The sequence below is a fragment of the Arthrobacter sp. SAFR-023 genome, assembly GCF_051965295.1.
GTDB lineage: Bacteria > Actinomycetota > Actinomycetes > Actinomycetales > Micrococcaceae > Arthrobacter.
The window spans coordinates 213,911-329,253 of record NZ_JBQCMF010000002.1 but is presented as its reverse complement, the minus strand read 5'-3'; the positions used below and the strand labels follow the sequence as shown (position 1 = coordinate 329,253).

Genomic DNA, 115,343 nt, shown 5'->3' with positions numbered 1-115,343 from the left:
CATCCGCTTCGTGGACGGCGAGCACCAGGCCAGCAAGTGGGAAGGCTACGCCCGCAAGAACTAGCCCCCCGGCTTCCCCAGCGCGAACGAACACTTGAGCCCCGCATCCGTCACGGATCCGGGGCTCAAGTGTGCATTCGCGCGATTTTTGCGTGCAGTCGACGTTCAGGTTCCCGACGCCCGACGACGCTGCTGACCCAGAATCGTCGCCCTGACCTTCTCGAGGACAAAAGGCTTATCGCCGTCGAGGTCATCTTTGAAAATTCTGAGCTCCGTCCAGCCGAGGCGTTCGGTGGTCTCCTTGCGCCTCCGGTCACGCGCGGCCTGGTCCGGATCCGAATGGTGCCTGCCGTCGTACTGCAGCGCCAGGCGGTGTAGCGGATAGGCGGCGTCCGGCCACACCGCAGGCTGGCCCCAGCTGCTGTGGATCACATGATTTAACACCGGTTCGCCAAGTTTCGTTCGAGCCAGGGCCAGCCGCATCTTTGTTTCCTGCGGAGAATCGGATCCGACGCGGATCTCGGGAAGCGCCAAGCGCGCGGTCTTCACGCCGCGCATGCCAGGATGCGAGGCAACCATTCGCCGGAGGTCATCGATGGTGGCCAACGGAGTCCTTGGCTTCGGAAATTCTGGCCCGTGGGCAACAACCACCGAATCTCCCGCGGCGATCAGCGCATCAACACTGAGAAGACCGGCGAGATCCAGCCACGTCCTGGCTGGCGAGGTAACCCGGACGCCGTCGTGCGTCACTACCTCGCCGGGTTTGAACGTCATCCGGTGACCGACCACATTTCGCCGGCGCGGCTGACTTCCGTTTCGGTCACGCGCAACATGGATCCTCCAGTCCTCCTGCATCCAGCCGGGAAGGCCAAACTCCCAGATGCGGGCGCCGGAGTGATGGGTGAGGATCGACGAGTCATCCAGCGCAGTGTAGGCACGCAAATAGGCCGGAGTTGTCGCATTCCCCTGCAGTGAGACGCGAACCCCGCGTGAGGGTATGGCCACGTCAGGCTTCCGTTGGCGCCGCCGCGAAACCCCGGATGCAGCGGCGTGGGATGAAGTGAATGATCCTCCGAGTAAGTCAGGGGGAAGCGGCGAGAGACCCATGCTTCAGTTTGCACCCGCAGAAGGGCACGTTGGACGTTATCCACAGGTGGAGTCTCCGAGCGGAGCGCGAACGTACACTTGCGGCCCGGACATTTCCGGGCGGCGGGGCCCAAGTGTTCGTTCGCGCTCAGCGGGTGGGACCCAAGTGTTCGTTCGCGCTCAGCGGGTGGGGCGCTTGATGAGGGCCTTGATGCCGTCGCGGAGCTTGCGCGCCACCTGGTAGGCCGCGTAGCGGGGCCGGTTGACGGGCAGGTCCCAGGTTCCGGGGTAGGCGATCTCGCGCCCGCCGAACGACTTCTTGAATGCGGTGAACCCTGCCCACTTGTGGTCAGGCTCCCCGGCCGGGGCCACGCCCCACAGGTCCACGTGCTTCAGGCCGTTCTCCTGGGCATCGGCCATGAGCGTCACCAGGAGGGGGATGCCTGCGCTGAGCTTGCGGTGGGTGTCATCCATGGCCGCGTGGGCGTACGTCCGGGTGTCCGCCGAATCGTAGGCCAGGGCTGCGGCCACCGGACCGCCGTGCAGGTCGGCGATGAACAGCGTCGCGGCGCCAGCGGGCATGAGGGACTCGGCCACCTGCGTCAGGTACTCGTCGCTTTGCGGTTTGAAGCCGTTCCGCCGCGCCGTCATATGGAGGAAGTTCAGGAGCACGCGGATGTCTTCAGGGTCCTGCGTGGAGCGGAACGTCACGCCCTTCTTGTGGATGTTCCGGTACAGGTTGCGGTTGACCGGCTTCATCTCCGCCAGGACCTCCTTGAAGTCCCGGTCCAGGTCCACGATCCAGCTGAGTTCGGGCTGCTGGTTGACCGGGGCAGGCTGCAGGCCGCGGCTCCGCAGGGCGTCCGGTGCACTCGAAGGGTCCAGGCCGGCAGAAACCGGCTCGATCCGGATGAAGACGGCGCCGCAGGACGCCGCCAGGTCCCGGAGCGCCGCCAGCGCGGCGTCGAACGCCTCGACCGACCCGGCCACCGGGCCGTAGGGCGCGTACAGGACCTTGCCCGCGGGGTTCTTTTCCTCGATGGCGAGGAAGCTCCAGCCGGGACCGGATTGCCGGTGCACTCGGCGTCCCAGCGACTTCTGGAAATCCTCCCAGGCCTTCGTTTGCAGGAAGTACTCCACGGCGTTCAGGCCTTCATCGAGGTGGTCACGGCGAAGGCCACGGCGCTCTCCGGGGCCCCGGACACGGGATGGACGTTGACGGGCGCGTCGGCGGCCGGCAGGAAGGCGCTCGCGCCGCGGTCCAGCTGCAGGTCGCCCTTCGGCGAGTCAAGGATCACGGCCCCGGCCACGACAATCACCACCGCGGCGCCCGACTGTGCCAGCGGAACGGGTTCGCCGTCCGGCAGCAGTTCGATCCGCTGGAGCTGGAACTCGCGGAACGGCGGGCAGTACAGTTCCTGCCCGAGTCCGGAGGTCTCCGGCCGCAGCATGGGGACGCCCACCGATTCGAAGGCGATGGTGTTCAGCAGCTCGGGAATGTCGATGAACTTGGGCGTCAGCCCGCCGCGGAGCACGTTGTCCGAGGATGCCATCACCTCGACGCCGAGGCCGTGCAGGTAGGCGTGCACGTTTCCGGCGGGCAGGTACACCGCTTGGCCCGGCTCCAGCGACAGCCGGTTCAGCAGCAGGGAGATCAGGACGCCGGGGTCGCCGGGGTACTCCCCGTGAAGGCTCAGCACCGTGGAAAGCTCCTGCTGGTAGGGCGCCATGGGCGCGCCCGACGCCAGCACGTCAACCACGCGGGACGTGGCTTCCTGGATCGCCTCGCCCCCGGCGATCAGCCGTTCGAACGCGGACCTCAGCGCCGTGGCCTCGTCGGGTTGCGAGAGGTCCTCGATGACGTGTTTTATAAGCTGCGGCACCCCGTTGCCCGGGAGCTCCAGGCAGCCTGCCAGGTGGAGGAAGATGTCGCGGGACTTCTCCGGCGCACGGAAACCGCACAGCGCATCGAACGGGGTCAGCGCGAAGATCATTTCCGGCTTGTGGTTGTCGTCCCGGTAATTGCGGTGCGCAGCGTCGGCTGGCACGCCGGCGGCATTCTCGCGCGCGAAACCGGCTTTCGCCTGGTCAAGGCTCGGGTGCACCTGAAGCGACAGCGGCTTGGCCGCGGCGAGGATCTTGGCCAGGAACGGCAGGCGCGGCCCGAATTCGGCCACCGACTCAGATCCCAGGAAGTGTTCCGGGTCCTCGCCGATGAGCGCGTTCAGCGGTGCCGTCGTGCCGTCCGGCCGGCTGGCCACCGACGGCGAGTCAGGGTGCGCGCCGATCCACAGCTCAGCTTCCGGTCCGCCCGACGTCGGCCGGCCGAGCAGGCCGGCGATCGCCGTCGTCGATCCCCAGGCATACGGCCGGAGGACGTTGTCGAGTTCGTACAAAGCCAGGTGTCCTTCTCTCTTGCAGCAGGTGAAGCTAAAGGCTTAGAGGGCAGCGCACTGGCCGTTGGTGGCCACGAGGTCGCGGATGGCTTGCTCGTTGCCCTCGCGCTTGAACTGGTTCAGCATCTGCTCCGTGATCGGTTCCCCCTCAGGGGTGGTGGTCACCGGGGTGAAGTCCGACGACGATGGTGACGGTGAGGGGGTGGTGGCCGGAAGGCCCGCCGCGGAGAGCCCACTGCCCGGCACGGAACTCGGCTGCAGAACAGCGTCCTGGAGCCCGGAGTCCGCCGCTGCGGCAGGCGACGATTCGGAGCTGGCGGAAGCGAGCAGCTTCCTGACGCGGTCATGGATCTGCCCGAAGTCAGGCACCGTGGAGAAGGACGCGTCGAAGTCCGGAGGCCCGATGGTGAGCCTCTTGACGTCCGTGCCCTTGGCCTTCATGGCCAGATCCACAAAGCTGCCGAGCTGGCTGGAGGAGATGTTGGAATCAACCACCTTGGTGCCCGCGTTGGCGATGTCCTCGAACTTTGCCAGCAAGGTTGCGGGGTCCAGCTGTTTCAGCATGGCCTGCTGAACGCACTGCTGCCGCGCGATCCGGGCGTAATCGTCCACGAACTCTCGGGACCGGCCGTACCAGAGGGCGTGATATCCGTCCAGCTTCTGGTCGCCGGCCGGAATCCAGCCGTCGGGCATGCCGTGGATGCCGTTGGCCTCATCGACCATCGGCCCGCTGATGGGCACCCAGCCGCCGGCCTTAATCCTGATGCCGCCCATCGCATCGATAAGCTTCGCGAAGCCGTCCATGTCCACCAGCACATAGGCCTGCACCGTGATGCCGAGAGTGCCGGACACCGCTTCCAGCGTTGCCTGCGCTCCGGGGTCGGCAACGCCGGGGTAGAGGTCCTTGTGTTCGTTCGTGACCTCGGTGTTGATGGCGTTGATGAGGCATTCGTCGCCACAGTTGTAGCCCTCGGGATAGATCTGCCGCATGGGCGAACCCTCGCTGAACTGGGCGTTCTGCAGGTTTCGCGGCACCGAGATGATGGCGGTCTGGCCGGACTTGGCATCGACGCTGAGCACGGACAGGCTGTCCGGGCGGCGTCCGGTGCGGTCGGCACCCGCGTCGCCGCCCATCATCAGGAAGTTGTAGCGGCCGTCGACGGGGTCAATGGCCGGTCCGGCGTTGAAGATGCTGCCGATCGCATTCCGGCTGACATTGAGCAGGTAGGCGGCGTAGCCCAGCGATCCGCTGCTCACCACCATGGCCAGAACAAGCGCAATTACGACGGCGGGCCTCATCCGGGCGGGCAGCAGCACCGGCCGGATGAGCCGCAGGGTGTTCACGAACAGCACCAGCCAGCCCACCGCCAGAGCGGCAAGGACCAGGACGATGAGCAGCGAGGCCGCCGGATTGGTGATGATGTTGATCAGCAGGGTCCGGTTGGTGAACAGCAGTACCAGGGCAATGACCGCGAGCAGCCAGGCGCCCAGCGTCACGCGCAGGGCGATCCGGCCGATCTTGCGGTCCCCGGCCACGATCTGCGCGCTGCCGGGCACCAGCAGCGTGAGCAGGATCAGCAGGAACGCGCGCTTGGTCCGCGCAGGTTCTGCGGCACTCGACGGGTAACGGACGGGATCCGTCAGGAGGCCCTGGGACGGCAGTTCGTTATTGGACATGGCAGATCCCTATCGGCTGCTCCGGAGAGCCACATTTGCGTCCGAGAAGACTTCGTTGACTTTCTGGCGGAGGTTGGCGCCTTTTCGGCTGGCCACGTCGTTGAGTTCCTGGGCGAAGTCCAAAAGCTCCGTGCGGAGGCGGGCGGAGAGGTCGTCGGTGCCGGAAGCCAACATGCGGACCGCGAGCAGGCCCGCGTTCCGGGCCCCGGCGATGGAGACCGTGGCCACCGGAACCCCGGCGGGCATCTGCACGATCGAGAGCAGGGAATCCATGCCGTCCAGCGTCTTCAGCGGGACCGGAACGCCGATCACGGGCAGGGGAGTGACGGAAGCGAGCATGCCGGGAAGGTGCGCGGCACCGCCGGCGCCGGCAATGATCACGCGGAGGCCGCGCTCATGGGCCGTCTGCCCGTAGCGGATCATCTCGGTGGGCATGCGGTGGGCGGAGACAACATCGGCCTCGAACGGAATGCCGAACTCGGCCAGGGCGTCAGCCGCCGCCTCCATGACGGGCCAGTCTGAATCCGACCCCATGACGAGGCCTACGAGGGGAGAGGCGGCGCCGGTTTCCGGTGCTGCATCGGATACGGGGCTCATGGGGTCTCCTCGGTGGTGCCTGTTGCCGCGGCCGGCAGTCTGCCGTCACGGATGATGCTTGCCACGGTGGTGGCGCGCTGCCGGAGGGAGTCGACGTCCGCGGCGGACGCGCCCACCAGGTTCACGTGGCCGATTTTCCGGCCCGGCCGCACGGACTTGCCGTAGCAGTGGACCTTGGCGGCCGGTTCCGCCGCCAGTGCGGTGGGGAACGCGGAGAAGAGGTCCTGGTTGTCGCCGCCCAGGAAGTTCTTCATCACGGCAACCTGGCCCAGGACGTCGGTCGCGCCGAGCGGCAGGTTCAGGACAGCCCGCAGGTGCTGTTCGAACTGGCTGGTGACGGAGCCGTCTTGTGTCCAGTGTCCGGTGTTGTGGGGGCGCATCGCCAATTCGTTGATCAGGAATCCGGCGCCGGTGCCGGGGGTCTCGAACATCTCGACGGCCATGACGCCGGTGACGCCGAGTTCGTTGGCGATGCGGAGGGCAGCCTCTTCGGCGGCGGCAGCCACCTCAACGGAAATGTTCTGTGCCGGTGCGATTACTTCGTCGCAGACGCCGTCCACCTGGATGGTGTGGACCACGGGCCAGGCACGGGACGCCCCGTCGGGGGTGCGGGCCACGAGCGCAGAGAGCTCGCGGCTGAACTCCACCTTGGCCTCGGCGAGGAGCGGGCTCATGGCCTCGAACCAGTCGGCGGTTTCCGCGGCTTCCTCCGGGGAGCCGACGATGCGCACGCCCTTTCCGTCGTAGCCGCCGCGCGGGGTCTTGAGCGCCACGGGCCAGCCGATCCGGTCCCCGAAGCTGACCAGGCCGGCGACGTCGTCCACTGCGGCCCACTCGGGGTTGGGCAGTTCGAGGCGGTCGATGGCCGCGCGCATGACCAGCTTGTCCTGGGCGTTGACCAGCGCGTCCGGGCCGGGCTGGACGTTCACTCCGGCTTCGATCAGGGCATAGAGGTGATCGCCCGGAACGTGTTCGTGGTCAAAGGTCATCACGTCCAGGCCCTTGGAGAACTCCATCAGGGCCGCGAGGTCCTTGTAGTCGCCCACGGGGGCATTGGGGACAGCGGAGACCGCGGATACGTCTTCGCCCTCAGCCAAAACACGGAGTTCAAAGCCCAGGGCAGTGGCGGCAGGGGCCATCATGCGCGCAAGCTGGCCGCCGCCAACCACGCCGATTACTGGAAAAGTCACATCTTCCAGCCTACAGAAAAGGAGCGCGGTTGCCGTCTTTCATGGCTGTGAAGGTCCCGGAGTCGCCCGATTTTGGTGGCGCAGCTGCTGCTAGGACCGTCCAGCGGGGGGCGCTTTGAGGTTACTCCCGGCAAACGGCGCTAAAATGGGAGCTTGGCCCATCGGCCCCCACTATTCAGACGGCCACGGAGGGTCATGATTAACACACTTGCAGAGCGCATCCGGGGACTCGCCTCGCTTTTCTGGCGCGAGGTGGCGAAGTTCGGTGCCGTGGGCGGTGTGGCGTTTGTCATTGACAACGGCCTGACTTACTACCTGATGCACGGGCCCATGACGGACAGTGAGGCCAAGGCCCGTTTTGTGGGTGCCACCGTCGCCACCGTGTTTTCCTGGATCGCCAACCGTCTCTGGACGTTCCGGCACCGCCGCCAGGCCAACGTCCTGCGTGAATTCCTGATGTTCATCCTCATCAACGGCATCGGCATCGGCATCTCCACCGGGTTCACGGCCCTGGCGAAGTACTCGCTGGGCGTCACGGACAAGAACATGCTCTTCGCCGCGGGCGTGGTGGGCATTCTGGTCGCCACGGTGGTCCGCTTCTTTGCCTACCGGTTCCTCGTGTTCAACCAGGAACTGGACCAGGAGCCGGAGTTCTCGCACGACCACGAGATCATCGAGGTCCACCACCACTCCGCCCAGCCGGCGGAGCGCGTCATGGAACCGGGCGTGGACGAACCCGAGCGGCCTGTCCGGCCAAGCTAGTCCCAGCAGCCAGATCCAGCCAGCTCAGTCGCCGTGGATCCGCTCGGCAGCCAGAAGCTTGTCCGTCAGCTCCACGTCGCCGTGGACCAGGACCACCGAGCCGTCGTTCTTCCACGCGCCCAGCGCGTTGGCCAGGGCAGCCTCGAGTCCGTCGGCGGCGCGCACCAGTAGCCGCGCGCTCGGCTCGTGTCCCGCAGCAAACTCCGCCAGGAGGGCTTCATGCCGGACGGCTGCACCTTCCGAGTTCCGGACCGCGGGAGATACGGGGTCGGGGTCGTTGTGGGCCATGAACACGTCACCGTGGGACCGGACCTCAGCGGCATAGTCGAGCACTCCGGCAGGCAAGTCGCCGGGCCACCGCATCGCCAGTGCCGGCAGCGGAACGGCGATGACGGCGTCGAACCCATCCCCGGTGGCGTCCGGTTCGGACGTGGCGAGCAGATCCGCATCACCGGATCCGAGCACCACCTCCATGCCCAGCTGCCAGGCGGCGAGGGCCCAGATCATGGATTTCCAGTGCGCGGGAAGGTCCAGCCGCAGCCGCATTCCGGGCTCGGCGTCGAGTTCGTCCTGAAGCAGGTTGCTGGTCTTTGCGACCCAGTTGTCCAGCACGCGCCCGGAGAGTTCCACGCGCTCCGCGTCGGGCCCGTACCAGGTCAAACGCGGGGAAGTGGAGTGGCCCGAGCGCAGGGCCGTCATCAGATCAGTGGCCGGGATATTCATGGCTTCATCTTGCCACGCCTTCGTACGTGATCTCCGGCACAACAGTTTGTAACGTCGTTTGCCTTAAGGCTCCGGCTCACGGCAGAATTGCCGGAATCGTGCGCGCGCGCAGCAGGATAGTAAGGTTACTGTCAAATTCCGCACGGGCGCCGGGTTGCATGGGCAAAAAATTCCCGGGCGTGGCGCGCCTGCCGATTGGCCCGGACATTGATTATTATTCCGTCGCAGCTTGACTCGCCCTACTTACACGCGTGTAATTAGATATCGAAAAGCCGCGGCGAACTCTAAGGGACACCACGTAGTGTCCCTGAACGTCGGGCCGGGGGCCGCACTACTCAGGAGGGGACGCCATGGGGCAAGCGGAGCGTATGCATGATGATGCTCTTGTGGCCGGCCAGGCCACAGCAAAGTACAGGTCTCGGGGGGTACCCAGTGACTGGTATGTAGATCCAGCTGATCCGGACGCCGCAGAGCGTTACAATCTGGACACGTCTGCCTCTTTGCAGGACCAGGCCACAGCTTTCCTGGCCCAGCACGACGCCCTCGAGAACCAGTCGCTGCTGGCCGGACAGCCGGAGCAGGACGACGACGAACTCGATCCGCCCATGGAGATCCGCAACCCGGCATCCTCCACGCTGGCGCAGCCGGTGTGGATCGGCTTGCCGCTGGGCCAGGACTTCGACGACGAAGGCGAGCTCGGGTGGCAGACTGATGCTCTGTGCGCCCAGACCGATCCGGAGGCTTTCTTCCCGGAAAAAGGCGGTTCCACACGGGACGCCAAGAAAGTCTGCGGAGCGTGCAGCGTGCGGTCACAGTGCCTCGAGTATGCCCTGGCCAATGATGAACGATTCGGGATTTGGGGTGGCCTCTCCGAGCGTGAGCGCCGACGGCTGAGGAAGCGAGCAGTCTAATTCTTCAGGAAGTACACGTCACTGCCGTTGTGGTCGCCCACAACGGCAGTGATTATCTGCCCAGGACACTATCAGCGCTGGCCGCACAGACCCGGCCCGCGGACACCGTGATCGGGGTGGACACCGGCTCACAGGACAATTCGGCTGCCCTCCTGCAGCGCGCCATCGGCGATGCCAATGTCATCACCGTCAATGGCGGCAAGGCAGGGATGGGTGCAGCAGTGCGGGCCGGCCTCGCCGCCCTGGCTCCATGGAGCCTGCAGGGCACGCGGGACCGGTCCGAATGGATCTGGCTGCTGCACGACGACGCTGCACCTGCCCCCGAAGCGCTGGCCGAACTGCTGCATGCAGTGGAGCGCGCCCCGTCCGTTACAGTCGCGGGCTGCAAGCAGTTGGACTGGAACGCCAGGCGGCGCCTGATCGACGTCGGGCTTTCCACCAGCCGCTGGGCCGAGCGGCTCACGCTCATCGAGGCGGACGAACTCGACCAGGGCCAATACGACGGCCGTTCCGACACCTTCGCGGTCAACTCGGCCGGCATGCTGGTCCGGCGCGACATCTGGGAGCACCTCAAAGGGTTTGACCCGGCTCTCCCCGGCACGGGCGACGACGTCGACTTCTGCTGGCGGAACCGGCTGGCCGGCCACCGGGTGGTGGTGGTTCCCAGCGCGAGGATGTTCCATGTGTCCCAGCGGCCGCATGCCCTTGGTACGGCATCGGCGGCGCGACGGGCGCAGGTGCACCTGCGGCTCAAGCACGCCCCGCTGTGGGCGCTGCCGCTGCACGCCGTCGGCGCCCTGTTCGGGAGCCTGCTTCGGCTGATCTTCAGCATCGCGGTGAAGGATCCCGGATACGGTTTCTCGCAGCTCCTGGCAACAGCCGCAGCCCTGGCCCGGCCTGCCGCCCTCGCCCGGGGGCGGCGCAACGCTGCCCGCACCCGCCGGGTCCGCCGCTCCGTGGTCAAAGCGCTGCAGACCGAACGGCGCGAAGTGTGGGGCCACCGGCGCTCCCTGATGGAGGCGCTGGGCGCAGACGACGCGCGGGCCTCCGAGGACAGCAATGATCCGCTGGAGGAACAGCCCAGCGGCGACTCGACGGACGACTTCGCAGCCCTGTCGACGAACGAGCGGGGCTGGGTGGGCAACGGTGCCGTCGCGGCGGTGATCCTCGCCACCGTGGCGTCCTTCGCCGGCCTTGCCGCGCTTTTCCAGGCCGATGCTGCCGCCGGAGGCGCGCTCCTGCCCGTCTCTGCCCGGCTGGAGGACATCTGGCACCACGCCTCCACCTGGTGGATCGGACTGGGCGCCGGACTTCCGGGGCACGGCGACCCCTTCGGCTATGTCCTCTGGATCCTCGGCCTGCTGGGCGGAGGCAACGCGAACGGCGCTGTTATCTGGCTGCTGCTGCTGGCCATGCCGCTCTCCGGCCTGGCTGCCTGGTTCGCCTCCGGCGCCCTGACCTCCTACCGCCGGTTCCGGCTGGCCGCTGCGCTGGTCTGGGCAGCGGCGCCCGCCCTGCAGGTCGCTGTCAACCAGGGGCGCGTCGGTGCTCTGCTGGTGCACGTCATGATGCCGCTGCTGGTTCTGGCGCTGCTGCGGGCCACCGGTTCCGCCCTCGGACGCGGCCGGTTCGCCCCCGTTCCGGCCGGCAGCCTGGCGGACCAGCCGCCGGCCAAGCCCGGAGTCAACGGCACGCCGTCGTGGACGGCAGCCGCAGCCGCCGGGCTGGCACTGGCGGTCATCACCGCCGCTGCGCCGTCGCTCCTGCTGCCGGCCGCCGTTGTGATCATTGCCCTTAGCCTGCTGCTGGGCAAGCGCGGCCGCACGCTCTGGTGGGCTCTGCTGCCGAGCGCAGCGCTGTTTGTTCCGTTTGCGCTGTCCACCCTTGACCGGCCCCGTGCCCTGCTGGCCGACCCCGGACTGCCGCTGCCCTTTGAGGCCGCTGCGGTATGGCAGCAGATCCTGGGCCAGCCGCTCGGCTTCGACCCGGCCGGCGGTCTTTCCGGGCTGGCGCTCTTTTCCGGCGGCTCCGTCCCCTGGGCTCTGCTGCTGGCCCTCCTGATCGGAGCCCCGCTCCTGGCGCTGGCCGTTGCCGCGCTCTTTGTTCCGCTCCGGATCCACCCGGACCGCCGAGGCCGTGTGGCCAGGGCCCTCTGGGTCGCGGCGCTGGTGGTGCTGGCCGGCGGATGGCTGGCAGGCCATGTAGCCACCGCCGCCGGCCCACAGGCCCTCGTGGCGCCTTTCACCGGCCCGGCAGTCTCCGCGGCCGTGTTCGGGCTGCTTGGAGCGGCCATCATCGGCGGCGACGGGCTCCTGGCCCTTGCCGGTTCCGGATCAGGCAACCTGTCCCGCAGCGGGGGAGCGCGGTCCGCCGCCGTGGCCCGCGGTGCCGCGGCGCTGGCGCTGGTGCTCCTGCTCGCCGGACCGCTGGCCGGGCTGGCGGCGTGGGTAGTGCAGAATGTTGTGCAGCCGGCCGAGGCCGTGGTGCACGCTGACACGGCAGACCTCGGGGCGCCCAGGCTCGTGGGTCCCACGGACCCGCGGATGCTGCCCGCTACCGCTGTGGACCGCGGCGAGGGACCGGAGCAGACCCGGACGCTGCTGATCAGCACCGGCGAGGACGGAACATACAGCGCCTCCCTTATGCACGGAGGCGGCACCACGCTGGACAGCCTCTCGACCATCGCGGCCGCCCGGGACATCCTGGGCAACCCCGGGCACGAGTCGGTCCGCGATGACGACGAGGTCACCGCGGCGCTGCGCACCAGCGTGGCCACCCTGGTGGCTGCCCGCGGTGTCGACCCCCGGCCCGAGCTGGAGCGTCTCGGCGTCGGATTCGTCGTCCTGCGCGCCGCTGACACTGCGGCGCAGCTGACCGCCAGCCGAATGGACGCGGTCCCCGGGCTGACAGCCGTGGGTCCCACGGACTCGGGCTGGCTCTGGCGCGTGACACCGCTGAATGACGCCGTCCTGCAGCCCGCCGACGTCGCCCACCGTGTACGCATTGTGGACGGCAAGGGAGCCACGATCGGGCTGGTCCGCTCGGACCTGACCGGAGCCCAGGCGTCGGTGCCCAAGGGCCCTGAGGGCCGGCTGCTGGTGCTCGCCGAGCGGGCAGATCCCGGCTGGACCGCCTGGCTCGACGGCCGGAAACTGACCTCCACCACCTCCGGCTGGTCGCAGGCCTTCACGCTTCCTCCGCAGGCCGGTCAGGTGGCAGTCCGCTATGAAAGCCCCTGGGCGCTTTGGTCCGGCATCCTCCAGGCCGCCGTCATCGGCCTGACGGTCCTGCTGGCGCTCCCGATGCCGGCACGGCGCCCCAACACGGGCCTGTCCAGGGACGAAGGCTCCCTGCGTAAGGAATACCAGAATGTATGAGGAAGAGAACGACGGCGGGACGCCGGCGAAGCGGGGCAGCGGACCGGTAGCCGGGGCTACTGGGGGCACCGTTCCGCGGACCCGCGCTCCGCGAAGCACCGCTCGGGGAAGTAAAGCTTCCGGAGCCAGCGCTTCAGGAACCGGCGCTTCAGAAACCAGGTCCAGCGGTGCCAGCCGCATCGCCGGCCGCCGCGGCATCGTGGCCGGAGTGCTCTCCGGTGTGACCATCCTCGCCGCCGGCGGAGGCCTTGTTGCGGCAACCGCCCTGGCGCCGCAGCCGTCGGCAGCCAGGCCGCTGGAGGCTCCGGAAGCGGCTGTGCCGGCGGGAAGCGTCCAGGACGTCTGCCCGGCTCCGGCGCGGCTCCTCGAAGGAACGCCGGTCGGGACCGACCCCCAGTTCAGCCCCGAATCCGCCACGGCCAGGAGCGCCGTTTCCGCAGCGGTGGTCAGTTCGGCGGGCGGCAGCCTTCCCGGCAGCGCGCTGTCGGCCCTGAAGGGGTCCGAGCTGAGGCGGATCGCCAAGGCGCCCGGCTCGGCGACGGCACCAGCGGGCTCGTCCGGAGTACTCGCCGGGGTTGTGGAAGGGGAAGCCGTGGACGACGTCAGCGTGCTGTCCGCGGATGCGCTGACCAACCGGCAGCCGGCGGCGGGAGCCCTCATGGCCTACACGGCAACCGACGGGGACCTGCAGGGGTCGGCGGCAGCCGCCTGCCAGACGCCCTCGAACGACCTCTGGCTCGGCGGCGCCAACACCGCGGTGGGCCGCAGCAGCGTCCTCAACCTCACCAATGCCTCCACCACCCCTGCAACGGTGAACCTCGAGCTTTACGGGAAGACCGGCCAGATCAAGGCCTCCGGCAGCCGCGGCCTGCTGGTGGGGCCGAAGTCGACGCGCTCCATCATCCTGGCTGGCCTAGCTCCCGGGGAGGAACGGCTGAGTGTTCACGTCCGGAGCACGGGTGGGCCCGTCAGCGCCTTCATCCAGCAGAGCGTGCTGCGCGGGCTGACCTCCGGCGGCGTGGATTTCATTGCGCCGGGGACTTCCGCGGGTCCGTCCCAGGTGATGACAGGGATTGACATCCAGGACGCCGGGGACGTGAAGTCACTGACCGGCGGATCCGGTTTTGAGGACGCCGGACCGTCGCTGCAGATCACTGTTCCCGGCCCGTCGGACGCCGTGGTGGAGGTGAAGCTTTTTGGCCGCGCCGGCCAGCAGGCCCTCCCGGGAGGAGGCGTTGTCACGGCCAAGGCAGGCACCGTTACCGAGGTCCCCCTCTCCGGCGTTCCGGCCGGCCATTACACCGTTTCGGCAACATCGGACGTCAGCATCGTGGCGGCCGCGCGGGTGAGCCGGGGGCTCAAGGCCAGCCAAAGCCTGGACTTCGCGTGGTCACCCGCCACGGCCCAGCTGGGCAGCCAGCACGTGGTCCCTCTTCCCCAGGGCGGGGAGCGGCTGCTGGTCTTCGGAGCCCTGGATGGCAGGGCCACCATTTCCTATACCCCCATTACAGCGGACGGGAAACTCCGCACGGCGGCTACCGCGGACATCGCCGCCGGGACCACCACCACCCTTAAGGCAGCCGGGCGGATCGGGGACTCCGCCGTCGTCGGCTATCTGGTGTCCGCCTCTGGCGGGGCCGCGTACGGCACGGTGCTGCTGGAACGGGAAGGCCGGAACGATGTCTCCACCGTGGCCATCGCCCCCGGCGCAGAAGGACAGGAAAAAGTGCCGGTGACGCTGGGCTACTAGCGCGGTCTCGCCGCCGGGGGCCGGAGCCGGCCGCACGTGGGTGGTGCCAGGCCTAGTAGCGGCGGCGGTAGACCGGATCCAGTGTCTCCGGGGCGACGCCCAGCATTTCGGCGGTGTGCTCCACCACCACATCATGTACCAGATCCTGGAGTTCCTCCTTGACGGGGCAGGCCTGCTCAACCACGCGGCGGTACAGCGTGATGGTCGGGCCCTCGTCGTCGGTGGCGGGGGTGTAGCAGCCCAAGGGAGCGGGCAGGCCGTCTGCCAGCAGCTGTTCCAGGTTAGGCGGGATCTCGTCGACGGCGAACCGGACGCCGTCGAGCGGCTTGCCCCAGATGTCATGAAGCCGCTGGGCGGAGTCCATGACGAGTTCGTCAAACCGGTCCGAGCGGCTCCGGTAGCCAGGGAGTGTGGGCAGCAGCAGTTCGCCCCGGAGGCCGCGGCCGTGCCGGTTGCGCCGGCGTTGGGTGAAGCTCCGGCCAGCGGGAGCACCGTCGGCGTCCCGGGGCGCTTCCGGGTCAGCCAACCGGACCGTGAAACCCGAAGAATGGTGCGATGACTGCATATACAGACTTTAGACCCGCCGAATGATTTGTGCGACATAACCGGACCGGAGCGGCGCTGCCGTGGCGCGGGCCGTTCGTCAATGTCGGGAAATCTGCCTGAGGCGGAGTATTCTGTGTTTTCGTGGGTGCAATACGTCAGTGTTCCAGGTCAGCCTGCCGCCAGTCTGCGGTGGCAACTTTGACGTACGTCTATGCGGACTCCACCGCCGTCCTCGGCCCGCTGGCAACCTATGCCGAGCCGCACTGCTACGACCTTTGCGAGCAGCACGCCAATTCCCTCACCGTCCCGCGCGGCTGGGAAGTGCTCCGCCTCGCCATGCCCTCGCAGCCGCCCCAGCCCGGTCCGGACGACCTCCTCGCCCTGGCAGACGCCGTCCGTGAGGCTGCGTCCCGCCCTGCGTCCCCGGCCCCGGGGCAGCGCGCCGTCCACTCGGCGCTCGAAGCGCCCGCCGCAACCGAAGGCACCCGCCGCGGCCACCTGCGCGTCCTGCGCGAACCGTCCTAGGCTTGCACCGACCGTCCTCATACTGAACTGGCGGTAGGCTGGAAGCTGAAATCCGTCAGCCACAGCGCTTGTGCCCAGCAGGGAGCATCCACCATGCCAAAGATCAGTCCTGAACTGTTGTCCGTTCTGCGTTGCCCGGTCACCGGATCGGCTCTGACCCAGGAGGGCGAGGAACTCGTCTCAACGGCGGCGGCGGAGAGCGGCGAGCGGCTTCGGTACGCCATAGAAGACGGCATCCCGCTGCTGCTTCCCCCGGAGCTCCGCGCCGCAGCCACAGCCGCCCGGTCAGACCAGCACGACTCCGGCCCGGCAGCGGCCGCCCCCACCGCCTAACACCCAGCCAGCACCGCAGAAGGCTAGACGCCGGATACAGCAAAGGATTCCCATGACGTTCGATTACAAGGTTGCCGACATCTCCCTGGCCGAGGCCGGGCGCCACCAGATCCGCCTCGCCGAGCACGAGATGCCGGGGCTCATGTCGCTGCGCCGGGAATTCGGACCCACCCAGCCCCTCAAGGGTGCCAGGATCGCAGGGTCGCTGCACATGACCGTGCAGACCGCAGTGCTCATCGAGACCCTCACGGCACTCGGCGCCGAGGTCCGCTGGGCCTCCTGCAACATCTTCTCCACCCAGGATGAGGCCGCGGCCGCCGTCGTCGTGGGTACCGGCAGCGTGGAGGACCCGCGGGGCGTCCCCGTGTTTGCCTGGAAGGGCGAAACGCTGGAGGAATACTGGTGGACCGCCGAGCAGATCCTCACCTGGCCCGGTGCTGACACGAACCCTGAGCTGGGCCCGAACATGATTCTCGACGACGGCGGCGACGCCACGCTGCTGCTGCACCGCGGCGTGGAGTTTGAGGCGGCCGGCGCCGTTCCGGCCGCCGCCGCCAACGACCCCGAAGAATATGGGATCGTCCTTGACGTCCTGCGCCGGACGCTGGCCGAGGACCCGAAGAAGTGGACCCGGCTCGCCGCCGGCATCCACGGCGTCAGCGAGGAAACCACCACGGGCGTGCACCGCCTCTACCAGCTGGCCGAACAGGGCAAGCTGCTCTTCCCGGCCATCAACGTCAACGACTCCGTGACGAAGAGCAAGTTCGACAACAAGTACGGCATCCGCCATTCCCTGCCGGACGGCCTCAACCGGGCCACCGATGTCCTCATGGGCGGCAAGGTCGCCGTCGTCTGTGGTTACGGCGACGTCGGCAAGGGTGCCGCCGAGGCGCTCCGCGGCCAGGGCGCGCGCGTGATCGTCACCGAAATCGATCCCATCTGCGCGCTGCAGGCAGCCATGGACGGCTACCAGGTGGCCAGGCTGGAAAGCGTGCTGGACCAGGGCGACATCTTCATCACCACCACGGGCAACAAGGACGTCATCATGGCCGAGCACATGGCCGGCATGAAGAACAAGGCCATCGTGGGCAACATTGGGCACTTCGACAACGAAATCGACATGGCAGGCCTCGCCCGGATCCCCGGCATCCGGAAAATCGAGATCAAGCCCCAGGTCCACGAATGGGTCTTCGGCGGCGACGCGGCGGACGCCACCCGGTCCATCATCGTCCTGTCCGAAGGGCGCCTGCTGAACCTGGGCAACGCCACCGGCCACCCGTCGTTCGTCATGAGCAACTCCTTCGCCAACCAGACCATCGCCCAGATCGAGCTGTTCACCAAGAAGGACCAGCCCGAAGGCGAGCGGGAATACGAAAACCAGGTCTACGTGCTGCCCAAGATCCTGGACGAGAAGGTGGCGCGGCTGCACCTCGGTGCCCTGGGTGTTGAGCTCACCGAGCTGTCCAAGGACCAGGCCGAGTACCTGGACGTGGACGTGGCCGGCCCGTTCAAGCCGGAGCACTACCGCTACTAAAAGTGGCCCGCCACGGCGCACCGCAGTGCGTCGTGGCGGCCGCTGCGTGTCATGGCTACCCGGCGCGCCGTCGGTCTCCGCGTCAGGGGCAGCGCCGCCGTGCGATAAAATCGACTGGTCAGCGTTGCCGCTGGGCACACGGACGGATGCCGATCGGCAGCCCGGTGGGACACGGAGAAACCAGTCATGACGGAAAAGAACAACCGCAAAACCGGCACGATCATCGCCATTGCCGCCATTTGCGCTGCGGTTGCTGCCGGCGGAATCGGCGTCGCCACCGCTCCTGGCTGGGCCAAGCCTGCGCCCCAATCCGAGGCCTCCAGCCCCGTCCGCAACGAGCCGGGCCTGGCCACCCCCGTGGTCAAGGCCGTGGAGCTGGGTGTGACACCGCTCGATGGGGCCAAAGGCGTAAATCCGGCCGTGGCGCCCTCCGTCAAGGCGGTCAACGGCCGCGTCCAGGACGTTGTGCTGGTGCCGGCAGCCGGGGGAGAGGCCGTCAAGGGCACTGTCAGCGCCGACGGCAGCACATGGACAGCGGCGGACCCGCTGCTCTTCAACACGCCCTACAACTACAGCTACACCATCGTGGATGAGGCGGGCCGGGAAACCAAGAAGGCCCAGACGTTCACCACCGTGGAGCCCGCCAATGAGGCGGACGCCGCCGTGTACCCGGAGGACGGCTCCACGGTCGGCGCAGGGCAGCCCATCGACATCGTGTTCAGCGAACCTGTCACCAACAAGGCGGCGGTTGAAAAGGCTGTCAAGATCACCGTCTCCTCCAAGCAGCCCGTCGCCTGGCACTGGTACTCGGACCAGAAGGCGCGCATCCGCCCGGAGAAGTTCTGGGCATCCAACAGCCAGGTCACCGTGGACATGAAGCTGTTCGGAGTGGACTTCGGCAACGGCATGATCGGCAACTTCGACGCCAAGGTGCAGTTCAAGGTGGGCCAGCAGCGCCTGGCAGTGGTGGACGACAACACCAAGACCATGAAGGTCTACTTCGACGGCAAGCTGGTCAGGACCGCACCCGTCACCCTGGGCGGCTCCGACTGGCTTTCCCCGTCCGGCTACGCCGTGATCATGGAGCAGGAACGGAATTCCAAGTTCAACGCAGGGAGCATCGGCCTGAAGCCCGGCGACAAGGGGTACTACCCGCCGCTGACCGTGGAGTACGCCAACAGGCTCACGTCCTCCGGCGTCTACGTCCATCAGGCGCTCGAATCGGCATGGGGCTACGTGGGCGTATCCAACGTCTCCCACGGCTGTGTCGGGCTGCTGCCCGTGGACGCAGCCTGGTTCTTCAACAACATGAAGTCCGGCGACGTCGTCCAGGTCCTGAACACGGGCGCCGCGCCGGTGGAGCCGCTCGAGGGCTACGGCGACTGGAACATTCCCTGGGCCCAATACGCCAAACGGTAGGGCCCAGTACGCCAGGCGCCCAGGCCCAGTAGGCCCAACGCTAGCTGTCCCTGGACACCGTGAACGGCAGCCGGTGCAGCCGTTCGCCGATCCTGTTGCTTTCCGTGCGTGCCGCGCCCAACCGGCGGAGTTCGCGGATGCGGCGTTCGGCCAGGACCGCGGCAAGGTAGTCGTCGGGAGTGGTCCCCGGCGGCGGTGACGGTGCCACGAAGCCGGACATTTCGGTGGCGAGGGCTGCGGCCATGCCGCTGCGCGACAGCGGCGACATCCGCGGTGCCTGGCGCATGAATTGCGCGGCACGCCGTCCCAGGGCGTCCGGAATCCGGCCGATGTCCGCGGCTTCAGCCCAGGCGGCCAGGTGCCGCGGAGTGACGGGGACGATTGAGGGTTCCACCGGTACCCGGCGCCGCAGCGAGTAGGTGCCCGCCACAATGTCGCCCAGCCGGCGGGACCTGCCGTCGAATAGGGCGACGGCGATGGCAACACCGCCGAAGGTCAGGTAGATCTCCAGGAACCCGATCAGCGCCCTGATGACCGCGTGGCGGAAACGGATGGCCCCGCCGTCGTCACGCACTATCCTCAGCCCGGCCGCCAGTTTCCCGAGCGACAGGCCCCGGGTCAGGGTCTCCACCGTTGCCGGGAGGATGACGAAGCACAGCACCACGCTGACCAGGGTGAGTGCCCCGGCTGCCGCCTCGTCGAGTTCATCCCGGGCGGCGCCCATGGCCATGAGTATTGCTGTCAGCAGCGCGGAATTCACCACGACGTCGAGCAACAGGCCGAGGGCGCGGGCAGCGAAGGACGCCGGACGGAGTTCAAGGACGACTGCCTCGCCTGTGATGAGTGGACTCAATTCCTGCCCCGTATGTCGTTCCGGCCACCGGTCGCCTAAAGTCTAGTTCGCCGCAGGCTAGGGTAGGAGCGTGGACATGGACGCCTTCTCCGCCGTCAACTCTGACACGTGGTCGCGGCTGCATCACCTTGCGCACCAGCGGCGTCTGAGCGGTGCCGACGCCGATGAGCTGCTGCGCCTGTACCAGGTGACCTCCGCCCATCTCTCCCTGCTGCGTTCCACCGGGCCGGAAAGCGGCCTGTCCGCATCCCTCTCTGCCACTTTGGCGCAGGCGCGTACCCGTTTCACCGGGGCACGGTCCAACTTCATGGAGGACCTGGCGCAGTTCTTCGTGCTGGCGCTCCCGGCCGCGTTGTACCGGATCCGCTGGCTGACCCTGGCCTGTGGCGCCGCGTTCTGCCTCGTAGGCTTCGCCTTCGCCCTGTGGATTGGGACTTCCCCCGAAGCCCTGCGTGCCGTTGCCACGGAAAGGGAAGTCCAGCGGTACGTGGAGCAGGACTTTATTGACTACTACTCGGAGAACCCGGCGGCGTCCTTTGCCGGGGCCGTCTGGACCAACAACGCCTGGATCAGTGCACAGGCGGTGGCCCTGGGCATCACCGGTTTCTGGGTGCCCATGATCCTGTTTGCCAACGCCCAAGGGGTGGGGGTGGCCGCCGGGATGTTCGCCGCGGTGGGAAAAACGGACGTGTTCTTCAGTTACATCCTGCCGCACGGGCTGATGGAGCTGACAGCAGTTTTCGTGGCTTGCGCGGCCGGGCTGAGAATCTTTTGGGCCATGGTGTCACCGGGCACCCGGACCCGGTCCCGCGCCGTCGCAGCAGAGGGCAGGTCCATGATCACGGTGGCGCTAGGCCTGGTTTTGGTGCTGTTTGTTTCAGGCCTCGTGGAGGGTTTCGTTACGCCCAGCACTTTGCCCGTGTGGGCGAAAATCAGTATCGGCGCGGGGGTACTGGCGGCATACTGGTGGTATGTGCTGGTCTGCGGAGGACGGGCTTACCGCGCCGGCGCGCGCGGCGACCTGGGCAGCCAGGACGCCGGCTATACAGAACTTGCAGCCTGATTATTACCGCCGGCTGATTATTCCTGCCGTGGCGGGGTGGCACATCGCGGTGCCGGAGCGGCTGACGGTAGGCTCTTGGGGAGATACAAAGCGCTGCCCGGCCCCGGCATTCCCGGTGGCCTCGGAGCGTGGACGCCTACGGAAGTGAAGCGCAGTGAAAGACAATACTCCGACCCCGTCCGGACGACTTGATCCGCGGCTGGATCCGGCGGCAAACCCCGCGCTGGATCCCGCGGAGGACACCGACGAGCCGGCGTTTGACTGGATGAAGCCCGCGCCTGCAGCCCGCGCCGCCGAGGAGGAGGGCGCGGCCGGTCCTGCCGCGGCCCAGCCGGAAAGCCGTGCCGACCGCAAGGCGGCGGAAGCGGCCGCCGCCGAGGGGGCCGGGACAGACCATGCGGAGGCGGGCCGGGACGCTGCGACAGACCGGGACGCTGCGACAGACCGGACCACGAAGTTCCGCCAGCCGTCTCCGGCCGGTTCCTCCGCCATGGGCACCCGCTTCAGTGAACCAAAGCCCTTCAGTGAACCACGGCCTTTTAGTGAACCATTGCCCACCTCCGCCCTGCAGGTACGCCCTCCGCAGGAGGAAGTGGAGCGCCGCAACGCCGAGCGCGAGCAGGCAGCCAGGGCCAAACCCGTGCTGCCCCGGTTCCTCCAGGTCTTGCTGGCCATCTTCTATCCCGTCATCCTCCTGGTCCTGGCCGTGCGCGCCGTGACCAGCCCGCTTTTCCTCTGGGTGGAGTACCACCGGCCCGGTTTCCCCGGGGACGGCTACGGCTTCAATGCGGACGACCGCATGACGTACGGTTCCTACGCCGTGGACTACCTGAGCAACTGGTCCGGTCCGCGCTACCTTGGCGAACTGGTCAACCGCAGCGGCGAAAAGCTGTTCAAGGACGGCGAGGTCAGCCACATGGCCGACGTGAAGCTCGTCTTCCTGTCCGCGTTCGGAGGCGGGGCTCTGCTGATCCTGATCAGCATCATCGCCATCATCCACCTGCGGCGGCGCACGCCCGGCGGAGTGCGCCGGGGGCTGTTCGCCGGCTCCATTGTGACGCTGGTGCTCATCATCGGACTGGGCACCCTTGCCGCCCTGGGGTGGCAGCAGTTCTTCACCGAGTTCCACCGCATCTTCTTCGCCGCCGGCTCCTGGACGTTCGCGCTGGAGGACACGCTCATCCGGCTCTTCCCCGGGCAGTTCTGGATCGACGCGGGCCTGGTCATTGCTGCGCTCGTCCTGATCACAGCGGTGGTGACGCTGATCCTGACCTGGCCCACCCGCAGGCGCCGTGGACTGGCCCCGGCCAGGAAGGGCCGCAAGGGCGCCGATGGTGAGGGCGACGCAGAGGGCAGCGACGTGAAGGACGACTCCGGGACCGATGAGGCCCCGCGGACAGGCAGCGTCCGTCCCGTGAACCTGTAGCGGCGTTTCGGCGGGGACGGCTGTTCAGCCGTACAGCTCCTCGATTTCCGTTTCATAGTCCCTGACGACGGCGGCCCTCTTTAGTTTGAGGGACGGTGTCAGGTGCCCGGACTCCACCGTGAAGGCTGCATCCAGGACACGGAACTTGCGGATGGCTTCGGCCTGGGACACGAGGCTGTTGGCCTGGTCCACCGCTTCCTGGATAGCACTGCGCACAGCGTCGTCCGTGCACGCTTCCGCGGGGCTGAGCAGCGGGACGCTGCGCGCCGAGCACCAGTGCTCGAGTCCCTCGGGGTCGAGGTTGACCAGGGCAGAAATGAACGGCTTCCCGTCACCCACCACCACGGCGTGGCCCACGAGCTGGTGTTCGCGGATCTTCTCCTCGAGCGGCCCCGGCGCCACGTTCTTGCCGGCGGCCGTGACCAGCAGGTCCTTTTTGCGGCCCGTAATGGTGAGGAACCCCTCGGCGTCCAGCGAGCCCAGGTCCCCGGTGCGGAAGAAACCGTCCGCGAAGGCCTCGGCGTTGGCCGCCTCGTTGGCGTGGTAGCCCTTGAACACCCCGATGCCCCTCACCAGGATCTCGCCGTCCTCCGCGATCCGGATGGTGGTGCCCGGGATCGGGATCCCTACCGAGCCCACACGGGTCAGGCCCGGCGTGTTCACCGTGCACGGTGCGGTGGTCTCCGTCAGGCCGTAGCCTTCGAGCACGGCTATCCCCGCGCCCCTGAAGAAGTGCGTATCGCGGGCGTTAAGCGGGCCTGCACCGGAAACGGCGTACTCCATGTTGCCGCCGAACACCTGGCGCAGCCGGGGATACACGAGGCGGTCGAACAGTGCGTGCTGCGCCCGCAGCAGTGCACCCGGCCCGCTGCCCTTTCCGCGCCGGGCGGCATCCAGGGCCTCCGAGTGGCGGACCGCCACCCCGGCGGCGAGGCTGAAAAGCCGCAACTTCCCGGCATCCTTTGCCTTTTGCTCGGCTCCGGCGTGGACCTTCTCGAAGATGCGGGGGACAGCCAGCAGGAAGGTCGGCTTGAAGGTTCCCAGGTCATCGAGCAGCTGGGCAGCTCCGGAGGCGTGGCCGAGAGTCACTCCGGCAGTGAGGCACACCACCTGGACGGCCCGGGCCAGCACGTGGGCCAGCGGCAGGAACATCAGGGTCCTGGCGTCCTCCCGCTGCAGCAGTTCGGGGAGGACGGCCACGATGTTCCGTGCAACGAGGGCGAAGTTTCCATGCGTGATCTCGCACCCCTTGGGCCTGCCGGTGGTGCCGGAGGTATAGACGAGGGACGCCACATCCTGCAGTGCGGCTGCCGAGCGGTGCCGCTCCAGTTCGGCGTCCGTCACCCCGGCCCCTGCGGCGGCGAGGCTGGCAAGGTTGGGGGCTTCGCCGTCGTAATCCATCCGCACCACCGGCACCAGCCGGCCGGCGAGGACGCTGGAGGCGGACAGGACCTGGTCCAGCAGCGCCGCCTTCTGGCGGTCTTCGACGAAGACCCGCCCGGCGCCGGAGTCGGACAGGATCCACTCCACCTGGCTCGCCGAGGAGGTCTCGTAGATGGGCACGGTCACACCGCCGGCAAACCAGATGGCGAAATCCACGAGCGTCCACTCGTAGCGGGTGGCGGAGAGGACGGCGACGGTGTCCCCGGGCGCCAGGCCGCCGGCAATGAGGCCTTTGGCCAGGGCCGTGACCTGGTCAAGGAAGTGCCCGGCGGTGATGTTCTGCCAGCCGCTGGCGTCACGGCGGGCGTAGACGGCATGCGAAGGGTTGTGCCGGTAACAGTCCAGGAGCAGGTCGGTGACGTTGCTGCCGGCCTCCAGTGCAACCATCAGCTCCGTGCTTGCTTCCCTCACAGGCGGGTCTCCATTCCGTTGATGATCACGTCCGGGCTCCACCTGCAATCGTGCCTCAGATCCAGGAAGGCATCCACATTCTGAGCCGCCAGTCCTGGTACGTAATCATTTCGGCGGTCCACACCGGGTAGAAGAAGGAGGAGATCAGGACCGCGGCCACGAGGAACAGGGCGACGCCGTACAGCCCCGAGCGCCGGCGCCACGGCGGGTCGCTGGTTTTCCCCAGTACCAGGCCCAGGCAGTACACGAGCGCCAGGACCAGGAAGGGTTCGAAGGACACCACGTAGAAGAAGAACATGGTGCGTTCCGGGTACATGAACCAGGGCAGGTAGCCGGAGCCGACGGCGGCCAGCACGGCACCGGCCCGCCAGTCGCGCCTGCCCGCCCACCAGAACAGCAGGATGACGAGTGCGACGGCGGCGCTCCACCAGATCAGCGGGTTGCCGACGGACAGGATGGCCGAGGTGCAGTTGGCGAAATCACAGCCGGGGGTGCCCTGCTTGGGGGACTCGTAGAAGAACGAGGTGGGCCTGCCCATCACCAGCCAGCTCCAGGCGCTCGCCTCGTAAGGGTGCTCCGAGCTGAGCCCCTGATGGAACTTGTAGGCCTCAAAGTGGTAGTGCGCCAGTGACCGCACGGAGTCCGGCAGCCAGCCCCATTCCGCGCTGGGGTTCGTCTCCGCCCACCGCCGGTAGTAGGCATCCGTGGACCGGAACCATCCCGTCCAGCTGGCGGCGTACGTCAAGGCGGCCACGGGCACGATGCTGACGAAGGCCAGGAGCCCGTCCTTGGTGATTCCGGCACTGATCCAGCCGCGGACGCCGGCGGTCCGCCGGGCGCTCAGGTCCCAGAACACCGTCAGGAGCCCGAAACCGGCCACGAAAAACAGCGCCGACCACTTGGTGCCGGCTGCCAGGCCCAGGCAGATGCCTGCCGCAATCCGCCACCAGCGGACACCCAGCCACGGGCCGGACAGCAGCTGGAGCGTGGATGGCCTGCCGGTGGGGGAAGTGGCCGCCTGCCTGCCGAGCCGGGCCGCCAGCCGCCGCCGGCCGTCGTCGCGGTCCAGCAACAGGGCGCCGAACGCCGCCAGGACCCAGAACATCAGGAAGATGTCCAGCAGCGACGTGCGTGACATGACCAGGTGGTGCCCGTCGACGGCGAGCAGCAGCCCGGCCGCGCCGCCAAGGACCAGGGAGCCGAAAAGCTTCTGGGCTATCAGCGCGAGGAGGGCCACGGACAGGGTGCCGGTCAGCGCCGCGGCGAACCGCCAGCCGAAGGGGTTGTCGGCCCCGAAGAGCCACATGCCTGCGGCGATCATCCACTTGCCCACGGGCGGGTGCACCACGTATTCGGGCGTGTTCAGCAGCACGTTGGGGTTGCCGGCCACGAACGCGTCGTTGGCCTTGTCCGGCCAGCTCCGCTCGTAGCCGCTCACCAGCAGCGAATAGCCGTCCTTGACGTAATACGTCTCGTCAAACACGAGGCTGCGGGGGTTATCCAGCCGGACGAACCTCAGGACGCCGCCCACGGCGGCCGCCAGGGCGGGAACCAGCCAGAACCAGAGCCGCAGCGACGGCGGGTAGTCCCGCCACGTACGGATGCCGCCGATCAGGCGCCGGGTGAGGGCGTCAGCCGTGAATGCCTCCGAGGGGCGGCTGATCCAGCGCTTCCCGAGCGGGCCACGGCCTTCCGCGGCGGGTGCGGAAGCCGGGGTAATCGGTGGTTCGGCCCCGTCAGGCCGCACGGAGGTCTGCGTCACGAGCCCATGCTACCGTTTTGCGGCTGGTTCGAACCCGAAGAAAGGCGAGAGCGCCGGACGGCAGTAGGCTGGATCCGTGGACCATGAAGCGAACACCGCCCCTGACAGCAGTTCCGACGCCGCCAGCAATTCAGGGGCGGCCGGCAGTTCAGAACCGGATGCCGGGACCGCCGGCAGAAGGGAACAGGACCTCCGCAGCGGCGGTCCTGGACGGATCGTCCTGGCCGCAACACCCATCGGCAACGTGGGCGACGCTTCCTCCCGGCTCGTGGAACTGCTGGCGACGGCGGACATCGTGGCTGCCGAGGACACCCGGCGGCTGCACCGCCTGGTGCAGAGCCTGGAGGTCGCCGTGAGCGGGCGGATCATCAGCTACCACGAGCACAACGAGGCCACCAAGACCGCGGAACTCCTGGAGCAGGTCCGCTCCGGAAAGACCCTCGTCATGGTCACCGACGCGGGCATGCCCGCAGTCTCCGACCCCGGCTTCCGGCTGGTCGAAGGCGCGGTGGCTGCGGGACTCACCGTCACGGCCGTCCCCGGACCGTCGGCCGTCCTCACCGCACTGGCCCTGTCAGGCCTGCCCACCGACAGGTTCTGTTTCGAAGGGTTCCTGCCCCGGAAGGCCAGCGAACGCGCCGCCCGCCTGGCGGATCTCGACGCCGAACGCCGCACCATGGTCTTCTTCGAGGCGCCGCACCGGCTTGAAGCCATGCTGCGGGCGCTGCACGAGCGCTTCGGCCCGGACCGGCGCGCGGCGGTGTGCCGCGAACTCACCAAGACCTACGAGGAGGTCCTCCGCGGCTCGCTCCGGGAAATGCTGCAGTGGGCGGAGGCCAACGAGGTGCGCGGCGAGATCGCCGTGGTGGTGGCGGGTGCGCCGGAGCGTGCGCCCGGCTCCCCGGAGGACGGCGTCGCCGCCGTCAATGAACTCGTGGCCAAGGGTGTCCGGCTCAAGGACGCCGTCGCTGCCGTCGCCGAAGAAACCCGCGTGAGCAAGCGGGAACTGTACTCAGCCGTCCTCGCGGCGCGGTGACATCCCCGCTCCGGTAAGCCCGCCGGAACTGCTGTGCAGCTGCACAACGAATGGCGGGACGGGCAGTGCGCCGATGCGTAGACACTGCCGAGACGCGGGCAGTACCGTGGCTGTTAATCCAGCCAAGCGAGCAGCGGGCGGCAGGCGGCGGCACGCCGTGTGCAGGAGCTGCGCATAACCGGCAATCCGATTGCTGACGAGGGAGTCACCGTGTCTGTTACTACACAGTCCACTGCTACCGCAGAACGCGAGAGCGAATTGCTCGCGTCTGTTCCCACCGGCCTGCTCATCAACGGCGAGTGGCGTCCCGCGGCGTCGGGCAAGACGTTCGACGTCGAGGATCCCGCCACCGGGAAGACGCTGCTGAGCATCGCCGACGCCTCCGCCGAGGACGGCGCCGCTGCCCTGGATGCGGCCGCCGCCGCGCAGGAGTCCTGGGCCAAGGTGCCGCCGCGGGAGCGCGGCGAGATCCTGCGCCGGGCCTTTGAACTGGTCACCGAGCGGGCCGAGGACTTCGCACTGCTGATGACCCTGGAGATGGGCAAGCCGCTGGCCGAGGCCCGCGGCGAGGTCACCTACGGCGCCGAGTTCCTGCGCTGGTTCTCCGAGGAAGCCGTCCGCGCCTTCGGCCGCTACTCTGTCTCGCCGGACGGCAAGTCACGCCTGCTGGTGACCAAGAAGCCGGTGGGCCCGTGCCTGCTGATCACGCCGTGGAACTTCCCGCTGGCCATGGCCACCCGCAAGATCGCCCCCGCCGTCGCCGCCGGCTGCACGATGGTGCTGAAGTCCGCGAACCTCACTCCGCTGACCTCACAGCTGTTCGCCGCCGTCATGCAGGAGGCCGGCCTGCCCGCAGGCGTCCTGAACGTCATCCCCACTTCCACGGCCGGAGCCACCACCGGCCCGCTGATCAAGGACTCCCGGCTCCGGAAGCTCTCCTTCACCGGTTCCACCGAGGTTGGCCGGCGGCTGCTGTCCGACGCCTCCGAGACGGTCCTGCGGACCTCGATGGAACTCGGCGGCAACGCCCCGTTCGTGGTGTTTGAAGACGCCGACGTCGATGCCGCCGTCGCCGGCGCCATGCTGGCCAAGCTGCGGAACATGGGCGAGGCCTGCACCGCCGCGAACCGCTTCATCGTGCACGAATCCGTCGCCGACGAGTTCGCGGAGAAGTTCGCCGCGAAGATGAAGGACATGACCACCGCCCGCGGCACCGAGCCCGAGTCCAAGGTGGGCCCGCTGATCGACGCCAAGAGCCGGGACAAGGTCCACGAACTGGTCACCGACGCCGTCTCCGCGGGTGCCACCACCGTGGTGGGTGGCGCCCCCGTGGACGGGCCCGGCTACTTCTACCAGCCCACCATCCTCAAGGGCGTCACCGAGGGAACCCGGATCCTGTCCGAGGAGATCTTCGGCCCCGTCGCCCCGATCATCACGTTCTCCTCCGAGGACGAGGCCGTGCGCCTGGCCAACAACACCGAATACGGGCTGGTGGCCTATGTCTTCACAAAGGACCTCAACCGCGGCATCCGCATGGGCGAGCGGCTCGAGACCGGCATGCTGGGCCTGAACGCCGGCGTCGTCTCCAACGCCGCGGCACCCTTCGGCGGCGTCAAGCAGTCCGGCCTGGGCCGTGAGGGCGGCCTCGAAGGCATCGAGGAATACCTCTACACCCAGTACATCGGCATCGCCGACCCCTACGCCGGCTAACAAGCCGGGCACCGGATACAACCAACTACACCCGGCGCAACGACACAAGGCAACGACAAAACGCACTGGCCCGCAGGAATCCTGCGGGCCAGTGCGTTTTGCGACGGGCAGTTGCCGCAGGGCTTAGCGGGCTGCGGCCCGGACGCTTGCGTACTCCTCGCGGGAGACCGGGGTGGCCTCCGCTGATCCCAGCTCGCTGAGGGGAATCCGGTGTGTCTCCCTGGCGGACCAGGCTGCAATCGCCCCGATGACCGTGATGCCGAAGCAGATGGACCCCACCGTAAGCGGAACGTTTGCCGAACCCGGGGGAGCGACCACCGCGAAGAGGCTCGGCAGGAAGGACGTGATGAGGAGCCCAATGTTCTGCGAGATGGCGAACCCGGTAACCCGCGTCCGGGAGGGGAAGAGCTCCTGGAAGAAGCTGGCGAAGGTGGCGTTCCAGACCTGGTAGAGCGTGCCCCACATCAGGATTGCCAGGACAATGGTCAGCGGCACGTTGTTCTGGCTGACCGCGTACAGGTACCCGTAGGCCAGCGCGCCGGAGCCCAGCGAGCCGACGATCATCAGCGGCCGCCTTCCGAAGCGGTCCGAGAGGTCCCCGAACCAGGGGATAAGGGCCAGCGCGACGACGTTGGCCAGTACCGGGATCCAGAGGTAGACCGTGGTGCTCATGCCGATGCCGTACCCCGGCTGCGTGGCGTAGGCCGCACCGAAGACCGCCACGGTGACGCCCACAACGTTGACCAGCGTCATGCAGACTGCCCGCACAACGTTCAGCCCGCTTTCCCGCAGCACCTGGACCACCGGCATCCTGGGGACGTCGCGGTGTGCCTTCTCCTCCACAAACACGGGTGTCTCCTCAACCCGGCGGCGGATGATGTAGCCGGCGAACACCACCAGGGCGCTGAGGAGGAACGGGATGCGCCAGCCCCAGGCGTGGAAGTCTTCAGCGGTGAGCACGGCCGAGAGCGGAAGGAAGACGGCGGCGGCGATGATCTGTCCGGCCTGGGTGCCCTGGAGGGCGAAGCTTGCATAGAAGCCGCGGCGGCCGAACGGCGCGTGTTCCACAATCATGGCGCTGGCCCCGCTCAGCTCCCCGGCAACGGCGAATCCCTGGATCAGGCGGAGGACCAGCAGCAGCGCCGGGGCCAGGATGCCGACCTGGTCATAGGTGGGCAGCAGGGCGACCGCAAAGGTAGAGGCGCCCATCAGCAGCATGGCCAGGACCAGGACGTTCTTGCGGCCGTGCCTGTCGCCCCACTGGCCGAGGACGAAGGCTCCGATCGGGCGGGCGACGTATCCCACGGCGTACGTGCCGAGCGAGGCGATCAGCGCTACGGTCGGGTTTCCGGCGGGGAAGAAGACGGTGGGAAAGACCAGGGCTGCGGCCTGGGCGTAGATGAACCAGTCGTAGTACTCGAGGGCGCTGCCCACCCAGCCGCTGGCGGCAGCCTTCCTGGTGCTGCTCGACCGGCGCGGGCCTTTCTGAATCGATTCAGTGGAAGTCCGCAGCTTGTGTGTGTCGCTCTTCATGTCGTCCTCCTTTGGACAATTCGTCTGCCCCGCTGGACGGGCCCCGTCGCTGGGTCCAGGATCAGGCGGGAAGGCTGCGCTCGCGTCGCCAAGGCCACTACGGTCCGCAGGCATCTTGGAATGGATGCCACTCCTGGGAACGGACTGGAATGCGCTTTCCCGTTTCTCAAAGATAGGGTGGTGCCGGTCACATGTCAAACGTTGGGTTTGCTAACGCGGCTAACCGGCGCGCAGGCGGCGGAGGCCGCTGCGGGTCCTGCGCCACAGCGCAGAGGCTACGTGCCCCACCCGGGACGCCGCCCGGCCCATGACACCGAAAGGCCATCGGGCCACGGATCCCCAGCGGGAGAGGACCGACGGCGGCAGCCAGTCGGCGCGGAGCCGGCCTACTACGCCGGCATTGCGGCGCAGCCCCTGCCGCACTTGGCCGATGTGTCCGACGGCGGCTTCCTCCGGGAGGCCGTGGCGCGCAGCGTCCTGGCCTGCGGGCCGGCCGTACTGATGCCGTTCGTAGGCATCCGTCAGGACCGTCACGGCATGGACCGCCTGCGCAGGGAAAGTCCGGGCGTTGTGCGCGGATCCGCTGCCCGTGTTTGGTGCGCCGCCGGTGTCTGGTCCGCTGCCGGGATCTGACCCGGCCCGCAGCCGCATGGCCGGGGAGCCGCACAGCCGGGCCGAGAATGTCCGCGGAGTCTCGCTGGGCTTAGGACGCACGCCGTAGTCAGTGGCCAGGTCCTGGAGTTCCGACCAGACGAGCGGCGGCTCGGCCAGCCGGTTCCTGCCGGTGCCCGTTCCCCTCAGGCGCCGTGCCCGGACGCCTCCGCGCACCAGTCGGGGCGAGGCGGCCAGGAGGACCAGCAGAAGAACCCCGGCGGCGGTGTAAAGAGCGGGCGCCAGCTGGCTCCCGGCGTCGGCGGTTCCGCTCCCCGGAAGGGGGAGGGGGCAGGTGCCGGCGCCGACGACGGCGCTGTGGCGCCGTTGCTCGGCACCAGGCCGTCGTTGTTTTGTTCGTTGGTGCTGGTTCCGCCGGACGCCGAGGAGTCCTGCGCGTAGGCGGGCACCACGCCCCGTGAGGGAGTGGGCTCAAACGGGACCCAGCCAAGGCCCTGGAAGTACAGCTCGGGCCAGGCATGGGCGTCGCGGGCGTCGACTTCGTATTCCGGGAGTGCTCCCTGGCCGGCGACGGACACCGTGGCGCCGGTCTGCCTGCCCGGCGCGTATCCGACGGCGATCCTGCTCGGGATGCCTTCAAGCCGGGCCATTACCGCCATAGCGGAGGCGAAGTGGATGCAGTAGCCGCTCTTCTGATTCAGGAAGTCCGCCAGGACCGACAACCCGTTTCCGTCGTACCCGTTCTGGACGGGCGACTCCAAGGAGTAGGTGAAGCCCGGGCCGCGCAGGAACCTCTGGATCGCCATCGCCTTGGCATAGGCCGTTCTGCTGTCCGCGGTAACGGACTCGGCGGTGGTCCGGACGATGTCCGGAACATTCGACGGCGGCCGGATGAACTCCTCCGGCACGCCCTGGACGGGAGCGGAGGATGCATCCAGCAGCTCCGTTGTCAGCTTCGGCACCGAGGACTGCACCAGATACTGCTGGTCGCGGGAGTTGGTGTCGGTGCCTTTGATGCTCAGGGTCGCAGGATCCCAGCTCCACCGCCCGGTCAGCCCGTTCACGGATTCGGGGGCGTACGGAACGGGAAGGTAAGGGCTGGTGAAATCGCCGGTGTTAACCACCGTCACCTGCCGGGTCTGTTCGGGTGCCAGGATCTCGTGTCCCGCGTCCATCCGTCCGGTGCCTGCCCGGCGGCTCGCATTGCGGTCGTCCGGGGACCAGGACTCGCCGTCGAAACGGTCCACAGTGACGGAGCGCAGGTAAAGCGGAGTGGTGGCGTTGGTGGCGTAGGTGATCCTCCCCTCGCCGGTCGGGGTGCGCAGGCTGTTGCCGAGGCTGATCATGGGGTTCAGTCCTGTGGCTGTACTCCAGGGGTTCAGCCGCGAGCCTTGGGGGAACGTGCCCTGGTCGAAGCCCGGAACCACGAGCTGCAGCAGCAGCGTGACCACCAGCGCCACGCCTGCGGTCAGCGCGGCGCGCCTGACCTGGCCCGGGTTTCGGGCGGTGTCCGCCTGTGTCCGGGCATCGGGGGCAAACCACTGGCTGCAGGCGAGGATCACGAGGTAGCCGGCCGCCGTCGTCACGAATCCCAGCCATCCGACGCTCTGCGGTTTGATCATGGCCGGAACAACCAGCACCGCCAGCAGGCCAAGTCCGCTCGTTGCCGGCATGCCCAAAGGGAGGGCCAGCGCATCCACGAGGATGACGACGAGTCCGAGCGCGGCGCACGCCACGAGGACGATGCCGGCATTGGGTGCTACCGGCGAGCTCTCGGCCAGCACCGTTTCGCTCGCCCGGCGAAGGTGCCTGCCCAGCGCGTCGAAGGTTGCCTGGGAAGGAAGGAAACCCGCAATGCTGTCACGCCGGAAGAAGGTGAACGTCAGGATGAGGGCCAGGGATGCAAGGCCTCCCGCGGCCACCAGCAAGGGCTGGGCCCGGAACGTGCGCAGCAGTGCCATGGTCAGCGAGACCACCACCACCGTGGTCAGGACAGGCAGGAACCACGCCCAACCCCTCAGGACCCCGTTGAGGGACAATGACGCGCCGCATACGGACACCGCCACCGCGCCGGCCATGACCCAAGGAAAAGCACCGGCCCCGAACCTTCCGCTGCCGGGGGAGCCCGGGACGGGCTGCGGCTGTAGTCCGGTCCCGGCCTGCGGTTGTGACGTCAGTGTCATCGCCCCACCTCCGCCCCGCGGCGGGCGTCCGCCGCAGCCGTCCACAGGGCGGCGTCGCCCTCGTCGAAATAGGTCCAGGCGGCCGGCAGCGACGTGGACGCCTCGACGGCAACAGCGCGCCAGCCACCCAAACGCAGTGCCTCGAGCAGATCGTGGCACTCCGCGGGTTTGTCTGTGATCAGCACGGCAAACGCGTTGGCGGCATAGCCGGCCGCGGGGGCGAGGGCCCGCGCCTCCGCGAGCGAGATCTTCCCGAGGAGCGCCAGGACCGGGCCGCGCATCCGGTGGGCCGCGAGCTTGTCCATAAGCCGGTCATCAAAGACGGACTGGGCAGCATCGGCATTGCCCGCATGCTCGCGGCGCCCTGTGTCGTGTTCCCTGCGGGCGTGGTGCGGGCCGGTCAGTTGGATCGCGGCGAGGCTTTCGGCGATGGACTGGATGCCGGCCGCGCCGCTGTACAGGTCGTTGTCAGGCTCCGGGGCCGAGGATGAACGCTGGAAGGCTGGTTCACCGGCCGCGTCCAGGAACCGCAGGGAGTAATTGAGTTCCGCGAGGTGGGCGCCCACGGACATGGCCGCGGTAACGGCCCACTCAAAGGTGTCGCTCGTGACGAGGTCGCTTCCGTCGTCGGCCGGGCTGCCGAACCCAGGGCCGCCGAACACCGAGCCGTAGCCCGAGGAATGGGCCACGAACCTGTGGTCCAGGATCACCGTGGCCTCGGGCGTGGTGACCGATTCCTCCTGCCGGACCATCAGGGCGCCGTGCCGGGCGGTGGCTGGCCAGTGCACCCGGCGCATCGGATCGCCATGCCGGTACTCGCGTGTCATGACGTCGTCGTCGCTGGGATTGGCTCTCGTCCGGGTGGCGGTGATGCCGTCGTTGCCGCGCGCGCCGGCAAGGCCGGTGGAAGGGAGTTCGATGGCCGCCGGCGTTACTGTAAGGGTGTCGCCGTCGTCGATCGAATGCCTGTGCAGTGACAGCCCGAACGGATCCGTAAACTCGGCGGTGACGGGGCCGATGGTGAACTGTCCCCGCTTTCCGGACCTCAGGTGGTACTCATAGCGGCTGGTGCCGCCCGAGGCGGACCTGGCGGGGAAGCGGAAGGCCGGGGATTCACCGAACCGTGGCGGCAGCCGCTCCTCCATGATGACCCGGCCTGTGCCCAGCCCGGTCCGGGCGACGGCCAGCCGGACTGTGGTGACGGAGTCTGTCTCCACCGTGGAAGGGCTGAATTCCCGATACACCCGGAACCGCGGTTTGACCACCCTGATGCCAGCCAGCGAAACGAGCGGCAGGACAAGCAGCAGGACGCCGAGGGCCAGAAGGTCGCGGCGGCCCATGACCTGGGCACAGAGCAGCGAGACGACGCCGGCCGCCAGGAGTCCCCAGCCCCGGGAGCTGAAGAGATGTCGGGGGAGGCTGTCCAGCAGTGCCACGGTGATGGTCCTGACTAGCGGCTAGGGCGGAGTTCGGGTGCGGTCCGCCCGGAGTTTGCCTTTTCCGTCATCTCCCGGCTCACGGGGATCCTGGCAAGGATGCCGCGGATGACGCCCTGCGGGGTCTCGCCCGAGCTCGCGGCTTTGCGGTCCAGGATGATCCGGTGGGCCAGCACCGCCTCGGCAACGGCGACCACGTCATCCGGCAGGACGAAATCCCGGCCGTCCAGCGCCGCGGTCGCCTTCGCGGCCCGCAGCAGCTGCAGCAGGGAGCGCGGGCTCGCGCCCAGGCGCAGCATGGCGCTGTCCCTCGTGGCCCGGCCGACGGCCACGGTGTACTCCTTGACGGCTTCGGAGACGAACACCTGTTGGACGGTGGCGATCATGGCAGCCACATCCGCTGCCGTGACGACCGCTTTGACCCGGGCAAGCGGCGACGTGGCCTGGTGGGTCTCGAGCATTTCAATCTCAGAGTCCTTGTCCGGGTATCCCATGGAGATCCGGGCCATGAAGCGGTCCCGCTGGGCTTCGGGGAGCGGATAGGTCCCTTCCATCTCAATGGGGTTCTGGGTGGCCACCACCATGAACGGCTCGCCGAGCTTGTAGGAGTGCCCGTCGACCGTGACCTGGTGCTCCTCCATGCATTCGAGCAGGGCAGACTGCGTCTTGGCGGAGGCCCGGTTGATCTCGTCGCCAATGACGATGTTCGCGAACACCGCGCCCGGGCGGAACTCGAACTGGCGCGAGGACTGGTTGTAAATGGAGACGCCGGTGACATCCGAGGGAAGGAGGTCGGGTGTGAACTGGATCCGGCTGACGGAACAGTCGATGGTGCGGGCCAGGGTCTTGGCCAGCAGCGTCTTGCCCACCCCGGGGACATCCTCCAGGAGCAGGTGGCCTTGGGCGAGCAGGACCGTCAGCGCCAGCTTTGCGGCCTCGGCCTTTCCGTCGATGACCGTGTTGATGGCCGAGAGGATGCGTTCGCTCGCGGCGCGGAAAGCCGGAGCTTCCAGAGGAACAGACTTGTGGCCGTTGAAGGAATTGACGCCGCGCGCAGTACTTCCCGTGAAGCCCTGTCCGCCCGGAAGTGCTTCGTCGATTGTGATGCGTCGGTGGGGTTCCATCGGCAACCTTTCAGCCCAGAGTGAAGCGGAACGAAGCGGCGGAGGCCTGCCCTTGCCCGCCTGGGCGCTCACATCCGTCCGTACCAGCGTACTAACACAACTGCCGTGGCTAACAGAGAGTTCCCCGTAAATCTCCCGGTAATGCCAAGGGGGTCTCCGGGGGGTGCCACGCGGGAAGAGGCGCAACCGAGTGGCGGATAGGCTGGAGGAATGCGGCATTCCCTGACTCCCCGGCCCTACCGGGCGCCCGGCAGCGACGGTTCCGGCAAGCGCGGGTTCCCGCCGGCGCCCGAACCGTTGCCCGTTCCCGTGATGGACAACCACACGCACCTGGACTTCCCGACAGATGATGTCCGGGTGGACATCGCGGCTGCCCTCGATGCAGCCGAAGCGGTGGGTGTCTGTGGCGCCGTGCAGGTTGGCTGCGACCTCGAATCCTCGAGGTTCACCGTGCGGGCCGTTGACCTGGACCCGCGCCTTTTGGGGGCCGTCGCCCTCCACCCGAATGACGCACCGGGCTATGCCGTCCGCGGTGAGCTTGAGGACGCCCTGGCGGAGATCGAGGAGCTGGCGGGCCACCCGCGGGTACGCGCCATCGGCGAAACCGGCCTGGATTTCTTCCGCACGGAAGGGGAGGGGCTGGCGCATCAGCGTTACTCCTTCCGCCGGCACATCGACATCGCGAAGCGGCTGGACCGGACGCTGCAGATCCATGACCGCGACGCGCACCAGGACGTGGTCCAGGTCCTGCGTGAGGAGGGCACCCCGGAGCGGGTGGTTTTCCACTGCTTTTCCGGGGACGGGGAGCTCGCCCGGATCTGCAACGACGAAGGGTGGTTCATGTCCTTCGCAGGGACACTGACCTTCAAGAACGCCACCAACCTCCGGGAGGCGCTCGCGGTGGCGGACCCTGAGCTGGTCCTGGTTGAAACCGACTCGCCGTTCCTTACACCCCACCCGCACCGCGGCCGCCCCAACGCGAGTTACATGGTGCCGTACACCGTACGGGCGATGGCGGAATTGACAGAAAAGGACCTGGCCGAGCTGTGCGGCCAAGTGAGCGAAAACACTGTGCGGGCGTACGGATCCTGGGACTGAGCCGCGACGGGCGCCGCTCGGTAAAATACATACCTGGTAGGCATGTATTTTGGAGGGTTTATAACGCTTCGGTTACAGTGAAAAACTATTAGCCGGGGTCGGGGAAGGCCTCCGGATGATTTAACTCACTTTCGTGACAGGCAGGGCGCCTCCGGATGCCCTGCCATGTGAGTGTGGCGACGCACATGCCTGCGGCGTGCTCCGGCCTGTCCGGAGTCCACCATCCCGGTGACCGCTGCGGGTCCCCCTGTGCGTTTTTCCCCGTGCCCGGATGGCTCAAAAGTTACGGGCAATCGTGGTCAACTTCTTCACGTCAGACGGCAAGTTCAGTTTCATCAAGGTCGGCACGCAACTGGTGGTGCTCTCGGCCCTCGTGCTCGGGCTCGTTGCCTTTGTGGGCAGCAACAAGACAGTCACCCTGAACGTCGACGGGAAAGTAAGTTCCGTCCAGACCTTCGGCGGCACCGTCGAACAGGTGGTGAAGAGCGCGAACGTGGAGCTGCACCCGGCCGACCGCGTGTCTCCCGCGCTGGACTCCAGTGTTGCGAACGGCTCCGTCATCAACGTGAACATGGCGAAAGCCGTGAAGGTCAGCCTGGACGGTGCGGAGAAGACGGTGAGCACCACGGCCCAGGACGTGGCGGGGCTTGTGACCCAGCTCGGCGTTGCCAGCGCCTCGGAGCTCTCCGTGCCGAAGGACGCGCAGCTGGCCGTGGACGGTTCGTTCGTGGCCATCTCGACGCCGAAGACCGTCAGCATCATCGCCGACGGCAAGGCCAAGAAAACCACCACCACAGCCGCCAGCGTCGGTGAGGTCCTCAAGGATGCCGGCATCCGGCTCGCCGCCGCGGACCGGACGTCGCAGCCGGCGCACGCCCCGGTGGTCAACAACATGGTGATCAAGGTGTCCCGCGTTGCCGGCAAGACCACCACCGTCACCGAAAAGGTCGCGTTCCAGACGCTCACCGCGGACAGCGACACCCTTCCCAAGGGTGAGGAGAAAGTCACCCAGGCCGGCGTGCTCGGTGAGACCACCCTCACCTATAAGCTCGTCCTGGTCGACGGCCGTGAGGCCTCCCGGACGCTCGTTTCCAAGACCACCACCCGGGAGCCGGTAACCGAGAAGATCACGGTGGGCACCAAGGAAGAGCCCAAGCCCGCAGCTGCCCCCGAGGCCGAAAGCGGAAACACCGGAGCAGCAGCCCCGGCCATGATGAACGTGGCCATGTGGGACAAGATCGCGCAGTGTGAGTCGGGCGGCAACTGGTCCATCAACAGCGGCAACGGCTACTACGGCGGCCTGCAGTTCGACGTCCAGACCTGGATCGGATCCGGCGGCGGCGCCTACGCCCCGAACGCCAGCCAGGCTACCAAGGCACAGCAGATTGACATCGCCAACCGTGTCTATGCGGACCGCGGCCTTCAGCCGTGGGGCTGCGGCTGGGCAGCCAGCAGCTAGCCACCGGCGCCAACAACCGCTGGCGCGATAATCCTGCGCCGCTGCGGCAGCTGACCACGGCCGCGGCGGCCACGAAGGCCGGGTCCGGAACCTCCGGGCCCGGCCTTCGCCGTCTCCTACTAACAATGACGTGCCCGCCCGGCAGCGAGCCCCGCCCATTACTGAACTGCGGGATAGGATACCTAGGTGACTGACCCGACCCCCTCCGCCTCCGGCACTGCGCCCGCTCCTCTGTTCGGTGCCTCCGATATCCGCAGGCTGGCCGGGGAGATCGGCGTCCGCCCCACCAAAACACTTGGGCAGAACTTCGTCATCGACGGCAACACCATCCGCAGGATCGTGGCCGCCGCCGGCATCGGACCCGACGAGACGGTCCTCGAAATCGGACCCGGGCTGGGGTCGCTGACGCTGGGGCTCCTCGACGCCGCCAAGGCAGTGGTCGCCGTCGAAATCGACCCGGTCCTGGCTGCGAAGCTGCCGGAGACCATCCGGCAATGGCGGCCCGACGCAAGCGGTGACTTCCACCTGGTTCTCGCCGACGCCATGAAGGTGACCGAACTGCCGGCCGAGCCCGCAGCGCTCGTCGCCAACCTGCCGTACAACGTCGCGGTGCCGGTGGTGCTGCACCTGCTGCAGCACTTTCCGTCGATCCGGCACGGACTCGTCATGGTCCAGGACGAGGTCGCCGACCGGCTGGCCGCCGAACCCGGATCCAAGATCTATGGTGTGCCCTCGGTCAAGGCGGCCTGGTACAGCAGCATGCGCAAGGCCGGCATCATCGGCATGAACGTGTTCTGGCCCGCCCCCAAGATCCAGTCCGGGCTCGTGGCCTTCACCCGGCGCGAGCCCCCGGCCACCACCGCCAGCCGCCAGCAGGTGTTCGCCGTCATTGATGCTGCCTTCGCGCAGCGCCGCAAGACACTCCGTGCAGCCCTGGCCGGCTGGGCCGGCAGTGCCGCCGAAGCGGAACGCTGCCTGGTTGCGGCCGGGGTCGACCCCACCGCGCGCGGCGAAGTGATCGACATCGCCGCGTTTGCGAGGATCGCCGAAGCCCGCGCGGCTGCGGACGCCTGATGGCGGTCCAAGGCGTGCGGGGGCGCTTTGCGGCAAGGACCGTCCGGGTCAAGGCTCCGGGCAAAGTAAACGTCTCGCTGGATGTCGGGCCCCTGCGGCCGGATGGCTACCACTCCGTGGCCAGCGTCTACCTTGCTGTGTCGCTGTACGAGGAAGTCGCGGCCACCAGCACAACATCCGACGGCATCACTGTCGGCATCAGCCCGGACAGCACGCTGGATCTCGACGGGGTGGACATCCCGCTCGACGAGCGGAACCTCGCCTACAAGGCAGCCGCCATCATGGCCGATGTGTCGGAACACTCCACCGGCGTACATCTTGAAATCACCAAGCGGGTGCCCGTGGCAGGCGGCATGGGCGGCGGTTCCGCGGATGCTGCCGCCACGCTCCTGGCCTGTGACGCGCTGTGGAACAGCGGCCTGTCCCGGGACGAACTCGCCCACCTCGCTGCCGAGCTCGGGGCGGATGTTCCCTTCGCCCTGCTGGGCGGCACGGCCGTGGGGCTGGGCGTGGGCGATGAGCTGTCTCCCGCGCTGGCCAAGGCCCAGACGGACTGGGTCCTTGTCACCGCAGAGTTCGGGCTGTCCACTCCGGAAGTATTCCGGACGCTGGACAGGCTCCGCGATGCCGAGGGCGTGGACGGCGACGAGCCCACTGCCGTGGACCCCAAGATCCTGCAGGCCCTGCGCAGCGGCGACGCCGATGCCCTGAGCCGGGTGCTGGTCAACGACCTCCAGCGCGCCTCCATCGAGCTCGCCCCCGGACTCCGGGACACCCTGGGACTGGGCGAGTCCTGCGGAGCCATTGCCGGGATCGTTTCCGGCTCCGGGCCCACCGTGGCCCTGCTGGCGCACAATCCCGAAGCGGCGGAGAACCTCGCGGGGGAGCTGCAGCGCAAGGGGCTCAACGCACTGGCCGTCCACGGGCCCGTGCCCGGCGCGCGCATCATCTCCGATACGCTCCTTTAATACCTTCCAACCAACACATCAGAAAGCAGTTCCCCGTGGCACACCTGCTCGGCGGCGAGAACCTCACAGTCTCGTACGCAACCCGCACCGTTCTTGACGGCATCACCCTCGGACTCGAAGAGGGTGACCGGATCGGGATGGTCGGCAGGAACGGCGACGGCAAGTCAACGCTGATGCGGCTGCTGGCGCTGCGGTCCACCCCCGATTCCGGCCGGGTCACCAAGCGCGGAGACGTCAACATCGGCTACCTGGACCAAAGCGACGTCCTCGACGCCGACCTCACGGTGGGCGCCGCGATCGTCGGCGACCAGGCGGACTACGAATGGGCCCGCAATCCGCAGATCCGCGAGATCATGGGCGGACTGGTGTCCGACGTTGACTGGCACGCCAACGTGCACGCACTCTCCGGCGGCCAGAAACGGCGCGTGGCCCTGGCGAAGCTGCTGATCGAAGACCACGACGTGATCATGCTCGACGAGCCCACGAACCACCTCGACGTCGAAGGCGTCGCCTGGCTGTCCCGCCACCTGAAGACCCGCTGGCGGGCCAACCAGGGCGCGTTCCTGGTGGTTACCCACGACCGCTGGTTCCTCGACGAAGTCTGCAACAAGACCTGGGAAATCCACGACGGCATCGTGGATCCCTTCGAAGGCGGCTACGCAGCGTATGTCCTGGCCCGTGCCGAACGTGACCGCGCCGCGTCGGTGATGGAAGGCAAACGGCAGCAGCTTGTCAAGAAGGAACTCGCCTGGCTGCGCCGCGGCGCCCCCGCCCGCACTGCAAAGCCCAAGTTCCGCATCGAGGCAGCCAACGCCCTGATCGCCGACGTTCCGGCGCCGCGCGACTCGATGGCGCTGAGCAAGATGGCCACGGCGCGCCAGGGCAAGGATGTGCTCGACCTTGAGCACGTCTCCCTGGACTTCTTGGGTAGTGCCGATAGGCAGGGCCCAGCGCAAAAGCTTTTCGACAACATCACCCTTCGCCTCGCACCGGGGGAGCGGCTGGGGCTGGTCGGCGTCAACGGTGCCGGCAAGACCACGCTCCTGAAACTCCTCAACGGCGAAATCCAGCCCACCTCCGGCAAGGTCAAGCGCGGCAAGACGGTTGTCACCGCCGTACTGACCCAGGAGGTCAAGGAGCTCGACGACGTCAAGGACCTGCGGGTCATCGAAGTGATCGAGCGCGAAAAGCGGTCCTTCAACGTTGGCGGCAAGGAATTCAGCGCCGGTCAGCTCGTGGAACAGCTCGGCTTCACCAACGAGAAGCAGTGGACCCCGGTCAGGGACCTTTCCGGTGGCGAACGCCGCCGGCTCCAGCTGCTGCGCCTCCTCGTGGGAGAACCCAACGTGCTCATGCTTGACGAACCCACCAACGACCTCGACACGGACACCCTGGCCGCCGTCGAGGACGTCCTGGACGGCTGGCCGGGGACTCTCGTTGTGGTCAGCCACGACCGCTACCTGCTGGAGCGCGTCACGGACCACCAGATGGCATTGCTGGGTGACGGCAAGATCCGCGCCCTGCCCCGCGGCGTGGACCAGTACCTCGAACTGCGCGAAGGTGCCCTGGCCGGCTCCACCATCACCGGCGGCGGCAACCCCGTCACCGGTCCCAGCGGCAGCTCGGCACCGGCCGTCGCAGGCCCGGCCGGCCCTTCGGAAGCCGAGAAGCGCGACGCCCGCAAGGCCAAAAACCGGATCGACCGCCAGCTGGGCAAGCTGACGCAGCAGGAAGAGAAAATCCACGCCCAGATGGTCAAGAGCACGGCCGACAACGACTTCGAGGCCATGGCCGAGCAGAACAAGAAGCTCAAGACCCTGGCCGAAGAACGCGAAGCCCTGGAACTCGAGTGGCTCGAGGCCCTGGAAGTCCTCGGCGAGTAACCGGTTCAGAGTTTTTGTCCAGATATCGGGCGCCAAAGGCCTCGGAAGTCCCATTATCTGGACAAAAACTCCACCAGGAGCAGGCTAAGCCTCGCTGCGGAGTTCCGGATCCTTTTTGAGGCCGGTCAGGCCGTTCCAGGCGAGGTTGACGAGGTGGGCGGCGACGTCCCGTTTGTCGGGCTGGCGGGCGTCCTGCCACCACTGGCCCGTCATCGCCACCATGCCCACGAGCATCTGCGCGTACATGGCGCCGTCGGCTGCGCTGAACCCGCGGCGGGCGAATTCGTCGGACAGGATGTGTTCAACACGCGCGGTCACGTGGGAGAGCAGTGTGGAGAAGGCGCCTTCGGGCTGGGACGGCGGAGCGTCCCGCATGAGGATGCGGAAGCCGTCGGTGCGTTCCTCGATGTAGGTGAGCAGGGCCAGGGCGGCGCGCTCCACGAGGACCCTCGGCTTGGCTTCCTGGGTGAGTGCGTCGTTGATGGCCGCGAGCAGGATCCGGAACTCGTACTCGACGACCTGCGTGTACAGGCCTTCCTTCGAGCCGAAGTGCTCGTAGATCACGGGCTTGGAAACGCCGGCGGCGGCCGCAATCTCCTCAATGGTGGTGCCGTCCAGCCCCCGCACCGCGAAAAGGGCCCGCCCTACTTCGATGAGCTGGGACCGCCGCTGCGGTCCTGTCATCCGCGACCGGGGGATGCGCCCCGCCGCGGCGTCGGGCCTTGCTGGCAGGTTCCCCGGACCGTCAGTTGTCCCTGTGCTGTTGCTCACCGTCCAATCATGCCTTACGCCAGGCGGCGGGAGGGGTGGCGGCAAGTCCCGGCGCGCTGCCCCGGCCCGGCACCGGCGCACCCGAAGCGCCGAGGTCGCACGAGCGTCAACGTTCGTGGCAGAATTGGTTCTCGTGCCCGGGCTTAGCGCCGGGCACGGTCCGCTCTGGTGTAATGGCAGCACCCCGGCCTTTGGAGCCGTGGAGTATAGGTTCGAATCCTATGGGCGGAACAGCTGCATCAGAGGTGTCCAGTAGGATGAACCCTGTTGCCGGTTCCGGGCACAGGCCCGGACACCGCCGCGCAGGCAGCCGCGGATGCAGTAAGCGCAACCGAGCAAGGAGAGCCCGTACGTGAGCCCCGACAAGTCCGGCCCAGCCGCCGTTATCGTCCTAGCTGCAGGCGCCGGTACCCGGATGAAATCCCGTACCCCCAAGATCCTTCACGAAATCGGCGGCCGCTCCATGGTGGGCCACGCCCTGCTCGCCGCCCGCAGCATCAGCCCCGAACGCCTGGCGCTGGTGGTCCGGCACGAGCGCGACCGCGTCGCAGCCCACCTCACCGAACTCGATCCCGACGCCGTGATCGTGGACCAGGACGAGGTCCCCGGCACCGGACGCGCCGTCGAAGTTGCCCTCGAAGCCCTGGACGCCAAGGAGCCTGTGGCCGGAACCGTCATCGTCACCTACGGCGACGTCCCGCTGCTCACCGGTGAAATGCTCGCCGAACTCGTGTCCACCCACCAGCGCGACGGCAACGCGGTCACCGTGCTCACCGCCGTCCTGGACGACGCCACCGGCTACGGCCGCATTCTCCGCGGGGAAGACGGCACCGTAACCGGCATCCGCGAGCACAAGGACGCCACCGACGCCGAGCGTGCGATCCGCGAGATCAACTCCGGCATTTACGCGTTTGACGCTGCTGTCCTCAGGGACGCCCTCGGCCACGTCACCACCGACAACTCACAGGGCGAAAAGTACCTGACCGATGTCCTCGGGCTGGCCCGCGAGGCAGGCGGCCGGGTGGCCGCCGTCGTCACCGCCGACCGCTGGCAGGTGGAAGGCGCCAACGACCGCGTCCAGCTGGCCGCCCTCGGCGCCGAGCACAACCGCCGGATCGTGGAAGCCTGGATGCGCGCCGGTGTTACCGTCGTCGACCCCGCCACCACGTGGATCGACTCCACGGTGACACTGGCGGAGGACGTCCGGATCCTGCCCAACACCCAGCTGCACGGCGCCACCACGGTGGCGCGGGACGCCGTCGTCGGCCCCGACTCCACGCTGACGGATGTCAGCATCGGCGAGGGCGCCAAGGTGACCCGGACCCACGGATCCGGCGCAGAGATCGGCGCGGGGGCCAGTGTAGGCCCCTTCACCTACCTGCGCCCCGGAACGGTCCTGGGCGAGACAGGCAAGATCGGTGCCTTCTACGAAACCAAGAACGTCAGGATCGGCCGCGGCTCCAAACTGTCCCACCTGGGCTACGCCGGGGACGCCGAGATCGGCGAGGACACCAACATCGGCTGCGGCAACATCACCGCGAACTACGACGGCGAGAAGAAGCACCGCACGGTGATCGGCTCGGGCGTGCGCACCGGCTCCAACACAGTATTCGTCGCTCCGGTCACGGTGGGGGACGGTGCCTACAGCGGCGCCGGAGCCGTGATCCGCAAGGACGTGCCCGCCGGTGCCCTGGTGCTCTCCATGGCAGCACAGCGCAACGCCGAGGGCTGGGTCGCGGCCAACCGCCCCGGCTCGCTCTCCGCGGAGCTGGCAGAAGCAGCCGCGGCCCGCGAAGGCCGCAATGAGACCTCAAATTCCCCCGCATCTACAGAAGAGGGCTAGCAACCATGACCGAAATTACGGCTCACGGCGAGAAGAAACTGGTGCTCGCCGCAGGGCGTGCGCACCCGGAGCTTGCCCGGGAGATCGCCAAGGAGCTGGGCACGGAACTGCTGCCTGTGGACGCCTACGACTTCGCCAACGGCGAGATCTACGTCCGCGCCGGGGAAAGCGTACGCGGAACCGATGCCTTCGTCATCCAGGCGCATCCCGCGCCGCTGAACAACTGGCTCATGGAACAGCTGATCATGATTGATTCGCTGAAGCGTGCCTCCGCCAAGCGGATCACCGTTGTTTCGCCGTTCTACCCGTACTCACGCCAGGACAAGAAGGGCCGCGGCCGCGAGCCGATTTCCGCCCGCCTCGTGGCTGACATGTACAAGACGGCTGGCGCCGACCGGATCATGAGTGTGGACCTGCACACCTCGCAGATCCAGGGCTTCTTCGACGGCCCGGTGGACCACCTCATGGCCATCCCGCTGCTGGCGGACTACATCCGCACCCGCGTCAGCGCCGATAACATCACCGTGGTCTCACCGGACACCGGCCGCGTGCGCGTGGCCGAGCAATGGGCCGAGCGCCTCGGCGGCGCTCCGCTGGCGTTCGTCCACAAGAGCCGCGACCTGACCGTGCCCAACCAGGCCGTGTCCAAGACCGTGGTGGGCCAGATCGAGGGCCGCACCTGCGTGCTGATCGACGACATGATCGACACCGGCGGAACCATCTCCGGTGCCGTGCAGGTGCTCAAGAACGCCGGCGCCAAGGACGTCATCATCGCGGCCACGCACGCGGTGTTCTCCGACCCCGCCGCCCGGCGGCTCTCTGAGTCGGGTGCCCGGGAAGTGGTGGTCACCAACACGCTGCCCATCCCCGCCGACAAGCGCTTCCCCGAGCTCACTGTCCTGTCCATCGCACCGCTCATCGCCCGGGCCATCCGGGAAGTGTTCGACGACGGTTCGGTCACCAGCCTGTTCGACGGCAACGCCTAACGGCCTTGTCTGCGCCGGTGCCCGGCCCGTTTTCAGTAAACGGGCCGGGCACTGGTAAGCTTTTTCCCGATACCTTGGCGAGGGAGAGCGCCGGAAATCCGCATCCGCGGAGCACCGGACTGCTGGTCTCCGTTATCGACTGGGTCTGAATCACCCTTCTGGTGGGGCCGCCTTCGGGCCGCCCGGCGTTGAAGGTCACTCCAGACCTCCGCCCTTGCTGAACCAATACATCCACCAGGAGATTCACATGTCTGAGCAGAAGCTCGCAGCAGAAGCACGCACCGAATTCGGCAAGGGCTTCGCCCGCCGCGCTCGCGCAGCCGGCCAGATCCCCGCAGTGATCTACGGCCACGGCGCAGAGCCCATCCACATCACCCTGCCGGCCAAGGCCACCACCCTGGCCGTGCGTACCGCGAACGCCCTGCTGTCCCTGGACCTCAACGGCGAAGGCCACCTGGCCCTCGTCAAGGACGTCCAGCGCGACCCGATCAAGCAGATCATCGAGCACATCGACCTCCTGACCGTCCGCCAGGGCGAGAAGGTCACCGTGGACGTAGCCGTGCACGTTGTTGGCGAAACCGCTCCGGGTACCGCTCACAACCTGGAACTCACCGTCGTTTCCCTCGAGGCAGAAGCAACGCACCTGCCCGAGTCCGTCGAGGTGAACATCGAGGGCCGCGCCGCCGGCGAGCACATCCACGCTTCCGACCTCGTGCTGCCCACGGGCTCCGTCCTGCTGACCGACGCTGAGGCGCTGGTTGTCAACATCTCCGAGGCCGCTGCAACGGCTGAAGAGGGCGAAGCTGAGGAAGCCGCCGCAGAAGTGGCTCCGGCCGAAGTGGCTGCTGCCGAGTAATTCGGGTACAACCCTTCCCGCGCTAACTGAAGCGCGGACCGGTGGCCGGGTCCTTTTCGGGCCCGGCCACTGCCGTCCCTGCCCGCTTGTGTGCAAAACCCCCGCCTTAGGATTGATTCATGACTGACACCTGGCTGATCGTAGGCCTCGGCAACCCCGGACCCGAATACAGCGGCAACCGGCACAACGTCGGCCAGATGGTGCTGGACGGGCTGGCCGGGCGCATCGGCGGAAAGTTCAAGGCGCACAAGGCCAGGGCCCTCGTCCTGGAAGGACGGCTGGGAATCGGCGGTCCCCGGGTGGTGCTGGCGAAGCCTGGCACGTACATGAACGTTTCCGGCGGCCCGGTGTCCGCGCTTGCCAGGTTTTACGACGTCGAGCCGTCCCGGGTGGTGGCCGTCCATGACGAGATCGACATCCCCTTTAATACCGTAAAGCTGAAGATCGGCGGCGGCGAGGGAGGGCACAACGGTCTCCGCGACATCTCCAAGGCCCTTGCCACCAAGGACTACCTCCGCGTCCGGGTGGGAGTCGGCCGGCCGCCGGGCCGGATGGACACTGCCGACTATGTGCTCCGGGATTTCGGCACTACGGAGAAGAAGGAACTGCCCTTCCTGCTCGATGACGCCGCCGACGCCGTCGAGCTCCTGGTCAGGGAGGGGCTGACGGCCGCGCAGCAGCAGTTCCACTCCGCCAAGGTCTAGCGACCTCTCCCTCCGTTTTTCCTCCGCACCGCACGAACCCTCAAGGTCACCTCAAGGTCTGCGAAATGTGAACGCAGTGCCCTGTATCCCCGCAAAGTAACGGGGTAGTCTACTTTCTAAGCGGGGGAGGCGATGGAGCCTTTATCCTGCCGGGCGGGATGTAAGGAAAAGTTCATGTCAATTGAGCCACTGAGCTGGGGACGTGGGTCTACGGCGGGCGTGCTTGCGGGGCCGGCTGGCGTCGCGGGCGGAACGGACCTCCAAAGGTGGTCGGTTCCCGCGCGCAGCGCAGACCTTGAAGCCATCCGCAGTGCCCTGACGGATCCCGAGTCCCTGGGCGTTGTGATCACCGGTGCCCGCGGTGTGGGGAAGTCCTCGCTCGCGCGCACCGCCGTTGCCGAGCTGGGTCCCGACGTCTGGGCGCTTCAGCTGCGCAGCCCCCTGGCCGGCTCACAAACCTCGTACGGCTGCCTCGCCTTCCTTCTGGCCAGGCTTCCGCAATCGGCGCTGGCTTCCCCGACCGCCATCCTCCAGGGCATCACCTCCCTGATCCGGTCCGACGCCGCCGGCCGGGATTGCGTCATCACCCTGGACACAACGGGCCAAATCGATGACATGAGTGCCGGCGTCATCCTGAACATCATGCTGACGCACACCGCCCGCGTCATTGCCATCGCCCCCAGCACCAGTGACCTTCCGGCGGACTTCCACTGGCTGCTCACCGACCGGCGGCTGACCGAAGTCCGGCTTGAGAACCTCAACGAACTGCAGACCCGGCAGGTACTGCTGACGCTGCTGGGCCACCGGGTCTCGGCCTCGCTCGTGAGCACCTACCATGCCATCGTGGGCGGCAATCCGCTCCTGCTCAAGGCGCTCGTCACCGAGCAGCGACAGTCGGGAAACCTCGTCCTGTCGGACTCCGTCTGGACCCTGCGGGACAGGGTGGTGCTCGACGGCGCCACCGGGCTGGATGACATCGTCCGGTCCCGCTGGTCCCGGGAAGAACCGGAAACCCGCGAGGTCATCGAGATGCTTGCCTGTGCGCGGCGTGTCCCTCTGGCAAGGCTGACCGAAGTTTACGGCACCGCCACCGTAGCCGACATGGAGGACGCCGGGCTGCTCACGGTCCGCGTCACGGGGGACCGCTGGGTCTCCCTTCGGGAGCAGTACCTTGGGGACGTGGTTCGCTCCTGGCTGAGCATCTCCCGCCGTCGTGAACTCCGGACCCTGCTGCTCGGCAGCAACGAGCCCGAGTTGTCGGCTCTGAGCATGGAAGAGCGGATCGAGTTCGCAGCCTGGACCCGGGAATGCCAGGCCGAACTCAGCCCTGCCATGGCGGTGGCGGCGGCGGAGGCAGCGGTGCAGTTCTTTGACCCGCGGTTCGCGATCTCCTGCGTTGAAGGCATCAAAAAGACAGACTCCGTCTGGGTGGAAGCACAGCTGTACAAGGCAACCGCCTACCTGCTGCTTGACCTGCCGCTGCAGGCCATGGCCGCGCTGGAGGACATTTCCCGGGTACAGCTGGACGCGCTCGACGAGCAGGCCTTTGCCCGCGTGGTGGCAGCCAAGATCCGGGTCATGATCTGGCTGCCGGAGCTGTGCGACAAGGTGCCGGCCGAGCTGGCAACTGCCCGCAAGCGGCTGAACGTTCCCGCTGGTGTGGCGTCGAGCTGGCCCGATCCGCTTGGCACCGCCGCCAACGTCATCACCCTCGCCGAATTCGAATACAAATCGTTCATCGGCGACTACGCCTCCATGATTGGGGAGCTGGAGGAGGCTACAGACTCCGCGGTCAACAAGGACCCGGGACTGAGGATCCAAGCGGCGCTGATCCTGATGCCGGCCTTGTCGGCGGTCGGACGGGAAATGGACGCCCTGCAACTGATGCGGCGCGTGGGAGGACAGCTCTCTGACGCAGAGCCGCTGACCGGGCTGCGCGAGCGGTTCGCGATGACGGCGTTCAACGTGCTGCTGCAGGCCGGCCAGTGGAAGCGGTGCCTGGAACTCGTTGGCCCGCCCAAGGGGCAGGAGGAGCGCCGGCTGGCCTACCGGACGTCTGCCACGGAACTGGCCGCCGGAATCGCCTACGTTTTCTCCGGCCGTGGCGCCGTGGCCCTGGACTCGCTGCTGTCCGCCGTCGCCCAGCTTGAGCTCCGCCCCGTGTTGAACATGCTGCAGGCCGCCTACGCCGCCACGGCCTTCGCCTACGCGCAGATCGGCAACGCCGGGCAGGCGCACAAGTATCTGGACAAGCTCCGCGGCGTGCGCGGGCACTGCAACTTCGGCACCGTGTTCGTCACCGAGTTTTGCGCGGACATGGCCGGGCGTTGGCTGGGGGACACCGAAGCCGTGAAGCGCCTGCTCCAGGCGGCACACCGCGACATCGATGCCGGCCGGTACACGCTGGCAGGCATCAGCCTGCTGGGAGCGACCGTGAACGGGACCGACGAGGACTTCCGCCTGATGGAGGAGGTGGCGGGCCACCGCCAGGGGACCCTCGCCGAGATCTCACGCCTCATCGCCGTGGGCACCCGCACCAAGGACGCCAAGGTTCTTCTGGAAGGCGCCCACCTCTGCGCGGAACTGGAACTCGACGCCGTCGAGGCCCGGTGCGTTGCGCTGGCCGTCGACTTTGCCCGCCACTCCGGCGATTCCGCCTCCGCGCGCGTTGCCCAGGCCCGTCTGGACACCCTCACCGCCACGGTGCCCAGCCTCCCGATCGTTCCCAGCAGCGGAAGCCCGCTCCTTACCGCGCGCGAACGCCAGATCTCCCGGCTGGCCGGAAGGGGCGTCTCCAACCGGGACATCGCCCTGGAGATGGGCGTATCAGTCCGAACGGTGGAGGGACACCTCTATCAGGTCTTCACCAAGCTCGGCGTGACATCCAGGGGTGATCTGCCTGGCCTCGTTTAACAGCTCCTCAGCACACAGCGCTTCGCCCCACAGCGTCGCGTCCAATGGCCACGGCCCCAAACCGGAATCCGAGCTCCGGCAGCTGACCGGCCGCCGAGAGGCGATAGAGCATATCTGCACCGTCATCCGTAGCCGGGCCAGCCAGGCGGTCTACCTGATGGCAGGCCCCGGCGTCGGAAAGACATCCGTGACTGACGCGGTGCGGGAGAAAATGACGGCAGAGATGACCGTGCTCCGCATCCACGGCAGCTCCTCGCTGGCCAAGGTTCCCTACGGTGTGCTGGCGCCCTACACGTCCGGGCTCGCCCCCGAGGAAGCCGACTCCCCGGTGGCGGTGCTGCGGGCCGTCTGGGCCCACTTCCAGGAGCTGAAGGGAATCAGCGACCTCAACCGCGGCACCGACGCCCCCGTGCTCCTGGTGGTGGACGACGCCCACCACCTCGATGACGCCACGGCCAGCATGGTGGTGGACATGACCTCCGCCGGTTGGGCGACAGTGCTGGCAGCAGGGCGGCCGCGGCCGGGGCTGCCTCAGGCCCTGAACCAGCTCTGGTATGACGGCCTCGCCGAACGCATCGATCTCCGGCCGCTCAGCGGCGAGCAGGTCAGGGAGGTAGTGGAACACACACTCCAAGGCACGGTTCCCGTCAGCACCGTCCAGTCGCTGTGGTCTGCTTCGGGCGGCAACCCGCTGCTCCTCGACTGCCTGCTGGGTGATGCAACAGCCGCCGGAACCCTGGTCCAGCGGAACGGAATCTGGGTGCTGCTCGGACCGTTGCCGGCAGACGGACCGAGGCTTTCGGATCTCGTGGTGAAGGATCTCCTCCGGAGAACGCCGGAGGAACAGGATGCGCTCAAGCTGATCGCCTTGGCCGAGCCGGTGCCCAGAGGCCTGATCGAGGACGTCTGCGGCGTCGGCGTCGTGCGTTCCCTGCTGGACAACCAGGTGGTGAGCGAATCCGCCGCGATGCCTACCGAGCTGCGGCTCACCCATGCCATCCTGGGCGAAACAACGCGCCGCCAGGTGTCAGTCTCGCGTAGCCTGCAGTTGAGGCAGAAGCTTGATGCCTATCTGGATCCTGCCGCCGCAAGTGCCGAAGGCAGGCTGCGCTTGGTCGAATGGTCGCTGGAGTGCGGCCTGGAGGTGCCCGACCGGGACCTGCTGGACGCGGGGCTGCTGGCCGCGACGACGTTCAACAACGCCGGCGCCCGGCTCATGGCCGGTCACGTGCGGGCACCGGAGCTGCAGGCCCATGCGCTCGCAATTACCGCGCGGGCCCACTTCAATGAAGGCAAGTACCGCGAGGCTGCCGAACTCCTTGACGGCTGCTGGCTCGATCTGGCGGAGGATCCGGAAGCTCCGCAGGTCCTCATGCTCAGGGCGTCATCCCACATGGCGCTGGGCAAGTCCGTGCCGTCGCTCAGGGCTGAATCACGCCACCAGCTGGAGGCGGCCAGGATGGCCCCGGACGATGCCTGGCAGGACAGGATCCACGCGCTGCTGGAGATGGCGGCCGCCGGGGATCACGAAGGCATTGACGCCGTCATCACCGCTCTGGGGACCACGGATCCGGACACGGCGTCGGGCGTCGAGGCGACACAGCACGCTGTGGCGCAGGCCCTTCTTGCCCAGGCGCTGGTCGCCGCCGGCAGGTCGCACCAGGCCCACGCCGCCGCCGTGGCCGCGGGCCCTTTCCTTCCCGCGCTCAGCGGCGGCCTGTATTTCTTCAACGAGTTTGTCCTGACCCGGCTGGCGCTCAGCACCCTCGCTGCCGGCAACTGGGAGTCGGCCGAACATGAGCTGTCCGGTTATCCGACGGAGCGGACGGAGGGTGCGTCCACCTTCGGCGGCGGGATACAGGCACTGCGCGGCCTGGGACTGCTGCGGCAGGGGCAGCTGGAGCGCGCCTACCAGGTCCTCCTTCCTGCCGTTGAGGCGCTTCGGGTCAACGACCCGCTGCAGGAGTTCAGGTTCGGCTCGTCGCTTGCCTTCTACGCCGCAGCACGCCTGGGTGATGCCGCCCAGGCGAAGCGGCTCGAACAGGACTTCATCTCGGCCAGGCATGCCAGCGGGCCCGGCTGCGACGCCGTTGCGGAGGCCTACGCGGCCGCCGCGGCTGAACACCTCGACCGGAAGGGCAGCGGCCTGGACCGGCTCCGTGAGCTCGCGGCGTCCGAGTCCGTTACGGACCATCCCGGAACCAGGATGGAGTGCCTCATCCTTTGCTCGGATCTTGGCGAGCGGTCGCTGGCGGAGGAGCTCGCCGCGCTCGCCGCCACCGTCGAGGGCCGGTGGGCAGCCGGCTGGCAGCAGCTGGCCCAGGCGTGGGCCTCGGAGGACGCGGACGTCCTCACGGACACAGCAGCCGCACTGGAGGAAGCGGGCCTGCTGAACCTGGCGCGCGAGGCCTACGCCCGGGCTGGAGCACTGCTTGAAGCCGCGGGGGAGCGGCGCCGCGCCCGCCAGGCAATCGCGCACCGGGAGAAATGCGACCAGGAGCTCGGCGAGCGGTTCCGGGAAAGCCCGTTTGTTGCCTCCGTCCCCAGCGTCCACCTGACCCGGCGCGAGCGGGACATCGTGGAACTGGCGGTGCAGGGCCTCTCAGACCGCGAGATCGCCCAGCACCTGATGGTGTCCGTGCGCACCGTCGAGGGGCATCTGTACCGTAGCTACGTCAAGCTCGGCGTCCGCCGCCGCGACGAGCTCGCGCTCGCCCTTCCGAAGAAGTAGCGCTTCCCCAAGCTGATTTTTTTGTGGCCCGCTCAGGGCAAATTCCGCGCGGTTGCGGGCCGGACATCACTACCTGCGGGAACCAGTAGTTGAGTACTCAGAAAAACGAGTACCTAATACTGGTGCCGCGGGCGCCAGTACGCGATTAACTAATAGTGGCAGCGGAAGCCGGGCTGATCTCCCCTCCGAAGCTGCCACCAGATTTTTCAGGTCTCGCACCAGGTTTCCGGCCCCAGGGCCGGGTGAGGCGGGGCCGGCGACGTCAGAGCCTTCTGAGACCGAGGCTCTCCCCCCAGCCGTCGCCGGCCCTTTTAAGTAGTAAGTCCAGAAGAAACAAATATCCGACGGCATGAAAAGGGCGGCCCGCAGCGACGGGGGCCGCCCTTGGCCTGTGCCCCGGTCAGGCAGGCTCGGCTCCTGCCACGCTGCGCATGCTGGGGCCAAACGTGCTGTGGGACAATTGAGAGGTACCTCAAGGCACCCAAGGAGTTCCATTGGCCGTAGTATCAACGCCAACCACGCTGACGCGTGCCCTTTCTGCGATGGACAATACCGAGGTCCTGCGGATCCGCAACGACTTTCCCGTGCTGAACCAGACGGTCAACGGCCGCCCTCTCATCTATCTGGATTCCGGCGCCACGTCGCAGAATCCGCTGAGCGTGATCGAGGCTGAACAGGAATTCTACGAGCAGCGGAACGCTGCCGTGCACCGCGGTGCCCACCACCTTGCCGTGGAGGCCACCGAGGTGTTCGAGGACGCCCGACAGACCGTCGCCGACTTTGTCGGTGCGGCCTATGAGGAGATCGTCTGGACCTCCAACGCCACCGAGGGCCTGAACGTCATCAGCTATGCGCTGTCGAACGCCTCGCTGTGGGTAGCCCAGGGTCGCGGCGACTCCCGGCTTCGGGACTTGGCCCTGGGGCCGGGCGATGAGATCGTGGTCACCGAAATGGAGCACCACGCCAACCTGATTCCCTGGCAGGAACTGGCTTACCGGACAGGTGCCACGCTACGTCACATCCCGCTGGACGACGCCGGGGTGCTGCGGATGGATGAGGCAGCCGAAATCGTGGGCGAGCGGACCAGGCTGCTGGCGTTCACCCACGCCTCGAACGTGCTGGGCACCATCAACCCGGTCAGCGACCTCGTGGCCCTCGCCCGGGGGGCAGGCGCCCTGGTGGTGCTGGACGCGTGCCAGTCGGCACCGCACCTTGCCCTGGACGTCAAGCGGTTGGACGTCGATTTCGCCGTGTTTTCCGGCCACAAGATGCTGGGTCCCACCGGCGTAGGTGTGCTTTACGGCAAGCAGGAACTCCTGGACGTGCTGCCTCCGGTCCTGACCGGAGGTTCCATGATCACCACCGTGACCATGGAACGTGCGGAGTACCTCCCCGCGCCGCAGCGGTTCGAAGCCGGCACCCAGAAAATTTCGCAGGCGGTGGCCCTTGCCGCCGCGGTCAACTATCTGACCGAAACCGGCATCGACCGGGTGCACCGCTGGGAGTCCGAGCTCGGCCAGCGGATGGTGGCGGGCCTGGAGGCCATCGACGGCGTCCGCGTGCTCGGTCCGGCAGCCGGCCAGGACCGCATCGGCCTGGCGGCCTTTGACGTTGCCGGTGTCCACGCGCACGACGTCGGCCAGTTCCTTGACTCGCGGGGCATCGCGGTCCGCGTGGGCCACCATTGCGCACAGCCGCTGCACCGGCGCCTTGGCCTGACGGCCACCACCCGCGCCAGCACCTACTTGTACAACACCACCGACGACGTGGACGAGTTCCTGGACGCAGTGTCCGGAGTCCGCGCTTACTTCCGGGCCTAGCCCCCAAAAAGACTAGCCCCGATCCCCAACGACAGGTGCCTGAGCATGAGCCTCGACCAGCTTTACCAGCAGATTATCCTGGACCACTCCAAGGCCCGGCACGGCAGCGGATTGGCCGCCACGGCTGCCCCGGACGGCGCGTCCACGGGCCAGTCACACCAGCTCAATCCCGTGTGCGGCGACGAGGTCACCCTGCGCGTGGCCGTGGACCACGGCACAGTCACCCAGCTGGCGTGGGATGGAGCCGGCTGCTCGATCTCCATGGCCTCCGCCTCCGTGCTGAGCGAGCTGGCCGAGGGCATGACCGTAGACGAACTCCGCTCGGTGATCGGGAACTTCCGCGACGTCCTGCGGTCCCGGGGAAAGATCCCGGCCGACCCGGAAATCCTGGGCGACGCAGCAGCCTTTGAAGGCGTGGCCCGCTACGCCGCAAGGGTGAAATGCGCCATGATCTCCTGGGTTGCGGCCGAGGACGCCCTGAATCAGGCAGCCTGACCGCGCCTCTCTAACAGTCCTTGACTTAGCCGTCCCGTTCGGACCGTTCGAAGACATCCGGCACGCCGTCGCCGTCGTCGTCCCTTGTCTCCTCCGCTTCAAGCCGGCGGTAGTGCCTGTTGCGGGCCTTAAGCACGACGGCGGCCAACGCCGCGGCGGTCAGCGAACCGGCGAGGATGGCCACCTTGGCGTGGTCGTCCTGGGCTGACCCCGAGCCGAAACTCAGTTCGGCGATCAGCAGCGAGACCGTGAAGCCCACGCCTGCCAGAAGGGACAGCCCGGCGACGTCGACCCACTTCAGCCCGTCGTCGAGCTGCGCGCGGGTGGTTTTCGTGACCAGGAATGTTGCCCCAAAGACGCCTAGGGCCTTGCCCGCGATCAGTGCTGTCACGATGCCCACGGCCACCGGGTCGGACAGGGCGGACGTCAGTCCCGTGGTGCCGCCGAGCGCAACTCCGGCCGAGAAGAACGCGAAGACGGGGACCGCGAAGCCCGCAGACAGTGGACGGAGCAGGTGTTCCAGGCGCGCAGCCATGCCGGTGCCGCCGGCGTCGGTGGTGATGCCCGCAGTCGTGCTGTCTTGTTGGGTTTCCCGCCGCGAGGCGGCGACCGGGACGGTGAAGCCGAGCAGGACGCCGGCCACTGTGGCGTGGATGCCGGACGCGTGCACCAGGCCCCAGGTAGCAGCGGCCAGCGGCACCAGCAGGTACCAGCGGCTGACCCGTTTCTGCACCAGCCAGGCGAAGAGAGCCAGCGGAGCAAGCGCGGCGAGCAGCAGGGCCGGCTGGAGCCCGGAGGAATAGAAGAACGCGATGATGCCGATGGCGATCAGGTCATCCACCACGGCGAGGGTGAGCAGGAACGTCCTCAGCGCCGACGGCAGATGGGTGTTGATGACAGCCAGCACCGCCAGCGCAAAAGCAATGTCGGTAGCGGTGGGGATGGCCCATCCCCTCAGCGCCCCGGCACCCGCATTCCAGACAATGGCCGAGTAGATGATGGCGGGGATGGCAACGCCGCCCGCTGCTGCAGTTACGGGGACGACGGCCCGGGACGGTCTGCGCAGGTCGCCGGAAACAAACTCGCGCTTGAGTTCCAAGCCGGCAATGAAGAAGAACAGTGCCAGCAGTCCGTCGGAGGCCCAGTGCCCGAGGCTCAGCTGCAGGTGCCAGGGCGCGTAGCCCAGCTTGAAGTCACGCAATCCAAAGTAGGCGTCCGCGGCGGGGGAGTTGGCCCAGATCAGCGCTGCGGCTGTCGCTGCGAGGAGGAGTGCGCCGCCCACTGTCTCCGTCCGGAGGATGGCGGCGATGCGGAGATACTCCGGATACGTGGAGCGGCTGAATACCGGGAATTTCCGGGAGGGGAATCTGCGGGACTGGAAAGACGGCTTGGGCATTGAAGGTCCTCGCGGGCTCGGCTAAATACTTGCCGACCAGACTTCCCGGCGCACCATTTGTACCCAGCTTAGCTGACCGCTGGTTGAGCTTGCCGAAACCAGGTTGCGGCAAGCTCAACCAGCGCGCCGTCAGCTGACGAGCGCCGCGATTCCGATGGCGGCCGTCGCGGCGCCCAGCACCATGGACACCGTCACCAGGACCACATGGACCGTGAGGAACTTCGTGGCCTTGCCGGCGGCGTCCCGCGCCCGCGGGTCCTTCATGACGCGGCGCAGGAACTGCGGCCACACCACCAGGGACCATACGCCCGAAACGATCAGGACCAGGGCCAGGAAGGCGGGGACGTCCACGGGACTAGTGGCTTTCGAGCCAGGCCTGGGCCTGCTGTGACTGGATGTTCAGTGCCTTGCCCACCATGGGCTCGGCGGCGTCGGCAATCTTGCCGCCCAGGAACGGCACGGAGGACGTGACGTTGCCTTCAAGTTCAACGCGCGTGCTGCCGCCGTCCGCCACGAGACGCTGCACCGCGGCCACGTCGATCGGCGCGCCGGCGATCTTCAGGGAGATGGTGCTCTGGCGCGAACCGTCGGCTGCCGGGGCGTCCCAGTTTTCCACCTGGGTCACCTTCAGGCTTTCGCCGACGAACTTGCGGGCGATTTCCGGCAGGCGCGTCGTGGGGAGGGTGCGCACCGACGTGGTGCTGAATTCCCCGGCGATGTCGCCCGCCACGGTGAAGGACTCGAGGGTGCCGCCGACGTATTCGCTGGTGTGGCGCTGGAAGTCCTCGTTCGCGAAGACTGCGGTGACGCTGTCGACGCCGTGGGGAAGGGTGGTGGATGCACTCAGTGCCATTGATCCTCCGTCGTTGTGGGGCAGAACGCTTTTTGCTCACCACATCCTACGGGGTTGGCCGCGATTCCCCGGCACCGGTGCGTCGAGCAGCGGGCCCTGCGACGCCGGTTTTCTCCTCAGCGGACAGCCTCCGGGCCGCCGCGGTAATGTTGCGGGACATGGCCGGGAAGATGATGCTGTGGAACGGAAGAACGGCCAGCCAGTAGAGCCGCCCGCTGAGTCCTCTGGGGAAGAAAATCGCCCGCTGGCGGTAAAGGCTTCCCGTGCCGTCGGGCTCCACGCAGAGCTCCAGCCAGGCGCGTCCCGGTGCACGCATTTCTGCCCGGAGGCGGAGCAGTCGGCCGCGCTCGATCCGTTCCACGCGCCACCAGTCCACCACCTCACCTGCCACCAGATGGTGCGGATGCCGCCGGCCGCGGAGCAGGCCCGCTCCGCCCGAGAGCTTGTCCAGCCAGCCGCGGACGCTCCACGCCAGTGGGAGCGAGTACCAGCCGTTGCGGCCGCCGATCCCCTCGATGATCGTCCACACGTGTGACGGGTCCACGTCGCTGGCAAAGGTCCGCTCGTCGACGTACACCCTGTGCCCGGCCCAGCCCGGATCGCTCGGCAGCGGGTCGGCATCCGCTCCGGCGTTGGCCCAGGTGGTTTCCACCTGGCCGTCGCGTTCCTTGCCGAGTGCCAGGGCCACGGCCCTGCGGTAGCCGGTGAGACCGCCGTCGGGCTGCCTGATGTAGCTGTCGATGTCATGTTCGGCCGAGACGGCATCATGCTGGAGCGACTGGACCAGCGGCACGGACATGGACAGCGGAATCGGAGTCACCAGGGCAACCCACAGTCCGGCCAGCCTGGGTGCCGGCACTGGAAGTGCCAGGACCGGCCGCGCCGGCAGGCCTGCCTCGGCCGCGTACTCCTTCATCATGCCGGCGTACGTCAGGACATCCCGGCAGCCGATGTCGAAAGTGCGGTTGAGGGGTTCCGTCAGTGCGGCGGCTCCGACGAGGTAGTAGAGCACGTCCCGGACGGCGATGGCTTCGATCCGGTTGCGGACCCAGCTGGGCGCCGGCATGAGGGGCAGGGTTTCGGCGAGGTGGCGGATCATTTCGAACGACGCCGAGCCGGAGCCGATGACCACCCCGGCCTGGAACACGATGGCGTCCACTGGGCCGGAGAGAAATACCTCTCCCACCGCCTCGCGGGAGCGCATATGCGTTGACAGTGCCGTGTTGCCCGGGTGCAGGCCACCCAGATAGACGATCCGCCGGACGGAGGCTGCCGCGGCAGCACCGGCCACGAGCTCGGCCATGGCCTTTTCCTTGGCTTCGAAACCGGAGCCCGCCGCCATGGAATGGACCAGGTAATACAGCACGTCTACGCCCTGCAGGGCTTCCTCCAGCGCCGCGGAGTCGTCGAGGCTGCTGCGGACCACCTCGACCTCGTCGAACCACGGCACGCCGGCGATTTTCTCCGGGGACCGGACCAGCACCTTGACTCGGTGGCCGGCGTCCAGCAGGCGCGGGACCAGCCGCCCGCCGATGTACCCAGTGGCGCCGGTGACAAGTACTGTCCGGGCCTCGAGGCTACGGGCCTCGTCTGGCCGGGCCGCGTCTGTCCCAGTCTCCTGGCCGGCGCTGGCTCCAGCCGTGCCGCCGGGGCTGCTGACAATTCCGCTGCTGTCATTTCCGTTTTGGTCGCTCACGGGAGTCTCCTTGGGGCGGCGGCATGGCCGTGCTGGACGTCAGGATGTGCTGAACTTCGCCTGCTCAGCAAGCTTAGCAATGCGGCACCCAGGGCCTGGATGCCGCCTATGTACCCGCAGGGGTAGGCTGGGAGCCCCGGCATTCGCAAGAATCTCGGCTTTTCGTGTTGCCTGCGTTCGAATGAGATTCCAGGAGATCCTGCCCATGAGCTCCAAAGGCCAGAGCCCCAAAGGCCAGCCCTCCAACAGCCTGCCCCTCGACGGACTGCGCCGCGCCCTTCAGGCGGACAGGACGTTCGCCCGGGTGCAGGCCGAGGCGGCGCGGAGCTTCAGCGTCCGCAGCGAGGACTACCAGATCAGCGCCCCGGCAGGTTTGCGGCCCGTGCTCCTGGCGGAGATGGCGGACGGACTGGTGAAGACCGCAGAAAACGACGGCCCCGCCGCGGAACACACCGCGCAGGGTGTCGTCCTCGCCGTCACCGCCACGGGACGCGAGGCCGAGGATCTTGCCGCCGCGCTCCGCGCCTACCTGCCGGCCAACGCCGTGGCCGAGTTCCCCAGCTGGGAAACCCTCCCGCACGAGCGGCTCTCGCCGCGTTCGGACACCGTCGGCCGCCGTCTGTCCGTCCTGCGGCGCCTGGCGCATCCTGAAGAGACCGCCAGCCCTGAAAAGGCGGCCCGCCCGGAAAACGCAGGGGGACCCCTCCGCGTCGTCGTGGCTCCCGTCCGCGCCGTGCTCCAGCCGATCGTGGCCGGCCTGGGGGACCTCGTCCCGGTGACGCTGAAGGTCGGCCAGGAGGTGCCGTTCACTGACGTGATTAAGAACCTGGCGGCTGCCGCCTACGCCCGCGTGGACATGGTGACACGCCGCGGTGAGTTCGCCGTCCGCGGCGGCATGCTCGACGTCTTCGCGCCCACCGAGGACCACCCCATCCGGGTGGAGTTCTTCGGCGACGAAGTCGACCAGATGCGCTGGTTCGCCGTCGCCGACCAGCGCTCGCTGTCCGCTCCCGGCGTGCATCACCCCACCGAACTCCATGCCCCGCCCTGCCGGGAAATCCTGATCACGCCATCGGTCATGTCCCGGGCTGCCACGCTGAAGTCCCAGCTGCCCGCTGCTGCCGACATGCTGGAGAAGATCGCCGGCGGCATCGCCGTGGAGGGCATGGAATCCCTGGCGCCGGTCCTCGTGGACGCCATGGTCCCGTTCATGGAACAGCTACCCGCGGGGTCCATCTCCGTGGTCATCGAACCGGAGAAGGTCCGCACCCGTGCGCACGACCTCGCGGCCACCAACGAGGAGTTCCTGGAGGCCGCCTGGTCCACGGCCTCGGACGGTGGAACCGCGCCGCTCGACCTCAGCTCCCAGGCGTCGGCGGCCCTGCACTCCGCCAGCTTCCGTTCGCTGGCCGAGACCAGGTCGGCGGCCCTCGGTCACGAGGTGTCCTGGTGGTCCATCACCTCGCTGGCGACGGACGAGGAACTGACGCCGGACATCGACGTGCTCAACCTCCACGCCCGCGAACCCCGCGGCTACCAGGGCGACGTGGCGGAAATGATGGACTTCATCGGCTCGCATGTGCGGGACCAGTGGCGGATCGTGGTGGCCACCGAAGGCCCGGGTCCGGCGCAGCGCCTGGCCGAGCTGTTCCACGACGCGGACATCCCCTGCGCCCGGGTGGACACACTGGACCACGAACCCCAGGCGGGGATCATCGAGGTGACCACCGCCGCCGTCGGACGCGGTTTTGTCCTGGACGGACTGAAACTCGGTCTCCTGACCGAGGCCGACCTCCTGGGCCGCACGTCCGCGGGCTCCACGAAGGACATGCGCCGCATGCCGTCCAAGCGGCGGAACGCCGTGGATCCGCTGCAGCTGGTGGCCGGCGACCATGTGGTGCACGAACAGCACGGCATCGGCCGGTTCGTGGAGCTTTTGCAGCGCAAGGTGGCGGGGGGCAGCGACGGTGTGCGCGAGTACCTCGTCCTGGAGTACGCGGCGTCGAAGCGCGGGGCGCCGGGGGACAGGCTGTTCGTCCCCACCGACCAGCTGGACCAGGTGACGCGCTACGTCGGCGGCGACACTCCCGTACTCAGCAAGATGGGCGGCGCGGACTGGGCCAGCACCAAGTCCAAGGCGCGCCGGGCCGTCAAGGAAATCGCCGGCGAGCTCATCCGGCTCTACTCGGCCCGGATGGCGTCGCGCGGCCATGCCTTCGCGCCGGACACGCCGTGGCAGCGCGAGCTGGAGGAGGCCTTCCCGTACGTGGAGACCCCGGACCAGCTCACCACCATTAACGAGGTCAAGGCCGACATGGAGCGGGAGATCCCCATGGACCGGCTGGTCTCGGGCGACGTCGGCTACGGCAAGACCGAGATCGCCGTCCGCGCCGCCTTCAAGGCGGTGCAGGACGGCAAGCAGGTGGCGGTGCTGGTGCCGACCACCCTGCTGGCCCAGCAGCACTATGAGACGTTCACCGAGCGGTTCTCCGGCTTCCCGCTGCGCGTCAAGCCGCTGTCCCGGTTCCAGGCGTCGAAGGAAGCCAAGGAAACGGCCGAGGGCGTGAAGAACGGATCCGTGGACGTGGTGATCGGCACGCACCGGCTGCTGTCCAAGGACTTCGAGTTCAAGGATCTCGGCCTGGTGATCGTGGACGAGGAGCAGCGTTTCGGCGTCGAGCACAAGGAAGCGCTGAAGAAGATGCGCACCAACGTCGACGTCCTTGCCATGAGTGCCACCCCGATTCCGCGCACCCTGGAGATGTCCCTGACCGGCATCCGCGAAACTTCCACGCTGGCCACCCCGCCGGAGGAGCGCCACCCCGTGCTCACCTATGTGGGTCCGTACACGGACAAGCAGACCTCCGCGGCCATCCGCCGCGAACTGATGCGCGAAGGCCAGGTGTTCCTGGTGCACAACCGCGTGTCCACGATTGAAAAGACTGCGGCCAAAATCCGCGAACTTGTCCCCGAAGCCAGGGTGGAGGTGGCACATGGCAAGATGTCCGAGAGCCGCCTGGAGCAGATGATCGTGGACTTCTGGGAGAAGCGCTTCGACGTCCTCGTGTGCACCACCATCATCGAAACCGGCCTGGACATCTCCAACGCCAACACCCTGATTGTGGACGGCGCGGACAAGTACGGCCTGTCGCAGCTCCACCAGCTGCGCGGACGCGTCGGCCGCGGCCGCGAACGCGCCTATGCCTACTTCCTCTACCCCTCTGAGAAGCCCCTCGGCGAGGTGGCCCTGGAGCGGCTGAAGGCCGTGGCCACCCACAACGAACTCGGCGCGGGCATGCAGCTGGCCATGAAGGACCTGGAAATCCGCGGCGCTGGCAACCTGCTGGGCGGTGAACAGTCCGGCCACATCCAGGGCGTCGGCTTCGACCTCTACATCCGGCTGGTGGGCGAGGCTGTGGCCGAATACCGCGGCGAAGCCGAGGAGAAGGCCGCCGACATGAAGATCGAGCTGCCCGTCAACGCGCACCTGCCGCACGACTACGTGCCGGGGGAGCGGCTGCGGCTGGAGGCCTACCGGAAGCTGGCATCGGCACTCACCAACGAGGCCATCGACGAAGTCCTCGCCGAGCTCGTGGACCGCTACGGTGAGCCGCCACTGCCCGCCCAGAACCTCGTCGCCGTGGCACGCTTCAGGGTGGGAGCCCGCGAAGCCGGGCTCTCCGACGTCGCCCTGCAGGGGAACTTCATCAAGTTCTCGCCGGCGCAGCTGCCCGAATCGAAGACCATGCGGCTCAACCGGATGTACCCGGGCGCGCAGGTCAAGCCCGCCCTCGACGCCGTCCTCATCCCCAAGCCGAAGACGGCAAGGATCGGCGGCCGCGACCTGCAGGACGCCGAAATCCTGGCCTGGGCCGACGGCGTCATCCGCAACATCTTTTCGGACGCTCCGGTCCCGCTCGAAGCCACGAAGGGCTAGCCGTGATGGGAGGACACCACGCCGCGTCAGGGGCCGCGGCGTGGGTGGCTGTTGCCTCGACGGGGCCGTACACCTTGGGCTGGTATCCGCTGGACGCCACCGGAGTGCTGATCGGGGGCATGGCGACGGCGGGCACTGCACTCGTGTGCGACTGGGACCACCGCTCCAGCACCGTGGCGCACTCGCTGCCGCCGCTGTCCAACATGATCGCGGTAGGCATCGAGAATGCCAGCGGCGGCCACCGGCAGGGCACGCATTCGGTGCTGGGGGCGGCCATGTTCGTGCTGCTCGCCGCGGTGGCGGCGCAGATCCAGGTGGATACGCCGTGGGGCGTGCTGTCCGTCGGCGCCGGGCTGCTGTGCATGTTCATGATCAACATCGCGGCCAAGGCGCTGAAGCTGTTTCCGAAGTCCGGGTGGATCAGCAACTGGATCTTCGCCCTGGTCATGGCCGGCCTGGTGACCTGGTTTGCACCGGACCAGTGGACGTGGCTGCCCATGTCCATGCTGATCGGCGTCGTGGTCCACATTGTGGGGGACATGGTGACCACCGGAGGAGTTCCGCTGCTCTGGCCGCTGGTGATCAAGCCGCCACGGTTCCTGCGCCGGTTGTGGGTATTGCGGAACTTCTGGCGGCCCAACGGCGCCTTCTCCATCCCGCTGCTGGGCAGGGCCGGATCGCGGCGGGAGTGGCTGGTGCTGATCCCGGTGAGCGGCTACGCCATGGTGGGCATGTGCCTGGCGGCCTGGTCGCTGGCCGGCTCGCACTTCCCTGCGGCGCTGGCCCTGGCTGGCCGGCTGGCGAGCAGCCTGCTCGGACTAACTTGAGATTTGGGCTTTCCGTGGTTCACGGGCGGCGTCGGGTGCTCCCTGAGGGGTTCTGAGTTCCAGCCTTTGCCCCCACATGGTGCCTGCCAGCACAAGCACCACACCACCAATGCCGGTGGGGCCCAGGACGTCGCCGGCCAGTGTCACGCCGATGACCGCCGCCCAGACCGGCTCGGTTCCGAGCAGGAGGCTCACCCTGGTGGGGGAAAGTCTTACGTACGGCCCACATCTGAATGAAGAACGGGAACACCGTGCATACGGTCACGAGGTAGGCCATCTGGAGTACCGAGGACCACTTCATGCTTCCGGCATACGTCGTGAGCGGCGTGCCCCAGAGACTCGACATGATGAGAAACACCAGCCCGCAGGTGGCCATCTGCACGAAGGTCAGGTTCAGCGAGTCGATGCTGCGCCCGGCCGAGAGCCGATACATCCCGGTCACGTGTACCGCTCGAGCCATGGCGGCCAGCAGGATCAGCAGATCGCCGAATCCGAAGGATGTGGCGGCACCGCCCGTGGCAAGGAAGTACACGCCGGCGATCGCAATCACGGCGGCCAAGTAGAACAACCGACTCAGCTTTCGCTTACCGACGAGGGTTTCCAAGACCGGCATCATCACGATGGTCAGGCTGATGATGAGGCCGGCGTTGGTCGCGCTGGTCGCGGCGATTCCGAAGGTTTCGAAAGTGAAGACGGTGGACAGCAGCAGGCCAAGAATGCCACCGATCACCGCCTCGGTTTTCTTCAAGCGTGTCCGCATCACGACAAGAATCAGGCCAAGTACGACGGCGGTGAGCAGCCTACGGACACCGAGAACCGCCAGCACCGTGTCCTTGGTGACCAATTCCTTGGCGACCCAGTAAGTCGAGCCCCAGGCCACGGCGACGGCAAGCAGTAGCGCGTCGACGGCCGATGTCCGCTTTGCTGTGGTCCGGCGGAGGCCTAGATCAGCCATTGCTGAGTCCCCAGGATCAGTCCCTTAGAACGCACGGCATGGCCTTCCTTTCCCGTTAAAAGCCGAAGCCCCGGAACATTCCGGGGCTTCGGCTTCAAAGTCTGCGGGGCGTTTAGTACTCGCCGGCGCTGTCCGAGCGGCCGGTGATGGTCTGCGGGATCCAGAAGGCGAGGGCGAACAGGCCGAGGCACACGGCCATCGGCCACGGGTTCTCCAGGGACAGGAAGGACAGCGAGTAGATGGCGCCCAGGAAGAGGGCCATGATGACCACAAAGAGAACGATGCTGCCCACGAGGGTGTTCTCGTTCTGGGGCGTCTTTACCTGCTGGTCAATCTTGCTGGACATTCATTCCTCCTCGGCCCCGCGGGGCTCAGACTGTGGCTGCCGCCGGTCAGTACGCAGACGAACCCTGTTCGCCTTTGACGATTGCAATACCGGAGCTGGCGCCAATACGTGTTGCACCTGCAGCAATCATAGCCTGTGCGTCCTCGAGGGAACGCACGCCGCCGGAGGCCTTGACGCCCACGTCTGAGCCCACGGTGCGCCGCATGAGGGCCACATCTTCGACCGTGGCGCCGCCGCCGTTGAAGCCCGTCGAGGTCTTGACGAAGTCGGCGCCGGCCTCAACGGCCGCCTCGCAGGCCAGGACTTTCTGGTCATCGCTGAGCAGGGCCGTCTCGATGATGACCTTGAGGATCGCCTCGCCCTGGTGGACGGCCTCGGCGACGGCCTTGATGTCGTCCACCAGGGCGCCCTTGTCCGAGGCCCTGGCCGCAGCGATGTTGATGACCATGTCCACTTCATCGGCACCGTCCAGCACAGCCCCGCGGGCCTCGAACGCCTTGACGTCGGCGGGCGTGGCGCCCAGCGGGAATCCCACCACGGAACACGTGAGCACACCGGTGCCCTTGAGCGCCGTCTTCACCGTCTTGACCCACACCGGGTTAATGCACACCGACTTGAACTTGTACTCGGCGGCCTCGGCACACACCTTGAGGATGTCCGCCTCGCTGGCCTCCGGCTTCAGCAGCGTGTGGTCGATGAAGGAAGCGATGCCCTGCGCCCCGCTGCCCTCCGCGGGAGATCCTGCGGGGCTGGTCGCGGTGCCCGTGCCGGGGCTGGCTTCGTTGCTCATGCTGGTCCTTTCCATGGGCCTTTGGCCGAAGGCGCCCCGGGTGTCGCGGCGCCCTTGCGAACCATCCTGCCACAGCAGGAAAGCTAGGCAGCGGTGGCCAGTTGCCCCACGGAAAGTGCCGCCATCAGCTCGGCCGCGCAGACGCCGGCAGCGGACCCGGACGCCACCAGCAGACCCAGCCGCACGCCGTCGAACGTTGCCGCATCCCCAACGGCCCAGATGCCCGGCACGGAGGAGCGGAAGTCACGCCCGACGACGATCCCGCCGGCCGCTGCCGTCATCACGCCGGCGCCGGCGGCCAGGCCGTCCCGGGGCGTGCGGTCCTCGGCGAGGACCACCAGGTCGCCGCTCATGCGGCTGCCGTCCTCGAACACGACGCCGGCAGCCGGCAGTACCGAGCCGGCAAGCGTTGGCACGACGGCGGCGGGCCGGGCAGTGGTGCGGACCGGCCGGACGCCGCGGGCGCGGAGCACCGCTTCGGCCTGCCCGGCGGCGGGACCCGTGCCCACCAGAATGCCAAGCGGCCTGCGGCCGAGGACCCGGGTGACTTCCTTGACGGCGTGGCCGATCTTCGCGGCGTCATCGATGGTGGAGTAGCTGAGGCAGCGGCCGGAGCCTTCGACAGGGGCGTCCACCGGGGCCGAGCCGGTGGCGATGACCAGCTGGTCGTAGCCGAATTCCATGCCGTCGGCGGTGGTGACCACCTTGCCGGCGGCGTCGATGTGGCTGGCGGGCTGGCCGAAGCGCACGGAGACGAACGGCAGGGCGGCCAGTTCCATCAGATCGCCGGGGGCGTCGTCGCGGCTGCTCAGCACCGTGACGGTTCCGGGGAACTGTGCGGCGGCCAGCTGGGCCACGAGGGCCTGGGCAGCCGGGCCTGCCCCGGCGATGAGGATCTTCGATGCGGAGATTGCGGTAGCGGACGCGGCTGCCGTCGAGAGGGAGGTGCCGGAGGTGGGGGACAATGCCGGAGCGGACATGTGCAGGCCCTTTCGCTGGTGGCCATCGTGCGGCCGGTGTGCTTGATGAACCCCAGCGTAGGCGTCCGATTTTTCCGGGGTGTTTCCCGGGTGTTGCCTGTTTTTCCCTGCCCGTTCGCCACTATTTACTGACCGGTAATGAGGTGGGTCACACCGCGGCGCCTGCACGGCAAGAAGGCAACGCGGGGTCACTTACCGCCCAATGGGAGGGCCTTATAGGGCGTTAAGTGACCCCGCGTTGCGGTAGAAGGGCTAGACGCGGATGCGGTAGCCGCGCTTCACCACCGTTTCCACGAGCTTGCCGTCGGGCAGGGAAGAGCGGAGCCGGCTGACCGTCATGTCCAGCGCGTGCACGGAGCCGCGCAGTTCGAGCAGTTCGGAGAGGGACTCCCGCGACAGGACCGCGCCGCCGGCGCCCAGGAGCGCGCGGAGCAGCAGCAGCGGCGCCGGGGCGATCTCCACCGCCTCGCCGTCAATGCGCAGCGACCGGCCACGCAGTTCCACGTTTCCGGACCGCGTGTCGAGGCGCCGCACATGGTTCAGCGCGAGGTGCTCGCACACCAGCCTGATCAGCGCGCCCATCCGGAACCTTTCCGGCACCAGGGGAGTGATGCCCGCGTACAGCAGTGGCTGCGCGGTCACGGGGCCAACGACGGCGGTCGTCACCGTGGTCTTGAGGCTCTCCACGAGCTGCTTGTACAGCCCCATCTCGTGGGCCGTGCTCCACATGGCATCCACGGCCGGGGCACTGGTGAACGTCAGGACGTCCAGGTTGCCGCTGCACGCAGCTTCGATCAGGCGGGGGAGCCGGTCGGCGCCGTCGGGCTTCACCCAGCGGTACGGGGTCACGGTCAGGACCGTGGCGCCGGACATGCGCAGCCGCTCCAGCTGGCGGACGTCCGTGTAGCCGTGCAGCTGCACCGCCACGGTCTTGCCGCGCACACCCTCGGCCAGCAGCATGTCCACGAGCGTCGCGGTGGTTTCGTCGCTGCTGATTCCGACGTCGGCCAGGCCGGCCGCGCGCACAGCGCCGCGGGCCTTGGGTCCGCGGACGAACATCCGGCAGGAGCCCAGGGTTTCCAGCAGCTCCTCACCGATCCCCGAAGCGTCCGCGGCCTCGCACCAGCGGCGCATGCCGTAGGCGGTGGTGGCGATGCAGAGGTCGGGCTTGGCCGCGATGATCGCCTTGGTGTCCTCTATGAGGCTGATGTCCTCGTTCACGGGGGCGATCTTCAGTGCCGGGGCGTGCAGGACCTCGGCGCCGCGGCGTTCCAGGGCCTCGATGAGGTCCCGCGAACGGCGATGGGACGTCACGCCGATCCGGAAACCCTCCAGCGGGGCCTCGGCTGCCGCCTCCGGAGCGGTTTCGGTGGGCGCGGTTCCGGTGAGTGCAGCGCCGGTGACTGCTGTCTCGGCGGGTGATGTTTCGGTGGAGGTTAGTGCATTCATTGCGTTCATGCCTATCACGAACCCAGCAGCGAGGCCGCCAGACGGTCGAGTTCCGCCTCGGCCTCGGCATGCCCGCGGTTGGCCTCAGCCACCCGCACCACCTCGCCGATCACCAGGACGGCGGGGTTGCTGCAGCCGGCGGCCGCAGTTGCAATAGTGCCCAGTTCCGCGATGGTGGTCTTCTGGCCGGGCCGGTAGCCGCGTTCCACCACGGCCATGGGCATGTCGGCCCGCATTCCGGCGCGGCGGAGGCCCGCGGCGAGGTGATGCAGCGTGCCGATGCCCATCAGCACCACGATGGTCCCGCCCAGGCCGGCCAGGTGCGTCAGTTCCTTCTCCGTGAGCGGCGCGTGGCCGGACACCACCGTGAACATGTGGCTGACTTCACGGTGCGTCACGGGAATGCCGGCGGCAGCCGGCACGGAGATGGCGCTGGTGACGCCGGAAATCACCCGGACGGGGACGCCGGCGGCGACGCAGGAGGCAACTTCCTCGCCGCCGCGGCCGAAGACGTACGGGTCACCGCCCTTGAGGCGCACCACGTTGTTGCCTTCCAAGGCGGAAGCGACCATGAGCTTCTCGATGTCGCCCTGGCTCACCTTGTGGTGTCCCGGGCGCTTTCCGACGTCGACGAGCTCGGCGGAGGTGAGGGACGCCAGCTCCTGGTACGGGGCCAGCCGGTCGTAGAACACGACGTCGGCATCGCGCAGCGCCTTGACGGCGGCCACGGTCAGCAGCTCGCTGGTGCCCGGGCCGCCGCCAACCAGCGTGACGTGACCGGCCCGACCGGCGGCAGGCTCGGCCGCCACCGGGATGCCGGCGGCGCGGCAGCGGTCCAGCAGCGGCTCCCAGCCGGTCTGGCCGTCGTCGACGGCCGCGACGAGGAACGGGCGCTCGGGGAGGGGACCGTCGTGCCCGGCACCCTGCGGGGTGCTGAGGCGGGAGACGACGGCGCCGGCTGCCTCGTAGCGTCGGACGGCCTGGCGGGCAGCGAAGCCCGAGCCGGTGACCAGGACGTCGCGGCCGGTGAGATCAATGCTGAGCTGCATGCCTATACCTCGTTCTTGTCGAGCAGATCCGGCGTGGAGGGCCGCACGGGGATGGAGGCCCCGATCAGCACCTTTCCTTTTTCCTCGGCCGTTGCCGGGCGCATCTGGCCCCGCTCGTCCGGGACGAAGGTGATGGAATCGTCCTTCTGGTCGGGGGCGTTGACGAAGGAGCGGAACCGGCGGAGGCGCTCGGGGTCCTTCAGCGTGTCGGCCCACTCGTCGATGTAGGTGTCGACATGCTTGGCCATGGCTGCCTCGAGGTCCTCGGCGATGCCCAGGGTGTCCTTGACCACCACGTCCTCGACGTGCTTGATGCCGCCGTCGAGCTCTTCCTGCCAGCGTGCGGTGCGCTGCAGGCGGTCGGCCGTGCGGATGTAGTACATGAAGTAGCGGTCGATGTACTTGATCAGGGTTTCGTCATCGAGGTCCTTGGCCAGGAGCTGGGCGTGGGCCGGGGTGGCACCGCCGTTGCCGCCGACATACAGGTTCCAGCCGTCCGCGGTGGCGATCACGCCGACGTCCTTGCCGCGGGCTTCGGCGCATTCGCGGGCGCAGCCGGAGACGCCCATCTTCAGCTTGTGCGGGCTGCGGAGGCCACGGTAGCGGAGCTCGAGCTGGATGGCCATGGCCACCGAGTCCTGGACGCCGAAGCGGCACCAGGTGGAACCGACGCATGACTTCACCGTGCGCAGGCTCTTGCCGTACGCCTGTCCGGACTCGAAGCCGGCGTCCACCAGTTCCTTCCAGATTTCGGGCAGCTCCTCGAGCCGGGCGCCGAACATGTCGATGCGCTGGCCGCCGGTGATCTTGGTGTACAGGTTGTACTTTTCGGCGACGGCGGCAATGACGCCGAGCTTCTTCGGGGTGATCTCGCCGCCGGCGATGCGGGGGACCACCGAGTAGGTGCCGTCCTTCTGCATGTTGGCCAGGGCGCGGTCGTTGGTGTCCTGCAGGGTGCCGCGGCCGGCGTCCAGCACGTACGCGCTGTTTTGGCTGGCGAGGATGTTGCCTATGGTCGGCTTGCAGATGTCGCAGCCGGCGCCGGTGCCGTACTTGGCCATGATCTCCTCGAAGGAGGTCAGTTCCAGGACGCGGATGGCGTCGAACAGTTCCTGACGGGACAGTTCGATGTGCTCGCAGAGGGCCTTGGAGACCTCGACGCCGGACTTGGTCAGCTCGGTTTCCAGCAGCTTCTTGAGCATGGGCACGCAGGAACCGCACTGGGTGCCGGCGCGGGTGCAGCCCTTGAGTTCGCCGAGTTCCTGGACGGGGGCGTTGCCGTCGCAGGCGCCGCAGCCGTTGATGGCGTCGCGGATGGTTCCGGCGGTCACGTTGTTGCAGGAGCACAGGGTGGCGTCGTCCGGCAGTTCGGTTTCGGGGGCGTCGCCGCCGCCGGCCGCGCTGAGGAACGCTCCGGGTTCGGCGGGAAGTTCGCGGCCCAGGAGAGGACGCAGGCTCATGTACGGTGACGCGTCGCCCACGAAGATGCCGCCCAGGAGGGTCTTGGCGTCGTCAGTGGTGACAATCTTCTGGTAGACGCCGCGGGCGGGGTCGGCATAGACGATCTCGAGGGCGTGCTCGGTCTTGGCGAAGGCGTCGCCGAAGCTGGCCACATCCACGCCGGACAGCTTCAGCTTGGTGGCGGTGTCGAAGCCGGGGAAGGTTGCATCCCCGCCGTGCAGGCGGTCCGCCACGATCTCGGCCATGGTGTTGGCCGGGGCGACGAGACCCAGGCACATGCCGCCGAAGTTGGCGACCTCACCGATGGCCCAGATGCCCGGTACCTCAGTGGCGCAGTAGTCGTTGATGACCACACCGCCGCGCTGGCCCAGGCTGAAGAGCTGTTCCTCGCCCTCGGCCGCACGGAAGAGTTCGTCGCGGGGCCGGACGCCGATGGCGACGATCACCATGTCGGCATCGATGGTGCGGCCGTCGGCCATGAGGACACCCGTGACCTGGCCTTCGCCGTCGGAAAGCACTTCCGACGGGAACACGCCCCCGTGGACTTCGAAGCCCTTGGCCTTGATGAGGCGGCCCATTGCCTGGCCAGCTCCTTCATCGAGCTGCGTGGCCATCAGCCACTGCGAACCGTCGATGACGATCGGCGTGGCGCCCAGCTGTTCCGTGCCGGCAGCCGACTCGAGGCCGAGGAGGCCGCCACCGATGGTGACGGCGTTGACCTTGCGGCCAAGTTTTTCCGTCAGTTCGGCGATGGCCTTGTTAATGGCCCAGACGTCTTCAAGCGTGCGGTACACGTGGGTGAGCTCGGCGCCCGGGATCGGCAGGCGGGCGGCATTCGACCCGGTGGCGACCACCAGTTCGTCGTATTCGTACGTGTTGCCGGCTGCGGTATCCACCGTCTTGGCCTCGGCGTTGATCTTGACCACGCGCTCGCCGGTCTTCAGGTCCACCGAAGCGTGGTCCCACATGGCGGCCTCACCCAGGGTGAGGTCGTAGTCCATATCGGTGAGGGCCTTGGAGAGCGCCACCCGGTCATAGGGGAGGTGGGCTTCCTCAGTGAGGACAGTGACATGCCAGCCTTCGAGGCCACGGGCATGCATGGCATCGGCAAAACGGTGGGCTGCAGGGCCGCCGCCGGCGACCACAATGCGGCGCGGAGTCGATGAGGTTGAAGTCTGTTCGGTCACTGTGGGCCTTTCGCTGGGCCGCAGACGGTGCTCTGCAGCTTGTGCGTCCAGCCTAGGGAGGCGCAGTTTCGCTTCAGTTTCCCAATTGTTTCGTGAACTTAACTTCTGCATCACGGGATTGTTTCGGGCCCTGTGAGGTGTCTTTTACGTTCTTGACACATTGACTGCACCCCGTCGAAACACCGTCACCCTAGCTTTGGACTACGGCCGCAGCGGCGGCAGAAGCAGGCGCAAACACACGCCTCGCAGGACCGGCCCGCCGCCGGAAAGCACGCAAAGGGAGAGGAGCCGGACATGACGGCAATACTGGAACTTGAGGATCTCGCCACCGGATATGCGGCAGGCTGGCACCGCGTCTGCGCGGTGGAGGACCTGGAACTGGCCTGGGGCGAAGCGGCACTCGTGGCCGGCCGGCAGGTGGCCCTGTTCCGCACGGGCCCCGGTGAGGTCTTCGCCGTCGCGCAGGAGGACCCGGCCACCGGCGCCTTCGTGATGGCGCGCGGCATCCTCGGATCACGGGGCACGCGCCCCACCATCGCCTCGCCGCTGCACAAGGAGGTTTACGACCTCGAGACGGGTGAATGCTTCGGCAACGCGGACCTGCGCCTGCCCGCGTTCAGCACGCGCATCGTGGACGGCTTCATCGAAGTTGAGCTCTAAGGCTGAAGCTCCCAGCGGCCCGCCCCTAATGGGCCGGCCAGCCCCTAATCGCCCGGCCCGCCCTTAATGGGCCGGCCAGCCCCTAATCGCCCGGCCCGCCCTTAATGGGCCGGGGCCGCCTACAGGCCCAGGGCCTCGCGCACGTCAGTGAGCACCTGGTCCAGCGCGGCCCTCGCCGCCAGCCGGGCTTCGGGCAGTTCAGCGGCGGAGCCGACGCTCTGGACAACCTCCAGGTAGCACTTGAGTTTCGGCTCCGTGCCGCTCGGCCGGATGATCACGCGGCTGAGGTCGCGGGTCACATAGAGCAGCCCGTCGGTCGGAGGCAGCTGTTCGCTGCCTTCGGCCAGATCCACGAATGACTCCACGGCCGAGCCGCCGAACGATTCGGGCGGGTTCACGCGCAACCGGTTCATCATGGCGTCCAGCAGGCCGAGGTCACCCACGCGGATGCTCAGCTGGTCGCTGGCGTGGAGCCCGTGCACCAGGTACAGCTCGTCCAGGGTGTCGAAGATCGTCTTGCCCTCGGCCTTGGCTGCGGCCGCCAATTCCGCAATCAGCACCGCGGCGGACAGCCCGTCCTTGTCCCGGACCAGGTCCGGAGCAACGCAGTAACCCAGCGCCTCCTCATAGCCGTAGACGAGGCCCGGCACCCGCGAAATCCACTTGAACCCTGTCAGCGTTTCCTCATGGGCGTACCCGGCTGCGGCGGCGATGTGTGAAAGCAGCCGCGACGAAACAATCGAATTGGCGAACACGCCGCCGGCAGCATCCGCTCCAGTGCGGTCCGCTCTGGTTGCGTCCGTTTTGGAGGCGGCCAGGCGCGCCACGACGTGTGCTCCCAGAAGGGCGCCCACCTCGTCGCCCCGCAGCATCCGCCACGCGCCCGTGTCCGGGTCCTTCGCGGCCACCGCGGCACGGTCCGCGTCCGGGTCGTTGGCCAGAACGATGTCTGCGTCCGCCTGCATCGCCTCACCCAGGGCCAGATCCAGGGCGCCGGCTTCCTCAGGGTTGGGAAAACTGACGGTGGGGAAGTCCGGGTCCGGCTCCGCCTGTTCGCTGACGAGCGTCACGTCGGTGAATCCGGCTGCCTCCAGAACGGAGACTGCTGTCGCTCCGCCGACGCCGTGCAACGGTGTCAGGACGATCTTCAGGTCCCGGGCCGGGAAGAGCCCGCGGTCGGCAAGCCCTGCCGTGGCGGCCTCGTAGTCCTGGACGATCCGGTCGTCCAGGACCGTCCAGCCGTCCTGGGCCAGGGGGATCGCGGCAAGGTCGCCCGCCTTGCTGATGTCGGTGGCGATCAGGGCGTCGTACGGCGCTACTATCTGTGCGCCCCGGCCGCTTTCCTCCACCGCATGCCGGCCGAGGTACACCTTGTAGCCGTTATCCTGCGGGGGGTTGTGGCTGGCTGTGACCATCACGCCCCCGTCGCACTCCAGAGCCCGGACCGCATACGCCAGCAGCGGCGTCGGCAGGGGAGCCGGCATCAGGAACGTCTCGATGCCCGCCGCAGTGAACACCGCCGCCGTCTCCTTCGCGAAAATGTCGGAGTTGTAGCGGGCGTCATAGCCGACGACGGCGCGTGGCCGTGTTCCGGGGGCGGCCTCCGCCACCGCCCGGACCAGGAAATTGGCGAAGCCCGCCGCCGCGCGGCGGACCACGACGCGGTTCATCCGGTTGGGCCCCGGACCCAGGGCGGCACGCAGGCCGGCCGTTCCGAACTGCAACGTTCCCCGGAAGCTGTCTTCAAGGTCCTGCCGGGCCGCGGCCGTGCCGGCCTCGGTGAGCTTCACGAGTTCGGTCAGCGCTGCCGCGGTCCGGGGATCCGGATCCTGGGCGGCCCAGGCGCGGGCGTCGTTGAGCAGCTGCAGGTCGGCTTCGGAAGACGTCATGGCATCCAAACTATCGTCAAAGTGCGGCGGAGCGGCGCCGGACGGGGCTGCTGTCCGGTTGCAACTCGCCGGTCCGTGGCGGCCGGAGCCCTGCTTGACAAGAGATTCTGGACACGTACTGTCTTGGTTGTGAAGTTGAACCAGGGGGTGGAGTGGGCCCTCCACTGCTGCGTCAACATGGCATGGGCGCCCGCCGGGGAACCAATCAGCAGCGGCCGTCTGGCCGAGCTGTATAAGCTGCCGCCGGCGTACCTGAACAAGCAGCTTCAGTGCCTGGTGCGGGCAGGCGTCCTGCAGTCCGTGTCCGGCCCGAGGGGAGGGTTCCAGTTGGCCCGGCGGCCTGACCGGATCTCGGTGCTGGACGTGGTGCTGGCCATCGAAGGCCGGGACCTGGCCTTCCGCTGCGACGGCATCCTGGAGAACTGCCCCGGCGGTGATTCGGGAGAGGACTACTTCCGCAGCTGCATCATTTCGCAGTCAATGCGCCAGGCGGAGCTGGCCTGGCGGACCGAACTCGCACGGCAGTCCGTGGCGGGCATAGCGGAGTCCCTCGAACGGCGGTTCCCCGAGGCTCGGGCCAGCTCGGTCGCCCAACTCCTCGGCAACAACAACGCGGGGTCACTTAGCGCCCCTTCCGAAGCCCGCAAGGGGCGCTAAGTGACCCCGCCCGGCTCTTCCCCCGCGTTGCGGTCAGAGCCGGCCGATAATCTCCGCGAGGAGCTTGGAGATGCGAGGCCCCGCAGCGTGTCCGGCTTCGAGCACCTCCTCATGGCTCAGCGGCGTCGGGCTGATGCCGGCCGCGAGATTGGTGACCAGCGAGATGCCGAAGACCTCCATGCCGGCGTGCCGCGCAGCGATGGCCTCCAGCGCCGTCGACATGCCCACCAGGTCGGCACCGATCCGCTTGGCGTACTGCACCTCGGCCGGCGTCTCGTAGTGCGGGCCGGTGAACTGGGCGTAGACACCTTCGGCCAGCGACGGGTCCACCTCGCGGGCCAAATCCCGGATCCGCGAGGAGTACAGATCGGTCAGGTCCACGAAGGTGGCGCCCTCGAGCGGTGACGCCGCGGTGAGGTTGATGTGATCTTTGATGAGCACAGGGGTGCCGGGTGCCCAGTCTTCGTTCAGCCCGCCGCAGCCGTTGGTGATCACCAGGGTCCGGCAGCCTGCGGCGGCAGCGGTGCGCACGCCGTGGGCAACGGCACGGACGCCTTTGCCCTCGTAGTAGTGTGTGCGGGCGCCGAGGACCAGTGCCCGCTTGCCTCCACGCGTCAGCACCGACCGGATGGTGCCCACGTGTCCCTCCACCGCGGGAGCCGAAAATCCGGGGACCTCCGACGCCGCCAGCGTGGCAGTGGTCTCGCCGATGAGGTCGGCAGCCTCGGCCCAGCCTGAACCCAGGACCAGGGCGACGTCGTGCGTTGCGACGCCGGTCTCCGCCGCGATGTAGTCCGCGGCCGTCTGCGCCGCCTCGAAGGGATCCGTGTCCGGGAATTCTGTTGTGCTCACCCGGTCCAAGCTACCGTGCCGGAGCTGGTGCGGGCAGCAGAAACGCGCCCTAGCGGGCTGCCCGGCCGGCCCCGGAAGATTGGTGGTCCGGCGCCGGATGCAGGAGAATGACTTCTTGTGACTATGCATCCTGATTTCAGCGCCCCCCGAATTGCAATTCTCGGCGGAGGTCCGGGCGGCTACGAAGCCGCCATGGTGGCCGCCTCGCTGGGAGCCCAAGTCACCATCATCGAGCGGGCCGGCCTCGGCGGTTCCGCGGTGCTGACCGACGTCGTGCCGTCCAAGACGCTGATCGCGACGGCGGACCTGATGACCCGCGTCGGCGGTGCCGGCGAGCTGGGGGTCAAGTTCGACGTCGACGGCGGGGACTTCGTTCCGGTCATGCGCGCCGATCTCAAGCACATCAACGACCGCCTGCTCGGCCTAGCCCGCCAGCAGTCCCAGGACATCCAGACCGGCCTGGAGCACCAGAACGTCCGGATTCTGAACGGCTCCGGCAAACTGGTGGACAACCACACCATCGAGGTCCTGACGGTCGACGGAACCGAAACCGTCGAGGCGGACGCCATCCTGCTGACCGTCGGGGCCCACCCCCGGGAACTGCCCACGGCGCGGCCGGACGGCGAACGGATCCTGAACTGGGCCCAGATCTACAACCTGGACGAACTGCCGGAGGAACTGATCGTCGTGGGTTCCGGCGTGACCGGCGCCGAATTCGCCTCCGCCTACAACGGCCTGGGCTCGAAGGTCACCCTGATCTCCAGCCGCGACCGCGTGCTTCCGGGTTCCGACACGGACGCTGCCGAGGTGCTGGAGGAGGTTTTCGAACGCCGCGGCGTGAAGGTGCTGTCCCGTTCGCGGGCCGAGACGGTGGAACGGACCGACGACGGCGTGGTGGTCACCCTCGGTGACGGCTCCAAGGTCACGGGCAGCCACTGCCTGGTCTGCGTGGGTTCCATTCCCAACACGGCCGGCATCGGCCTGGAGGAAGCCGGCGTCGCACTGACCGAAAGCGGCCACATCAAGGTCGACGGCGTCTCCCGCACCACTGCCCCGAACATCTACGCCGCCGGCGACTGCACCGGTGTCCTGGCCCTCGCCTCCGTCGCGGCCATGCAGGGCCGGATCGCGATTGCGCACTTCCTGGGCGACCAGGTGACCCCTATCAAGCTGCACCAGGTGGCGTCCAACATCTTCACCTCTCCCGAGATCGCGTCTGTGGGCGTGTCCGAGGCAGAGATCGAGTCCGGCAAGTACCAGGGCGACATCATCAAGCTGTCCCTGAAGAGCAACGCCCGCGCCAAGATGCGCAACGTCAAGGACGGCTTCGTCAAGATCTTCGCCCGCAAGGGATCCGGGACAGTCATCGGCGGCGTGGTGGTTGGCGCTAACGCGTCCGAACTGATCTTCGCCATCTCCATCGCGGTGAAGCAGAAACTGCACGTCGACGACGTGGCCAGCACGTTCACCGTGTACCCGTCGCTGAGCGGCTCTATCTCGGAGGCCGCACGCCGGCTGCACGTGCACATCTAGGCGGCGCCGCACAACCTGTGAATGGCGGCTTGCTCCTAGTCGCCACCGGCAGAGCTGAGTAAGATTCAGACTGTCGATCCCCGGGGTTGGCGGCACCGGGCTGCGACAGACCGATCACGAGCGGTCAGCCATGCGGAGGTACTTCCGGACGGTCGGACCGCGGAAGCCAGGAGCATGCCATGATCACTGTTCAAAAAGCCGCAATCAACACCGCCCTCGTCGCGGCCCTCGTGGGAGGCGGTGCCTACCTCGCCATGGGCTATCCTCTCATTGCCTCGTCGACCGGAAGCCAGTCCAGCACGGACTCCGCCAAAGGTGGCCACCAGGCCAACGGGATCACCGAGCAGCTGCTGACGGGGACCACGGCGACCCGGGTGAAGAATGCGGTGCTGGCGGCCAACCCCGGCGCGACGGTCCACCGGGTTGAGACGGACGCGGAGGGCGCGGTCTACGAAGCACACATCACGAAGGCTGACGGCTCGCGGGCCACAGTGAAGCTGGACGGTTCCTTCAACATCACCGCTACGGAAGCGGGGCACGGACGCAGGTAGTTGGCTGCGGCTCAGGAACAGGCGTACGGAGGAACGGTTTCGCCGGGTGCGAAGGGCTCGAACCAGTGGCGGATATCCAGCTTGCCGGTACCCTGTTCGCCGGCGTCGTCCGCGTGGAGTGCGTCGTCCGCGTACAGGGTTCGTGAGTCGGCGTCCTCCAGCAGGACCTCCTCAACGATGGCCCGCCACTCCTCGGGGAGGTCCAGTTCGTAAATGTCCTCGGTAATCCTTGCCTGGTCGAGCAGGCAATGGATGGCGAGTTCGCCTGCGAGGCAGCCGGGGGCGGCCCATCCGCGGGCAAAGGACGCGGTAACGTCAGCTGCCACCACAATGAACCGCTGCGTGAACTTCGCGTCATAGTTGGAAGCGAACTGCGGGGGCAGCGAGGACAGCACGGACGTTCCGGCGATGGCCTCGGGCGTGAGGGTGTCCAGCTCGTGCAGCGTGCCGAGGTCGCGGAACAGCTGGTCGATGAGGATGCTGGACGAATTCCACAGCAGGCCCGCCAGCAGGCGCGTCTGGCGTGCGGACTGCTCCCGGTCCTCGGAGCCGGCGGAGGCCATCTCCGCCAGGTCCTCGGGATCGAACTGGAGCCGCTGCTCGGGGGTCATGTCGTCGGGATGCGGGTCCAGCCCCAGGAGCTCAAGGCTCAACCCGGTGAGCTTCTCCGAGTCGGCCAGCAGTTCTTCGGTGATGTCGTCGTCTTCGTCGGCATTCATGCTCCCGATGCTACCGGCCACCCGCGGCCAGTCCGATTTGTGTGACGCGGCACCTCAAAGAGCTTGCCAGGTCCGGTCACGCAGCGGCTCTAGGCGGCGGCCCGCTGAAAGTGCTTCTCGATGAGCCCCTTGATGTCCTCGTGGCAGCCGCCGCAGCCGGTGCCCGCACGGGTTGAAGCGGAGACCTCGGCCACGGTGGAGCAGCCGCCGGTCACGGCTTCGGCGATTTTGCCGCCGCTCACGCCGGCGCAGCGGCACACCGTGCTCTCGGGGTCATTTGAGGCACCGGCCGCGGCCAGCTGGTCGGGCCCGTCCAGGCGCAGGAGCAGGGACCTGTCCGCGGGCAGTTCGGCGCCTCGTTCGAAGAGCTGCACCAGCTCTCCCGCGGTGCGCGGCATGCCCACGCTGACCAGGCCCTCCAGCACACCGCCCCGGGTGGTCATCTTGACGTAGCGTCCGTGCTCGGGGTCGGCCCACTGGGCGATCTGCAGCCGCGGCCTGCCGGTGACGGCGCCGGCTGTCAGGACTTCCTCATCCCAGGGATCGGCCGAGTTGTCCCCGGCGACAGCCATGTTCATGCCGCGGGCCTTCAGCACAATCACACCGGGCTTTTCCTGGGGGAGCGGGGGCAGGGAGTCGGCGTCCTCCGCGGCACCCTCGGACAGGAGCAGGAGGTATTCGGCGAGCCATTCGGCCTGCCGCCAGCCGGGACCTACCAGGCCGGACGGTCCGCGCGCGGTGCGGCACTCGACGCAGCCAGGATCCGGGCAGCGGACCTCGGCGCAGTCGCCGATGGCGAAGATGTGCGGCTCGTGGTGCGGGCGCAGCCGGTGGTCCACCAGGATGCCGGTCCCGGTGGAAAGCCCGCAGCCCTCGGCGAGCTCAATGCGCGGGCGGACGCCGCAGGACAGGACCAGCAGGTCGCCGTCGATCGCCGAGCCGTCGTCGAGCAGCAGAGCGGAGAACCCGCCGTCGGGCGCGTTGTGCTCAATGCCCGTGGAGCGGGCGTTGCCGGCCATCCGGACGCCGCAGTTGCGCAGGCTCGCGGCCAGCACCGCGCCGCCGCCGCGATCGATGTTTCGGCCCAGCGGGTGGGGCCCGTTGTGCACCACCGTGACCGTGGCGCCTTCCTCTGCTGCAGCGAGGGCAGTCTCAAGCCCCAGCACGCCGCCGCCCAGCACCACCAGGCGCTTGCGGCCGGCCACCGCCTGGCGCAGCACCTCGGCGTCGCGGAGGTCGCGGAGTGCGGTGACGCCCGGCGGAAGCACGGGAGCGGCTGGGTCCGGGTTCAGCCCCGTGAGGTTCGGGATCACGGGACGGGAACCGGTGGCGAAGACCAGCCGGTCGTAGTGGGCTGACGTGCCGTCGGAGAGGATGACTGACTGCCGTGCGCGGTCCACGCGCCGAACCGTCACGCCCAGCCGGACGTCCACGCCGTCGGCCACGAGGGCCGCGGCGTCGGCGACGGCCAGCGCCTCGGGGGTGGTGCGGCCGACCCCGAGATCGGCCACCAGAACGCGGTTGTAGGCGGCCTCGGCTTCCTGGCCGATGACCGTCAGCCCCACCTGCCCCGCACGCAGTGCCGGCAGCAGTTCGTCGACCAGCCGTGCGGCCACCGGACCGAATCCGACAATTACAATCTGCTCGCTCATGAGGCCTCCGCTGTCTGAAGAAGACTGGTGACCGGGGTGGCGACTGCCAGCCGGACCCACACTTTGTTGAACTTGAATTCGGGCATCCCCGAGATGGGATCCGTGGCCGCTTCCGTCAGCCGGTTCGCGCTCTCCAGTTCCGGAAAGTGGAACGGCAGGAACACGGTTTCGGGGCGGATGGCGGTGCTGAGCTCGGCCCGGCAGACCACCTCGCCGCGCTCGTTAGCCACCGAGACCTCTGCGCCGTCGGTGATCCCCATGGCCGCCGCGGCGGCCGGATGGATCTGCATCCTGGCTTCGGGCTGGGCGGCCAGGAGCTCCGCCACCCGCCGTGTCTGGGCGCCGGACTGGTAGTGCTCCAGCAGCCGGCCGGTGATAAGGGTCATGGGCTTGGCGGCGGGCTCGGGATTCGCAGTTGGAGTACGACGGCGGCGGGGCACCACCGGGGTCATGACTGCCTTGCCGTCCGGGTGGGCAAAGCTGTCCAGGAACAGGCGCGGAGTTCCGGTGCTGCCGGCAGGGTAGGGCCAGTACGCGGCTGCGCCGCTGTCCAGCATGGCGTAGTCGATGCCGGAGTAGTCGGCCGCGCCGCCGGCGGAGGCCAGGCGCAGCTCCTCGAAGACGGTCTCCGGATGATCGCTGTACGTGGACGGTGCCTCGAGTGCCTCGGCCAGCCGGGCCATGATCCACAGCTCGCTGCGGGCGCCGGCAGGCGGCTGGATCGCCTGGCGGCGGCGGAGGACGCGGCCTTCGAGGTTGGTCAGGGTGCCTTCCTCCTCGGCCCACTGCAGCACCGGCAGGACGAGGTCGGCCTCGGCAGCGGTCTCGGACATGAAGAAGTCGCAGACCACCAGGAAATCCAGGCTGCGGAGCCCGCGGATGACGGCATTGGCGTCGGGCGAGGCGACGGCGATGTTGGAGGCGTGCACAAAAAGGCAGCGGACGCCTTCGGGCTGTCCCAGTGACTTGAGCAACTGCACGGCCGGCAGGCCGGGACCGGGGATGAGGGACTCATCCACGCCCCAGACCGAGGCCATGTGTGCCCGGGCGGCGGGGTCGGTGATCTTGCGGTAGCCGGGCAGCTGGTCGGCCTTCTGGCCGTGTTCGCGGCCGCCCTGGCCGTTGCCCTGGCCGGTGAGGGTGCCGTAGCCGCTGCGGGCGCTGCCGGGCAGGCCCAGCAGGAGGCTGAGGTTGATGGCCGCCGTGGCGGTGTCGGTGCCGTCCACGTGCTGCTCCACGCCGCGTCCGGTCAGGATGTAGCTGCCGCCCCCGCGGGCGCCGGCGGCAAGCCGCCGGGCCGTCTCGCGGATGAGGTCCGCGGGAACGCCGGTGATGGACTGGACCCGCTCCGGCCAGTAGGCGTTGACGGATCGGACCACGGCGTCGAAGCCGGTGGTGCGTGCCTGGACGTAGTCCGCGTCGAGGAGGCCTTCGTGGATCACCACGTGGGAGATGCCCAGCAGGAGGGTGAGGTCGGTGCCCGGCAGGGGCTGCAGGTGGATGCCGCCGCCGTCGGAAGTGAACTTGGCCGTGGCGGAACGCCGCGGGTCCACCACAATGAAACCGCCGGCGTCGCGGACGCCCTGCAGGTGCTGGACGAACGGAGGCATGGTCTCGGCGACGTTGGAGCCGAGCATCAGAATGGTGCTGGCGGTGTCCAGGGCCTCAAGCGGGAAGGGCAGCCCGCGGTCCAGCCCGAAGGCCCGCATGCCCGCGGCAGCCGCCGACGACATGCAGAACCGGCCGTTGTAGTCGATCCGCGAAGTGCCCAGCGCGAGGCGGGCGAACTTGCCCAGCTGGTATGCCTTTTCGTTGGTGAGGCCGCCGCCGCCGAACACACCGACGGAGTCCGCGCCGTACCTGGCACGGGCGTCCTTGACGGCGGCGGTGACCCGGCGCAGGGCCTCGTCCCAGGAGATGGGGCGGAAGACGCCGTCGGGCCCCTTGAACATGGGCTCGATGACGCGTCCGGGGTGCTGCAGGAGCGATGCGGACGTCCATCCCTTGCGGCAGAGGCCGCCGCGGTTGGTGGGGAAGTCGCGGCCGCTCACTTCAAGGGCCGGCGCAGCCGGCACGGGGCCTGACCCCGGCTGCACAGCCGGGGTCAGGCCCGGAGCGGCCGGAGCCGCCGGGGACTTGAGCGTCATGGCGCACTGCAGGGCGCAGTAAGGGCAGTGCGTGTCGGCGCTTTTGGTCATGTTAGACGTGTCCCATCGCGTTTCGGTTGGCGTTGCGGATGTAGCAGAACCAGCAGACGGCGAGCATCAGGACGTACGCTCCGACGAAGCCGTAGAAGGCCGGGGTGTAGGAGCCGCTGGCCGTGTTGGAGGCGTTCAGCACCTGCGGGATGACGAATCCGCCGTAGGCGCCGATGGCGGAGATCAGGCCGAGCGCCGAGGAGGCCAGGCGCTGGGTCTGCACCGAGCTGGCTCCGGAGCGGGCCGCGCGGCTGGAGGTCGCAAAGATCACCGGGATCATGCGGTAGGTTGCGCCGTTTCCGAAGCCACTGGCAGTGAACAGCATCAGGAACAGGACCAGGAAGAGCCAGAAGTTCTTCAGCGGCAGCGTCCAGATCATCGTCAGCGTGATGACGGCCATGGCCGCGAACGCTGACACTGTCATCCGGGCCCCGCCCATGCGGTCAGCCATGCGGCCGCCATAGGGGCGGGCCAGCGAGCCGACCAGCGGGCCGAGGAAGGCCAGGGAAAGGGCCACGGCGCCGACCGAGATGGAGGAGAAGGCCGGGAAGTAGTCCTTGATGAGCTTGGGGAAGACGCCGGCGAAGCCGATGAAGGAGCCGAACGTTCCGATGTAGAGCAGCGCCATGACCCACAGGTGGGGTTCCTTGATCGCTGCGAGGGATCCGGCCACGTCCCCCTTGGCGCTCGTGAGGTTGTTCATGTACTTGTAGGCGCCGAAGGCCGCCAGGAGGATCAGCGGAACCCACATGAGGCCCGCGACGGGGAGGTTGACAGTGCCGGCGGCCAGCAGCGTGATGGCGACCGGGACAGCAAGCTGTGCCACAGCTGCTCCGAGGTTGCCGCCGGCGGCGTTCAGGCCCAGGGCCCAGCCCTTTTCGCGGGCCGGGTAGAAGAAGGTGATGTTGGCCATCGAGCTGGCGAAGTTGCCGCCGCCGAAGCCTGCAAGGGCCGCCACGAACAGCATGACGCCGAACGGTGTTTCCGGATTGGAGACGCACAGTGCGAGCCCGGTGGAGGGGATCAGCAGCAGCAGGGCGGAGACGATGGTCCAGTTCCGGCCGCCGAAGCGCGGAACCATGAACGTGTAGGGGATCCGGAGCGTGGCGCCGACGAGGCTCGGCATGGAGATCAGCCAGAAGATTTCGGACGTGCTGAACGTGAATCCTGCGGCGGGGAGCTGGACCACCACGATGGACCACAGCTGCCAGACCACGAAGCCAAGGAACTCGGCGAAGATTGACCAGTTGAGGTTGCGGCGCGCGATGGAGCGGCCTTGGGATTCCCACTGCTGCTTGTTCTCGGCGTCCCAGTTGGCGATCCAGCGTCCGGGACGCATTTCGAGAGCAAGAGTATCGGGTGCCTCGGTGGTGGTGGTGGTGGCAGCAAGACCGAGGGAATTGTGGGTTCCGGCGTCTGCGGTGCGGTCAGCAGTCACGGTTTACCTCCTTGGGGAATGGTGTCCTTCCAAGGTAGGGATGGCGCGTTTCGCAGACGGTCGCCGTTTGTTAACGTGCTGTGACATTTGCCTATCAGCCCGCTTCGGGCGGCGTTAGGCTTGCAGGACGACCTCATGTTGAGACAACTCTGGAAGTCCGTATACTGGACCGCTTGTCCGTTGCGTGGACGGCGGGAACTAAGATTGAACTCTGTTTTATCCCCATGTTTGGAGGGGCTTCCGAGCGAGGTCCATCCAGCTCTCATGAAAGCGTCCCCACATGTCATCGCCTGCAACGTCAACGGAACATGGCACCGCCAAACCGGTGAACTCCAAGGGCAAAGTGATCTTTGCCAGCCTCATCGGAACGACGATCGAGTTCTATGACTTCTACATCTACGCAACCGCGTCGGTGCTGGTCTTCCCCAAGCTGTTCTTCCCCCAGGCCACGGAGATCAACGCCCTCCTGAGCTCTTTCGCAATTTTCGGCGTCGCGTTCGTCGCCCGGCCCATCGGCTCGGTCCTGTTCGGACACTTTGGCGACAAGTTCGGCCGCAAGGGCACCCTGGTGGCCTCCCTCCTCACCATGGGGCTGGCCACGTTCTTCATCGGGCTGCTGCCGACCGCCTCCGTGGCTGGTTGGACCGTCCTCGCGCCGCTGATGCTGGTCCTGCTGCGCTTTGCCCAGGGGCTCGCCCTCGGCGGTGAGTGGTCCGGCGCGGCACTGCTGGCCACGGAGAACGCCCCCGAAGGCAAGCGCGCCATCTACGGCACGTTCCCGCAGCTCGGTGCCCCCATTGGCTTCATCCTGGCCAACCTGCTCTTCATCTGGTTCAACGCCGCCCTCAGCCCGGAGGAATTCGCGGCCTGGGGCTGGCGGGTTCCGTTCCTGCTCAGCGCCGTCCTGGTGATCGTTGGCCTGTATGTGCGTCTCAAGCTCGTGGAAAGTGTCTCGTTCCAGAAGGTCCTGAAAGAAGACAAGGTGGCCAAGGTCCCGTTCGCGGCGACCTTCAAGAACCACTGGCGCCCGGTGCTGGCTGGAACCTTCATCATGCTGGCCACGTACGTGCTGTTCTACATCATGACCTCCTTCACCCTCACGTACGGCACCAAGCCCGCCTCCGTTGAGGCCGCCCAGGCCGCCGCGGAGAAGGCCGGCAAGCCGATGTCCGCTGCCGAAATTGCCAGCTTCGTTCCCGGCTTGGGTGTTCCCCGCGGTGACTTCCTCTGGATGCTGATCCTCGGCGTCGTCTTCTTCGGTATCTTCACCCTCGTGTCCGGCCCGCTGGCCGAGAAGTGGGGCCGCCGCAAGTTCCTCATGGGCGTCACCGTGGGCATCTTTGTGTTCGGCGCGCTCTGGTTCACCATGTTCGGACCCGGCCCGGGAGCGGCAATCGTCGGCCTCATCGTCGGTTTCACGCTGATGGGCCTGACCTTCGGCCCGATGGCCGCGATCCTGCCGGAGCTGTTCCCGTCCAACGTGCGGTACACCGGCTCGGCCGTGGCGTACAACCTGTCCAGCGTCATCGGCGCCGCCCCGGCGTCGTTCATTGCCATTGCCCTCTGGCAGGCGACCGGCGGCAGCACCTGGCTCGTCGGCGTCTACATGGCGGCCGCCGCCGTCCTGACGTTCATCGCGCTGTGGATCACCCGCGAAACCAAGAACACGGACTACGAGAACAACGTGGCCTGATTCCCAGGTTTGGATGCATCAACGAAAATGCCCGGTGTGGATCACACCGGGCATTTTCATGTGCTGTTTCAGTTTCGATCGGCTGAGTTTCCGATCGGCTGAGTCATCGGTCCGCCTTAGTCTTCGATCGTCGCGATCACGGCGCCTGCTGCCACCGTCTGGCCGGCCGCGGCGGACAGGCCTGTGATGGTGCCCGCGCGGTGTGCGGTGAGCGGCTGCTCCATTTTCATCGCCTCAAGCACGACGACGAGATCACCTTCGGCGACGACGTCGCCGTCGGCCACGGCCACCTTAACGATCGTTCCCTGCATGGGGGACGTCAGGGCGTTGCCGCCCGCGGCTGCGGTGGCGCCGCCGGCGCGGCTGCGCTTCTTTGACTTGGCCGGCTTGGCGCCGGCGGCTGCCGCCCCGCTGAAGCCGAGGCTGGCGGGCAGGGCCACCTCGAGGCGCTTGCCGCCCACTTCCACCACCACAGTGCGGCGCTCGGCGTCCTCACCCTCTGGTGCAGCGCCGTTGGGCGTCCAGGCGGGAAGGTCATTGACGAATTCGGTTTCGATCCATCGGGTGTGGACGCTGAACGGGCCCTCGGCCGGCGCGAACGCCGGGTTGCTGACCACGGCCAGGTCGAAGGGGATGACGGTGGGAATGCCTTCCACCACCATCTCCTCGAGGGCGCGGCGGGCGCGCTGCAGGGCCTGGGGGCGGTTCGCTCCGGTGACGATCAGCTTGGACAGCATGGAGTCGAAGTTGCCGCTGATTACGTCGCCCTCTTCGATGCCGGAGTCAATGCGGATGCCGGGGCCGGTGGGGTTCTTCAGGGTGCTCACGGTGCCCGGTGCGGGCATGAAGTTGCGGCCCGGATCCTCGCCGGTGATGCGGAACTCGAAGGAGTGGCCGCGTACCTCGGGGTCACCGTAGCCAAGTTCCTCGCCGCAGGCCAGGCGGAACTGCTCGCGGACCAAGTCGATGCCGGTCACTTCCTCGGAGACGCAGTGCTCCACCTGCAGGCGGGTGTTGACCTCGAGGAAGGAGATGGTGCCGTCCTGGCCGACGAGGAACTCGCAGGTTCCCGCGCCGAGGTAGCCGGCTTCCTTCAGGATGGCCTTGGACGATTCGTAGAGGCGCTTGTTCTGCTCCGCCGTCAGGAACGGGGCCGGGGCTTCCTCCACGAGCTTCTGGTTTCGGCGCTGGAGTGAGCAGTCGCGGGTGGAGACCACCACCACGTTGCCGTGGGCGTCGGCGAGGCACTGGGTTTCAACGTGGCGCGGTGCGTCGAGGAACCGCTCGATGAAGCACTCACCGCGGCCGAACGCAGCGGTCGCCTCGCGGACGGCGGAGTCGAAGAGCTCGGGGATTTCCTCGCGGGTGCGGGCCACCTTGATGCCGCGGCCGCCGCCGCCGAAGGCAGCCTTGATGGCCACGGGAAGGCCGAACTTGTCCGCGAATTCCAGGATTTCCTCGGCGGACTCGACGGGGTCGGCGGTGCCGGGCACCTGCGGGGCGCCCACCTTCTCGGCGATGTGCCGGGCCTGGACCTTGTCGCCCAGGGCGGAGATGGATTCCGGCGAGGGGCCGATCCAGGTGATGCCGGCGTCGATCACCTTGGCCGCGAACTGGGCGTTCTCGGACAGGAAGCCGTAGCCGGGGTGGATGGCGTCGGCGCCGGACTGGCGGGCCACCTCGATCAGCTTGTCCATCACGAGGTAGGACTCGGCTGCAGTGTTCCCGCCCAGGGCGTACGCTTCGTCGGCGAGCCGGACGTGGAGGGCGTTCCGGTCAGGATCGGCATAGACGGCGACGGAGGCGATGCCCTCGTCCCGGGCTGCGCGGATGACGCGGACGGCGATTTCACCGCGGTTCGCGATCAGAACCTTGGTGATTTTTGACTGCACTGGACCTGCGGACTGCTCCGGCTTTACTGACAAGGCGTCTCCTTCTTTCCTTCAGGGAGCCTAGCCTGATTTTGAGGATTCCGCCGATATTACTGGCGGAATCCCCGGGTAAGAGGCTCGGCCTTTGTAGGGAAGCTACAACTCCCCGGGAATTGCCGAGTCCGGCAGGTCCTGCCAGAACTCCGTGATGCTCACGTTCGCCTGGGCCAGCAGGGAGCGCAGGGTGGATACCGACAATCCGACGACGGCGTGCGGGTCGCCGTCGACTTTCCGGATGAAGGCGCCGCCCAGGCCGTCGATGGTGAAGGAGCCCGCGCAGTGCAGTGGCTCGCCGGTGGCGATGTACGCGTCGATCTCCGCGAGCTCCATCTCCATGAAGTGCACTTCGGCGGAGGCGACGCTGCCCAGCGTGGCGCCGGAGCCGCCGTCGTCGTCCGTGTCGCGGCAGTCCACCAGCCAGTGGCCGGTGTGCAGGACCCCGCTGCTGCCGCTCATCCGTAGCATTCGCTGCCGGGCGACGTCCACGGTATACGGCTTGCCGTGCGATTCGCCGTCGAACTCGAAGACGGAATCGCAGCCGAGCACCAAGGCCCCCTCGGCCTCCGGCAGCGAGGCGACCGCCTCAGCCTTGGCGCGGGCCAGGAGCAGGGCGGTGTCGTGCGGATCGGTCACGCCGTAGCGTTCCTGCACGGCATCCTCGTCGACGTCGGACACGAGGACCTCGTGTTCGATTCCGGCCTCAGCCAGGAGCTTGGTGCGGGCGGGGGACTGGGAGGCAAGGATGAGGCGGGTCACCGCTCAAGCCTAGCGCGCGCCGACCTCCGCGGGCTCGGCATCCGGCTCATCGCTGGCGGCCGGCGCAGGCCTGCCGAGTTTCGCCCCTTCCACGTCCACGTCCGGCAGGATGCGGTCCAGCCAGCGCGGCAGCCACCACGCCTTCTCGCCGAGGAGGTACATGACTGCCGGAACGATCGTCATCCGGACCACGAAGGCGTCAACCAGAACGCCGAATGCCATCGCGAAGCCGAGCGGGCGGACCATGTTCAGGTGCGAGAAGATGAAGCCCGCGAAGACGCTGACCATGATGATGGCGGCGGCCGTAACCACCGCGGAAGCGTGGCTGAAGCCGGTGCGGACGGCGTGCTTCGCGGACTCGCCGTGCATGAAGGACTCACGCATGCCCGAGGCGATGAACACCTGGTAGTCCATGGCCAGCCCGAATAGGACGCCGATCAGGATGATCGGCAGGAAGCTCAGCACGGCGCCGGGGTTGTCGACGCCGAACACCGCACCCAGCCAGCCCCACTGGTACACCGCCACCACGGCGCCGAAGGCGGCCGCAAGGGACAGCAGGAAGCCGCCTGTGGCCAGCAGCGGCACCACGATCGAGCGGAACACCAGTAGCAGCAGGATCAGCGAGAGCCCCACGACGATGGCCAGATATGACGGCAGGGCGTCGCCCAGCTTCGAGGACACGTCGATGTTGCCTGCCGTCTGGCCCGTGAGCCCGATACTGACTCCGGTGGAGTCCTCGATCCCGGCCTTCTCGGCGCGGATGTCGGACACCACCTTCACGGTGCTGGCGCTCGCCGGCCCTTCCTTCGGGATGACCTGGAACACCGCCGTCCCGCGGTCCTCACTCAGTGCCACCGGAATGACTGCAGTGACGTTCTCCGTTTTGCGCAGAATGTCCGCAACGTCCAGCTGCTTGGCCGTTGCTTCGGTTTCACTCAGGCCCTCAGGGAAGTCACCCACCACGATGATCGGTCCTGTCATGCCTTCGCCGAAGCTGCGCTTGGTGGCGTCGTACGCCTTGAACGCCTGGGAATCGGCAGGTTCCGAGCCACCGTCGGGCAGCGCGAGCCGCAGCTGGGCAGCGGGCAGCGCCACAACGCCCAGCGCCAGGACGCCGGCCAGCAGGGCCAGTACCGGGTGCCTGGTGACTAGACCGCCCCAGCCGTGGCTGCTGCGGTGTTCGTCCTTGGCGCGGTCCTGCGCCTCGCGGTTGGGGTCGGCGTTGTGCCTCGCCGCCTTGGCCCAGGCGCGCTTGGAGATCAGCTTGCTGCCCATGAAGGAGAGGATTGCCGGCGTCAGCGTCAGGGCGACGAGGACGGCAACCGCGACGGTGCCGGCCGCGGACACGCCCATGACCCCCAGGAACGGAAGCCCCGGGACCACCAGTGCCGCGAGGGCGATGATGACCGTCAGGCCGGCAAAGAGCACGGCATTGCCGGAGGTTCCGGTGGCACGGGCCACCGACTCCTCCGCGTCCATGCCTGCCAGCAGCTGGCCGCGGTGGCGGTTGACGATGAACAGCGAGTAGTCGATGCCGACGGCGAGGCCCAGCATGAGCGCGAGCATGGGGGAAATGGAACTCATGTCAATGAGGCCGCTCAGTGCCATGGTGGCGCCCACGCCCACCGCCACGCCGATCACGGCCATCAGCAGCGGCAGCCCGGCGGCCACAAGCGTCCCGAGCATGATGATCAGGACCAGTGCCGCCACGCCGATGCCGATGATCTCAGCCACGCCGAAGATCTCGGAGACGTCCTCACTGATTTCCTTGCTGGGCAGCGCGGTAACTCCGGCCGAGGAGACCTCCTGCACGATGTCCTGGACTTCCTGGCGCACTTTGGGGTCCAGTCCGTTGATGGAGGTCTTGAACTGGACCTGCGCAATGGCCGCCTTGCCGTCCTCCGAAACGAAACGCAACCCCTGCGAAGCCTCGACCTGGCGCTTGGCCAGCTCCAGCCTGGCCGCACCGGCCTGCAGTTCCCTGGTGCCGGCGTCGAGCTTTTCCTGGCCTGCGGCCAGGGCGGCCTTCTGCTGGCCCAGCTGGGCCTCGATGGCCGACGCCGGGAGCCCGGCAGCGGTCATCTGCGCCTCGGCCGCGGCCAGCTGTTCCTTACCGGCGGCCAATTCGGCCGCGGCCTTGTCCAGTGCGGCCTTGCCCGCGGTTGCCTTGGCCTCGCCGGCGGCGAGATCTGCGCCAGCCTTGTCCAGTTGGGCCTGCGTGGCGAACGGGTCGACGGTTCCCCGGACATCCGGGAGGGCCTCAAGCTTGGTGAGGGCAGCGGACACCGCGTCCTTGCCCGCCTGGCTGAACTGGGCGTCCTTGGCCTGGAAGACTACCCCGGCCGAGCCGCCGGATGACGCCGGCAGCTCCTTTTGGAGCTTGTCGGCCATCTGCTGGGTTTCCGTGCCGGGAATCTGGAAGTTATTGGACAGCGCGCCGGAAAAGGCTGCCGCTGCGCCGCCGACTGCCAGCAGAACCGCCAGCCAGAGCGAGACGACGAGCCACCGGTGACGGTAGGAAAACTTGCCGAGGCGGTACAGGAGAAGTGCCATGTCAGGACCGTTCTGCGTTGCGGGTGGAAGGTTTGGCGGGGGATTGCTTCGACGGCGGGTCCGACGGAGGGCCGGCGAAACCGGATCCGAGGAGCCCCATCGAATCGATGAGCAGTTGGCGGAGGATCGCCAGTGACTCGGGGGAGAGATCGGGGCCGCAGCGCCGGAACCACACGTCCATGGCAGCTTTGCCGCAGGAGACCACCGAACCTGCGAGGGCCCGGACGTAGAGCTCGTCCTGGTCGGTGACCTGTTCGGTCCGGGTGACCTGTTCGGTCCCGGTGCCCTGTTCAGTCCTGGGGTTCTGTGGGGAACGCTCGCGGGCCGCAGCAACTATCTGCTCGGTGCAGTGGTCCCAGGCCTCCAGCTCAGAGCGCGCCATGAGCGGATTGCCCTGGGTCAGGCCGAACAGCTCGGCGAGCGGCGCCACCGTCATGGGATCCGCCAGTGCCACCAGAGCGGCGCGGGCGGATTCGAGGATGGGTTCGTCAGCGGGCCGCCGGCGGAACTGTTCGAGGGCGCTGTCCAGGAAACCGTTGGTCACCGAGGCGATGGCGGCTTCGGTGCTGGTGAAGTAGTTGAAGAAGGTCCGGCGTGAGATGCCCGCCGCTTCCGCAATGTCCTCGATCGTGAACTTGCCGGGACCGTGGCGCCGTAGAAGGGCTAGCGTGGCGTCGGTTATTGCCTGCCTCGTGACAGCCTTGTTCAGCTCGCGGCGCGAGGAAGGCAAAGAAGTGGAAGCGGACACCCAATTACACTACGTGCATCTTTGCACTCTGCGCAACAACCGCAGCCTTTCAAAGCTTGCGGGGCGAAATTCACAGCATCCTCACAGTCGATCAAAAGGCGTTCTTGAGGGGCAGGGTGCATCCTGTTGTCGTGGCCGGCACGGCGGCAATGATGCCTCAAGGCCGGCGGAGCGAGGAGCGGACCATGGAGCGTTCAAAGAAAGTGGCTCTCGGCCTGGGCGCGACTGCCTTGGCACTCGGCACCGGATGCGGTGTCACCGGCATGGCGGCCGCAACCACAGCGACGCCCACGCCCACAGTAACGTCAGGCAGCCCATCGAGCGGACCCGCGGACGGGTTCCGTTTCGACGGCGGCCGGCACGGACACGGACACGGGCACGGACACGGATATGGGCGCGGTCACGGCGTCCTCAAAGGGGACGCCGCGGCGCTCGCGGCCAAGCTGGGCGTGGACCAGGCCAAGCTGCAGGACGCCCTGCGGGCGTTCCGCCAGGCCAACCACCCGAACGGCCGGCGCGCCGACGGCACCAAGCCGGACCGGGCGGCCAGGGAGGCGGCTCTGGCAGCCTCGCTGGCCAAGTCCCTGGGAATCGATGAAGCGAAGGTCAAGGCCGCGCTCGAGGAACTCCGCACCCAGGCGCAGACGGACCGGGCTGCTGCCCTGAAAGGCCGGCTCGACCAGGCGGTGAAGGACGGGACACTTACGCAAGCCGAAGCCGACGCGGTCACAAAGGCCGTGCAAAAGGGTGTGATCGGCGGCCGCTAGGCCTGATCGGCAGGCCCGGGGGCCGCTGTGGCCCGGTCGCGCCGGTTGGGCTGGTCTGTCAGTTTGTCCGGTCGACGGCGGCGAGGATCGCTGCTCCGAGCTCCGCCGGCTTGGTGAACTGCGGCCAGTGCCCCGTGGGAAGGTCCACGAGTTCCACATCGCGGATGCGGGCCAGCTCTTCAACGTAGGGGTGCCCGGCGTCCATCCACTCCGTCAGCAACGAGGACGGGAACTCGCAGGCGATCACCGTGGCGGGGACGTCGTAGCGGCGCACATCGCGAAGGTGCTGCTTGTCGCATGCCACCGCCTTTGGCTGCGGGATGGACCGTGCACGGAATGCCTCGCGGAGCCCGTCGTCGAGATCGGTGAGGTCGGCGTCGTCGAACACGTCCCAGGAAGGCAACGGGATCTCATCACCTTCGGCAGGCAGCTCATCATTGATGACGCCGCCTTCGCCGAGCGGTCCGCTGTCCACGTAGACCGCGCGGACCACGCGGTCCGGGCGTTCGTCCACCGCGCCGTGGATGATGGCGCCCCCGCCGGAGTGGCCGACGAGGACCAGCGGACCCTCAATGCCGTCAATGGCTTCCACCACGGCGTTGATGTGGTCGCGGAGCCCGATGCCGGTCCGCTTGGCGTCCTTCGCCTCCAGCCCCGGGAGGGTCAGCGCGTGGATTTGGTGGCCCGCCTCCACCAGCGGGGGAGTGACCCCGGACCAGGATGAACCATCGAGCCAGAAACCGGGAACCAGAATGATGTCCATGCCGGTACCCTACCCTCGCTGCCTGCCGCCCGGGACCCATTTGGCGGCCGGTCTTAAATGGGTGTGCCCCCGGGATGAACCCCGGGGCACACCCAGTCTGCCAAGGTCAGGCCTTGGACTCGGCCAGCTCACGCTCGACGGCGGGCGCCTCTTCCTCGCGGAAGGCCTCCCCGGCGCGCGGTGCGTTGTAGAGGGTTTCATCGAGGATCCCCTGGCGCTTGGCCACGATGGTGGGCACGAGTGCCTGGCCGGCCACGTTGACCGCCGTGCGTCCCATGTCCAGGATGGGGTCGATGGCCAGCAGGAGTCCGACGCCGGCCAGCGGCAGTCCCAGCGTGGAGAGGGTCAGCGTCAGCATGACCACGGCGCCGGTGGTTCCCGCCGTCGCAGCAGAACCGAGGACGGAGACCAGGGCGATCAGCAGATACTGGCTGAAGTCGAGCTGGATTCCGAAGAACTGGGCCACGAAGATCGCGGCGACGGCCGGGTAGATTGCCGCGCAGCCGTCCATCTTGGTGGTGGCGCCCAGCGGAACGGCGAAGGAGGCGTAGCCCCGGGGAACACCGAGGTTGCGCTCGGTGACGCGCTGGGTCAGCGGCAGCGTACCGATGGAGGAACGGGAAACGAAGGCCAGCTGGATGGCCGGCCACGCGCCGGAGAAGTACTGCTTGACCGACAGTCCATGTGCGCGGACCAGGGCCGGGTAGACGCCGAAGAGCACCAGCGCGAGGCCGATGTAGATGGCAACGGTGAACTTGCCCAGCGAGCCGATGGTGTCCCAGCCATAGACGGCCACCGCGTTGCCGATCAGGCCCACGGTGCCCAGCGGTGCGATGCGGATGATCCACCACAGCACCTTCTGGATGACGGCCAGCGCGGAGGCGTTGAGGGCCATGAAAGGCTCGGCCTGCTTGCCCACCTTCAGGGCGGCAACGCCGACGGCGATGGCGATCACCAGGATCTGCAGGACGTTGAAGCTGACGGACGTGGTCACAGCGCCGGAGTCGGTGACAGTGGAGCTCGCGCCAAGGCCCAGGAAGTTTTTGGGGAACAGGCCGATGAGGAATGCCCACCAGTCGCCGACCTTGGACGGTGCTTCACCCTGGCCGGAGATGCCCGTGTTTGCGCCCGGCTGCAGGAGCACGCCCAGGCCGATGCCGATCAGCACGGAGACCAGCGACGTGATGGCGAACCACAGCAGAGTGTTCCAGGCGAGCCGCGCCGCATTGGAAACCTCACGCAGGTTGGAGATGGAGCTGACCACGGCGGTGAAGATCAGGGGCACGACTGCCGTCTGCAGCAACGAGACGTAGCTGGAGCCAATGGTCTGCAGCGTGGCGCCCAGGCCGTTGGGGTTGGTCTTGGTGCTGCCCGTGTACTTGGCCAGCAGACCCAGCCCGAGGCCGACGATCAGGGCGGCGATGATCTGGAAGCCAAAGGAGCCTGCCCACCGGGGCAGCTGGAAGCCGGGGCGCCCGGCCGTGGATGAAGTGGTTTGATTGCTCACCCGAACAAGTTAGGGCGTAGAAAATACAGCTTCCACTCGATATTGAGAAATGTTACGCGTGCGGTTTCGGCGGTGCTGGCCATAAGTGCGAAAAATCGGCACGAGACCGACCTTTTGTGAAGTTATTCCCTGCGGGCGTGTGGCAAACATCTCGCTGCGACCCGCAGGCGGCGTGGTGGCTTCCGGAAGCGTGCGTCAAAGCGACGAAGGAGCAGCACGCGGAGGAAGGCGGCCATGCCGCCGCTATGGCGGGCGGAACCCTTAGCCGAGCATGGCGCGCTTGAGGGTGTCGAGGCCTACGGACCCGATGTTGAGGGCCTTCGTGTGGAAGGCCTTGAGGTCGAAATCCGGCCGGGCTTCGAGCTCCGCGCGAATCTGCTCCCAGAGGCGCTGGCCCACCTTGTAGGACGGTGCCTGGCCGGGCCAGCCGAGGTAGCGTGCGAACTCGAACTGCAGGTTGCCCTCGCTGATGTCCAGGTTGGCCTTGAGGAAGTCGAAGCCCTTCTCCGGCGTCCAGGTGCCCGTTCCCCAGCGTGCGGGAACATCGAGTTCCAGGTGGACGCCGATGTCGAACACCACCCGGGCGGCCCTCATGCGCTGCATGTCCAGCATGCCCATGTGGTCGCCCGGATCCTTGAGGTAGCCGAGTTCCTCCATCAGCTTCTCGGCATAAAGTGCCCAGCCCTCGCCGTGCCCCGAGGTCCAGCAGACGTTGCGCCGCCAGCTGTTGAGCAGTTCGCGCCGCTGCACGGCGGTGGCGATCTGCAGGTGGTGTCCGGGCACACCCTCGTGGAACACGGTGGTGGTCTCGGCCCAGGTGGTGAACGTGTCCTCGCCCGCGGGCACTGACCACCACATGCGTCCGGGCCGGCTGAAGTCATCCGACGGCCCTGTGTAGTAGATGCCGCCCTCGTCGGTGGGCGCGATCCGGCATTCAAGGGTCTTCATGACGTCGGGAATCTCGAAGTGGATGCCTGCAAGGTCGGAGACGGCACGGTCGGACAGCTCCTGCATCCACGCCGTGAGGGCATCGGTTCCCTTGAGCCGGCGGGCGGGATCGTTGTTGAGGATCTCCTTGGCCTCCGCGATGGAGGCGCCCGGCTTGATTTGCCCGGCTACCTGTTCCTGGGTGGCAATAATCCGGTCGAGCTCCTCAACGCCCCAGGCATATGTTTCTTCGAGGTCGACGGCGGCACCCAGGAACACCCGCGAGGCCAGGGCGTAGCGTTCCCGGCCCACGGCGTCCTGCTCCGGGGCCACCGGCAGCAGTTCCTCCTTGAGGAAGGCGGCCAGTCCGGCGTACGCCGCCCGGGCGGCGGCAGCACCGGCGTCGAGCTTCTCCTGCAGTTCCGCCGGCAGCGGGCCGTCCGCTGTTTTGGCGTCGGCGGCGAGCTTGGCGAAAAAGCCGTCCTCGGCGGCGTACTTGGTGGTCTGTTCGATCACGATCGACACCTGGCGCCGGGCCGAGACCTTGCCGCTGTCCCTGGCCGTGCGCAGCGACTCGATGTATCCGCTGATGGCCGCAGGCACGCTGTGCGTGCGGCCAGCGATGTTCGCCCAGTGCTCCTCCGTGTCCGTGGGCATAAGGTCGAAGATCGACCGGATGTTCTGCGCCGGGGAGTCAATGTTGTTCAGTTCAGCGAGGTCCCAGCCCGAGTCGTGGATCTCAAGCTGGAGTCCGAGGCGTTCGCGCATGGCATCGAGGGTGACGGCGTCGACGTCGTCAACGGGCTCCAGCCCCTCGAGGGCCTCCAGGGTCTTTCGCTCCGCCGCGGCGAACCTGCCGAGTCCGGCAGGGGAGAAGTCCTGGAACTGGGTGTCGTGCCCAGGGATGCCGAGCGTGGTGGCCAGGCTCGGATCCAGGGCGACGAGCGTGTCGGTGTAAGCGTCGGCGACGGCGTCGATGGCGGTCCGGGGGCGCGCTGGGGCGGCAGATTCAGTAGTCACCCCACGAGACTAACCGCGTGGTTCCGGTTATGAAAGACTTACTGAACTTTTAGCCCCGGCTGCGCTTCCAGGCGTCCGGACCGGGCGTCGGCTCCAGCCGCAGCTGCTGCCGCCGCACCCAGTGGCGTGTGCTGGGCTTCGCCGGGCTGGCTGCTGCGCCGGGCTCCAGGGAAAGTACGACGGCGGTAAGCGCCGCCAGCTCCTCGGGCGTCGGTTCGCCCTTGGTGACGGAGAACAGGGCCGCGGCCGGCCCGACGGTTTCGGCCGGGTCAACCGCCGGAGTCTGGGCGCTCACAGCGGGATGTTTCCGTGCTTCTTCGTGGGCAGGCTCGCACGCTTGTCGCGCAGCGCCCGCAGCCCCTTGATGATCTGCAGCCGCGTGTCCGAGGGGGCGATGACGGCGTCAACGTAGCCCAGCTCTGCGGCCTGGTACGGGTTGAGCAGCTCTTCCTCGTACTGCCGGATGACGTCGGCGCGCTTGGCCTCGACGTCGCCGCCGGCCTCGGCAACGGCGGCGAGATCGCGCCGGTAGAGGATGTTGACGGCGCCCTGTGCGCCCATCACGCCGATCTGGGCCGTGGGCCACGCAAGGTTCAGGTCAGCACCGAGCTTCTTGGAGCCCATCACGATGTAGGCGCCGCCGTAGGCCTTCCGGGTGATAACGGTCAGCTTGGGCACGGTGGCTTCGGCGTAAGCGTAGAGAAGCTTGGCGCCGCGGCGGATGATGCCCTGGAACTCCTGGTCCTTGCCGGGCAGGAAGCCCGGGACATCGACGAGGGTGATGATCGGAATGTTGAAGGCGTCGCAGTGGCGGACGAAGCGGGCCGCCTTTTCGGAGGCCGAGATGTCCAGGGTGCCGGCGAACTGCAGCGGCTGGTTGGCCACGATCCCCACCGTGTGGCCCTCGACCCGGCCGTAGCCGATGATCACGTTCGGAGCGTACAGCGACTGCATCTCCAGGAAGTGGGCGTCATCGACGATTTGTTCGATGACCTTGCGGATGTCATAGGGCTGGTTCGCAGAGTCCGGGATCAGCGTGTCCAGGGTGAGGTCGTCGTCGTCGAGCTCCAGCTCCTGCTGGTGTTCCTGCACCGGCGCCTCGGAAAGGTTGTTGGAGGGCAGGAAGTCCAGCAGTTCCCGGACGAACTCAATGGCGTCGGCCTCGTCGGAGGCCAGGTAGGTGGAGGTGCCGGTGGTGGCGTTGTGCTGCCGGGCGCCACCGAGGGTCTCCATGTCCACGTCCTCGCCGGTGACGGTCTTGATGACGTCAGGGCCGGTAATGAACATGTGGGAGGTCTTGTCCACCATGACCACGTAATCGGTCAGGGCGGGGGAGTAGGCTGCTCCGCCGGCGCACGGGCCCATGATGAGGGAGATCTGGGGGACCACGCCGGAAGCGTGGACGTTGTTGCGGAAGATGTCCGCAAACATGGCCAGGGAGGCAACGCCCTCCTGGATCCGGGCTCCGCCGCCGTCATTGATGCCCACCACCGGGCAGCCGTTGCGCAGCGCAAACTCCTGGACCTTCACGATCTTTTCGCCGTTGACCTGGCTCAGGGAGCCGCCGTAGACGCTGAAGTCCTGGCTGTAGAGGGCCACGAGCCTGCCGTCAACGGTTCCGTAGCCGGAAACGACGCCGTCACCGAGCGGCTTCTTTTTCTCCATGCCGAAGGCGGTGGAGCGGTGGACCGCCAGGGCGTCGAACTCCACGAAGGAGCCTTCGTCCACGAGCAGGTCGATGCGCTCGCGGGCGGTGTTCTTGCCGCGCGCATGCTGCTTCTCGATGGCTTCAGGGCCGGACGGCTGCTCAGCACGGGACTGGCGGTCGCGGAAATCGGCAATCTTTCCCGCCGTCGTGGTCAGATCGTGGCTCATGAAGTGTCTCCGGCTCTGTAGCTGTTGTGCTGTGGCTGTTCCGCTGCGGCAGCGTGACGCGGGCCCTGGCTGCCGGTTTAAGTAGCATCCGTACAAATCCAAAGCCCTGATGGCTAGTCTAGTGACGCAAATTCCCGGGACCGCTGTAGGGTTCCTACAATTTTCGACCGTGGCGCAGACGGAAGCGCTGATGTTACTCGTGGGTAACAAAGTACGGCTAGAGTGTCCCTATGACTTCGAGCAGCGACGCTTACCCTGTTCCGGTGACGCCTTACCGGGCCACCGGCAGCCTTCAGGGCCGGACCATCCTGATGTCCGGAGGAAGCCGCGGGATCGGCCTGGCCATCGCCCGGCGGGCGGCGCGCGACGGTGCCAACGTGGTGCTGCTCGCCAAGACCGGAGAGCCGCATGCGAAGCTCGAAGGCACTGTCTACAGCGCCGCCGAAGAAGTGGAGGCTGCCGGCGGCAATGCCCTTCCGCTGGTGGGGGACGTCCGGAACGACGACGACGTGGCGCGCGCCGTGGACGCCGCCGTCGGCCGGTTCGGGGGAATCGACGCCGTCGTCAACAACGCCTCCGCGATCGACCTTTCGCCCACGGACACCGTGGACATGAAGCGCTACGACCTCATGCAGGACATCAACGTCCGCGGCACCTTCCTGCTCTCCAAGCTGGCGCTCCCCGCACTGCGCAAATCCTCCGGAGGCCACATCCTCACCCTCTCGCCGCCCCTGAACCTCGACCCGAAGTGGGCGGGCCGGCACCTGGCCTACACCATCGCCAAATACGGCATGAGCCTGACCACCCTGGGCCTGGCGGAGGAGCTCAGGAAGGACGGCATCTGCGTCAACTCGCTGTGGCCGCGGACGCTGATCGATACTGCCGCCATCCGGAACATGGCCGGCGGCGAGTCGATGGTCCGCGCTGCCCGCGGCCCCGAAATCATGGCCGACGCCGCCCATGCCGTGTTGACGGGGGCCGTGAACCAGGCGGGCGATGTCACTGCCGGCACCATCAACACGGGCAACTTCTATACAGACGAGCAGGTCCTGGCCGCCGCCGGCGTCACGGATTTCACGCGCTACAGCCTCGGGGCCGCCGAGGCGGACCTCGTCCCCGACATCTTCCTGTGAACCGGCATCTTCCTGTGAGCCGGCTTCTCACCACGGGCCTTCCCGGCCGTGCGGCCCGGCTAGTCGCTAGGATTCAACTATGGATGCTGCACGCCCTGACGATAGCCGTGGACCGCAGGAAAACCTGACCGGAGCGGGGGTCCTGCCCGAGCGGCCGGCCCTGGACCGGGAAGCCCTGTCCGACGCCAACTTCCTCGCCGCCACCGGCATCGCGCAGCTGACGGTTGTGGAGACCACCGGCTCCACCAACGCCGACCTTTTGCGGGCCGTGACCGTGGATCCCCAGGCCTGGCCGGACCTTGCAGTCCTGACGGCGGAGCATCAGACTGCGGCCCGTGGCCGGCTGGACCGCGTGTGGGAAGCGCCCGCCCGCAGCTCCGTCCTGGTCTCGCTGGTGCTGCGGCCCGTCAATGCTGACGGCCGCCCCCTGCCCACCCAGACCTACTCATGGCTGTCCCTCCTGGCCGCCGTCGCGCTGCGCGACGCGCTGGATGAGACGGCGGGAATTCCGGCGGAGCTGAAATGGCCGAACGATGTGCTGGTGCGCGGCGGAAAAATCGCCGGCATCCTCGCCCAGCTCGGCCCCCTGGGCGACGGATCGGTGCCGCCCGTCATCCTGGGCACCGGGCTGAACGTCACGCTCACCGAGGACGAGCTGCCGGTGCCCACGGCGACGTCCGTCCAGCTGCAGGGTGCCGGAACGGTGGACCGCACGGCCCTCCTGAAGAGCTACCTCTCCCGTTTTTGCACGCTCTACCGCAGCTTCTGCAATGCCGACGGCGATGCCACGGCCGGCCTGGCCGGCGGGCCGTCCCTGCATAAGCGCGTTGAGACGGCGATGGTCACCCTCGGCCAGCAGGTCCGCGCCCAGCTTCCCGGCGACCACGAAATCATCGGCCATGCCTCCCGGCTTGATGACTCAGGCTCCCTGCTGGTGGTGGATGCCTCTTCCCACGAGCACGTAGTAACTGCCGGGGATGTGGTCCACCTGCGGCCGTGGTCCCCGCAGGGCTCGGAGAAACACGGGGCTGCCAAGCACAGCTCTCAGAAGCACAGCTCTGACCAGCAGGGGTCCGGCGAAAGCGGTTATGCGTAAAGAACTCCTCCCGGGCGAGCAGGTCATCGTGGTGACCCGCCCGCAGCCCAGGGTGCTGTTCGTCCCGGCAGTGGTTTTCATTGTGGTGCCCGCCCTTGCCGCATTCGCAAGCGCGTGGATCATCCGCGGCGGCCTGTCCGCACTTGCCCCGGCCATCACCGCGGAAGGGACGTTCTGGGCGGTGGCCGGCTGTGTGCTGGCCGGCCTTTGGATCCTTCTGGGGTATTGCCTGCCCAGGGTGCTGCGATGGCAGAGCACCAGGTATGTCCTGACCAGCCAGCGGGTCCTGGCGCGCTACGGCATGCTCCGGCGCCGGGACCGGCAGGTTTTCCTGGCCTCGGTGCGTAATGTCACAATCAGCCAGTCGATGCTCCAGCGGATGTTGCGTTCGGGGAATATATCCTTGGATGCCGGGCACCATTTCGGCAACGTGCTGAAGGATGTGCCGGAAGTTGCCACCTTCCACAGGTTCTTGCTGGACGCCCTTGACGAGCTTCCGGACGACGAACCATTTGGATTTGGTCAGGCGCCGGATGAGCCCGGCGCCCGGTTTCCGCGGGATGTGAGAGAAGGTGGAAGAGATGAACGATGAGGATCAGCGCGGCGCCCAGCAGACAGGGACCCACGGGGCCGGCGCCCACGGGGCCCACACAGACGGGTTTGGCACTGACGGGTTTGGTGCAGACGGCTTTGATACAGACGGGTCCGGCGCACCGGACACCGGTCACCGGGAGGTGACGGACGCCGTCGTCGAAAATCCGGCCACCGGCACCCTGTCCGCGGAGCGCATAGCGGCAAAGAGTCTGGAATCAAGGCTTCTGGGCGGGGAACGCAAGCTGCGCCGCCGCGAGGTGGCGGGCGGGGTGGGCCTGTCGCTGCTCTCGGCGCGCAAACTGTGGCGAGCCCTCGGCTTCCCCAACTTCGGTGACGATGACGTCGCCTTCACGGAGCGGGACCAGGCGGCCCTGTCCACGGCTGTGGGCATGGTCCGGAACGGAAAGCTCACCGAGGAGGCTGCCATCTCGGTCACTCGTGCCATCGGGCAAATGACGGACCGCATGGTGGTGTGGCAGATCGAGGCCCTGGTTGAGGACATGGTCCACGAACAGGGGCTTACCGACGCCCAGGCCCGCAAGCGGCTGGTCCACGAACTGCCAGCCTTGGTGGATCCCCTTGAGGAGATGCTTGTCTACTCCTGGCGGCGTCAGCTCAACGCCGGTGTGCAGCGGCTGGCTGTCCGGGCCGAAGCCGGCCTGCAGGCCAGTGAGGAGGGCCGCGAAGGCGACGAGGACGATGCGCCGCTTCCGCTGGCGCGTGCCGTTGGCTTCGCCGACCTGGTGTCCTACACGAGCCTGTCAAGGCGGATGAACGAGAAGACGCTCGCCAAGCTGGTGCAGCGATTCGAGAACAAGTGCGCGGAGATCATCTCCGTGGGCGGTGGCCGGCTGGTAAAGACCGTGGGCGACGAAGTCCTCTACATTGCCGAAACGCCGGCTGCGGGCGCCGAAATATCGCTTGCCCTGGCCGAAGCCTTCACCCGGGATGAGATCCTGCCCGAGGCACGGGTTGCCATGGTCTGGGGGCGGATCCTTTCCCGCCTGGGTGACATTTACGGGCCCACCGTGAACCTCGCCGCCCGCCTCACCACGCTGGCCGATCCGGGGACCGTGCTGGTTGACTCAATGACCGCGGCGGCGCTGGACCAGGACGAGCGGTTCGTGCTCATTCCCCAAAACGTGGAGAACGTCCGGGGGTTCGGGGAGATCCAGCCGGTCACCCTGGCACGGGGACGGGGCAGGGGCCTGGTCCTGGACTGAGGCAGCGTGGGCAGTCCTCCCCATCGCGGGGACAGGACTGCGCGGGTAGGGTGGCAGCGTAACGGACGGCCCCGGCGGCTGTTCTTGGACAAGCCGCCAGCGCCATGTAATAGTCGAGGCTCAGAATTGTTCCGGCGTCTCTACGGGGGAGTGGCGGAATGTCACCGGCCCCTGATGAACATCAGGGGCTAGCAAGTCGCGCTCAGGCGGCTGTGATTTCGGGGGAATAAAAACGCTGTGTCAACTTTGTTCGGCAAGCTGGGGCTGAGGAACCGCCGCAACAAGATCGTCACCGGAACCGTCTTTTCCGCTGCTGCTGCAGCGCTGGTGGCCGGTGCCGTGATCTACCCGGGGTTCAAGACAACCGAGGTTGACCTTAACGACGGCGGCGTCTGGGTGGTCAGCAAGGCACGGAACGCCGTTGGCCGCCTCAACTACCCCTCCCGGGTCCTCGACGGTGCGGTGACCCCGGCCAGCACCACGTTCGATGTCCTGCAGAACGCCGGGAAGGTATTCGTCGACGACGAATCCGGCTCCACCCTGAACCAGGTGTCCGCCGCCAACATGAGGCTCGGCGGCGACAAGCAGCTACCCGGCTCGGCGCAGGTGAGCTTCGGCGCCGACACCATCTCGGTCACCGACCCTGCCGCCGGGAAGATGTGGGCGATGTCCCCGTCGACGGTGAACGCCTTTGATGAGGAGTCCAGCGAGCCTGCCGTGGCGGGCTCCGAAGGGCTGGTGTCCGCCGTCGGCTCCGATGACCGGATCTATTCGGCGGATCCGAAGACGGGGCAGGTGACAGTGACCACGGTGGACGCCGCGGGGGCAGCCACCGGCACCGCGTCCAGCACGTGGGACGGGCTGAAGGGCGCCGGGGACCTCCAGATCTCGGTCGTGGGGGACCAGGCCGTGGTCCTGGATGCAGCCGCCGGAAAACTGTTCCTGCCCGGCGGACGCGAGGTGCCGCTGGCTGACGCGCGGGAGGCGAAGCTCCAGCAGCCGGGCCCGGCGTCCGACTCCGTGGCCGTGGCCACCGGCAAGGCACTCCTAAAGCAGCCGCTGAACGGTGCCGCCGCGAGGGCCGTGACGTTCGGCGGCCAGGGGGTGCCGGCGGCGCCGGTGCAGCTGGGCGGCTGCGTCCACGCCGCGTGGTCCGGAGCCAACAAGTATGTCCGGGACTGCGCGAATGCCGCGGACAACAAGAACGTGCCCGTGCCCAAAGCCAGCGCCTCGCCCAGCTACGTTTTCCGGGTCAACCGGGACCTCGTGGTCCTCAACGACGTGAACTCGGGAAACGTGTGGCTGGTCAACCAGAACATGCAGCTGGTCAACAACTGGGACGACGTTGTCCCCCCTAAGAACGAGGCTGACGACCCCGAGGAGGAGTCGGCGGACGACAACACCATCAACGTCCTGCCCGACCGCACCAAGCCGAACCGTCCCCCCGAAACGAAACCCGACGCCGTCGGCGTCCGGCCCGGCCGCACCACTGTCCTCAGCGTCCTCGACAACGACTCCGACCCCGACGGCGACGTCCTGACCGCCTCTCTCGGCGCAGAAGGGCCGCGGGCCGGCAGCATCGAAAGCATCTACGGCGGGTCCGCCTTCCAGATCACGGTGCCGGCCGATGCCGCGCCCGGAACCGAGACCTTCGACTACGCCGCGGCGGACGGCCGCGGGCTCTCGGCTGGCGGCAAGGTCAGCCTGAACGTCGTTGGCCCGGACGAGAACAGGCCCCCGGCCTTCAAACGCGGAGACCCCACCACACTCCTCGTGGAGCAGGGCAAAACCGTCAGCCAGAACATCCTCACCGACTGGGCCGATCCCGACGGCGACGACCTCGTCCTGATGTCAGCCACCGCCGACAACGAGCAGGACCAGGTCAAGGTCCGCCGCGACGGCCTGCTCACCTTCCAGGACTCCGGCGCCTCAGCCGGCAAAAAAAGCGTCACCGTGTCCGTCTGGGACGGCCGAGCCACCACCACCGGCAAGGTGGTGGTCAACGTCCAGCCGCCGGGCGCACTCGCTCCCGTGGTCAACGCCGACCACGTCACCGCGGTGGTGGGCCAGGACCTGGTCATCGCGCCGCTAAAGAACGACGTCGACCCCAACGGCGGCGCGCTGCGCCTCGCCCAGGTGGAGGCCGCCGGAGCCGCAGAGCTGGGGCCGGTCACCGACGGCGGCACCTTCACCTTCCGCAGCCGCACGCCGGGGCCGGTGTACCTGACATACCTGGCCAGCAACGGACCGCAAAGCAGCCAGGGCCTCATCCGGGTGGATGTGGAATCCGGCAAGGACTCAGGAAATCCCGTCGCCGTCCACGACGTAGCGCTCCTGCCGGTGGGCGGCAGCGTCCTGCTGGACCCGCTGGCCAACGACTCGGACCCGTCCGGGGGCGTCCTGGTGCTGCAGTCCGTTGCGGTGCCGGAAAACGCCACGGCGTCGGTCAGCGTGATCGACCACAGCGTCCTGCGGATCACCGACATCGCCGGCACCAAGGACCCCTTCCTGTTCCGCTACACGATGTCCAACGGCAAGGCTTCCGCCACGGGAAGCGTCTCGGTGGTGCCTGTTCCCGCCCCCGCGGTGGTTGAAGCGCCGCAGCCCAAGCCCGACGAGGTCAACGTCCGCGTCAACGACGTCGTGACCATCCCCGTCCTGGACAACGACACGCACCCGCAGGGCGAAAAGCTGACGGTTGACCCAGTCCTGCCGCAGGCCGTCCCGGTGGAAGACGGCAAGAGTTTCGTCTCTGAGAACACCCTCCGGTTTATCGCCGGCAGCCAGCCCAAGACTGTGCGCGCCATCTACAACGCGGTGGACCCGCAAGGCCAGAAGAGCGCCGCTGCCGTCACCATCCACATCCTGCCGCTGGAGGGTGCCGAAAACTCCCGGCCGCAGCCCAAGAACCTGACCGCCCGGGTGGTGGCTGGCGGCACGGTGCGCATCCCGGTGCCGCTGGACGGCATTGATCCCGACGGCGACTCGGTCCAGCTGACGGGCATCGACAGCACGCCGGGCATGGGCACCGCGACGGCGGGCAGCAGCTTCATCGACTTCGTCGCGGCCGGCAACGGTGCCGGAACCGATACGTTCCGCTACAAGGTAGTCGACCGGCAGGGCGCCGTGAACACCGGCACTGTCACCGTCGGCATCGCACCGCGCGGGGACACCAACCAGAAGCCCACGCCGGTCGACGACCAGACCAGGGTCCGGCCCGGGCGGCAGATCGCCGTCGACGCGGCCGGCAACGACACCGATCCGGACGGGGACCTGATTAGGATAGCCAGCGACGGCATCGAGGCCGATGCCGCGCTGAAGGCCACTGTCAGCAAGCAGAGCGGCCGCATCCTCCTGCAAGCGCCCGCCACCGAAGGCACGGTCAACGTCCGTTACACCGTGGCCGACGAACGCGGGGCCTCTGCACAGGCAGCCATCCGGATGGTGGTGGACAGCAACGTCCCGCTCCGGGCGCCGATCGCCCGGGACGACCGCGTGACGTCCGCGCAGACGCTTGGCAAGACCGCCGTGGACGTCCCCGTCCTCAAGAATGACGAAGACCCTGACGGCGTGGGCGAGAACCTCAAGGTCAGCAGTGCCGCCGAAACTGCGCGGCCGGGCACGGACGGCAACGTGATCGTGGAGCTGACCGGCGAGCCGCAGCTGGTGCCCTACACCGTGGAGGACGTCGACGGCCAGAAGTCGACGGCGATCATCTGGGTGCCGGGCCTCGGCCAGCAGGTTCCCACCCTTGCCAAGGACGAGGTCCTCGAAGTGGTCGCGGGCCAGTCCGTGACCGCGAACCTCGCCGAATGGGTCAAGGTCCGGGGCGGACGTTCGCCCCGGCTGACCCAGACCGACCGGATCAAGCTCATCGGCGCGGACGGCAGCAACCCGGTGGCCGGCAACGGCACAGCCGTCAGGTACACCGCGGACAAAGACTACGTGGGCCCGGGGTCCATCACCTTCGAGGTGACGGACGGTGCCGGCCCGGACGACCCCGCCGGACTCAAAGCCACGCTGAGTATCCGCACCAAGGTGCTGCCCGACCCGAACCGCAACAACCCGCCGGTCCTTCTCGGCGGCTCGGTTGATGTTCCGCTGGGTGACTCCGCCGCCGCGGACCTGGCCAAGCTGACAACCGACCCCGACGGGGACGACGCCGACAACATGAAGTACGAGGTCGCCGGCGCGGTTCCCCAGGGCTTCAACGTGTCCCTCGACGGGGCCTCGCTGAAGGTCTCGGCCAAGGACGGGCTGCGGCCCGGCGACGGGGGAGCGGTACAGGTGAAGGCCAAGGACCCACGCGGCCTCGACTCCACCGCCACGTTCCGGCTCGCCGTTACGGCGACCAACCGGGCCAAGCCAGTGGCCAATGACGACGTGGAGGCAAACGCCGCGGCTGGCAAACCGGTGACTGTCAAGGTGCTGGCGAACGATGCCAACCCGTTCCCGGACACCCCGCTGAAGGTCATTGGCGTCGCCACGGAAACCGGCCAGGGCACTGCCGCCATCAGCGGCGATTCGGTGACGGTCACGCCGTCGGCCGGGTTCTCCGGCACCCTGATCGTGTCCTACACCGTGGGGGACAAGACCGAGGACTCATCCCGGTACGCCACCGCCCGGATCCGGCTCACGGTCAAGGACAAGCCGCTCGCACCCACCACGCCCCAGGCACAGAGTGTGGGTGACCGGACCGCGCTGCTGAACTGGACTGCCCCCGTGGACCGGGGCTCGCCCATCACCAAATACTCCGTGTACGGCGAAGGCGGATACAAGCAGGACTGCCCGGCCAACTCGTGCACCCTGAACAACCTGGTGAACAACACGAAGTACCACTTCCAGGTGACGGCGACGAACGAGTTTGGCGAGTCCGGACGCTCACCGGCGTCGGCTGAGGTCCGGCCCGACGTCAAGCCCGAGATGCCGCTGGCGCCGGGTCTGAAATTCGGCGACAAGCAACTCTCCATCGCCTGGAAGGCACCGGCCAGCAAGGGCTCACCGATCAAGTCCTACGATCTCGAAATATCTCCGGCGCCCGCCGGCCAGAACCCGCAGATCCAAAACCTGACGTCCACCAGCTACGTCTGGAAGGGCCTCACCAACGGCGTGGCCTACAAGGTACGCGTCCTCGCCCGGAACGATGCGAAGGACCCCTCGGAGTGGAGCACCTACTCCGCTGCCGTGGTGCCGGCCGGCGTGCCGGTGACGCCGGCAGCGCCGAGCGTCTCGGACGTCGCGCCGGTAGGGGACCAGAGCCAGCTCCAGGTGAACTGGACTGCTCCGGACAACAACGGGGATGCCGTTTCTTCCTACACACTCACCACGTTGCACAGTGGGGCAGTGGTCAAGAGCCAGCAGGTGGCCTCCGGCACGTCCCTGAACGTCACCGTGGCCAACTCCGAGGCGGACTATGCGTTCACCGTCTCAGCCACGAATAAGGCAGGAACGTCCGGGACCAGTGCGCAGTCCGCTCCCATCCGGGCTGCGGGAAAACCCGGTTCGGTTAGCAGCGGTACTGTTCACGCCCCTGGAAACACCGGCCAGCTGAAGATCACCTTTGCTCCGCTGACCCAGACCCAGCGAAACGGGTCCCAGGCTTCGGAGATTGGCTACCGCTGGACCACCGCCTACGGCTCCGGCCCCATCAGTGCACCCGGCGGCACCATCTACGGGCAGCCGAACGGCAAAGACATCACGGTGAACATCATTGCCTTCTCAACGAAGAACAACATCTCAGGGGATGCCAAGGCCATTGGTTCCGCTGTTCCCTATGGTGCGCCGGCCACGCCAGTGGTCACCGGCGAGACGTCAGCCAAGGGGGACCCGCAGGTTCACTGGACCTGGAACGCGCCCTACGACAACGGCCGGGTCATCAACCGCTACGAGGTCAGCTTCGACGGCGGCGGGTTTACGTCGGTGGGGCTGAAACGCCAGTACAACCGTGACGGCGGAGGCTGGAGCCAGCGGCATACACTTCGGGTCCGTGCCTGCAACGGAACCGACGGCGACAAGGACTGCGGACAGCCGGGCTCTGCCGTCGCCACGTCTGGTGCCGATCCCACGCCTCCACTGACCCAGGTCCGGGTGAAGCAGTCCGACAACAACAGCTGCCCCGGCAAGCCCGGCGTCCCCGACCGGTACAACGCCGCGACGAGGAGCTGCGGCGGCAGCGACGCCAACTGGGTGTCCTACTCCGATGGCTGGATCCCCACCACCTGCTGGTCCGAAATCTACAACAACGGAACGCGCTGGTACCTGATGGACGGCGGGCCGCACAGCGGCTGGTACGTCAAGGGCACCACAGTGGACATCCGCGGCCCGGGCGTGGGGCAGTGCTGACCATTCCGGCCCACCGCTTTTTTGAACGCCACCGCCTGCTGAGAACGAATATGCCTGCAATTACACAGAAGAGGAACAACCATGACAATGACTAGCGAGCAGGCCGACTGGTTTGCAGGGACGTTTGAGAAGCTCGTCGCCAATGTGGGCCAGGCCGTTCTGGGCAAAGCGCACGTCATTCGCCTGACCTTCACCGCGATGCTCGCCGAGGGCCACGTCCTCTTTGAAGATGCACCCGGCACCGGCAAGACGTCGCTCGCCCGGGCCCTCGCCGCCACCGTCCAGGGGTCCAACAGCCGCATCCAGTTCACGCCGGACCTGCTGCCCTCCGATGTCACCGGCGTGACCATTTACGACCAGAAGACCCAGAAGTTCGAATTCCACAAGGGACCGATCTTCAGCAACATCGTGCTCGCCGACGAGATCAACCGCGCCTCGCCCAAGACGCAGTCGGCCCTGCTGGAAGTCATGGAGGAGTCCCGCGTCACTGTGGACGGCACCACCTACGAAGCCGGACGGCCGTTCATGGTGCTGGCCACGCAGAACCCGATCGAGCAGGCGGGCACGTACCGGCTGCCCGAGGCCCAGCTGGACCGCTTCCTGCTGAAGACCTCCATCGGCTATCCGGACCACGCCTCCACCGTCCAGCTCCTGGGCGGGTCCAACCTCAAGGACCGGTCCCGGGACCTGCAGCCCGTCATCACCACGCAGGCCGTGGCTGACATGGCGGATCTTGCCGCCACCACACACGTCGATACGGCCGTGCTGGAGTACATCTCCCGGCTCTGCGAGGAAACCCGCAACGCTCCGGAGACCCGTCTGGGTGTGTCGGTCCGCGGCGCCCTGGCGATGGTCCGGGCGGCCAAGGTCTGGGCCGCGAGCCAGGGGCGCAACTTTGTCCTGCCGGATGACATCAAGGACCTCGCCGGCGTCGTCTGGACCCACCGTTTCGTGATGGACCCCGAGGCAGAGTTCTCCGGGGCGACGGCGGAAGCCGTTCTGGGACGTGTCCTGGCTGATGTCGCAGCGCCGCAGCAGCGCGCCGCCGTCTAGCGTGCAGCGGTTTAAGGTGCGGGTGCCCCAGGTGCGGCGCTCTGGCGTGCGGCGGCCCGGGCTGCCGCTGCCCAAGGTGCAGCGCCAAGTTCGCCCGTCCAGGGTGTGGTCCGAGGCCAGCGGCCTGGCGCGGCTCGCGCTGGGCCCGGCTTGGCGGATGGCCGACGGCGTGTGGGGCCGCCGCGTCCGGCCTGTCCTGTCCGTGGTCAGTGTCCTCGGCTGGTCCGTGCTCGCCGCTGCAGTTCTCCTGTGGGCGGCCGGAAACGCCTACGGCTGGCAGGAGGCCAAGGCTGCCGCCATTGCGGCGGTGGTCCTCTTCGTCATCGCCGGCGGCTTCATCCTGGGCAGGTCCTCCTATGGGGTCCTGCTTGACCTGGCGCGGACCCGGGTGGCGGTGGGGGACAGCGCGGTGGGAAGCATTGCGGTGTCCAACACGTCTGCCCGGCCGCTCCTGCCGGCTGACCTCGAACTGCCCGTCGGGGCAGCCACCGCCGTCTTCCACCTCCCGCGGATGAAGCCGCAGCAGGTGCACGAGGATCTGTTCACCATCCCGACGGCGCGCAGGGCCGTCATCGTGGTGGGTCCGGTGCGCTCCGTCCGTGCCGATCCGCTGCACCTGCTCCGCCGGCAGGTGCTCTGGACGGAGCCGCAGGACCTGTACGTGCATCCCCGGACCGTGGCACTCGCCGGCTCCGCCGCGGGGTTCATCCGCGACCTGGAAGGCATGCCCACCACGGAACTGTCCAGCGCGGATGTTTCCTTCCACGCGCTGCGCGACTACGTCCCGGGGGACGACCGGCGGCACATCCACTGGAAAACCACGGCCCGGACCAACAAGCTCATGGTCCGCCAGTTCGAGGAAACCCGCCGTGCCCACTTGGCCATTTCGCTGTCCATCAACACCGACGAATACGCCTCGGAAGAGGAGTTCGAGCTGGCCATCTCGGCAGCCGCGTCGATCGGACGCCAGGCCATCCGCGAGCAGCGCGAACTGGACGTCCTGACCCAGGCGGGTCCGCTGCGCTGCGAGACCGGCCGCAACATGCTGGACGACATGACCAGGGTGGTCGGCACCCCGCTGCGGAAGACCGCCGTCGACCTCGCGCGCACGCTTGCCGACACCGTGCCCAACGCCTCCGTGGTCTTCTTCGTGGTGGGCAGCCAGGTGACGCCCGCCCAGCTGCGCTCCGCCGCCGCCTCGGTGCCGCCCGGCGTCCGAAGCCTCGCCGTGCTGGTCGACCTGGGCGCCGCCCCGGCCCGCGCCAACATCGGCGACCTCACGGTCCTCACCGTGGGTGACCTCGCCGACCTTCCCTCCGTCCTGCGAAAGGCTGCAGCATGAGTGAGGCCACAGGTCTCCGCCCCCGCCGTTCAACCCGGACAGGCCGCCCGGAAAGCCCCCGCCGCCCGGTCACGCCGGCCGCCCAGTCCGCCTTCGCCGACGGCCGGCCGCTGTGGCATTTTGTGCTCGACGGCGGTGCCCTCACCGTTCTGCTCGGGCTGGGTGTCCTCGGGTTCAGCCTCAGCTTCGGCGGAGACCCGTATTACCTGATGGCTGGTTTCGGCGGGATCATCCTGGGCCTGGCCATCGCTGCCTGCAACGCCCATTTCCGGCTGGGGCTGGTGATCACCACGGCCGCAGCCTTCGGCGCCTACGTGGTGCTGGGGACAGTCCTCGCCGTTCCCGATGCCGCGGTGGCCGGATTCCTCCCCAGCCTCGAATCCCTGCGGACGCTGTTGCTCGGCGTCGTCTTCTCGTGGAAGGACATGCTGACCGTCGGAGTGCCCGTGGGCACCGCGGGCGGGGTGCTGATCGTTCCGTTCCTGAGCTCGCTCATCACGGCCGTGGCCGCCGGTGTCCTGACCTGGCGGATCCGGAGCCCCTACTGGCCGCTCCTGCCGGTCCTGGTCCTGTTTGTCACCGGCATCGCCTTCAGCACCAATGCCGGGTTCCTGACCGTGGAAAGGGGCATCGCGCTAACGGTGGTGGGCATCGCCTGGGCCACCTTCCGGCGGGACGCCCTGCGCCGGCGCGACACCCGCAAGGTCTCGGTGAACCGTCCCCAGTATGACGCCGGCACCGCCGGGAAGGCACGCATGCGCCGCCTCGCCGCTGGAGCCGCGGTGCTGGCGGCAACGGTGGGAATAACCGCGGCCGTGTCGCCGCTCATCGCCGCCGGTGACGAGCGGCGCGTCCTCCGCAACGTCGTCGTTCCGCCCTTTGATCCCAAGGACTACGTCACGCCGCTGGCGAGCTTCCGGAACTTCGTCAAGGACAAGAAGGACGACGCCCTGTTCACGGTCAAGGGTCTGCCCAAGGACGCCCGGGTCCGGCTCGGGGCACTGGATTCCTTCAACGGCACCAACTACGCGATGGATCCTAACGGTTCCGGCAGCTTCAGCAAGGTCGGTGACGCGAAGTCAATCAACACACTCGCCGACGCCACGGACACGGTCCCGACGAATGACTACAGCCTGGACATCACCATTGATGACTACCAGGGGTACTTCGTTCCTGGCGGCCGGAAGACCACCGGACTCAGCTTCGGCCAGGGCTCGTCCGGCGCTGCTTCAGGGCTTTACTTCAACTCCGGAACCGACACCGCGGTGACCAGGCAGGGCCTGTCCCGGGGTGACTCCTACACTGTCCAGGTCTCGGACCCGGTGAAGCTGGAGCACGGGCAGCTGACGCAATACGATTTCGCCAGGATCAGCCTTCCGGACACCAGCGACGTGCCGCCGGTGGTGGGCGCCCAGGCCAACGACCTGGCCGCGGACGCCCCAACCGCTGTGGACCAGGTCCGGCAGATCGAGGCCCATTTCCAGAAGAAGGGGGCCTTCAGCAACGGGCTCATTGCCGACGGGCAGCTTCCCAGCGTCTCCGGGCACGGAGCGGGGCGTATCCGCGACCTGCTGACCGCAAAGCAGATGCTGGGCGACGATGAGCAGTATGCCGTGGCGATGTCCCTGATGCTGCGGCACCGGGGCATCCCCTCGCGCGTGGTCATGGGGTTTTACCCCGATCCGAAGAGCCCGGAAAACGGAGCCGGCGAAGTCAAGATCATGGGCAAGGACGTCCACGCCTGGGTGGAGGTGGCGTTCGACCGGGTGGGCTGGGTGGCCTTCGACCCCACACCGCCCAAGGACAACGTTCCCATCCCGCCCGACCCGGAAAGCAAGTCCAAGCCGAAGCCGCAGGTCCTGCAGCCGCCGCCCCCGCCGCAGGAACCCGCCGACCTGCCGCCGGACTCCTCTCCCGACGCGCTCGACGCCGACGAGAAGAAGAACAATCCCTGGCTGCTGTGGGGTCCCATCCTCACGGCCATCGGCATCGCCATGATTCCCGTAGGCATCCTCGCGCTGCCGCTGCTGCTCATCGCCCTGCTGAAGTCCCGGCGCCGGAAGGCCCGCTTTACGGGCGGCGATCCTGCCCAGCGGGTCGGCGGCGGCTGGAACGAGGTCCTCAGCCTGGCAACGGACATGGGCGCCGCCGTGGACAGCCGCGCAACCAGGCGGGAAACCGCGGCGGTTGTTGCCGAGGCGTTTCCCGCCACCGGCGCCACCACCACCGTGCTGGCGCACCGGGCTGACGCCTCCATCTTCGGGGCCGGGCAGCCGAGCGAGGATGAGGTCCGTCAGTACTGGGACGTGGTGGATGGCTCACTCAAGGAGATGACCGGGACGGTCGGCTTCTGGCGGCGGCAGCGGGCGCGGTTCTCGCCCCGGTCGCTGCTGGCCGAGGCCCGGACCGCACTCGCCGCACGGGGGTTCCGCCGGTGAACCCTTCACCTGTAACCGGCGGGGGACCCGCAGGTGCCGGAGGATCTGGGGCTGCCGGGATCTCCGGGCAGTGCCCGCGCTGCGGGCAGCCTGTCCGCGCCGGAGCAAGCTTTTGCGGCGCGTGCGGGACGCCACTGCCTAACCGGGGAGCCCTGCTCGACCGGGGAGCCCTGCTCGACCGGGGAGCCCTGCTTGACCGGGGAGCCACGCGCAATCCGGGAGTACCGCCCGGCCTGGGCGGGAGGCAAGCGGGTCCGATTCCCGGTACCATCCCGGTAGGGCAGGGGGAAGGAACGGACATGTCAGGCACGCTCACGCTGGTTCCAGCGGCGCCGGGCAAGCGTCTCGGCGCTGCCGTCCTCGATTGGCTGGCCCCGGTGGCCATCCTGACCGTTCTGCTGTCCTTCGGGTTCGCGGGCATCACCAGCACGCGCAGCGCCGGACTCATCATTTACGACACAAGCCTGCTTGCCATCCTGTCGGGTATCGGCGCCGGACTGGTGCTGGCCTACGCTATTATCGTCGCAAGTGTCGAGGGCCGCTCCGGCAACACCATCGGCAACCAGCTCATGGGCATCCGCAGTGCTGACAAGGACGGGTATGCGCCTGGCCTCGGTGCTGTGTTCCTTCGGGGCATCGTGACCGGGGCAGGCATCCTGCTGGCCGTCCTTGCCGCAGTGTTGCTGGTTGTTTTCAGGTTGCTCGGCGCCGCCCTGCTCATCGTGGGGCCGTTGCTGCTCCTTGGCACTGCCTGGGCTGTGGTGGTGGTGCTCTCCAACACGTGGGACCGGAACGGCAAGCTCCGCGGATGGCATGACCGCGCCGCCAAAACCCTCGCGTTCGACGTCGTTCGTGGCCGCAACCCCGTGGCCACTGGCGGCATCGAAGGCCCGTACAGTTTCGCGCCGCTGGACTTGCCCCCGGTGCAGCAGGTGGCCTCCCCGGTTGCCTCCCGCACGCCGGTTTCTTCCAACACCCCGGTTTCTTTCAACACCCCGGTTGCCTCCAGAACCACCGCTGAGCCGGTACCGCCTGCAGCCCCGGACGCCACCGACCATCCGGTCAGCGCCGTCCATCCGGATGACGCCATGGACCGCACCCAGGTGCGTGGCGGGTCGCGCCAGGCGGCCCCCGAGGCGGTGCTGCGGATCAGGCTCGACGACGGCCGCGACTTCCGCCTGGAGCGGAGCGTCCTGATCGGCCGGAACCCTGCCCCGGCTGCCGGAGAATCGCAGGCCCAGCTCCTGCCGGTTCCGGACCCCGGCCGGACCATTTCCAAGACCCACCTCCACCTGCTCACGGACGGCACCGGGGTCTGGATAACCGACCGGCACTCGACCAACGGCAGCGCCATCACCACACCCGACGGCATACGCACGGCGCTGCAGCCGGGCGTACCAGCATTTGTCAGCCCCGGAACCACAGTTCATTTCGGGGACCGCACCTTCAACGTAGGACAGGCATGAATTCACAGCAGGCGGCCGGAAC

Annotated in this window: 85 protein-coding genes, 1 tRNA gene and 1 pseudogene (2 of these 87 running past the window's edge); 45 read left to right on the top strand and 42 right to left on the bottom strand. The window is 67.7% G+C overall.

Going from position 1 to position 115,343, the window contains the following annotated elements:
* A protein-coding gene (gene glpX / locus ACTHQX_RS03635; RefSeq protein ID WP_440155703.1) for a class II fructose-bisphosphatase crosses the window boundary here: on the top strand, nucleotides 1-64 show its 3' portion. It extends 968 nt beyond the left edge of the window; 64 of the gene's 1,032 nt are visible here — the last part of the coding sequence; its start codon lies off the left edge, out of view; its stop codon occupies nucleotides 62-64.
* A gap of 101 nt (nucleotides 65-165) precedes the next feature.
* Here glpX and ACTHQX_RS03630 read toward each other — a convergent pair whose 3' ends face one another.
* The 6 genes from ACTHQX_RS03630 to ACTHQX_RS03605 form a co-directional block, all read right to left on the bottom strand.
* On the bottom strand, nucleotides 166-1,005 hold the full coding sequence (locus tag ACTHQX_RS03630) for an endonuclease domain-containing protein (protein ID WP_440155702.1): 840 nt from the start codon (nucleotides 1,003-1,005) through the stop codon (nucleotides 166-168).
* Nucleotides 1,006-1,266: 261 nt separating this feature from the next.
* A complete protein-coding gene (locus ACTHQX_RS03625; protein ID WP_440155700.1) occupies nucleotides 1,267-2,226 on the bottom strand; it encodes a lipid II:glycine glycyltransferase FemX in 960 nt (319 codons plus the stop codon).
* Between the two features lie 5 nt (nucleotides 2,227-2,231).
* Nucleotides 2,232-3,482, bottom strand: a complete 1,251-nt coding sequence (manA, locus tag ACTHQX_RS03620; RefSeq protein ID WP_440155698.1) for a mannose-6-phosphate isomerase, class I — start codon at nucleotides 3,480-3,482, stop codon at nucleotides 2,232-2,234.
* A gap of 42 nt (nucleotides 3,483-3,524) precedes the next feature.
* Entirely contained in the window at nucleotides 3,525-5,159 is a 1,635-nt protein-coding gene (locus tag ACTHQX_RS03615) for an LCP family protein (protein ID WP_440155697.1), read from the bottom strand.
* Between the two features lie 9 nt (nucleotides 5,160-5,168).
* Complete coding sequence (gene purE / locus ACTHQX_RS03610) at nucleotides 5,169-5,756, bottom strand: 5-(carboxyamino)imidazole ribonucleotide mutase (protein ID WP_440155695.1); 588 nt, start codon at nucleotides 5,754-5,756, stop codon at nucleotides 5,169-5,171.
* The gene (locus tag ACTHQX_RS03605) at nucleotides 5,753-6,946 is read right to left on the bottom strand and encodes a 5-(carboxyamino)imidazole ribonucleotide synthase (RefSeq protein ID WP_440155694.1); all 1,194 of its coding nucleotides are present in this window, start codon (nucleotides 6,944-6,946) and stop codon (nucleotides 5,753-5,755) included. Before ACTHQX_RS03605 ends, purE begins: the two co-directional genes overlap by 4 nt.
* 195 nt (nucleotides 6,947-7,141) lie before the next feature.
* Here ACTHQX_RS03605 and ACTHQX_RS03600 point away from each other — a divergent pair, with 195 nt between their 5' ends.
* A complete protein-coding gene (locus ACTHQX_RS03600; protein ID WP_236807695.1) occupies nucleotides 7,142-7,708 on the top strand; it encodes a GtrA family protein in 567 nt (188 codons plus the stop codon).
* A 24-nt stretch (nucleotides 7,709-7,732) separates the two neighbouring features.
* Here ACTHQX_RS03600 and ACTHQX_RS03595 read toward each other — a convergent pair whose 3' ends face one another.
* Nucleotides 7,733-8,431, bottom strand: coding sequence for a TIGR03089 family protein (locus ACTHQX_RS03595; protein ID WP_236807696.1), 699 nt, complete (start codon nucleotides 8,429-8,431; stop codon nucleotides 7,733-7,735).
* Nucleotides 8,432-8,781: 350 nt separating this feature from the next.
* On the opposite strand from ACTHQX_RS03595, the gene ACTHQX_RS03590 reads away from it, so the two are divergent.
* Genes ACTHQX_RS03590 through ACTHQX_RS03580 form a run of 3 tightly spaced genes read left to right on the top strand, consistent with a single transcriptional unit; the run spans nucleotide 8,782 to nucleotide 14,469 of the window.
* The gene (locus ACTHQX_RS03590; RefSeq protein ID WP_440155692.1) at nucleotides 8,782-9,342 is read left to right on the top strand and encodes a WhiB family transcriptional regulator; all 561 of its coding nucleotides are present in this window, start codon (nucleotides 8,782-8,784) and stop codon (nucleotides 9,340-9,342) included.
* Between the two features lie 29 nt (nucleotides 9,343-9,371).
* Nucleotides 9,372-12,719, top strand: coding sequence for a glycosyltransferase (locus ACTHQX_RS03585; RefSeq protein WP_440155690.1), 3,348 nt, complete (start codon nucleotides 9,372-9,374; stop codon nucleotides 12,717-12,719).
* Nucleotides 12,712-14,469, top strand: a complete 1,758-nt coding sequence (locus ACTHQX_RS03580) for a DUF5719 family protein (protein WP_440155688.1) — start codon at nucleotides 12,712-12,714, stop codon at nucleotides 14,467-14,469. The genes ACTHQX_RS03585 and ACTHQX_RS03580 overlap by 8 nt, the downstream gene beginning before the upstream one ends.
* A gap of 52 nt (nucleotides 14,470-14,521) precedes the next feature.
* Here ACTHQX_RS03580 and ACTHQX_RS03575 read toward each other — a convergent pair whose 3' ends face one another.
* On the bottom strand, nucleotides 14,522-15,034 hold the full coding sequence (locus ACTHQX_RS03575) for a metallopeptidase family protein (RefSeq protein WP_236807700.1): 513 nt from the start codon (nucleotides 15,032-15,034) through the stop codon (nucleotides 14,522-14,524).
* A gap of 122 nt (nucleotides 15,035-15,156) precedes the next feature.
* Between ACTHQX_RS03575 and ACTHQX_RS03570 the strand changes: the two genes are divergently transcribed.
* The 4 genes from ACTHQX_RS03570 to ACTHQX_RS03555 all read left to right on the top strand — a co-directional run bounded on the left by ACTHQX_RS03570 (nucleotide 15,157) and on the right by ACTHQX_RS03555 (nucleotide 18,826).
* Complete coding sequence (locus ACTHQX_RS03570; RefSeq protein WP_236807701.1) at nucleotides 15,157-15,540, top strand: DUF3499 domain-containing protein; 384 nt, start codon at nucleotides 15,157-15,159, stop codon at nucleotides 15,538-15,540.
* Nucleotides 15,541-15,633: 93 nt separating this feature from the next.
* Nucleotides 15,634-15,873, top strand: a complete 240-nt coding sequence (locus ACTHQX_RS03565) for a Trm112 family protein (protein ID WP_440155687.1) — start codon at nucleotides 15,634-15,636, stop codon at nucleotides 15,871-15,873.
* A 52-nt stretch (nucleotides 15,874-15,925) separates the two neighbouring features.
* Nucleotides 15,926-17,407 (top strand): adenosylhomocysteinase, encoded by a 1,482-nt coding sequence (gene ahcY / locus ACTHQX_RS03560; RefSeq protein ID WP_440155685.1) that lies wholly within the window; start codon nucleotides 15,926-15,928, stop codon nucleotides 17,405-17,407.
* 186 nt (nucleotides 17,408-17,593) lie between these two features.
* A complete protein-coding gene (locus tag ACTHQX_RS03555) occupies nucleotides 17,594-18,826 on the top strand; it encodes an Ig-like domain-containing protein (protein WP_440155683.1) in 1,233 nt (410 codons plus the stop codon).
* Nucleotides 18,827-18,866: 40 nt separating this feature from the next.
* Here the strand turns inward: ACTHQX_RS03555 and ACTHQX_RS03550 are convergent, their stop codons facing one another.
* Nucleotides 18,867-19,679, bottom strand: coding sequence for an RDD family protein (locus ACTHQX_RS03550; protein ID WP_440155682.1), 813 nt, complete (start codon nucleotides 19,677-19,679; stop codon nucleotides 18,867-18,869).
* Between the two features lie 70 nt (nucleotides 19,680-19,749).
* Between ACTHQX_RS03550 and ACTHQX_RS03545 the strand changes: the two genes are divergently transcribed.
* Both ACTHQX_RS03545 and ACTHQX_RS03540 read left to right on the top strand, forming a co-directional pair.
* On the top strand, nucleotides 19,750-20,742 hold the full coding sequence (locus ACTHQX_RS03545; RefSeq protein WP_236807706.1) for a stage II sporulation protein M: 993 nt from the start codon (nucleotides 19,750-19,752) through the stop codon (nucleotides 20,740-20,742).
* A 154-nt stretch (nucleotides 20,743-20,896) separates the two neighbouring features.
* Complete coding sequence (locus tag ACTHQX_RS03540; protein WP_440155681.1) at nucleotides 20,897-22,168, top strand: TIGR01906 family membrane protein; 1,272 nt, start codon at nucleotides 20,897-20,899, stop codon at nucleotides 22,166-22,168.
* A gap of 24 nt (nucleotides 22,169-22,192) precedes the next feature.
* On the opposite strand, the gene ACTHQX_RS03535 is transcribed toward ACTHQX_RS03540, so the two are convergent.
* Both ACTHQX_RS03535 and ACTHQX_RS03530 read right to left on the bottom strand, forming a co-directional pair.
* On the bottom strand, nucleotides 22,193-24,022 hold the full coding sequence (locus tag ACTHQX_RS03535; protein ID WP_236807708.1) for an AMP-dependent synthetase/ligase: 1,830 nt from the start codon (nucleotides 24,020-24,022) through the stop codon (nucleotides 22,193-22,195).
* Between the two features lie 55 nt (nucleotides 24,023-24,077).
* Nucleotides 24,078-25,784 carry a dolichyl-phosphate-mannose--protein mannosyltransferase gene (locus tag ACTHQX_RS03530; protein WP_236807709.1) on the bottom strand — a complete coding sequence of 569 codons (1,707 nt, stop codon included), beginning with the start codon at nucleotides 25,782-25,784 and terminating at the stop codon, nucleotides 24,078-24,080.
* Between the two features lie 214 nt (nucleotides 25,785-25,998).
* On the opposite strand from ACTHQX_RS03530, the gene rsmI reads away from it, so the two are divergent.
* Together rsmI and ACTHQX_RS03520 are read left to right on the top strand one after the other, a co-directional pair.
* The gene (gene rsmI / locus ACTHQX_RS03525; RefSeq protein WP_440155827.1) at nucleotides 25,999-26,820 is read left to right on the top strand and encodes a 16S rRNA (cytidine(1402)-2'-O)-methyltransferase; all 822 of its coding nucleotides are present in this window, start codon (nucleotides 25,999-26,001) and stop codon (nucleotides 26,818-26,820) included.
* Between the two features lie 210 nt (nucleotides 26,821-27,030).
* A complete protein-coding gene (locus tag ACTHQX_RS03520; protein WP_440155679.1) occupies nucleotides 27,031-28,530 on the top strand; it encodes an NAD-dependent succinate-semialdehyde dehydrogenase in 1,500 nt (499 codons plus the stop codon).
* Between the two features lie 123 nt (nucleotides 28,531-28,653).
* On the opposite strand, the gene ACTHQX_RS03515 is transcribed toward ACTHQX_RS03520, so the two are convergent.
* From ACTHQX_RS03515 to ACTHQX_RS03500, 4 genes and pseudogenes are all read right to left on the bottom strand, one after another.
* On the bottom strand, nucleotides 28,654-30,063 hold the full coding sequence (locus tag ACTHQX_RS03515; protein WP_440155678.1) for an MFS transporter: 1,410 nt from the start codon (nucleotides 30,061-30,063) through the stop codon (nucleotides 28,654-28,656).
* Nucleotides 30,064-30,282: 219 nt separating this feature from the next.
* A pseudogene (locus tag ACTHQX_RS03510) lies at nucleotides 30,283-32,858 on the bottom strand (transglutaminase family protein).
* Nucleotides 32,855-34,294: a DUF58 domain-containing protein gene (locus ACTHQX_RS03505; protein ID WP_440174534.1), complete on the bottom strand. Its 1,440-nt coding sequence runs from the start codon at nucleotides 34,292-34,294 to the stop codon at nucleotides 32,855-32,857. The pseudogene ACTHQX_RS03510 and the gene ACTHQX_RS03505 overlap by 4 nt, the downstream one beginning before the upstream one ends.
* A 14-nt stretch (nucleotides 34,295-34,308) precedes the next feature.
* Nucleotides 34,309-35,418 (bottom strand): AAA family ATPase, encoded by a 1,110-nt coding sequence (locus tag ACTHQX_RS03500; protein WP_440155675.1) that lies wholly within the window; start codon nucleotides 35,416-35,418, stop codon nucleotides 34,309-34,311.
* A 210-nt stretch (nucleotides 35,419-35,628) separates the two neighbouring features.
* On the opposite strand from ACTHQX_RS03500, the gene ACTHQX_RS03495 reads away from it, so the two are divergent.
* From ACTHQX_RS03495 to ACTHQX_RS03475, 5 genes are all read left to right on the top strand, one after another.
* Nucleotides 35,629-36,516, top strand: coding sequence for a TatD family hydrolase (locus ACTHQX_RS03495; RefSeq protein WP_440155673.1), 888 nt, complete (start codon nucleotides 35,629-35,631; stop codon nucleotides 36,514-36,516).
* 271 nt (nucleotides 36,517-36,787) lie between these two features.
* A complete protein-coding gene (locus tag ACTHQX_RS03490; RefSeq protein WP_440155672.1) occupies nucleotides 36,788-37,975 on the top strand; it encodes a ubiquitin-like domain-containing protein in 1,188 nt (395 codons plus the stop codon).
* A 186-nt stretch (nucleotides 37,976-38,161) separates the two neighbouring features.
* Nucleotides 38,162-39,049 (top strand): 16S rRNA (adenine(1518)-N(6)/adenine(1519)-N(6))-dimethyltransferase RsmA, encoded by an 888-nt coding sequence (rsmA, locus tag ACTHQX_RS03485; RefSeq protein ID WP_236807717.1) that lies wholly within the window; start codon nucleotides 38,162-38,164, stop codon nucleotides 39,047-39,049.
* The gene (locus ACTHQX_RS03480; protein WP_440155670.1) at nucleotides 39,049-40,017 is read left to right on the top strand and encodes a 4-(cytidine 5'-diphospho)-2-C-methyl-D-erythritol kinase; all 969 of its coding nucleotides are present in this window, start codon (nucleotides 39,049-39,051) and stop codon (nucleotides 40,015-40,017) included. Before rsmA ends, ACTHQX_RS03480 begins: the two co-directional genes overlap by 1 nt.
* A 35-nt stretch (nucleotides 40,018-40,052) precedes the next feature.
* Complete coding sequence (locus ACTHQX_RS03475; protein WP_440155668.1) at nucleotides 40,053-41,900, top strand: ABC-F family ATP-binding cassette domain-containing protein; 1,848 nt, start codon at nucleotides 40,053-40,055, stop codon at nucleotides 41,898-41,900.
* A gap of 84 nt (nucleotides 41,901-41,984) precedes the next feature.
* On the opposite strand, the gene ACTHQX_RS03470 is transcribed toward ACTHQX_RS03475, so the two are convergent.
* Nucleotides 41,985-42,584, bottom strand: a complete 600-nt coding sequence (locus ACTHQX_RS03470) for a TetR/AcrR family transcriptional regulator (RefSeq protein ID WP_111904503.1) — start codon at nucleotides 42,582-42,584, stop codon at nucleotides 41,985-41,987.
* Between the two features lie 246 nt (nucleotides 42,585-42,830).
* Here ACTHQX_RS03470 and ACTHQX_RS03465 point away from each other — a divergent pair.
* The 9 genes from ACTHQX_RS03465 (at nucleotide 42,831) to sufU (ending at nucleotide 55,019) form a co-directional block, all read left to right on the top strand.
* Nucleotides 42,831-42,902: transfer RNA gene (locus tag ACTHQX_RS03465), tRNA-Gln, on the top strand.
* A 121-nt stretch (nucleotides 42,903-43,023) separates the two neighbouring features.
* A complete protein-coding gene (gene glmU / locus ACTHQX_RS03460) occupies nucleotides 43,024-44,514 on the top strand; it encodes a bifunctional UDP-N-acetylglucosamine diphosphorylase/glucosamine-1-phosphate N-acetyltransferase GlmU (RefSeq protein ID WP_440155666.1) in 1,491 nt (496 codons plus the stop codon).
* Between the two features lie 5 nt (nucleotides 44,515-44,519).
* Nucleotides 44,520-45,500, top strand: coding sequence for a ribose-phosphate diphosphokinase (locus tag ACTHQX_RS03455; protein ID WP_236807721.1), 981 nt, complete (start codon nucleotides 44,520-44,522; stop codon nucleotides 45,498-45,500).
* A gap of 247 nt (nucleotides 45,501-45,747) precedes the next feature.
* A complete protein-coding gene (locus ACTHQX_RS03450) occupies nucleotides 45,748-46,356 on the top strand; it encodes a 50S ribosomal protein L25/general stress protein Ctc (protein WP_440155664.1) in 609 nt (202 codons plus the stop codon).
* Nucleotides 46,357-46,475: 119 nt separating this feature from the next.
* Nucleotides 46,476-47,060 (top strand): aminoacyl-tRNA hydrolase, encoded by a 585-nt coding sequence (gene pth, locus ACTHQX_RS03445; protein WP_236807723.1) that lies wholly within the window; start codon nucleotides 46,476-46,478, stop codon nucleotides 47,058-47,060.
* A gap of 174 nt (nucleotides 47,061-47,234) precedes the next feature.
* Nucleotides 47,235-49,973 carry a LuxR C-terminal-related transcriptional regulator gene (locus tag ACTHQX_RS03440; protein ID WP_440155662.1) on the top strand — a complete coding sequence of 913 codons (2,739 nt, stop codon included), beginning with the start codon at nucleotides 47,235-47,237 and terminating at the stop codon, nucleotides 49,971-49,973.
* On the top strand, nucleotides 49,951-52,704 hold the full coding sequence (locus tag ACTHQX_RS03435; protein WP_440155660.1) for a LuxR C-terminal-related transcriptional regulator: 2,754 nt from the start codon (nucleotides 49,951-49,953) through the stop codon (nucleotides 52,702-52,704). Before ACTHQX_RS03440 ends, ACTHQX_RS03435 begins: the two co-directional genes overlap by 23 nt.
* Before the next feature lie 494 nt (nucleotides 52,705-53,198).
* Nucleotides 53,199-54,524 carry a SufS family cysteine desulfurase gene (locus tag ACTHQX_RS03430; RefSeq protein WP_440155655.1) on the top strand — a complete coding sequence of 442 codons (1,326 nt, stop codon included), beginning with the start codon at nucleotides 53,199-53,201 and terminating at the stop codon, nucleotides 54,522-54,524.
* 45 nt (nucleotides 54,525-54,569) lie between these two features.
* The gene (gene sufU / locus ACTHQX_RS03425) at nucleotides 54,570-55,019 is read left to right on the top strand and encodes a Fe-S cluster assembly sulfur transfer protein SufU (protein WP_102970713.1); all 450 of its coding nucleotides are present in this window, start codon (nucleotides 54,570-54,572) and stop codon (nucleotides 55,017-55,019) included.
* A gap of 25 nt (nucleotides 55,020-55,044) precedes the next feature.
* Here the strand turns inward: sufU and nhaA are convergent, their stop codons facing one another.
* The 4 genes from nhaA to ACTHQX_RS03405 all read right to left on the bottom strand — a co-directional run bounded on the left by nhaA (nucleotide 55,045) and on the right by ACTHQX_RS03405 (nucleotide 58,964).
* Nucleotides 55,045-56,415, bottom strand: a complete 1,371-nt coding sequence (nhaA, locus tag ACTHQX_RS03420; RefSeq protein ID WP_440155653.1) for a Na+/H+ antiporter NhaA — start codon at nucleotides 56,413-56,415, stop codon at nucleotides 55,045-55,047.
* A gap of 129 nt (nucleotides 56,416-56,544) precedes the next feature.
* A complete protein-coding gene (locus tag ACTHQX_RS03415; protein WP_102970715.1) occupies nucleotides 56,545-56,766 on the bottom strand; it encodes an SCO4848 family membrane protein in 222 nt (73 codons plus the stop codon).
* A gap of 4 nt (nucleotides 56,767-56,770) precedes the next feature.
* Nucleotides 56,771-57,268, bottom strand: a complete 498-nt coding sequence (locus tag ACTHQX_RS03410; RefSeq protein ID WP_236807729.1) for a DUF2505 domain-containing protein — start codon at nucleotides 57,266-57,268, stop codon at nucleotides 56,771-56,773.
* A gap of 46 nt (nucleotides 57,269-57,314) precedes the next feature.
* Nucleotides 57,315-58,964, bottom strand: a complete 1,650-nt coding sequence (locus tag ACTHQX_RS03405) for an SDR family oxidoreductase (protein ID WP_440155650.1) — start codon at nucleotides 58,962-58,964, stop codon at nucleotides 57,315-57,317.
* 205 nt (nucleotides 58,965-59,169) lie between these two features.
* Between ACTHQX_RS03405 and mfd the strand changes: the two genes are divergently transcribed.
* Both mfd and ACTHQX_RS03395 read left to right on the top strand, forming a co-directional pair.
* Nucleotides 59,170-62,901, top strand: coding sequence for a transcription-repair coupling factor (gene mfd, locus ACTHQX_RS03400; RefSeq protein ID WP_440155648.1), 3,732 nt, complete (start codon nucleotides 59,170-59,172; stop codon nucleotides 62,899-62,901).
* A gap of 5 nt (nucleotides 62,902-62,906) precedes the next feature.
* Nucleotides 62,907-63,728, top strand: coding sequence for a metal-dependent hydrolase (locus ACTHQX_RS03395; protein ID WP_440155646.1), 822 nt, complete (start codon nucleotides 62,907-62,909; stop codon nucleotides 63,726-63,728).
* 19 nt (nucleotides 63,729-63,747) lie between these two features.
* Here ACTHQX_RS03395 and ACTHQX_RS03390 read toward each other — a convergent pair whose 3' ends face one another.
* The 7 genes from ACTHQX_RS03390 to nirB all read right to left on the bottom strand — a co-directional run bounded on the left by ACTHQX_RS03390 (nucleotide 63,748) and on the right by nirB (nucleotide 71,945).
* The gene (locus ACTHQX_RS03390; RefSeq protein WP_440155644.1) at nucleotides 63,748-64,683 is read right to left on the bottom strand and encodes a DMT family transporter; all 936 of its coding nucleotides are present in this window, start codon (nucleotides 64,681-64,683) and stop codon (nucleotides 63,748-63,750) included.
* 112 nt (nucleotides 64,684-64,795) lie between these two features.
* Nucleotides 64,796-65,029: a hypothetical protein gene (locus ACTHQX_RS03385; RefSeq protein WP_102970717.1), complete on the bottom strand. Its 234-nt coding sequence runs from the start codon at nucleotides 65,027-65,029 to the stop codon at nucleotides 64,796-64,798.
* Between the two features lie 46 nt (nucleotides 65,030-65,075).
* The gene (deoC, locus tag ACTHQX_RS03380; protein ID WP_440155642.1) at nucleotides 65,076-65,819 is read right to left on the bottom strand and encodes a deoxyribose-phosphate aldolase; all 744 of its coding nucleotides are present in this window, start codon (nucleotides 65,817-65,819) and stop codon (nucleotides 65,076-65,078) included.
* 83 nt (nucleotides 65,820-65,902) lie between these two features.
* The gene (locus ACTHQX_RS03375; RefSeq protein ID WP_440155640.1) at nucleotides 65,903-66,799 is read right to left on the bottom strand and encodes an FAD-dependent oxidoreductase; all 897 of its coding nucleotides are present in this window, start codon (nucleotides 66,797-66,799) and stop codon (nucleotides 65,903-65,905) included.
* Nucleotides 66,800-67,051: 252 nt separating this feature from the next.
* The gene (locus tag ACTHQX_RS03370; RefSeq protein ID WP_440155639.1) at nucleotides 67,052-68,248 is read right to left on the bottom strand and encodes a uroporphyrinogen-III synthase; all 1,197 of its coding nucleotides are present in this window, start codon (nucleotides 68,246-68,248) and stop codon (nucleotides 67,052-67,054) included.
* 14 nt (nucleotides 68,249-68,262) lie between these two features.
* Nucleotides 68,263-69,297 (bottom strand): uroporphyrinogen-III C-methyltransferase, encoded by a 1,035-nt coding sequence (gene cobA / locus ACTHQX_RS03365; RefSeq protein WP_440155637.1) that lies wholly within the window; start codon nucleotides 69,295-69,297, stop codon nucleotides 68,263-68,265.
* Between the two features lie 2 nt (nucleotides 69,298-69,299).
* The gene (gene nirB, locus ACTHQX_RS03360) at nucleotides 69,300-71,945 is read right to left on the bottom strand and encodes a nitrite reductase large subunit NirB (RefSeq protein ID WP_440155635.1); all 2,646 of its coding nucleotides are present in this window, start codon (nucleotides 71,943-71,945) and stop codon (nucleotides 69,300-69,302) included.
* Nucleotides 71,946-72,239: 294 nt separating this feature from the next.
* Here nirB and nirD point away from each other — a divergent pair, with 294 nt between their 5' ends.
* Entirely contained in the window at nucleotides 72,240-72,605 is a 366-nt protein-coding gene (gene nirD / locus ACTHQX_RS03355; RefSeq protein WP_440155633.1) for a nitrite reductase small subunit NirD, read from the top strand.
* 119 nt (nucleotides 72,606-72,724) lie between these two features.
* Here the strand turns inward: nirD and ACTHQX_RS03350 are convergent, their stop codons facing one another.
* Nucleotides 72,725-74,494, bottom strand: coding sequence for a phospho-sugar mutase (locus tag ACTHQX_RS03350; RefSeq protein WP_440155632.1), 1,770 nt, complete (start codon nucleotides 74,492-74,494; stop codon nucleotides 72,725-72,727).
* 129 nt (nucleotides 74,495-74,623) lie between these two features.
* Between ACTHQX_RS03350 and ACTHQX_RS03345 the strand changes: the two genes are divergently transcribed.
* Nucleotides 74,624-75,151 (top strand): RrF2 family transcriptional regulator, encoded by a 528-nt coding sequence (locus ACTHQX_RS03345; protein ID WP_440155630.1) that lies wholly within the window; start codon nucleotides 74,624-74,626, stop codon nucleotides 75,149-75,151.
* A 33-nt stretch (nucleotides 75,152-75,184) separates the two neighbouring features.
* Here ACTHQX_RS03345 and ACTHQX_RS03340 read toward each other — a convergent pair whose 3' ends face one another.
* A complete protein-coding gene (locus ACTHQX_RS03340; protein ID WP_440155628.1) occupies nucleotides 75,185-76,003 on the bottom strand; it encodes a purine-nucleoside phosphorylase in 819 nt (272 codons plus the stop codon).
* Nucleotides 76,004-76,120: 117 nt separating this feature from the next.
* On the opposite strand from ACTHQX_RS03340, the gene ACTHQX_RS03335 reads away from it, so the two are divergent.
* Together ACTHQX_RS03335 and ACTHQX_RS03330 are read left to right on the top strand one after the other, a co-directional pair.
* Nucleotides 76,121-77,536: an NAD(P)H-quinone dehydrogenase gene (locus tag ACTHQX_RS03335; protein ID WP_236807741.1), complete on the top strand. Its 1,416-nt coding sequence runs from the start codon at nucleotides 76,121-76,123 to the stop codon at nucleotides 77,534-77,536.
* A gap of 179 nt (nucleotides 77,537-77,715) precedes the next feature.
* A complete protein-coding gene (locus ACTHQX_RS03330; RefSeq protein ID WP_236807742.1) occupies nucleotides 77,716-78,087 on the top strand; it encodes a hypothetical protein in 372 nt (123 codons plus the stop codon).
* A gap of 11 nt (nucleotides 78,088-78,098) precedes the next feature.
* Here the strand turns inward: ACTHQX_RS03330 and ACTHQX_RS03325 are convergent, their stop codons facing one another.
* The 4 genes from ACTHQX_RS03325 to ACTHQX_RS03310 form a co-directional block, all read right to left on the bottom strand.
* A complete protein-coding gene (locus tag ACTHQX_RS03325) occupies nucleotides 78,099-78,806 on the bottom strand; it encodes a hypothetical protein (protein WP_440155626.1) in 708 nt (235 codons plus the stop codon).
* Nucleotides 78,807-78,895: 89 nt separating this feature from the next.
* Complete coding sequence (locus tag ACTHQX_RS03320) at nucleotides 78,896-80,458, bottom strand: FAD-dependent oxidoreductase (protein WP_440155624.1); 1,563 nt, start codon at nucleotides 80,456-80,458, stop codon at nucleotides 78,896-78,898.
* The gene (locus tag ACTHQX_RS03315; RefSeq protein ID WP_440155622.1) at nucleotides 80,455-82,656 is read right to left on the bottom strand and encodes a molybdopterin oxidoreductase family protein; all 2,202 of its coding nucleotides are present in this window, start codon (nucleotides 82,654-82,656) and stop codon (nucleotides 80,455-80,457) included. Before ACTHQX_RS03315 ends, ACTHQX_RS03320 begins: the two co-directional genes overlap by 4 nt.
* A 1-nt stretch (nucleotide 82,657) precedes the next feature.
* Nucleotides 82,658-84,094 carry an MFS transporter gene (locus ACTHQX_RS03310; protein WP_440155620.1) on the bottom strand — a complete coding sequence of 479 codons (1,437 nt, stop codon included), beginning with the start codon at nucleotides 84,092-84,094 and terminating at the stop codon, nucleotides 82,658-82,660.
* A gap of 280 nt (nucleotides 84,095-84,374) precedes the next feature.
* Here ACTHQX_RS03310 and ACTHQX_RS03305 point away from each other — a divergent pair, with 280 nt between their 5' ends.
* Complete coding sequence (locus ACTHQX_RS03305; protein WP_440155618.1) at nucleotides 84,375-85,787, top strand: MFS transporter; 1,413 nt, start codon at nucleotides 84,375-84,377, stop codon at nucleotides 85,785-85,787.
* Between the two features lie 116 nt (nucleotides 85,788-85,903).
* Here the strand turns inward: ACTHQX_RS03305 and ACTHQX_RS03300 are convergent, their stop codons facing one another.
* The 4 genes from ACTHQX_RS03300 to ACTHQX_RS03285 form a co-directional block, all read right to left on the bottom strand.
* Nucleotides 85,904-87,712 (bottom strand): acetyl/propionyl/methylcrotonyl-CoA carboxylase subunit alpha, encoded by a 1,809-nt coding sequence (locus ACTHQX_RS03300; protein ID WP_440155616.1) that lies wholly within the window; start codon nucleotides 87,710-87,712, stop codon nucleotides 85,904-85,906.
* Nucleotides 87,713-87,814: 102 nt separating this feature from the next.
* Nucleotides 87,815-88,474 (bottom strand): Maf family protein, encoded by a 660-nt coding sequence (locus ACTHQX_RS03295; protein WP_440155615.1) that lies wholly within the window; start codon nucleotides 88,472-88,474, stop codon nucleotides 87,815-87,817.
* Between the two features lie 9 nt (nucleotides 88,475-88,483).
* Complete coding sequence (locus tag ACTHQX_RS03290) at nucleotides 88,484-91,027, bottom strand: MMPL family transporter (protein ID WP_440155613.1); 2,544 nt, start codon at nucleotides 91,025-91,027, stop codon at nucleotides 88,484-88,486.
* Nucleotide 91,028: 1 nt separating this feature from the next.
* The gene (locus ACTHQX_RS03285) at nucleotides 91,029-91,775 is read right to left on the bottom strand and encodes a TetR/AcrR family transcriptional regulator (protein ID WP_236807751.1); all 747 of its coding nucleotides are present in this window, start codon (nucleotides 91,773-91,775) and stop codon (nucleotides 91,029-91,031) included.
* A gap of 185 nt (nucleotides 91,776-91,960) precedes the next feature.
* Here ACTHQX_RS03285 and ACTHQX_RS03280 point away from each other — a divergent pair, with 185 nt between their 5' ends.
* Complete coding sequence (locus ACTHQX_RS03280; protein ID WP_440155611.1) at nucleotides 91,961-92,542, top strand: Clp protease N-terminal domain-containing protein; 582 nt, start codon at nucleotides 91,961-91,963, stop codon at nucleotides 92,540-92,542.
* A gap of 58 nt (nucleotides 92,543-92,600) precedes the next feature.
* Here ACTHQX_RS03280 and ACTHQX_RS03275 read toward each other — a convergent pair whose 3' ends face one another.
* The 5 genes from ACTHQX_RS03275 to ACTHQX_RS03255 all read right to left on the bottom strand — a co-directional run bounded on the left by ACTHQX_RS03275 (nucleotide 92,601) and on the right by ACTHQX_RS03255 (nucleotide 98,634).
* On the bottom strand, nucleotides 92,601-93,305 hold the full coding sequence (locus ACTHQX_RS03275) for an alpha/beta fold hydrolase (protein ID WP_440155609.1): 705 nt from the start codon (nucleotides 93,303-93,305) through the stop codon (nucleotides 92,601-92,603).
* 106 nt (nucleotides 93,306-93,411) lie between these two features.
* On the bottom strand, nucleotides 93,412-94,812 hold the full coding sequence (locus tag ACTHQX_RS03270) for a dicarboxylate/amino acid:cation symporter (protein ID WP_440155608.1): 1,401 nt from the start codon (nucleotides 94,810-94,812) through the stop codon (nucleotides 93,412-93,414).
* A gap of 261 nt (nucleotides 94,813-95,073) precedes the next feature.
* The gene (locus ACTHQX_RS03265; protein ID WP_440155606.1) at nucleotides 95,074-96,759 is read right to left on the bottom strand and encodes a DUF885 domain-containing protein; all 1,686 of its coding nucleotides are present in this window, start codon (nucleotides 96,757-96,759) and stop codon (nucleotides 95,074-95,076) included.
* Between the two features lie 49 nt (nucleotides 96,760-96,808).
* Nucleotides 96,809-97,054: an acyl-CoA carboxylase subunit epsilon gene (locus tag ACTHQX_RS03260; RefSeq protein ID WP_440155604.1), complete on the bottom strand. Its 246-nt coding sequence runs from the start codon at nucleotides 97,052-97,054 to the stop codon at nucleotides 96,809-96,811.
* Nucleotides 97,051-98,634 carry an acyl-CoA carboxylase subunit beta gene (locus ACTHQX_RS03255; RefSeq protein WP_440155602.1) on the bottom strand — a complete coding sequence of 528 codons (1,584 nt, stop codon included), beginning with the start codon at nucleotides 98,632-98,634 and terminating at the stop codon, nucleotides 97,051-97,053. The genes ACTHQX_RS03260 and ACTHQX_RS03255 overlap by 4 nt, the downstream gene beginning before the upstream one ends.
* 230 nt (nucleotides 98,635-98,864) lie before the next feature.
* Here ACTHQX_RS03255 and ACTHQX_RS03250 point away from each other — a divergent pair, with 230 nt between their 5' ends.
* From ACTHQX_RS03250 to ACTHQX_RS03205, 10 genes are all read left to right on the top strand, one after another.
* Nucleotides 98,865-99,767 carry an SDR family oxidoreductase gene (locus tag ACTHQX_RS03250; RefSeq protein WP_440155601.1) on the top strand — a complete coding sequence of 301 codons (903 nt, stop codon included), beginning with the start codon at nucleotides 98,865-98,867 and terminating at the stop codon, nucleotides 99,765-99,767.
* A gap of 79 nt (nucleotides 99,768-99,846) precedes the next feature.
* Nucleotides 99,847-100,863: a biotin--[acetyl-CoA-carboxylase] ligase gene (locus ACTHQX_RS03245; RefSeq protein ID WP_440155600.1), complete on the top strand. Its 1,017-nt coding sequence runs from the start codon at nucleotides 99,847-99,849 to the stop codon at nucleotides 100,861-100,863.
* Entirely contained in the window at nucleotides 100,856-101,455 is a 600-nt protein-coding gene (locus ACTHQX_RS03240; RefSeq protein ID WP_440155598.1) for a PH domain-containing protein, read from the top strand. Before ACTHQX_RS03245 ends, ACTHQX_RS03240 begins: the two co-directional genes overlap by 8 nt.
* Nucleotides 101,445-102,680, top strand: a complete 1,236-nt coding sequence (locus ACTHQX_RS03235; protein WP_440155596.1) for an adenylate/guanylate cyclase domain-containing protein — start codon at nucleotides 101,445-101,447, stop codon at nucleotides 102,678-102,680. The genes ACTHQX_RS03240 and ACTHQX_RS03235 overlap by 11 nt, the downstream gene beginning before the upstream one ends.
* A gap of 237 nt (nucleotides 102,681-102,917) precedes the next feature.
* Complete coding sequence (locus tag ACTHQX_RS03230; RefSeq protein WP_440155594.1) at nucleotides 102,918-109,022, top strand: Ig-like domain-containing protein; 6,105 nt, start codon at nucleotides 102,918-102,920, stop codon at nucleotides 109,020-109,022.
* 81 nt (nucleotides 109,023-109,103) lie between these two features.
* Nucleotides 109,104-110,075 carry an AAA family ATPase gene (locus ACTHQX_RS03225; RefSeq protein ID WP_236807765.1) on the top strand — a complete coding sequence of 324 codons (972 nt, stop codon included), beginning with the start codon at nucleotides 109,104-109,106 and terminating at the stop codon, nucleotides 110,073-110,075.
* Nucleotides 110,041-111,417 carry a DUF58 domain-containing protein gene (locus ACTHQX_RS03220; RefSeq protein ID WP_440155825.1) on the top strand — a complete coding sequence of 459 codons (1,377 nt, stop codon included), beginning with the start codon at nucleotides 110,041-110,043 and terminating at the stop codon, nucleotides 111,415-111,417. The genes ACTHQX_RS03225 and ACTHQX_RS03220 overlap by 35 nt, the downstream gene beginning before the upstream one ends.
* On the top strand, nucleotides 111,414-113,855 hold the full coding sequence (locus tag ACTHQX_RS03215) for a transglutaminase family protein (protein WP_440155592.1): 2,442 nt from the start codon (nucleotides 111,414-111,416) through the stop codon (nucleotides 113,853-113,855). The genes ACTHQX_RS03220 and ACTHQX_RS03215 overlap by 4 nt, the downstream gene beginning before the upstream one ends.
* Nucleotides 113,856-113,914: 59 nt before the next feature.
* Nucleotides 113,915-115,321 carry an RDD family protein gene (locus ACTHQX_RS03210; RefSeq protein WP_440155823.1) on the top strand — a complete coding sequence of 469 codons (1,407 nt, stop codon included), beginning with the start codon at nucleotides 113,915-113,917 and terminating at the stop codon, nucleotides 115,319-115,321.
* On the top strand, nucleotides 115,318-115,343 hold the beginning of the coding sequence (locus ACTHQX_RS03205) for a PP2C family protein-serine/threonine phosphatase (RefSeq protein ID WP_440155590.1). The gene runs 853 nt beyond the window's last position; the window shows 26 of its 879 coding nt (coding positions 1-26); its start codon is at nucleotides 115,318-115,320; its stop codon lies beyond the right edge, outside the window. The genes ACTHQX_RS03210 and ACTHQX_RS03205 overlap by 4 nt, the downstream gene beginning before the upstream one ends.

Coding starts and splice junctions, on each gene's coding strand:
- ACTHQX_RS03615 (WP_440155697.1), bottom strand. CDS start 5,159: ATGTCCAATAACGAACTGCCGTCCCAGGGCCTCCTGACGGATCCCGTC.
- purE (WP_440155695.1), bottom strand. CDS start 5,756: ATGAGCCCCGTATCCGATGCAGCACCGGAAACCGGCGCCGCCTCTCCC.
- ACTHQX_RS03600 (WP_236807695.1), top strand. CDS start 7,142: ATGATTAACACACTTGCAGAGCGCATCCGGGGACTCGCCTCGCTTTTC.
- ACTHQX_RS03595 (WP_236807696.1), bottom strand. CDS start 8,431: ATGAATATCCCGGCCACTGATCTGATGACGGCCCTGCGCTCGGGCCAC.
- ACTHQX_RS03590 (WP_440155692.1), top strand. CDS start 8,782: ATGGGGCAAGCGGAGCGTATGCATGATGATGCTCTTGTGGCCGGCCAG.
- ACTHQX_RS03580 (WP_440155688.1), top strand. CDS start 12,712: ATGTATGAGGAAGAGAACGACGGCGGGACGCCGGCGAAGCGGGGCAGC.
- ACTHQX_RS03575 (WP_236807700.1), bottom strand. CDS start 15,034: ATGCAGTCATCGCACCATTCTTCGGGTTTCACGGTCCGGTTGGCTGAC.
- ACTHQX_RS03565 (WP_440155687.1), top strand. CDS start 15,634: ATGCCAAAGATCAGTCCTGAACTGTTGTCCGTTCTGCGTTGCCCGGTC.
- ahcY (WP_440155685.1), top strand. CDS start 15,926: ATGACGTTCGATTACAAGGTTGCCGACATCTCCCTGGCCGAGGCCGGG.
- ACTHQX_RS03555 (WP_440155683.1), top strand. CDS start 17,594: ATGACGGAAAAGAACAACCGCAAAACCGGCACGATCATCGCCATTGCC.
- ACTHQX_RS03515 (WP_440155678.1), bottom strand. CDS start 30,063: ATGAAGAGCGACACACACAAGCTGCGGACTTCCACTGAATCGATTCAG.
- ACTHQX_RS03500 (WP_440155675.1), bottom strand. CDS start 35,418: ATGGAACCCCACCGACGCATCACAATCGACGAAGCACTTCCGGGCGGA.
- ACTHQX_RS03495 (WP_440155673.1), top strand. CDS start 35,629: ATGCGGCATTCCCTGACTCCCCGGCCCTACCGGGCGCCCGGCAGCGAC.
- ACTHQX_RS03490 (WP_440155672.1), top strand. CDS start 36,788: ATGGCTCAAAAGTTACGGGCAATCGTGGTCAACTTCTTCACGTCAGAC.
- ACTHQX_RS03480 (WP_440155670.1), top strand. CDS start 39,049: ATGGCGGTCCAAGGCGTGCGGGGGCGCTTTGCGGCAAGGACCGTCCGG.
- ACTHQX_RS03470 (WP_111904503.1), bottom strand. CDS start 42,584: ATGACAGGACCGCAGCGGCGGTCCCAGCTCATCGAAGTAGGGCGGGCC.
- ACTHQX_RS03455 (WP_236807721.1), top strand. CDS start 44,520: ATGACCGAAATTACGGCTCACGGCGAGAAGAAACTGGTGCTCGCCGCA.
- ACTHQX_RS03450 (WP_440155664.1), top strand. CDS start 45,748: ATGTCTGAGCAGAAGCTCGCAGCAGAAGCACGCACCGAATTCGGCAAG.
- pth (WP_236807723.1), top strand. CDS start 46,476: ATGACTGACACCTGGCTGATCGTAGGCCTCGGCAACCCCGGACCCGAA.
- ACTHQX_RS03440 (WP_440155662.1), top strand. CDS start 47,235: ATGTCAATTGAGCCACTGAGCTGGGGACGTGGGTCTACGGCGGGCGTG.
- sufU (WP_102970713.1), top strand. CDS start 54,570: ATGAGCCTCGACCAGCTTTACCAGCAGATTATCCTGGACCACTCCAAG.
- nhaA (WP_440155653.1), bottom strand. CDS start 56,415: ATGCCCAAGCCGTCTTTCCAGTCCCGCAGATTCCCCTCCCGGAAATTC.
- ACTHQX_RS03410 (WP_236807729.1), bottom strand. CDS start 57,268: ATGGCACTGAGTGCATCCACCACCCTTCCCCACGGCGTCGACAGCGTC.
- mfd (WP_440155648.1), top strand. CDS start 59,170: ATGAGCTCCAAAGGCCAGAGCCCCAAAGGCCAGCCCTCCAACAGCCTG.
- ACTHQX_RS03395 (WP_440155646.1), top strand. CDS start 62,907: ATGGGAGGACACCACGCCGCGTCAGGGGCCGCGGCGTGGGTGGCTGTT.
- ACTHQX_RS03390 (WP_440155644.1), bottom strand. CDS start 64,683: ATGGCTGATCTAGGCCTCCGCCGGACCACAGCAAAGCGGACATCGGCC.
- ACTHQX_RS03385 (WP_102970717.1), bottom strand. CDS start 65,029: ATGTCCAGCAAGATTGACCAGCAGGTAAAGACGCCCCAGAACGAGAAC.
- deoC (WP_440155642.1), bottom strand. CDS start 65,819: ATGAGCAACGAAGCCAGCCCCGGCACGGGCACCGCGACCAGCCCCGCA.
- ACTHQX_RS03375 (WP_440155640.1), bottom strand. CDS start 66,799: ATGTCCGCTCCGGCATTGTCCCCCACCTCCGGCACCTCCCTCTCGACG.
- ACTHQX_RS03370 (WP_440155639.1), bottom strand. CDS start 68,248: ATGAATGCACTAACCTCCACCGAAACATCACCCGCCGAGACAGCAGTC.
- cobA (WP_440155637.1), bottom strand. CDS start 69,297: ATGCAGCTCAGCATTGATCTCACCGGCCGCGACGTCCTGGTCACCGGC.
- nirD (WP_440155633.1), top strand. CDS start 72,240: ATGACGGCAATACTGGAACTTGAGGATCTCGCCACCGGATATGCGGCA.
- ACTHQX_RS03350 (WP_440155632.1), bottom strand. CDS start 74,494: ATGACGTCTTCCGAAGCCGACCTGCAGCTGCTCAACGACGCCCGCGCC.
- ACTHQX_RS03330 (WP_236807742.1), top strand. CDS start 77,716: ATGATCACTGTTCAAAAAGCCGCAATCAACACCGCCCTCGTCGCGGCC.
- ACTHQX_RS03325 (WP_440155626.1), bottom strand. CDS start 78,806: ATGAATGCCGACGAAGACGACGACATCACCGAAGAACTGCTGGCCGAC.
- ACTHQX_RS03320 (WP_440155624.1), bottom strand. CDS start 80,458: ATGAGCGAGCAGATTGTAATTGTCGGATTCGGTCCGGTGGCCGCACGG.
- ACTHQX_RS03315 (WP_440155622.1), bottom strand. CDS start 82,656: ATGACCAAAAGCGCCGACACGCACTGCCCTTACTGCGCCCTGCAGTGC.
- ACTHQX_RS03305 (WP_440155618.1), top strand. CDS start 84,375: ATGTCATCGCCTGCAACGTCAACGGAACATGGCACCGCCAAACCGGTG.
- ACTHQX_RS03290 (WP_440155613.1), bottom strand. CDS start 91,027: ATGGCACTTCTCCTGTACCGCCTCGGCAAGTTTTCCTACCGTCACCGG.
- ACTHQX_RS03280 (WP_440155611.1), top strand. CDS start 91,961: ATGGAGCGTTCAAAGAAAGTGGCTCTCGGCCTGGGCGCGACTGCCTTG.
- ACTHQX_RS03275 (WP_440155609.1), bottom strand. CDS start 93,305: ATGGACATCATTCTGGTTCCCGGTTTCTGGCTCGATGGTTCATCCTGG.
- ACTHQX_RS03255 (WP_440155602.1), bottom strand. CDS start 98,634: ATGAGCCACGATCTGACCACGACGGCGGGAAAGATTGCCGATTTCCGC.
- ACTHQX_RS03250 (WP_440155601.1), top strand. CDS start 98,865: ATGACTTCGAGCAGCGACGCTTACCCTGTTCCGGTGACGCCTTACCGG.
- ACTHQX_RS03245 (WP_440155600.1), top strand. CDS start 99,847: ATGGATGCTGCACGCCCTGACGATAGCCGTGGACCGCAGGAAAACCTG.
- ACTHQX_RS03240 (WP_440155598.1), top strand. CDS start 100,856: ATGCGTAAAGAACTCCTCCCGGGCGAGCAGGTCATCGTGGTGACCCGC.
- ACTHQX_RS03235 (WP_440155596.1), top strand. CDS start 101,445: ATGAACGATGAGGATCAGCGCGGCGCCCAGCAGACAGGGACCCACGGG.
- ACTHQX_RS03225 (WP_236807765.1), top strand. CDS start 109,104: ATGACAATGACTAGCGAGCAGGCCGACTGGTTTGCAGGGACGTTTGAG.
- ACTHQX_RS03220 (WP_440155825.1), top strand. CDS start 110,041: ATGTCGCAGCGCCGCAGCAGCGCGCCGCCGTCTAGCGTGCAGCGGTTT.
- ACTHQX_RS03215 (WP_440155592.1), top strand. CDS start 111,414: ATGAGTGAGGCCACAGGTCTCCGCCCCCGCCGTTCAACCCGGACAGGC.